The following is a 106,743-nucleotide window of genomic DNA, read 5'->3' on the forward strand; positions in this document are numbered from 1 at the left end:
GTTCTCGCAGCGCACCACCTTGTCGGGGGCCGCGGCGCGGATCTCGTTGATGTCCGTGATGGCCAGCTCCTGGCGGCAGCCCTGGCAGGTGCGCTGGTAGAGGCGGGCCGCGCCGATGCCGCCCTGCTGCTCGCGCAGCTTGTCGTAGAGCTTGAGCAGATCGGCCGGGACGGCGCCCGCGATGACCTCGCGCTCCTTGGTCACCGTGGCCACCTCGCCGTCGATCTCCTCGAAGGCGGCGTCCCGGCGCGCGGTCGCGTCGTCGATCTTCGACTGGACGGAGGACACCCGCTCGGTCAGCTCCTCGACCCGCTCCTGCGCGGACTCACGGCGCTCCATGACCTCCAGGACCACGTCCTCCAGGTCGCCCTGGCGCTTGGCGAGGGAGGCGATCTCGCGCTGGAGGTTCTCCAGGTCCTTCGGAGAGGAGACGGCGCCGGAGTCCAGCCGCTTCTGGTCGCGGGCGGCGCGCTGGCGCACCTGGTCGACGTCCTGCTCGGCCTTGGTCTGCTCGCGGGCGCAGTCGCTCTCCTCGGTCTGCGCGGCCACGAGCAGGTCGCGCAGCTGGGTGTGGTCCTTGGTCAGCGACTCGATCTCGGCGTGCTCGGGCAGGGACTTCCGCTTGTGCGCCAGCTGCTGGAGGCGGACGTCGAGGGCCTGGACGTCGAGGAGTCGGATCTGGTCGGCGGGCGCGGCGTTCAGTTGGGGGCTCCAGGTGAAAGGGAAGGGGAGTGGCTGGTCCAGGGGTCGGTGACCGTCTTGGAGACATGGACGCGGAGGTCCCAGCCATGGCGGTCGGAGATCTCGTCGAGCTGGGCGGCGCCCTGCTCGCACCAGGGCCATTCGGTGGCCCAGTGCGCCGCGTCGAGCAGCGCGCAGGAGCCACCCGCACGGGCCTCGGATACGGGGTGGTGGCGGAGGTCCGCCGTGAGGAAGGCGTCGACCCCGGCGGCGCGTACGGCGTCGAAGAGGCCGTCGCCGGAGCCGCCGCTCACGGCGACCGTGCGGACGAGCGCCTCGGCGTCGCCCGCGACGCGGATGCCCTGCGCGGTGGCGGGCAGCCGTGCGGCGGCGCGGGCGGCGAACTCGCGGACGGTCACCGGGTGGTCCAGCTCGCAGATCCGGCCGAGGCCGCGGCGGCCGTCGGGGTCGCCCGTGTCCGGCACCAGGGGGCGTACGACCCTCAGGTCCAGCGCTCCGGCCAGCGCGTCGCTGACCCCGGGGTCGGCGGTGTCGGCGTTGGTGTGGGCGACGTGCAGCGCGATGTCGTGCTTGATCAGGGTGTGCACGACCCGGCCCTTGAAGTGCGAGGCCGCCACGGTCGTCGTTCCGCGCAAATAGAGCGGGTGGTGGGTGACCAGCAGGTCGGCGTCCAGCTTCACCGCCTCGTCGACGATCTCCTGGACGGGGTCGACCGCGAACAGGACCCGGGTGACCTCCTGGTCGGGGTCGCCCACGACGGTGCCGACCGCGTCCCAGGACTCGGCCCGCTCGGCGGGCCACAGGTTCTCCAGCGCGGCGATGACTTCTGACAGACGGGGCACGGGGAAAGGCTACCTGCCCGTTCCCCGGGGCTGAACCGATGGCGGGAGGCGTACCGGCCGCCCGTCCCCGCCCAGCACATTCGCCTCTGTTTCCTCAGGTGAATCGTTCCGTGGCCACCCTTATGTGTGAAGCGCGTGCTTGCCGGTCCCCCGTCTGTGCGTACGAAAACTAGCTTCGTCGCCGGAGGTGACCGAACGATGACGGCCTGTGCGATCGAAGCCACCGAGGCGGGGGACGAGGACGCGTTCGTTCCGCGTGCCGGGTGTGTGCTCACCGTGGACGGCGCCTACGCCGCCCGCCTCGCCCGCCGCGGCGACGCCTGGTTCCCGGAGCGCTGGACCCTGGACGGGCCCGAGCCGTACGCCGTGCCGCTGCCCGGGAACCAGCCCGAGGAGCCCGGCAACGAGGTGCAGCCGATGGGTGACGGACGGGTGCTCATCCGGCGCTTCGCGGACGGGCGGAATCATTTCTCCTTGCTCTACCCGACCGGCCCCGGCACCGGTGAGCTGCCGCTCGGCGCCATCGAGTGCCCGGACCCCGGCTCCCGGCTGCGGCTGCTGCCCCCGGCGCCGGGCGGGGACAAGGCGTACGCCCTCGCGGTGGGCCCGCGCTCGAGCGCGGTGTGGCTGGTGGTGGGCGGCGCCTTCGGGCCCGAGCATCTCGCCGAGGTGCCGGGGCGGTGTTCGGGCGGGGTGTGGCTGGACCGTACGGGGCGGATGCTGGCCCTGGACCGGGAGGCGGACGGCCGGACCAAGACCGTCGTCGTCGACCTGGAGCGCGGGGGCGAGATGTCGCCGCTGCTCCAGATCGCCGACGACAGCGACGACCGGCTGCTGCTCGCGGACGCCGACAGCGGGCTGCTGGTCGTCCGTTCCGACGCTCCGTCCCCGGGGCACGCCCGGCTCGGCTGGGGGGTGCTGGGCTCCACGCTGCCGGTGCGGTTCCCGGAGTGCCTGCGGCTGCCGGACTGCGCGGTGACGCCGTTCGCGATCCAGCCGGGGCAGACGCTGACGCCGGAGAGCTGTGCGGTGGCGCTGCGGGTGGACGGTCCGGCGGGGAGCTGGGTGGTGGTGTGGCGGCCCGTCGCGCGGCGGGTCCGGCATGTGGCCGCGCCCGAGGGGTGGCTCGCGGGCGCCGGGCTGTGGACGGCGGACGGGGTACTGCGGCTGCCGTACGCCACGGACGCGGTGCCGTGCGGGGTGGCGGCGGTGTGCGAGCCCACCCGCACCCCGGGGTCCGGTGAGCCCGCAGCAGGCGGCCCACCGCCGGAACCGGACCCTCCGGAACCGCTCACCCCCCGCCCCGTCCCCCTCCAACAGGCGCCCCTCGCCCGTCTTGTAACGAAGTAGTGGCGGTTGGCGTGGCCGCCTGGATTCGCCCCGTGGTGGGCCGGTTAAACTCGCCCGGCTGTAGGAAAGATCATGTTGACGGGGTGAATTCTTCCGATGAGCGACGCAAGCACGTCCCAGCCGCTGCCCGACAGCCAGGAGCCCAACGGCCACGGCAAGCACCGGGGCCCGCTTTCGGCACACGACGCCGAGGCGGCTCCGCGCGGCCGACACCGCAAGCCGGTGCAGCAGCAGACCGAGTCGGCCGCCTGACGACCAGTCAGTCACGGCCGCCCGGAAGGGCGTTACGTTACGACGGCCCCGCTCGTCCCTCGTGGAGGAGCGGGGCCGTCTCGCTTGCTGCCGCGCCCCTCCTCCCCCCGCCTCAGCCCCAGCACCTCCACCGCCGCGAACGTCTCCCCCTCCGGCCGCCCTTCGAAGTGCGGGGTGAGCAGCGCGTCCAGTTCCTCATGGCTGAAGGTGTCCTGCTTGCTGTCGAACCGCGCCCGCACCCTGGGTCGTTCGACGACGGCCACCATGCCGCCGTGCACCACCAGCACCTGTCCGTTGACCCGCCCGGCGGCGGGCGAGGCGAGATAGCCGACCAGCGGGGCGACATGCTCGGGGGCGAGTGGATCGAGGCCCTCCCCCGGGTCCGCCGCCATGCCCCTGAAGACGTCCTCCGTCATCCGTGTCCGGGCGCGCGGGCAGATGGCGTTGGCGGTCACGCCGTACTTGGCGAGGGCGTGGGCCGTGGAGGTGGTCAGCCCGATGATCCCGCCCTTGGCGGCGGCGTAGTTGGGCTGCCCGGCCGAACCGGCGAGGAAGGCCTCCGAGGAGGTGTTCACGATCCGCCCGTACGTCGCTCCCCCGCCCGCCTTGGCGCGCTCCCGCCAGTGCGCCGCCGCGAAACGGGTGGTGTTGAAGTGTCCCTTGAGGTGGACCCGTATCACCGCGTCCCACTCGGCCTCGGTCATGGAGAAGACCATGCGGTCGCGCAGGATGCCCGCGTTGTTGACGAGGATGTCGAGCCTGCCGAACTCCCGCACCGCGAGGCCGACCAGTTCGGCGGCGTGCCGGAAGTCGGCGACGTCCCCGCTGTGGGCGAGTGCCGTGCCGCCCGTCGCGCGGATCTCGGCGGCGGTCTCCTCGGCGGGGCGGGCGGAGGCAGTACCGGAGCCGTCGCGGCCGGGCTGCCCGAGGTCGTTGACGACGACGGCGGCGCCGAGCCGGGCGAGTTCGAGCGCCTCGGCCCGGCCGAGCCCGCGCCCGGCGCCCGTGACGATCGCGGCGAGCCCCTGAAGCGGCAGCGTCGTGGTGCCCAGCGCCATGGTGACCCCGTCCCCCTCAGATCTCGATGGACGTACGCAGGGCGGTCCCCGTGCGCATCTGGTCGAGGGCCTCGTTGATGTCGGCGAGCGGCACCCGGTGGGTGATCAGCCCGGCGAGGTCGATCCGTCCGGCCCGCCACAGGGCGATGGTCCGCTCGTAGGAGCGCAGCACGTCACCGCCGCCGTACAGGGACGGCAGGATGCGCTTCTCGTCGAAGAACAGCTCGAACATGTTGAGTTGGAGGAAGTCGTCCATGGCGCCCGCGCCGACGACGACCAGGGTGCCGCCGCGCCGGGTGTTCTCGTAGGCGGTGCGGGCGGTGGCGGAGCGGCCGACGACCTCGAAGACGTAGTCGAAGCCCTCGCCCGCGGTGACGCGCTGCTTGGCGTCGGGCAGTTCGTCGGGGGAGACGGCCCGCGTCGCGCCGAACCGCAGGGCGGCCTCGCGGCGCGAGGCGACCGGGTCGACGGCGACGATCTCGGCGGCGCCCTTGAGCCGTGCGCCCTGGACGACGGAGATGCCGACGCCGCCGCAGCCGATCACCGCGACCGACGAACCCGCCGCCAGGTCGGCGGTGTTGAGGGCGGCGCCCAGGCCGGTGGTCACCCCGCAGCCGATCAGCGCGGCGATGTCGTAGGGCACGTCGTCGGGGACCGGCACCGCGCACCCGGCATCCACGACGACCTCCTCGGCGAAGGTGCCGGTCCCCGCGAAGCCGAAGACGTCGCCGGTGGGGCGGCGGAAGTTGGGCGTGCCCGCGTTCATGAAGCCGGTCAGGCACAGCTCGGTCTGTCCGCGCTTGCAGGACGGGCAGGCGCCGCAGGCGGGGAGCCAGCAGACGACGACCCGGTCACCGGGCTTCAGCGCGCTCACGCCCTCCCCCACCTCCACGATCTCCCCGGCGCCCTCGTGGCCGGGGACGAACGGGGCGGGCTGCGGCAGGACGCCGCTCATCGCGGACAGGTCGGAGTGGCACAGGCCGGTGGCGCGGACCCGCACGCGCACCTTGCCGGGGCCGAAGCCCGTCGTCTCGACGTCGTCGAGGACCTCCAGCTTCTCCTGGCCGGTCTCGTGCAGTACGGCTGCGCGCATGGTGCGGCTCCCCTCGAGGGTCAGGTGTGCTCTACGACGGTGTCGGCGAGGGCGGGCGCGTCGTCCCGTTCGACGGCGCTCACGGCGACCTGGACGGTGGTGCCGGACGTCCGCCACATCCGGACGCGCAGGGTCTCGCCCGGGTACACCACCCCGGCGAACCGCGTCCGGTACTCCCGCACCCGGGTCACATCACCGCCGAGCAGCGTGTCGACGACCGCCTTCAGGGTCATGCCGTAGGTGCACAGCCCGTGCAGGATGGGCCGCTCGAACCCGGCGACCTTGGCGAACTCGGGGTCGGCGTGCAGCGGGTTCCAGTCCCCGGAGAGGCGGTAGAGCAGGGCCTGGTCCTCGCGGACGGCGCGCTCCACGGTCCGGTCGGGCGGCCCGGTGGGGGCCTCGGTGCGGGCGGAGGGGCCGCGGTCGCCGCCGAAGCCGCCCTCCCCGCGCAGGAAGATCTGCGCGTCGTTGGTCCACAGCGGGCCGTCGGCGTCGGCGACCTCGGTGCGCAGCACCAGGATGGCGGCCTTGACCTTGTCGTACACGGCCGCGACGCGCGAGGTGGCCGTCGCGGTGCCCTCGGCCGGGAGGGGGCGGTGCAGGGTCAGGATCTGGCCGCCGTGCAGCACGCGGGCGAGGTCGACCTCGATGCCGGGCATGGCCAGCCCGCTGATCACGCCGGGGGCGCCGGAACCGGCGACGGTGGCGAAGCTCGGCAGGACGTGCAGCCGGGACTCCAGGGTGTAGCGCAACTCGTCGGGGTCGGTGGCGGGCAGGCCCGCGCCGATGCCGAGGTGGTAGAGCAGGACGTCCTTGGGGGTCCAGGAGATCTCGCCGGTCCGGGGTTCGGCGGCGAGGGCCTTGGCTGCGTCGATGGGCATGGGGCTCCTGACGTGACACGGTGGTGAGACCTCGGTGCGGCCGTCCGCACCGTCGGCCGCACCGAGGTCGTCTTCGGGGCCGCGGAACCCGTCCGTTCTAGAACGCGTTCCAGTCCAGCGACCCTCTGTATAGCCCAGCCAGCGGCACTTGTGAAGGCTGCTGACGGTGCGTCAGCTCGGCAGATGCCAGGACATCTGCCCCTCCCAGGGCTGGCGGAGCGGCTCGCGGCGACAGGCGGGCGGTTGACGGCGAGGGCGGGGCCGGGCGGGGGCTTCCTGGCCGGGGGCGGAACTGCCGGTGGACGGCGAAGCGGCGGAGGACGCCGCGTTCCCGGCGCGCCCGGAACGCCCGACCGCCTCCGACCGCCTCCGACCTGCCAACCCACCCCGACGGGCCTACGCTTGCCCCGTGAACGAGATGCCCCGGGACCACCGCCCGGCCAAGTGCCTCCGGGTGCTGCTCGCCGAGGACCGGCAGATGCCGCGCGGGGCGCTGGCGGTGCTGCTCGGGATGGAGCCGGACATCGAGGTGGTGGCGCAGGTGGCGGCCGGGGACACGATCGTGGACGCGGCGCTCGTGCACCGCCCGGACGTGGCCCTCCTCGACATCGAACTGCCGGGCGGCAGCGCCCTGGACGCCGCCGCCGAGCTGCGCGACCAGGTGCCGGACTGCCGGGTGCTGATCCTCACCACCTTCGGCCGCCCCGGCCAGCTGCGCCGGGCGATGGCGGCCGGAGCCGCGGGTTTCCTGGTCAAGGACGGTCCGGTGGAGGAGCTGGCGGCGGCGATCCGCAAGGTGCTGACCGGCGAGACGGTGGTCGACCCGGCCCTCGCCGCGGCGGCGTCCAGCGCCGGGCCCGGTCCGCTCACCGCGCGGGAGTGCGACGTGCTGAAGGCGTCCGCCGACGGCGCGACCGTCGCCGACATCGCCGCCCGGCTGCGTCTGCCGGAGCCGACGGTGCGCGACCACCTCTCCGCCGCGATCGGCAGGACGGGCACCCGCGACCGCGCGGAGGCAGTGCGCGAGGCGCGCCGCCAGGGCTGGCTGTGAGCAGAGGCGCGGCCGGGCGCGGGAGTTCGCCTTCGGGGGTGGGGCGGACCTCCCGGAGCTGGAGCTAGACCCCCACCGCCCCCGTCCGCCGCAGCACCCGCAGCGACCCCGTGGCCGAGACCTCCGTGAACGACCCGGAGTCCAGTGCCCGGAGGTAAACGCGGTAGGGCGCCTGGCCGGTGAACTCGTCGACGGGGTCCGGGAAGACGTCGTGGATGACGAGGAGGCCGCCCTCGGCGACGTGCGGGGCCCAGCCCTCGTAGTCGGCGGTGGCGTGTTCGTCGGTGTGGCCGCCGTCGATGAAGACCAGGCCCAGGGGGCTGCCCCAGACCTTCGCGACCTGCGGGGAGCGGCCGACGACGGCGATGACGTGGTCCTCCAGGCCCGCCCGGTGCAGGGTGCGGCGGAAGGTGGGCAGCGTGTCCATCAGGCCGATCTCGGGGTCCACGGTCGCCGGGTCGTGGTACTCCCAGCCGGGCTGCTGCTCCTCGCTGCCCCGGTGGTGGTCGACGGTGAGCGCGGTGACCCCGGCGGCGCGGGCCGCGTCCGCGAGCAGGATCGTCGAGCGACCGCAGTACGTGCCGACCTCCAGCAGCGGCAGCCCGAGCCGTGCCGCCTCCCCGGCCGCCGCGTACAGGGCGAGGCCCTCGTCCACGGGCATGAACCCCTTCGCCGCCTCGAACGCGGCCAGGATCTCGGGCTTGGGTGCCGCGGTCATGGGGTGTGCCTTTCGGTCGTACGGCGGGACGCTCACCGGCACGCTACCGTCAGCGCACCCGCGCCGTGGCCTCCGCGGCCTCCGTCGCCTCCGTCGCACGCGCCAGGTTGGCGTCCTCCTCGCTGCTCGCGCGGAGCTGGGGCCCCGCGGACGGGCGGGTGCGGGGCAGGAAGAAGGCCAGCAGCAGGCCGACGGCGACCGCGGCCGTGGCGATCGCGAAGGAGACGCGGAAGCCGTGCATGGTGGGGACGGCGACACCGCCGACGTCGTTCGCCGTGCTGGCCAGCACCATGCCGACGACGGCGCTGGACACCGACGTACCGATGGACCGCATGAGGGTGTTGAGGCCGTTCGCCGCCCCCGTCTCGGACGCCGGGACCGCGGAGACGATCAGGGCGGGCAGCGAGGAGTAGGCGAGGCCGATGCCCGCGCCGAGGACGACGGAGGTGACGACGGTCTGCCAGGCCGCGCTCATCAGGCCGAGGCCGCCGCCGTAGCCGATGGCGATGACCAGCAGGCCGGTGAGGAGGGTGGTGCGGGGGCCGTAGCGGGCCGAGAGGCGGGCGTAGAGCGGGGCGGTGAACATCATCGTCAGGCCCAGCGGGGCCACGCACAGGCCCGCGACGACCATCGACTGGCCGAGGCCGTAGCCGGTCGTGGCGGGGAGCTGGAGGAGCTGGGGCAGGACGAGGGAGACGACGTAGAAGGAGACCCCGACCATGATCGAGGCGAGGTTGGTGAGCAGCACCTCGCGGCGGGCGGTGGTGCGCAGGTCGACCAGGGGTGCCTTGCGGCGCAGCTCCATCAGGCCCCACAGGACGAGGACGACCACCGCCGCGACGAACATGCCGAGCGTCAGCGGGGAGGACCAGCCCCAGTCGCTGCCCTTGGTCACCGGGAGCAGGAGCAGCACCAGCCCCGCGGACAGGCCCAGCGCGCCGGGCAGGTCGAAGCCGCCCGAGGCGCGTACCGGGGACTCCGGTACGGCGAGGAGGGTGAGGGCGATGGAGAGGACGCCGAGGCCCGCGGCGCCGTAGAAGAGGACGTGCCAGTCGGTGTGCTGGGCGACGAGGGCGGCGCCGGGCAGGGCGAGTCCGCCGCCGACGCCGATGGAGGAACTCATCAGCGCCATCGCCGAGCCGAGGCGTTCGCGCGGGAGGGTGTCGCGCATCAGGCCGATGCCGAGCGGGATGGCGCCCATGGCGAAGCCCTGGAGCGTACGGCCCACGATCATCGTCAGCAGATCGCTGGTGACGGCGCTGACCAGCGCGCCGACGACCATCACCGCGAGGCTGGCGACCAGCATCCGCCGCTTGCCGTAGAGGTCGCCGAGGCGGCCCATGATCGGGGTGGCGACGGCGCCGGACAGGAGGGTCGAGGTCAGCACCCAGGTGGCGTTGCTGGGGGCGGTGTCGAGCAGTTGCGGCAGGTCCTTGATGACCGGCACGAGCAGGGTCTGCATCACCGCGACGGCGATGCCCGCGAAGGCGAGCACCGGGACGACGGCCGGGTTCGGGTTCGTCCTGGCGGTCGGCCGGTCGTCTGTCGTCGTACGGGGCATTGAGGGTGACCTTCCACGTCGGATACGTGGGAAGTGAACTCCGTCTACCCGGGCAACTATTCCAGGCTCTAACCACTCTCTTCGAATGTTTCGAGAAGCATCACGAATCTTCAGGGCGGAATCCGGCCGACCGACACGCTTCAGCCATCCATGATTCCAGGACGTCACGCCCGTTGACGGCCCCACAGCCCGCCCGTACCGTCTCCGCATCCATTCGGAAACAGGACCGAAACTTTCGGGAGGCAGTTCCGACATGCGTACCAGCCATACGAGCGTGACGTCCCGCGCCCGCCGCGCGGTGACCCTCGGTCTCGCGAGCCTGCTCGCCGCCGCCGGGGTCACCGCCCTGTCCGGTACGGCGGAGGCGGCGAGCACCCTGGGCGCGGCGGCCGCCGAGAAGGGCCGCTACTTCGGCACCGCGGTCGCGGGCAACCGCCTGAGCGAGGCGCAGTACGTCTCCACGCTCAACACCGAGTTCAACTCGGTCACGGCGGAGAACGAGATGAAGTGGGACGCCGTCGAGCCCAGCCGCGGCACCTTCACCTTCGGCGCGGGCGACCAGATCGTCAACCACGCCCAGAGCCGGGGCATGTCGGTCCGCGGCCACACCCTGGTCTGGCACTCCCAGCTGCCCAGCTGGGTCGGCAATCTCGCCGCCTCCGAGCTGAGGTCGGCCATGAACAACCACATCAACCAGGTCATGGGCCGCTACAAGGGCAAGATCCACTCCTGGGACGTGGTGAACGAGGCCTTCCAGGACGGCTCCAGCGGCGCCCGCCGCAACTCGCCCTTCCAGGACAAGCTCGGCAACGGCTTCATCGAGGAGGCCTTCCGCACCGCCCGCGCCGCCGACCCGGCCGCCAAGCTCTGTTACAACGACTACAACACCGACGGCGTCAACGCCAAGAGCAATGCCGTCTACAACATGGTCCGCGACTTCAAGTCCCGCGGCGTGCCGATCGACTGCGTCGGCTTCCAGTCCCACTTCAACAGCGCCTCCCCGGTCCCCTCCGACTACCAGGCCAACCTCCAGCGCTTCGCCGACCTCGGCGTCGACGTGCAGATCACCGAGCTGGACATCGAGGGCTCGGGCACCTCCCAGGCCAACAGCTACAGCAACGTCGTACGGGCCTGCCTGGCCATCTCGCGCTGCACCGGCATCACCGTCTGGGGCGTCACCGACAAGTACTCGTGGCGCAGCAGCGGCACCCCCCTGCTGTTCGACGGCAACTACAACAAGAAGCCCGCCTACACCGCCGTACTGAACGCCCTCGGTGGCACCAGCGGCGGCGACCCGGGCGGCCCGGGCAACCCGGGCGCGGGCTGCACCGCCACCTACAGCAAGGCCGAGGAGTGGAGCGACCGCTTCAACGGCCGGGTCACCATCACCGCGGGCAGCTCCGCGATCAGCAACTGGGCCGTGACCGTCACCGTCACCTCACCGCAGCGGATCGCCACCACCTGGAACGGCTCCCCCACCTGGGACTCCAGCGGCAACGTCATGACCATGCGCCCGAGCGGCAACGGCAGCCTGGCCGCCGGGGCGACGACCAGCTTCGGCTTCACCGTCATGAAGAACGGCAACAGCGCGCCCCCGGCCATCGGCGCCTGCACGGCGTCCTGAGCGGCTCCACCTCCCCGGCCTCGGCCGTGCGGCCCCTGGTGGTCGTACGGCCGAGGCGTCTTCCGGACGGCCGCCGCGGCACCCCTTAGGGTGTCAGGCGTGTCCTACACCGGCCCCGGCTTCGACCCGCCCCGCCCCCGCCGCTCCCGCCTCCGCAGCCCCCTGACCGTGGCGGTCGCGGCGCTGGTGCCGGGGGCGCTGCTCGGGTGGGTGGTGTACGAGGCGGTGGGTGGCTCCGGGGACGGCGGTGACGGCCGTACGACGGTGTCGTCCTCGGCGGCGGGGACGCCCACGGAGGCGACCTCCTCGGCCGCGCCCTCCCCTTCCGACGACCCGAAGCCGGGCCCCAGCCCCACCACCCCCACGCCGACCGAGCCCGCCTCCGGCCCCCTCAAGGGCAAGGTCGTCGTCATCGACCCCGGCCACAACCCCGGCAACTTCGAGCACACCGCGGAGATCAACCGCAAGGTGGACATCGGCACCGGCAGCAAGGAGTGCGACACCACCGGCACCGCGACCAACGACGGTTACCCGGAGGCCCGGTTCACGCTCGACGTCTCCCGGCGGCTGCGGGCGCTGCTCGAAGCGCGGGGCGCCACGGTGAAGTTGACGCAGGAGGACGACCGGCCGTACGGCCCGTGCATCGACGAGCGGGCGCGGATCGGGAACGAGGCGGACGCGGACGCGGTGGTCTCGGTGCACGCCGACGGGTCGGCGGCCGGGAACCGCGGCTTCCATGTGATCCTCCCGGCGGCCGTCGAGCAGGGCGCCGCCGACACCGGGCCCATCGTCGGCCCGTCCCGCGACCTCGGTGAGCGCATCGCGGGCAACTTCGTGCGGGTCACCGGCAGCGCGCCCTCGAACTACGTCGGCGACGGCACCGGACTGGTCACCCGTGACGATCTCGGCGGTCTCAATCTGTCAACGGTTCCCAAGGTGTTCATCGAGTGCGGCAACATGCGCGATACCAAGGACGCGGCACTGCTGACCAGCGGCGCCTGGCGGCAGAAGGCCGCGCAGGGGATCTCTGAGGGAATCGTGAGTTTCCTGCGCGGGTAGTGCTCAGCGCGCTGATCCCGGCGGACAGCCTTCGGGGGCGGACGATAGTGTCGGCCCTACGATGTGGGGCCACCCCCGCGCTTCACACCACGGCCGCACGGCGACATGGTGTCAGCGACGCCTCCACCGATGACGAGACGACTGACGAAGGACCTGAAGTGAATATCCGCTCCCTCACTAGAGGCGACGGCGTGGTGATCGGAGCAGCGGTATTGCTGTTCATCGCGTCGTTCCTCGATCTGTACTCGATCGACGGGGCCCCCGACAGCCTGGACGTTCCCAGCCTCTGGAGCAGCGGGCCGGTCCTGCTCGGGGTCGTGCTCGCGGGGATCATCGGCGCCGCGCTCATCGTCGTCGCCCGGGGTCTGCCGCAGGCACCGAAGGTCGCGGGCCTCGACATGGCCCAGTTCGGCATCGCGTTCACCGTGTTCGCCGCGTGGAGCGCCCTCGGCAACATCTTCGACCCGGCGGGCGGCGCCGACAACTTCGACGGCGCCTCGGACGGTCCCGACGCGGGCACCGGTCTGATCCTCGCCCTGATCGCCGCCCTGGTCATGGCCGCGGCGGCCGTCGCCACCCCGCTGGTCCCCGCCCTGAAGGCCGCCCTGCTCGGCGCCCCGCGCCCGGCCGCCCCGCAGCCCTACGGCGGTCAGCCCTCCGGTGGCTACGGCTACCCGGGCGCCCAGCAGCCGCAGCCGCCGTACGGCGGTCAGCCCGGTCCCGGACAGCCCGGTCCCGGACAGCCCGGCCCGGGTCAGCCCTTCGGCGGTCAGCCGCAGGCGCCGCAGCCCCAGGCCCCGCAGCCGCAGGCCGCCGCCGCGCAGCCGCCCGCGAGCGACTTCTCGCCGTTCTGGTTCGCCGTACCGGTGCCGCGTCCGCTGTTCGCGGAGGACGGCTCGCAGACGACCATCGCCGAACTCGCCCCGGGCACCTGGTACCTGGCCGTCGAGCAGCGCGGCCCGTCCCTGGTCGCGCAGACGCAGGACGGCCGCCGGGGTGTCCTCCAGGACACCAGCGGTATCCAGCGCGGCTGACCAACGGAGCACGCGCCAACGGCCCCTCGCCCTTCCGGGTGGGGGGCCGTTGCCGTACAGTCCCCCTCCCCGATGGCTGACCGGCAGTCAGGAGGCGGTGCGGATGCGGCTCGGGCTCGCCCTCGGATACTGGGGCCGCGGTCCCGATCCCGGTCATGTCGCGCTGGCGCGGGAGGCCGAGCGGCTCGGGTACCACTCCGTGTGGACGGCCGAGTCCTGGGGGTCCGACGCCTTCACCCCGCTCACCTGGATCGCGGCGCGGACCTCGACCATCAGGCTGGGGACGGCCGTCGCGCAGATGGCGGCGCGCTCGCCGGCCACCACCGCCATGCACGCCCTCACCCTCGACCACCTCTCCGGCGGACGGATGCTGCTCGGCCTCGGGCTGTCCGGGCCCCAGGTGGTGGAGGGGTGGTACGGGCGCCCGTTCCCCAAGTCGCCGCTGACCGCGACCCGCGAGTACGTCGACGTCGTACGGCGGGTGCTGCGGCGGGACGCGCCGGTCGCACTCGACGGGCAGTACCACTCCCTGCCCTACCGGGGCGCCGACGGGACCGGGCTCGGCAAGGCGCTGAAGTCCATCACACATCCCCGGCGCCCCGATCTGCCGGTGCTGCTCGGCGCCGAGGGGCCCAAGAACATCGCGCAGACCGCCCGGATCGCGGACGGCTGGCTGCCGCTGTACTGGTCCCCCAGGCGGGCGGGGATGTACCGGGAGCCGCTCTCCGACGCGCCCGAGGGGTTCCTGGTCGCGCCCATGGCCCGGGTCAAGGTGTGCGCCGATGTCGCCGAGGGGCTGCTGCCGGTGAAGGCGATGCTCGGCTTCTACATCGGCGGCATGGGGCACGCCAGGCGGAACTTCCACGCCGACCTGATGGCCAGGATGGGGTACGAGGAGGAGGCCCGGCGGGTGCGGGAGCTGTTCCTGGCCGGGCGGCGGGAGGAGGCGGTGGCCGCGGTGCCGGACGCGTTCGCGGACGAGATCTCCCTCGTCGGGCCGCGGGAACGCGTCGCCGAGCGGCTGGAGGCGTGGCGCGAGGGGCCGGTGACGGATCTGCTGGCGCTGTCGCCCGACCCGCACTCGCTGCGGGTACTGGCCGAGCTGAACACGTGAGCCCCGTTCAGCGGAAGATCGCCACCGGCTCCAGCGTCAGCTCGCCCCGCGTCCGGTCCCAGGTCCACACCTTGCCCAGGCACCGCGCCCGGAACTCGCCGCTGAAGTACTCCTCACCCCGGAACCCCTCGCGCAGCCCCTCGGCCTCGCAGTAGATCCGCACCTGCGCGGTCGAGCCGTCGCCGCCGTAGGGGGCGCGCAGTTCGATGGCGCCGTCCTCCCGGCGGCGGGCCGAGAACAGGCCGGTGACCGACACGAAGGACGACATGACGGCGGTCAGCGGGACCCGGCCGTCGCGGTCGCCGCCGAGGGCGTCCCTGAGGTCCCGGTTCGGCACCAGCACCCCGGTGGTCAGGTCGACGTCGACCACCACGTCCTCGTTGCGCATGGTGTCCATCAGCAGCCGTATCACCGTGATGGGCGTGCTCTGCTGGATGTAGGCGGTGACGCGCTCGCGGGTCACGTCCCGGGACGCCTTGCCGCCGCCGAGGCCGAACTTGCCGAGCACGTTGACACCGCTGGTGACATTGGTGCGGTCGGCGACCTCCTGCTCGAGCGCGGCGGAGAAGCCGCCGGTCTGGTAGAGGTCCATGACCCGGTTGTCGTGCAGGAACAGGCACATGCCGTAGCCGGTGCGCCCGGCGCGGCGCCGTCTGCGCACCAGCCCGAGCCGCAGCAGCGCGTACCGGACGAGCACGGCGACCGGGACCGCCGTCAGCGCCCAGACGACCAGCCACGGCCACCACAGGCTCCACCACTGACTGTCAGTGACACCCACGGATCTCCTTGAACGCGTCGGAGAGGGAGGAGAGGCCCGCGTCGACCATGCGGCCGCCGGTCGCCGCGGCGGCCCGCCGCAGCGCGGCGGCGTCGGCCTCTCCGAACTGGACGGGGAAGGTGGGCACTCGGTCGGCCTCGGCGCCGTATCCCCGGTGGCGGCGCAGGAACTCCTCGTAGCCGATGCCGGAGTTGTTCTCGCCGTCCGTCATCAGGACGATCGCGACGGGCCGTCCGGGCTCCTCACGGACGGCGGCGACGGCGGTGCGGTAGCCGTGGTCGAGCGCGGTCCACACGGCGGTGGCGTCGTCGTAGCCGCCCTCGGCGACGGTCTGCTGGAGCGCGCGCAGATCGGCGTCGCCGCGCACGGTGACGGTACGTTCCTCCAGGATCCGCCCGCCGAACCGTACGACGGTCAGGCGCTCCCCGCGGTAGAAGCGGGCGAACTTGCCGGTGGAGGTGCGGTCGGCGCCGCTGAGCCCGGCGAAGGCGGCGCGCAGGTCGGCCATCCGCTCGCCGCGCATGGAGGTGGAGAAGTCCAGCACGAACACCACCTGGTCGGCGGTCTGCCGGGTCGGGTCGCCGTAGTCCGCGACCAGGCGTTCGACGATGGTGAGGCGGTCGGGGAAGGAGAGCGCGTTGCCGATGTCGGTGCGCAGGTCGGCGGTGGGCTCGACGTCCTGGTTGACGGGACGGCGGTGGGTGCCGGACATCAGCTCGCGCTGCGCGTCCGCGCCGAGGAGCCAGTCGACGGCCTTGCGGTAGGCGTCACGCTTGCCGGGGTCCAGGAGCAGCAGCGGGAAGTCGGACAGCACCATGCCGTCGTCGGGGTGGACGATCTCCAGCGGGCGGTCGAGCTTGCCGGTGGCGTTGACGGAGAGCAGTTCCGACTCGTGGGCGATCAGGGCGTTGGCGTCGTCCTGGCGGTCCGGGTAGGTGGCGGTCAGCTCGCGGGAGGCGGGCGCGGTGAGGGTGTGGCCGGAGCGGAAGCCGCGCAGGCGGTCGCAGGTGACGTCCTGCTCGCGCAGGGCGGTGCCGGTGCCCGCGGCGGCGGTGGCGACGCCGACCAGCGCGGCGCGGCCGGTGTCGCTGACCCGGGGGTCGGCCATGCCGAACCGCACGGTGCCGTCGGCCGCGGCGTCCGCGACGTCGGCCCAGGAGATCCGGCCGCCGGGGGCGTCCGCGCGCAGCCTCGTCGCGGTGTCGGGGGTGAGGCCCACGACGACGGGTGAGCGCATGATCGGCGTCGACTCGGGGCGGGTACGGCCCTCGTCGCGCAGGCGCAGCAGATAGGAGCGGTCGGAGGCGAGCCAGGCCAGGTCGTAGCCGTCCTGGCCCTTTCCGGTGAGGTCGGCGGTGGCCTCGTAGGTCAGCTCCAGCTTGACGCCGGTGTCCTCTTCCAGGTCGTCCAACAGGGGTGCGACGTCGGCGAGTTCGGGGCTGGCGATGACGCGGAGGGTGGTGGTGTCGCCGCCGGTGCAGGAGGTGAGGGCGGTGGTGAGGAGGAGTACGGCCAGGACGAGACGCGGCAGGGCCCTCATGACGCGTCCCGCACAGGTGGGTCGCAGTCGCCGACGTAGTCGATGATCTCCTCCAGGACCTCCAGATCGGGCTCGTACACCTTCGTCCGGTCGGTGTTCTGGGCCGGGGCCTGGATGCCGTTGTCGCGGAGGTGGGCGTTGAGCTGTTCGCTGGTGCCGTCCTCGCCGGAGAAGCGGACGCGGAAGCCCAACTCCATGGCGCGGCGGCGCAGTTCCTTGTCCTGCTCGATCAGGCGGACCAGCCGGTCGCCCTCGTCGGTGAGGCCGATGAGCTGGGGCTCGGTGAGGGCGTAGGGCGTGGGGTAGAGCAGGACGCGGGTGTCGTCCTGGGTGCCGTGCTTGTCGTGGTGGGCGATCTGGTGGGCCAGGTACTGGTGTTCGTAGAGCACCGCGATGGGGGCGATGCTCTCGCCGATGTCGGAGAAGTAGCTGTCGGCCTGTTCGTCGGCCCACATGCCCTGGAGGCTGATGAAGGGTTTGATCTTCCGGCCGACGTCACGGACCTCGGCGGCGAGACGGGTCTCGTCGGTGTGTTCGGCGCCCGGTGTGCTGTTGCCGTTGGCGACGAACGCCAGGATGCTCAGGTACGTGCCCGCGGAGTTGGACTCGCAGACGTTGGAGGTGCGGACCAGGACGCGTCCGCTGTTGCTGCGGCCGGTGAGGGCGTCGTAGCCGATGCCGTTCCAGTGGTCGGCCTTCTCCTCCTCGCCGTCCCGGTGGTCCGGCGGGCCGTCCTTGCCGTCGAGGAGCCGGGTGAACTCCCGCATGTCGAGGTTGTAGTAGAGCGTCTTGGCGTCCCCCTCGGCGGGCTGCCGCTCGGCGACGCCCGCCTTGACCAGGGTCTCGGCGTAGTCGCGGAAGGTGGCCAGGACCAGCGGTGTGACGAAGGGCCGTACGGAGCGCACCGAGCGGGTCTGGCGGTCCAGGATGAGCTTGGCGGCGGGCTGGCCGGAGGGGAAGACGGCGTCCATGCCCTTGAGGGACTGGGTGGCGATGCCCCGGGAGCCGAGCCGGTGGACGTCCACGCGGATGCCGTGCTCGAGTAACAGGCGCTGCACCTCGGGGTCGCGGAAGTAGTCGCTCTTGGAGGCCATGCGGGCCTCGATGGTCGTGATCGTCTCGAAGGGCCGCAGGGTGTTCCCCGTGACCAGCAGGGAGATCAGACCGGCGAGGGCGAGGGGCAGCGCGACAACGACATGGCGGGGAACCTGACGGCCGGGTCGCCGATGGCGGGTGGCGAGCCGGGGTTCTTCTACGGTGGTGACTGGTCTGGGCTCGTCGGGCACCGGCGCTCCTGCCTCTCCAGGGGTCAGGATCATCAGCGACCACCCCGAACGTCAACTGTCGGAAGAACAAACTCCGTTCGAACCCCGAGCGAACGGCGAACGACGGCGCGCGCGGGTTTCAGTGTGCCCGCGGCGGCTACCCGCAGGGCATGTCCCCCGGATATCGCACCGGTTCCCAGGCAGGTCGGGTCATCGCCATCGTCGCCGATGTGATGGCGCTGATCCTCGGCCTGTGGATCCTGATGTACCTCCTGGACGCCAACCGCGCTAACGACTTCGTGCAGTTCGTCCACGACGTCGCCCGCTGGCTGGCGGGCTGGTCACACGACCTGTTCACCTTCGACGAGGAGTGGGCGAGGGTGGTGTGCGGGTACGGCCTGGCGGCGGTGGTCTACCTGGTGGTGGGCCACGCGGTCGCGGGACGGCTGTACCGCAGGCACTAGCGCCTGTCGCCGCTTCGTCAGCAGCAGTCCGTGTCCACGTCGTCCAGACCGCGCGGCAGCTGGTCGCCGCCGAAGACCGAGCAGGTGGCCTCGTCGCCGCCGAGCGCGGCCACGGCGAGGAGCAGCGAGCCCGCGGTCCAGGAGGTCAGTTCCTCCGGCCAGATCACCTTGTCCTCGAAGACCAGGCCCGTCCAGTACATGCCCGACTCGGTGTCGCGCAGTTGCTGGATGGACTGGAGGATCTCCAGCGCGCGGTCGGACTCGCCGACCGCCCAGAGCGTGAGGGCGAGTTCGGCGGACTCGCCGCCGGTCACCCACGGGTTGGGGACGACGCAGCGCACGCCGAAGCCGGGCACGACGAAGCGGTCCCAGCCCTCCTCGATCCGCTCCTTGGCCTCCGCGCCGGTCAGCGCGCCGCCGAGGACGGGGTAGTACCAGTCCATGGAGTAGCGGGCCTTGTCCAGGAACCGCTCGGGGTGCCGCCGGATCGCGTGCCGCAGGGTGCCCAGCGCCAACTCCCAGTCGGGCTGGGCCTCTTCGCGCTGCTCGGCGATGGCGAGGGCGCAGCGCAGGGCGTGGTGGACGGAGGAGCAGCCGGTGAGCAGGGCGTCGGAGGTGGCGGTGCCGTCGTCCTCGCGGCGCCAGCCGATACGGCCGTCCGGCTGCTGGAGTTCGAGCACGAACTCGACGGCGGCGTGGACGGTCGGCCACATGCGGTCGAGGAAGGCGTCGTCGCCGGTGGCGAGGTAGTGGTGCCAGACGCCCACGGCCACATAGGCGACGAAGTTGGTCTCGCGCCCCCGGTCGGTGACGGCGGTGGCGTCCCCGTCGGCGTAGGCGGCGTACCAGGAGCCGTCGGCGTTCTGGTGGCGGCGCAGCCACTCGTAGGCCCGCTCGGCGGCCTCGTGTTCACCGGCCGCGTCCAGGGCCATGGCGGCCTCGGTGTGGTCCCAGGGGTCGAGGTGGTGCCCCCGGAACCAGGGTATGGCTCCGTCCGCGCGCTGCACCGCGAGCAGGGCGCGTACGGTCTCGGCGGCCTCGTCGGCGGTGAGTACGCCGGGCAGGACGAGGTGGTCGGTGCGGGGGGTGGTCACTTGGCGTCCGCCTCGGGCACCCGCGGGAGGTGGGGCTTGGTGGCGTACGCCACGAAGCTCTTGCCGATCAGCGGGTTGAGCGCCTGCTCGGCGACCCGGGTGGCCAGGGGCTTCTTCATGATGTCCCAGACCAGCAGCTTGTGGTACGCCCGCACCGGCAGCACCTTGTCGTTGTCGACGCCGAACGCGCACTTCAGCCACCAGTACGGGGAGTGCAGGGCGTGGGCGTGGTGGGTGCCGTAGGGCCTGAGACCGGCCTCGCGCATCTTGGCCAGCAGTTCGTCGGCCCTGTAGATGCGGATGTGCCCGCCCTCGACCTCGTGGTAGGCGTCGGAGAGGGTCCAGCAGACCTTCTCGGGGCCGTAGCGCGGGACGGTGACGGCTATCCGGCCGCCCGGCTTGAGCACCCGGACCATCTCGGCGAGGACGCCCTTGTCGTCGGGGATGTGCTCCATCACCTCGGAGATGATCACCACGTCGAAGGACTCGTCGGGGAACGGCAGCGCGAGCGCGTCGCCCTCCATGGCGGTGGCGGTGGCCCCGGCGGGCGCCTCACCGGCCTCCCGCATCGCCGCGAACCACTTGGCGACCTCGCGGATCTCCTCGCCGTTCTGGTCCAGCGCCACGACGCGCGCGCCACGCCGGTAGCACTCGAACGCGTGCCGCCCCGCACCACAGCCGAGGTCCAGGACACGGTCCCCCGGGGCGAGCGGGAACCGGGAGAAGTCGACGGTCAGCACGTGGCCCTGCTTTCGGGGTAGACGCTGGTGACACGGGGCGAGGCGGTGGGGGCCTCGGTGGGCGCGGCGGACGCCGGGAGGTCGGACGCCGGGGCGGGAGCCGAGGCCGCGGTCGAGACGGAACCCCGGGTACGGGCGATGGCCTCGCGGTAGTGAGCCACCGTCCCCTGCGCCGCCCGGGCCCAGGTGAAGTGCCGCAGGACGCGCTCGCGGCCCGCCGCGCCCAGGCGTGCCCGCAGGTCGGGGTCGGCCAGCAGGCGGGTCAGACCGGCGGCCAGGGCGTCCGCGTCGCCGGGAGGCACCGCGAGGCAGGTCTCCCCGTCGCGTCCGGCGACCTCGGGGATCGCGCCGCCGGTGGTGGCGAGCAGCGGCGTTCCGGTGGCCATGGCCTCGGCGGCCGGGAGGGAGAAGCCCTCGTAGAGCGACGGCACGCACGCGACCTGCGCCGAGCGCACCAAGTCGACCAGTTCGGCGTCGGAGATGCCCTTGACGAAGTCGACGGCGCCCTGGAGGCCGTAGCGCTCGATCACCCGCGCCACCGGCCCCTCCTCGGGCCGCTTGCCCACGACGACGAGGTGGGCGGTGGGGTGCTCGGCGCGGACCTTGGCCAGGGCCTCGACGAGGAAGACCAGGCCCTTGAGCGGCACATCGGCGCTGGAGGTGGTGACGATCCGCCCCGGCACCCGCGGCACCGACGGATCGGGCGAGAAGAGGTCGGTGTCGGCGCCGATGTGCACGACGTGGACCCGGTCCTCGCGGACGCCGAGGTGTTCGACGATCTCGGCGCGGGAGGTGCCGGAGACGGTGAGCACGGAGGGCAGTCGGCGCGCGACGCGCTTCTGCATCCGGGCGAAGGCGTACCAGCGCCGCACGGACCACCGGCGGCCACGGGTCGGGGCGGCGTCCAGCTCCAGCCGCCGGTCCACGGTGATGGGGTGGTGGACGGTGGTGACCAGGGGGGCGCCGATGTCGCCCAACAGGCCGTAGCCCAGGGTCTGGTTGTCGTGCACGACGTCGAAGTCACCGCGCCGGGCGCGCAGATGGCGGCGGGCGCGCAGGGAGAACGTCAGGGGTTCGGGGAAGCCGCCGGTCCACATCGTGGCGACCTCGAGCGCGTCGATCCAGTCGCGGTACTCGTCGCGGCCCGGCGTGCGGAAGGGGTCGGGCTGGCGGTAGAGGTCGAGACTGGGCAGCTCGGTGAGGGTCGGGCCGCCCGGGGACTCGTCGAGGACGGGGTACGGCTGGGCGCCGATGACCTCGACCCGGTGTCCGAGGCGGGCCAGCTCGCGGGAGAGGTGCCGGACGTAGACGCCCTGGCCGCCGCAGAACGGGTTCCCTTTGTAGGTGAGGAGTGCGATGCGGAGCGGTCGCAAGCCGTCGGCGGCGAGGTGGTCCTGACGGGGACCCGCCTGACTGGCCTCAGCGGTCACTCTGGGCCCCCTTCTGCCTGCACTTCGCGAGACTACGCCGGGACGCTAATCTAGAACAAGTTTCAGACTTGATCGTCCGGAGGGTCCGAATCTACCGGCAGGTAGGTGGGCTGTGACCAGTGGATCAGGTGATTCGCGCCACGGCGCGAGCCCGTCCACACACGGCGGAGCGGACAGAGTGGGCAAGGTGGAGAAGGTGGCCAAGGCGGATGTCGGCAGCGCGCGCCCCGACGCGCCGCCGCTCACCGAGCGACAGGCGGCCCGGCGCCGCCGCATCCTGCACGCCTGCGCCCAGCTGGCCAGCCGGGGCGGGTTCGACGCGGTGCAGATGCGGGAGGTCGCGGAGTCCTCCCAGGTGGCCCTGGGCACGCTGTACCGCTACTTCCCCTCCAAGATCCACCTGCTGGTCGCGACCATGCAGGACCAGCTCGACCACATGCACGGCACCCTGCGCAAGAAGCCGCCCGCGGGCGAGCGGGCGTCGGAGCGGGTGGCGGTGACCCTGATGCGGGCCTTCCGCGCCCTGCAGCGCGAGCCGCACCTGGCCGACGCGATGGTCAGGGCGCTCACCTTCGCCGACCGCAGTGTGAGCCCGGAGGTGGACCAGGTCTCCCGGCAGACGACGGCGATCATCCTGGAGGCCATGGGCCTGACCACCCCGCCCACCCCCGACCAGCTCTCCGCCGTGCGCGTCATCGAGCACACCTGGCACTCGGCCCTCACCACCTGGCTCTCGGGCCGCGCCTCCATCGCCCAGGTGCGGATCGACATCGAGATGGTGTGCCGCCTGATCGACCTGACGGAACCGGTCATCGACGCGGAGCCCCAGCGGGCATAGGAAACGACCTACGAGGCGGGTTCCCTTCGCCGGTATTGTCCGGATCAGGTGGTGGGGGTCGCCTTCCAGGCGTACGCCTCGCGGTCGTACGTCCTTCCGGCCTCTCAGCCCGACCGTAGACGTCGGCACCAGCGGAAACCCGTACAACTCGGTCTCTCGCCAGAGTCGGCTACTCCGGTCGAACTCCCTCACTCGTCTCGTAGGCCTACAAACAGAGTAAATCGGTCACCTTCCCGTGCGCTAGTCCTCCGGCGGGAAAATCGGCTCCCCGCTGCCCAGCAGCTCGATCGAGATGGCCTCCACGGGGCAGTTCTCCGCCGCCGTCAGGATCTCCTCGGCCGCGTCCACCACCGCCTCGACGGGGTGGGACTGGCGGCCCGTGTCGAGGCGGAAGGCGGTCGGGGCGTGGTGGACGCACTGGGCGGAGCCGACGCACAGGGAGCGGTCGACCTCCACCCGCCAGCGGTCGCCCATCAGCGCACCGCCTCCTCGTACCCGGCCGGGAGGTGGATCATCTTGTGCTCGAGATAGGCGCCGTAGCCCTCGGGACCGAACTCCCGGCCCAGTCCGCTGTCCTTGTAGCCGCCGAACGGGCCGAGCATGTCCAGGCTGAAGGTGTTCACGGAGTAGGTGCCGGTGCGCACCTGCCGGGCGACGGCGACGCCCCGCTCGGTGTCCGCCGTCCACACACTGCCGCTCAGGCCGTACGAGGAGTCGTTGGCGATCTTCACGGCCTCCGCCTCGTCGCCGTACGGCAGCAGGCAGATCACCGGGCCGAAGATCTCCTCGCGGGCGATGCGCATGGAGTTGTCGACGTCGCCGAAGAGGGTCGGCTCGACGTACCAGCCGCGCTCCCGGCCCGGCGGGCGTCCGCCGCCCGTGAGGATCTTGGCGCCCTCCTCCTGGCCGATGCGGATGTAGTCCAGATTCCGCTGCTGCTGGCGCCGCGCCACCAGGGGGCCCACCTGCGTCGCCGGGTCCAGCGGGTCGCCCACCACCAGCGCGCCCGCCGCCGCGGTGAACGCCTCGGCGAACTCGTCGTAGCGCGAGCGCGGGAGCAGGATGCGGGTCTGGGCCACGCACGCCTGGCCGTTGTTCATCCAGGCCGCCGGGACCACCCCCGCCACCGTCGCCGCCACGTCCGCGTCCGGCAGGACCACGGCCGCCGACTTGCCGCCCAGCTCCAGCGTCACCCGGGTCAGGTTGCGCGCCGCCACCTCCATGACCCGCCTGCCCGCCGCCACCGAGCCGGTGAAGGCGACCTTGTCGACGCCGGGGTGCCCGACCAGGTACTCGCTGACCTCGCGGTCCGCCGGGAGGATCGACAGCACACCCTCCGGCAGCCCGGCCTCGCGCGCGATCTCACCGAGGACGTACGCGTCCAGCGGTGACTCCGGGGACGGTTTCAGTACGACTGTGCAGCCGGTCAGCAGCGCCGGTGCCAGCTTCGCCGCCGCCACGAACTGCGGGACGTTCCAGGGGACCACCGCCGCGACCACCCCGACCGGTTCGCGCCGGACGAGGATGCGGCCCAGGACGCCGTCGCGCCCCTCCTCGTACACGTAGTCCCGCGCGACCGTGATCGCCGCGTCCCACACCATCATCGCGCCCAGCGCCTGCGCGAGGACGCTCCAGGAGTACGGCGACCCGTTCTCGGACGAGATCACGCGGGCGATCTCCTCGTGCCGGGCCGCGATGCCGTCCTTGATCCGGCTGACGACCGCGATCCGCTCGTCCAGGGGCAGCCGCGGCCAGGGCCCCTCGTCGAACGCCCGGCGCGCCACCGCGACCGCCCGGTCCACGTCCGCGGGCGCGGCGTGCGGCACCCGGCCGATGACGTCCTCGGTGTGCGGGGAGACCACCTCGATGACGTCCCTGCCCAGGGGGTCGGTCAACTCCCCGCCGATGAAAAGCTGCCCGTGCTCCGTGACCTCGGTCATGGCCAGTCCACCCCTGACGATCCATCAGATTCTGTGGTCACTGGCACTGATAGCAGCTCCGGGGCCCGTCGTCCACGGCTCCCGCACCCCCAATGGAAACGTGTTCTAGTTATAGTGACCGGGCGGACAGGCCCGCGCGGCACGGCGATTGGGGAGCCCATGGCGCAGGTGCACGACCACGGCGGCGGCGTCACCTCCGTCCAGGTCCCCATCCCGGACAACCCCCTCGGCCACACCCTGGTGTACGTCGTGGACACCGACCGCGGCCCCGTCCTGATCGACACCGGCTGGGACGACCCGGCGTCCTGGGACACCCTCGCCGACGGCCTCGCGGCGTGCGGCACCGCACCGGCCGAGATCCACGGCGTGGTCATCACCCACCACCACCCCGACCACCACGGCCTGTCGGGCCGGGTACGGGAGGCGTCCGGGGCCTGGCTCGCGATGCACGCGGCGGACGCCGCCGTCGTACGCCGCACCCGCACCGCCCGCCCCGAGCGCTGGCTCTCCTACATGGCCGCGAAGCTCACCGCCGCGGGAGCCCCCGACGACCACACCGGGCCCCTGCGCACGGCGCGCACCAGCCGCCTCCCCGGCCTCTCCCCCGCGCTGCCCGACCGCGACATCACCCCCGGCGAACTCCTGCCCCTCCCCGGCCGCCGCCTGCGGGCCGTCTGGACGCCGGGACACACACCCGGCCATGTCTGCCTGCACCTGGAGGAGGAGCATCCGGCCCGGCTGCCCGGCCACGGCCGCCTCTTCTCCGGCGACCACCTGCTGCCCGGGATCACCCCGCACATCGGCCTGTACGAGGACCCGGACGACACGACGGTCACCGACCCGCTCGGCGACTACCTCGACTCCCTCGAACGCGTCGCCCGTCTCGCCCCCGCCGAGATCCTCCCGGCCCACCAGCACCCCTTCACCGGCGCCCCGGAACGGGTGGGCGGCCTCCTCGCCCACCACGAGCACCGCCTCACCGACCTGCTCGCCCTGCTCACCACCCCCCTCACCCCCTGGCAGCTCGCCACCCGCATGACCTGGAACCGCCCCTGGCCCCAACTCCCGCACGCCTCCCGCACGATCGCCGTCGCCGAGGCCGAGGCCCATCTGCGGCACCTGGTGAAGCGGGGCCGGGCGGAGGCGGTGGCGGGGAGCGAGCCGACCGCGTACCGGGCGCTGTAGGCGACCGGCAGGCGTCCCCTGAACTACGGACCGGTAGCATGGCCCGGTCGTCATCACATCCGTACGGGGGGAAGCCGGTGCAAATCCGGCGCTGACCCTTCCCCAAGTTCCTCGACTTCGCTCGGACAGGGGATGCCCCTATCCGTGAACCGCCGCAAGGCCGGTGAGCCGGAATGCCCCGGACGGCGAAAGTGACCGGCTCAAGCGCACCGGCGTCCGGCCGGTGTGCGGCACCGTCGAGGCATACGGAGCCGAGCCGCCGGGGGTGCCCCGTGCTGCCCGGCTGCCCGAGCAGCACAGAGAGGCACCCGCCGATCATGAACATCCGCCGCAGTGCGGCGGCCCTGGCCGCCGTCGCCGTGATCGGCGCCGCCGCGGCCCCGGTCGCCCACGCCGCCGACCCGTCGCCGTCCCCGTCGCTGCCGTCCGCCCTGTACGGCACCGCCGACCCCACCTACGACGGCGTCTGGCGGCAGTCGCTGGCGCTGCTCGCCCAGGACACCGCGGGGGTCACGCCCGCCGCCGAGGCCGTGGCGTGGCTGGCCGCGCAGCAGTGCGACAGCGGCGCGTTCGCGCCCTTCCGGGCCGACCCGGGCCAGCCCTGCGACGCCGGGACCGCCGTCGACACCAACCAGACCGCCGCCGCCGTCCAGGCCATGGCCGCCCTCGGTGGCCACCAGGCCGTGACCGGCAAGGCCGTCACCTGGCTGAGGTCCGCCCAGAACGAGGACGGCGGCTGGGGCTACACCCTGGGCAGCCCCAGCGACGCCAACTCCACCTCCGTCGTCATCGGCGCGCTCGCCGCCGTCGGCGAGAAGCCGGAGCAGGTCGAGAAGGGCGGCAAGTCCCCGTATGACGCGCTGCTGGCGCTCTCCATACCCTGCGGGGAGGACGGCGGCGGTGCCTTCGCCTACCAGCCCGACAAGAAGGGCAAGCTCGTCGCCAACGCCGACGCGACCGCCGCGGCCGTCGTGGGCGCCCTCGGCAAGGGCCTGACCGGCGCCGACCCGAAGCCGGGCGGCACCGAGCCCACCTGCGCGAAGGCCACCGGCGCCGGGCAGGCCGCGCGCAACGGCGCCGCCCACCTCGTCGACGCCCTCGGCGAGGACGGCCACCTGATGTCCGCCCTGCCCGGTGCCGAGGACCAGCCCGACTACGGCAACACCGCCGACGCCGCCCTCGCCCTCGCCACCGCCGGACACGCCGACCTGGCCGCCCCCGCGCTGCGCTGGCTCGGCGACCACTACCAGGGCTGGGCCAAGCAGTCCGGCCCGGCCGCGTACGCGCAGCTGATCCTCGCCGCCGACGCGGCCGGGTTCGACGTACGGGACTTCGACGGCAGCGGCGACGACCTGGTCAAGCGGCTGAACGCGACCGGTCCGGCGCCGGAGTCGGCGGAGTCGGGCGCCGAGAAGGCGGCTCAGGAGGAGGCGGAGAAGGACGACGACTCCGGCTTCGGCGTGCTGTGGACGGTCGGGGTGTTCCTCGTCGCCGGTATCGGCATCGGCTTCCTGATCAGCGGCCGCAAGAAGGGCCCGTCGCAGCCGTGAGGTCCCGCCGCCGTGCCGCCGCCCTGCCCGCGCTCCTGCTCGCCGCGCTGCTGGCCGCCCTCACGGGCGCGGCCCCGGCGCGGGCCGCGGGCTACCGCTACTGGTCGTACTGGGAGCGCGAGGGCGACCGCTGGACGTACGCCAGCCAGGGCCCGTCCCTGGTCCGCCCGTCCGACGGCGACGTCCAGGGCTTCCGCTTCTCGGTGAGCGAGAACTCCCAGGACGCCGCCCAGCCGCGCGGCACGGCGGACTTCACGGCCATCTGCGCGTCCACGCCCGCGCGGGACGGCCGCAAACGCGTCGCCCTCGTCCTCGACTTCGGCACCCGCGCGGACGCCCCGTCCGGCGAGACCCCGCCCGCCCGCCGCACGGCCTGCGCGAGCGTGTCCCCGGACGCCTCCGCCGCCGAGGCCCTGGCCGCGGTGGCGAAGCCCCTGCGCTACGACACCAACGCGCTGTTGTGCGCGATCGCGGGGTATCCGGAGCGGGGATGCGGGGAGCAGATAGCGACGGAGGACGGAGGCGCGGCGGAGCAGGACGGCGACGGGGGCCCGTCGCTGGGTCTCCTCACGGGCGCCGGTGTCGTCGCCGTGCTCGCCGCGGCAGCGGTGTGGCAGGCCCGCCGCCGTGGGTGAGCGTGCCGCCGTCCACCCCGGCGCCTGGTGGCTGTGGTCCCTCTGCCTCGGTACCGCCGCCACCCGCACCACCAACCCCCTCCTCCTCGGCCTGCTCATATCCGTCTCCGCGTACGTCGTCGCGGCCCGCCGCCCGGACACCCCCTGGGCCCGTTCCTACGGCGCCTTCGTCAAGCTGGCCGTCGCCGTGCTGCTGATCCGGCTGGTGTTCGCGGTGGCCCTGGGCTCCCCCATCCCCGGCACGCACATCCTGCTCACCCTGCCCGAAGTCCCGCTCCCCGACTGGGCGCGGGGCATCCGCCTGGGCGGCAAGGTGACCGCCGAGGGGCTGGTCTTCGCGCTGTACGACGGGCTGCGCCTGGCCACCCTGCTGATCTGCGTCGGCGCCGCGAACGCCCTGGCCAGTCCCACCCGGCTGCTGAAGTCACTGCCGGGCGCGCTGTACGAGATGGGGGTCGCGGTGGTCGTGGCGCTCACCTTCGCGCCGCACCTCATCGCGGACGTGCGGCGGCTGCGTGCCGCCCGGCGGCTGCGGGGCCGACAGGACAGGGGCATCCGGGGCCTGCTCCAGGTCGGGCTGCCGGTGCTGGAGGGCGCCCTGGAGCGCTCGGTCGCCCTCGCCGCCGCGATGGACGCGCGCGGATACGGCCGTACCGCCGCCGTCCCCGCCGCGGTCCGCCGTACGACGGCCGCGCTCACCCTCACCGGCCTGCTCGGTGTCTGCGCGGGCACGTACGGCGTGCTGACGGCGGCGGGCGGCACGTACGGGCTGCCGGTGCTGCTGGCCGGACTCGCCGCCGCGCTCGCCGGGCTGTGGCTGGGCGGCAGGCGCACCCCGCGCACCCGGTACCGCCCGGACCCCTGGGACCTGCGGGCCTGGCTGGTCGCCGGGTCCGGTGCCGGGGTCGCCGTGCTGCTGGTGCTGGCCGCGAGCCGGGACCCGGCGGCGCTGCGGCCCGGGGTGGTCCCGCTGGTCGCCCCCGAACTCCCGCTGTGGCCCGCCGCCGCCGTACTCCTCGGTCTCCTCCCGGCGTTCGTCACCACCCCCGCGAAGGAGCCCTCGTGATCCGCTTCGAGGACGTGACCGTCACCTATGACGGGGCCGTCGAACCCACCGTCCGTGACGTGGACTTCGAGGTCCCGGAGGGTGAACTCGTCCTGCTGGTCGGCCCGTCGGGCGTCGGCAAGTCCACCGTGCTCGGCGCGGTCAGCGGGCTCGTCCCGCACTTCACCGGCGGCACCCTGCGCGGCCGGGTCACGGTCGCGGGCCGCGACACCCGCACCCACAAGCCGCGCGAACTCGCCGACGTGGTCGGCACGGTGGGCCAGGACCCGCTGTCCCACTTCGTGACGGACACCGTCGAGGACGAACTCGCCTACGGCATGGAGTCGCTCGGCCTCGCCCCGGACGTGATGCGGCGCCGGGTGGAGGAGGCCCTCGACCTGCTGGGCCTCGCGGACCTGCGGGACCGCCCCATCGCCACCCTGTCCGGCGGCCAGCAGCAGCGGGTGGCGATCGGCTCGGTGCTCACCCCGCACCCCCGGGTGCTGGTCCTCGACGAGCCGACCTCGGCCCTGGACCCGGCCGCCGCCGAGGAGGTCCTCGCGGTCCTCCAGCGGCTCGTCCACGACCTCGGTACGACCGTCCTGATGGCCGAACACCGGCTGGAACGCGTCGTCCAGTACGCCGACCAGGTCGTCCTGCTGCCCGCGCCGGGCGCCCCGCCGGTCCTCGGCACCCCGGCCGACGTGATGGCCGTCTCGCCGGTCTTCCCGCCGGTGGTCGGCCTGGGCCGACTGGCGGGCTGGTCGCCCCTGCCGCTGACCATCCGCGACGCCCGTCGCCGGGCCGCGCCCCTGCGGGAGCGCCTGAGCGGGGCGGCACCGGCACCGGCACCACCGATGCCGCGCCGACCCGGTCCCGCGCCCTCCCCGCTCCGGGGCCTCCCGCGCAAGCGCACCCCGGCCCCCGCCCCCGCGGCCTCCGCCGCCGAGGCACGCTCCCTCGCCGTCCGCCGGGGCCGGGTCCCCGCCCTGCGCGGTGTCGACCTCACCGTCTCCCCCGGTGAGACCGTCGCCCTGATGGGCCGCAACGGCGCGGGCAAGTCCACCCTGCTGTCCGCGCTGGTGGGCCTGGTCGAGCCGACCTCCGGCACGGTCCGCGTCGGTGGCGCGGTCCCGCACCGGACGCCGCCGCGGGACCTCGTACGCCGTGTCGGTCTCGTACCGCAGGAGCCGCGGGACCTGCTGTACGCCGACACCGTGGCCGCCGAGTGCCGGGCCGCCGACGAGGACGCGGGGGCGGCGCCGGGTACCTGCCGGGCGCTGGTCAGCGGGCTGCTGCCCGGGGTGGGCGACGGCACCCACCCACGGGACCTGTCGGAGGGGCAGCGGCTCGCCCTGGCGCTGGCGGTCGTGCTGACCGCCCGGCCGCCGCTGCTGCTGCTCGACGAGCCGACCCGTGGCCTGGACTACGCGGCGAAGGCCCGGCTGGTCGAGGTGGTGCGGGACCTGGCGGCCGAGGGGCACGCCCTCGTGCTGGCCACGCACGACGTGGAGCTGGCGGCGGAGATCGCGCACCGGGTGGTGCTGCTCGCGGAGGGCGAGGTGATCGCGGACGGCCCGACGGCCGAGGTGGTCGTCTCCTCCCCGTCCTTCGCCCCGCAGGTCACCAAGATCCTCGCGCCGCAGCCCTGGCTCACGGTCACCCAGGTGCGGGGGGCGCTCGCATGACGCCGCCGCGGCGGGACCGGCAGGCCCGCGCCATCCGCCTCGGCCCCCGCTCTCTCGCCGCGCTCCTCCTGGTCAGCGCCGTGGGTGTGGCGGCGGTCGGGTGGCCCTTCCTGGTGCCGCCCGAGTCGCAGGTGGCCGCCCACGCCAAGGACGCGCCGTGGCTGTTCGCGGGGCTGCTCGTGCTGCTCGTGGCGGTGGTCGCGGCGACGATCGCCGAGTCCGGGCTGGGGCCCAAGGCGGTCGCCATGCTCGGGGTGCTGGCGGCGACCGGGGCCGCGCTGCGCCCGATCGGCGCGGGGACGGCGGGCATCGAGCCGATGTTCTTCCTGATGGTGCTCAGCGGCCGGGTGCTCGGGCCGGGCTTCGGCTTCGTCCTGGGCGCGGTGACGATGTTCGCGTCCGCGCTGCTCACCGGTGGGGTGGGGCCGTGGCTGCCGTTCCAGATGCTGTCGATGGGCTGGTTCACGATGGGCGCGGGGCTGCTGCCGGGCCCGGACCGGCTGCGCGGCCGGGGTGAGCTGCTGCTGCTCGCCGCCTACGGCTTCCTGGCCGCCTTCGCCTACGGCACCGTCATGAACCTCGCGGGCTGGACGTTCATGGACACCAACGCCTCGAACATCGCCTTCGACGCCGACGCGGACGTGGCCACCAACCTGGCGCGCTTCGTCGCGTACTGCCTGGCGACCTCGCTCGGCTGGGACCTGGGACGCGCCGTCGTCACCGTCGTACTGACGCTGGTGCTCGGTCCGGCGGTGCTCAGGGCGCTGCGCCGGGCGACGCGGCGGGCCGCTTTCGAGGCGCCGGTCACATTCGACCGATCCGCTGGGTAGGGAGTCGTGCGCGGGTGGTTACTCACGTGGTGAACCACCCCACATGACCCAGATCACCAACGAGGCCGCCTAGTAGCCGATCCGGCCTGGCATGCCCTCGACATTACCCGCGCTGACCTGGGGTTTGAGACCCAGGTCACAGGACGGATGATCCGCCCACATGCGACCACAACTAGTAAAAGGGGTCATTGCGGACCCCTTCCCGGCCTGCTTCTCTGGATGACGTCGCACGGCGCCGACGAGCCCCCAGGGCCGCGGCGCCAGCGCATGCCCCCGCCGCGCACCGCGTGGTCACGGCACGCCGCGACACCACCGTCCCCGAAGAAAAGGTTCACCGTGCCCGCCACCTTCATCCGTCGCATCGCCGCCCCCAAGAAGGCCCTCACCGGTCTCGCCGTCGCCGCCGCCACCGCCGGTATGGCGCTGAGCGCCGCTCCGGCCCACGCCGCGACGACCGCTTCGGCGTCGGACGCCAAGGCGATCGCGAAGCAGATGATCCCGGACACCACGCAGTACAACGCGTTCAGCAAGATCGTCCAGCACGAGAGCGGCTGGGACGTCGACGCCACCAACCCCAGCTCCGGCGCCTACGGCCTGGTCCAGGCCCTGCCGGGCTCCAAGATGGCCTCGGCCGGTTCCGACTGGAAGACCAACGCCAAGACCCAGATCGAGTGGGGTCTCGACTACATGAACGACCGCTACGGCAGCCCGGTCGGCGCCTGGAACTTCTGGCAGGCCAACGGCTGGTACTGACCGGCACCCGCGCACCGCGCGACCCCTTGGTACGAAGGCGGCGGCCCCCGATCCCCGGGCCGCCGCCTTCACCCTTTCCCTCGGGCGTCAGGCGCTGACCCGCAGCTCCTTCACCCCGTTGATCCAGGCCGAGCGCAGCCGCCGTGGCTCCCCGACGAGCGTCAGTCCCGGCATGGCGTCGGCGACGGCGTTGAAGATGAGGTCGATCTCCAGCACCGCCAGGGACTTGCCCAGGCAGTAGTGCGGTCCGCCGCCGCCGAAGCCGAGGTGGGGGTTGGGGTCCCGGGTGACGTCGAAGGCGCCGGGGTCGTCGAAGACCTCGGGGTCGTGGTTGGCGGAGGCGTAGAAGAGGCCGACCCGGTCGCCCTCGGCGATCCGCCTGCCGCCGAGTTCGGTGTCCTGGGTGGCGGTGCGCTGGAAGGAGACGACGGGGGTGGCCCACCGTACGATCTCCTCCGCCGCGGTCGCCGGGCGCCGCCTCGTGTAGAGGTCCCACTGCTCGGGGTGGGTGAGGAAGGCGTGCATGCCGTGGGTGATGGCGTTGCGGGTGGTCTCGTTGCCCGCGACGGCCAGCATCAGCACGAAGAACCCGAACTCGTCCGAGGCCAGGTTGCCCTCGTCCTCCGCCGCCACGAGCGTCGTCACGATGTCGCGGGCCGGGCGGCGTTTGCGGTCGGCGGCCATGTTCATGGCGTAGGCGATCAGCTCGGTGGCCGACTCCTGGCCGACCTCCTCGGTGATGGCGTACTCCGGATCGTCGTAGGCGATCATCCGGTTGGACCACTCGAAGATCTTGGCGCGGTCGTCCTGCGGTATCCCGATCAGCTCGGCGATGGCCTGGAGGGGCAGTTCGCAGGCGACCTCGGTGACGAAGTCGAACGGCCGGTCCTGGGCGCGGGCCCGCTCGACGATGGCGTGCGCCCGCGTCCGCAGCCGGTCCTCCAGCGCCCGGATGGCGCGCGGCGTGAAGACCCGCTGCACGATCTGCCGGACCCGGGTGTGCTCGGGCGGGTCCATGTTGAGCAGGATCAGCCGCTGGGCGTCGATGGCGTCGCGCTCGATGTGCTCGTTGAAGCGGATGATCGCGGTGTTCGCGGTGGACGAGAAGATCTCCGGGTGCGTGGAGACATAGCGGACGTCGGCGTGCCGGGTGACGGCCCAGTAGCCCTCGTCCTGGAATCCGGCCAGTCCCGCGCGCTGCGGGATCCAGCGGACCGGTTCCGCCCGGCGCAGCTCGGCGAACTCCGGCAGCGGCACACGGCGGTGGAGCACGTCGGGGTCGGTGAAGTCGAAGCCGTCGGGCAGCGCCGGGCAGGGCATGGGCAACTCACTCCAGCCATCTGACGGTCCATCAGAAGTTGCCGTGACGGTAGTGAGGGAGACCGAAGACCGCAAGACCCGTGCGGCGGCGGGCTGCAGACCCCTTGCGGTCATGGACGCCGCGTCAGCAGACTGCAGACAGAACTAGAACACGTACTAGTTACTGGTTCTGAGCCGCCTCCACGACGAGAGGACCGCCCCCATGGCCGCCGAACCCGTCATCGTCGAAGCCGTCCGCACCCCCATCGGCAAGCGCGGCGGCACACTCGCCCAGCTGCACCCCGCCTATCTGCTGGGCGAGACCTACCGCGAACTCCTCGGCCGCACCGGCATCCCCGCCGACTGCGTGGAACAGATCGTCGGCGGCACGGTCACCCACGCGGGCGAGCAGTCCATGAACCCGGCCCGCACCGCCTGGCTCACCATGGGCCTGCCCTACGAGACGGCCGCGACGACCGTCGACTGCCAGTGCGGCTCCTCGCAGCAGGCGAGCCACATGACGGCCAACATGATCGCGGCGGGCGTCATCGACGTCGGCATCTCCTGCGGCGTGGAGTCCATGTCGCGGGTGCCGCTGGGCTCCGGCTCCAAGCACGGTCCGGGCAAGCCCTTCCCCGACGAGTGGAACGTCGACCTCCCCAACCAGTTCCAGGCCGCCGAGCGCATCGCCCGCCACCGCGGCCTGACCCGGGAGAACGTGGACGCCCTCGGCCTGCTCTCCCAGCAGCGGGCCGCGCACGCCTGGTCCGAGGAGCGCTTCAAGCGGGAGACCTTCGCCGTGCAGGTCCCCACCACCGAGGAGGAGCAGTACGCCGGTCAGGGCATGTGGCGCCTGGTCGACCGCGACGAGGGACTGCGCGACACCTCCGCGGAGGCGCTGGCGGGCCTGAAGCCGATCATGCCGACGGCCGTCCACACCGCGGGCAACTCCTCCCAGATCTCCGACGGCGCCGCCGCGATCCTGTGGGCCTCCAAGCGCATGACCCGCGCCCTCAAACTCCGCCCCCGCGCCCGCGTCGTCGCCCAGGCCCTGGTCGGCTCCGACCCGCACTTCCACCTCGACGGCCCCATCGACGCCACCCGCGCCGTCCTCGGCAAGGCGGGCATGTCCCTGCGCGACATCGACCTCGTCGAGATCAACGAGGCCTTCGCGGCGGTCGTCCTGAGCTGGGCGCGCGTCTTCGACCAGGACCTGGAGAAGGTGAACGTCAACGGCGGCGCGATCGCCCTCGGCCACCCGGTCGGCGCGACCGGGGCCCGCCTGATCACCACCGCCCTGCACGAACTGGAGCGTACGGACAAGGAGTTCGCGCTGGTGACGATGTGCGCGGGGGGCGGGCTGGCGACGGGCACGATCATCCAGCGGCTCTGACCGCTCGGGCGGGCGTGCGCCGTCGCGGGCGCCGGTGAGCGTGGCGGGGTCCCACGGCGGCAGCCCCGGCATCGGCAGACGACAGACGGCAGACGGCAGTAGACAGATGGCAGACGGCAGTCGGCAGACGGCAGACGGCAGTAGACAGACGGCAGTCGACAGTCGGCAGTCGGCACCGAGCGTGCGAGCGTCAGGCGGCCCGTTCCCATTCCGGTGGGCGGTCCGCCGCGGCGCGTTTCTCGCGGGACCGCAGGACGGCCCAGGTGACGGCCGACGCGCAGGCGGCGTACCAGGGCAGTGGCCAGGCGGTGTGCCACCAGGCGGGTGAGGGCGCGAGGAGCAGGTCCGTCGCGGCGGTGAGCATGCCCGCCGCCAGGCTCCAGCACAGCAAGCGGCCCGCGTGACGGGCGGTGGACAGGGGTGACCTGCCGGGGTGGGGCATCGCGCGACGTCCTTCGGAGAGCCCTGGGAAGTACAGAGCAGGAGTACGGATCAGGAGCACGGAGGAGGACTCCGGGCCCCTGGACGTCGTAAGTGTGCAATGCACGAAAGGGCTTACTCCAGGTATGACCATGATCGGTCATCAGTCGGTCATATTTGCCCTTTCACTCGGCCGCCACATAACGGCCCTCCGCCGAGGAACTCGCCGACCCGCCCCCCTTCCCGTCCCCGTCCCGCGCCTGGGGGCGGGCCCGCGGCCCCTGGAAGACGAACGCCAGCCCGAAGCCCGCCGCGACCACCACCGCGCCGCCCACCGCGTCGAGGACCCAGTGGTTGCCGGTCGCGACGATGGCGGAGGCGGTGAACAGGGGATGGAGGAGGCCGAGGGCCTTCATCCACGCCTTCGGGGCGACGATCGCGATGATCACCCCGCACCACAGGGACCAGCCGAAGTGCAGCGAGGGCATCGCCGCGTACTGGTTGGTGAGCGCGGTCAGGGTGCCGTAGTCGGGCTTGGTGAAGTCCTGGACGCCGTGGACGGTGTCGATGATGCCGAGGTCCGGCATCAGGCGGGGCGGGGCGAGGGGGTAGAGCCAGAAGCCGACCAGGGCGAGCAGGGTGGTCAGGCCCAGGGTGGAGCGCGCCCAGCGGTAGTCGACGGGGCGCCGCCAGTACAGGATGCCGAGGACCGTCAGCGGGACCACGAAGTGGAAGGACGTGTAGTAGAAGTCGAAGAAGCCCCGCAGCCAGTCGATCTTCACCACGGCGTGGTTGACCGCGTGCTCGATGTCCAGGGCGAGCGCGCGTTCCATGTCCAGGATCTGCTGGCCGTGCGCCTCCGCCCGCTCCCGGCCCCCGGAGATCGTGCCGCCGGTCGCCGCCAGGCGGACCTGGGAGTAGGCGGCGTAGGTGACCCGTATCAACAGGGCCTCGAGGAGCAGGTTCGGGCGGACCAGGACGCGGCGCAGGAAGGGCAGCAGGGGGATGTGGCGCCAGCGGGTGGGGACCGGTGGGGCGTACTCCGTGGGGATGGGCTCGCGGAAGTACGGGGAGCCGCGCAGCAGGAAGGGTACGGCCGTGGCGGCGGCCAGCGCGGCGAGCAGGACGATGTTGTCGCGCAGGGGGTACAGCGCCGCCATGTTCGGCAGGATCCACTTCGCGGGCAGCGACATCACCAGGATGACCGCGACCGGCCAGACCAGCCGGTCGGAGGCGCGTTTGCCGACCCGCCCGACGACCGCGAGCAGCACCCACAGCAGCTGGTGCTGCCAGGCCGTGGGCGCGATCAGGATCGCGGCGCAGCCGGTGACGGCGACCGCGAGGAGGAGTTGGCCGTCGTGGGCGTAGCGGACGGCGCGGCGCAGGGCGAGCACCGCGACGGTCGCGCCGATGAGCAGGAAGAGGGCGATCTCCAGCGGCCCGGACAGGCCGAGCCGCAGCAGGGCGCCGTGCAGGGACTGGTTGGCGAGCGCGTCGGCGCGCCCGCCTAGACCGACGCCCGCCAGATGGTGGACCCAGTAGGTGTACGAGTCGTGCGGCAGCGCCGCCCAGGCCAGCGCCGTACACCCGGCGAACGCGGCCCCGAGGGACGCGGCGGCCCGGCGCCGCCCGGTGAACCACAGCAGCGCGGCGAACAGCAGCACGGTCGGCTGGAGCGCGGCGGCAACGCCGATCAGCGCGCCGCTGGCCCGCTCACCGCGCACGACGAAGCAGCCGAGGAGGACGAGCAGGACGGGGATGATGCTGGTCTGGCCGAGCCAGAAGGCGTTGCGCACGGGCAGCGACAGCATCAGCAGACAGATCGCCACGGGCGCCGCGAACAGCGACGTACGGCGGCTCACCGGCTGCGGCAGGGCGCGCGCGGCGACCAGCCCGAGGGCGGCCACCAGCAGCAGCGTGCCGAAGGTCCAGCCCCAGCCGAGGGCCTGTTCGGCCGAACGGGTGAGGGGCTTGAGGACGAGCCCCGCGAACGGGGTGCCGGTGAAGCGGGTGGAGTCGTAGAGCGAGCCGGTGACGTGCAGGACGCCGTGCGGGCCGACCCAGGTCTCCAGATCGGTCAGCCGTTCCCCGCGGGGGGTGCTCAGGACGACGGTGATCTGCCGTACGGCGAGGATGGCGGCGACCACCCACAGACCCGCGCGGGCCAGCCGCAGCCGAGCCCCGGCCGTGCCCACGGCCGTCGCTCCGAGCGGCTCCGGCGGTCTCCCGGTGCGTTCCACGTTCGCCACGCCTAGTCGGCCCTCCCACCCCGTCCGTCCCACGCGGCTGGCGCGCGGGATCGATCCCTTCGCGAACCCCCGAACTGTATGAGGCTCGCACCACCCCCGGAGGGAGACGCAGGCCATCCCCGCTTCACCTGACGTCCGACCTTCCTTTGTCCCGAAGACGATAGTGCGGCGGGGTTCGGGTTGCTTCCACTCGACGCGATATGGATCACATACGAAGGCCTACACGGGATTACCCTCTTTAGGGAAACTAGTTAGGGTTTCTAAACAGGCATACGAGAGGCAGAGCGTATGAGCGAGTCGAAGACCTGGGACGCCGTCGACGATTACTTCTCCGGCCACCTCGCCCCCGACGACGAGGTGCTCCGGGCGGCCCTGCGCGACAGCGAGGCCGCCGAACTGCCGCACGTCAACGTCAGCGCGCCCCAGGGCAAGCTCCTCCACCTGCTGGCCCAGCTCCAGGGCGCCCGGACCATCCTGGAGATCGGCACCCTCGGCGGCTACAGCACCATCTGGCTGGCCCGCGCCCTGCCCGCCGACGGCAGGCTGATCTCCCTGGAGTACGACCCCCGGCACGCCGAGGTGGCCAGCCGCAACATCGCCCGCGCGGGCCTGGAGAAGCTCGTGGAGGTGCGGACCGGCCCCGCCCTGGACGCCCTCCCCCAGCTCGCCGACGAGAACCCGCCCCCCTTCGACCTGGTCTTCATCGACGCCGACAAGGCCAACAACGCCAACTACGTCGAGTGGGCCCTGAAACTCACCCGCGCGGGCAGCCTGATCATCGTCGACAACGTCGTCCGTGGCGGCCACGTGGCCGACATCGGCAGCACGGACCCCGCCATCCGCGGCACCCGCGCCGCCATCGAACTCATCGGCGCGCATCCCCGGCTGGACGGTACGGCTGTCCAGACGGTGGGATCGAAGGGGTACGACGGCTTCGCGCTGGCCCGGGTGCTGGGCTGAGGCACCGGGGCGCGCCGCCCGGTGCCCCGCGTCAGACCTCGTGGTAGAAGCCGACGTTCACCGTCCGGGGCCCCGTGCGGTCCTGGATGACCAGCTCGCCGTTGCCGCCCCTGGGCAGGGGGACGGTCGTGCCGTAGACGAGGGGCTGGGCGTACTCGCCGACCGTCAGGCGGACCTCGGAGGACGGGTCGGGCTGGGAGCCGCGCAGCCAGCTCACCTGCCAGGTGCCGTCCGGGCCGCACACGAACTCGAGGTGGACGCGGGAGACGAACAGCCAGTCCTGCGGCGTCGCGAGGCGGCACACCGCGCGGTCCCTGCCCACCCGCAGCACGGCACCCGGGTCGCTGGGCGCGTCGGCCATGAGCATCCCGGCCGTGGCGCCCTCGTCCGCCCCCGAGACGGTGGCCATGGTGAGTTCGAGCACGTGCGCTCCCTGTGAGGTGTCCCCGCGCGGCGGCGTGAGGGTCCGTCGAACGTCCTTGGGCGGCGGCCGCCTTGGGCGCACCGCCGCCGAATGATAAAACGCCCGGCCCGGTCCCGTCCGGCACAATGGGTCCATGACCGAGCGAAAGCCACCGGGTGTGCCGTTCGAGTCGTGGGTGGACAAGCAGATCCAGGACGCCCAGGCCCGCGGCGACTTCGACCGGCTGCCCGGCGCGGGCAAGCCCCTCCCCGACCCCGCGGGGACGTCGTACGACGAGAACTGGTGGATCCGGCAGAAGCTCGCCCGCGAGGGCATCTCCGTGCTGCCGCCCGCCCTGGAGCTGCGCAAGGAGGCCGAGGAAGCCCTCGCGGCGGCCCTGCGGGCCCCTTCGGAGCGCCTCGTCCGGGAGATCATCGCGGACGTCAACGCCAGGATCCGCGACATGCTCCTCAAGCCACCGCCCGGCCCCCCGCTGGGCCGCAAGCCCTACGACGTCGAGGACGTGGTGCGACGGTGGCGGGAGGGCCGGGCGGAGTGACCTGGGGGTCCCTACTGGTGACTTGAGGTTTTCCGCTGGTGACCCGAGGTCCCGACTGGTGACCTGGGGTTCCCTGCTGGTGACCTGGGGTCCCTACGGGTGACCTGGGGCTCGCTACTGGTGCAGTAGCCGGTCCGCCAGTTCGCGGTAGTCCCGCAGGGCCAGCCGGAGTTGTTCCGTGTCGGCCGTCGTGGTGCGCTCCTCGTCCGTGTCCTGCCAGGACATGCGGAGGGTGCGGCGCCGCTGGGTCACGGCGTCCGTGAAGCGCGCGGCGATCTCCTCCAGTGCGTGGTCCGCCTCCTCCACGGCGGACCGGGGCCCGTCGATGAAGCCGGAGACGGCGTGCTCCATCCGCCGGGTGAGCTTGTCGCTCTCCTCGTGCGGGAGGAGGGGGGCGCGGTGGGAGCCCTCGGCGGTGGTGCCGTGGGCCGCGTGAGCCCCATGGGTCCCGTGACCCGCGGGCGCCGCGGCCTCGGCCACACGCGCCGCGTGAGTCCCCTGCGACCCAGGGGCCCCAGTCGCCCCAGGGCTTCCAGGAGTCCCAGGCACACCCTGCGCCCCCGGCGCACCGGACATCGTCCCGTGCCCCGTGATGTCCTCCCGGCGCTGCGCACCCCGGTCCGGGTTCTCGTCGAACGCGCCGGTCGGCCGTGTCGCGTCGGACATGTCCTCAACTCCCCTTCGGATGCCGCCTGCCGAAGGCCCACGGCAGATGGGCCCGGCCGCCCGCGTGGGCCGGGGCACGCCGCTCACCGGTGTCCCCCGCCGGGGTCCGGCCGGTGTCGGTGTCGTCCTGGCGGGACGGGGCCACCAGGTCCTCGAACAGGGCGCGGGCCTCGACCATGGCCTCGCGCATCTCCTCGGTGACGGCGCCCGCGTCCCGCCCCTCGGCGGGACGCCCGTCCGCCGTCCCGCCGACGGGCGCGTGGGCGACGCGGTGCACGTGCCGGTAGCCGTTCACATGGTCCGCGTGGTGCACGGACAGCGCGGCGAGCTGTTCCTCGTACTGCCCGCCGTCCGGGAAGCCGCGCGCCCCGGCGACCTCCGCGAGCAGCCGGTCCGCCTCGGACACCGCCTCCCGCGGCGAGTCGACGAAGCGCTCCTGCGCGGCCGTCCAGCGAGCCTCGAACTGCTGGCGCTGGGCGGGTGCCAACGGCCGTTCGCGCAGGTCACCATGGCGCTCCAGACGCCCGGCGAGTTCCCGCTCGGCCGCCTTGGCGTCGCCGTCGTGCCGCGCCACGACCCGGTCGTACTCGGGTCCGAAGCGCCGCTTCAGAGACGTACCGCCGACGCCGCCGCGGCGGGTGCGCAACCCCATCACGGCCGCCGCGACGATCACGACGGCCGCCACGATCACGATCAGAGCAATGATCCAACCAGTGGACATGAATGCCTTCCGGGTTCTCGACCCGACCGGCCGCACGGCCGGTCCGCCTGCCGGGTTGCCCCGGTGACGGCACTCAAACGGTTCGTGAAGGCCGCCGCGCCGACCCCACAATGACCGGCATGGACACGACCGAGGCCTGGACCGTCGCCCCCGAACCCGTGGGCTCCCCCGTCGCCGCGGCCCTGTGGCGGGCGTACTACACGGAGGTCAGCGACCGCTGGTACCTGCTGCACGAGGGCCACCGCACCGACCCCGCCGAACTGGAGCGGGAGATCGCCGCCGACCCCGGCGAGGGCCTCGCCCCGCCCGCCGGACGCCTGCTGGTGGCGCGGTACGGCGGGACACCGGCCGGAATGGCGGGCGTACGGCTGCTGGACGCGACGACGGCCGAGCTGAAGCGGGTGTTCGTGGCCGAGGGCATGCGCGGCCGGGGCGGCGCCCCGCTGCTGGTGACCGCGGCCGAGGACGCCGCCCGCGCGCTCGGCGCGACCCGGATCGTCCTCGACACCCGCAGGGACCTGGTGGAGGCACGGACCCTGTACGCCCGCCTCGGCTACCGCGAGACCCCGCCGCACAACGCCGAGCCGTACGCCGACCACTGGTTCGCCAAGGACCTGCTCAGCGCGAGCGGGCCAGGGGCCGCGGCCGGTCCTCGTGCGGCTGCTCCCGCGTCGAGCCGCACAGCTCGTCGTTCAGCTCCCTGACCAGCTGCACCAGATCGGTGGGCCGGTCCGGCCCCCACCAGTCGCCGAGCAGCTCGGACAGCGACTCCTCGCGGGCCCGCGCCAGCCGCTCGGCGACCGTCCGCCCCGCCTCGGTGTGCCGCAGGTCCAGGCCCTCCCGGACGGCGAGGCGGCGCTCCTCGAGCTGCCGGGCGGCCTCCAGGATGACCGGCAGCGGGACGGGGCTCTGGTCGGCCAGCACACCCGGTTCCACCGAGCCGTACTTCTTGATCCGCAGCAGCATCCAGCTCGCCGCGGGCAGCAGGTCGTAGCCCGCGCGTTCGGTGATCCGCCGGTAGATCTCGCGGCGGCCCTCCCGCGTGCCGAGCACCGACAGCGCGCGGCACACCTCGTCGTACGACGACCGCTCCACCGGATTGCTGGCCAGCGTCTCGCTGACGTCGGGCGCCGTGACCGAGCCGCGCAGCCGGTCCTCCCTCAGGAACCAGGCCAGCACGAAGCCGAGGAGGGCGACGGGGGCGGCGTACAGGAACACGTCCGTGATGGCGGTGGAGTACGCCTCCAGCGCGGGCGGGCGCAGTGGCGGCGGCAGGGCGGCGATGCCGCGCGGGTCGGACTCCAGACCCTCGACGGAGGCGCCGGGCGGAAGGGCCGTGCCCCGGAAGGCGTCGGTCAGCTCGTCGCCGAGGCGCCCCGCGAAGACGGTCCCGAAGACGGCGACACCGAACGACGCCCCGATGGACCGGAAGAAGGTCGCGCCGGAGGTGGCGACGCCGAGGTCCTCGTACGAGACGGCGTTCTGCACGATCAGCACCAGCACCTGCATGACCAGGCCCAGACCGAGTCCGAAGACGAAGAAGAAGGCGCTCATCTCGGCGGTGGAACTGTCGGCGTCCATCTCATGGAGCAGCAGCAGCCCGAGCGCGGTGATGCCCGTCCCGGCGATCGGGAACACCTTCCAGCGGCCGGTGCGGCTGACGACCTGCCCGGAGCCGGTCGAGGCGATCAGCAGCCCGAACACCATCGGCAGCATGTGGACGCCGGACATGGTCGGGCTCACGCCGTGCACGACCTGGAGGAACGTCGGCAGGTACGTCATCGCCCCGAACATGGCGAACCCGACGATCAGGCTGATGACGGCGGAGAGCGTGAAGGTGCGGATCCGGAACAGCTTCAGCGGCAGTACGGGCTCGGCGGCCCGGCGTTCGACGCGCACGAACGCCACGGTCAGCACGGCCGCCAGCACCACCAGCCCGATGATCTGCGGAGAGCCCCAGCTCCAGGTGGTGCCGCCGAGGGAAGCCGCGAGGACCAGGCAGGTGGCCACGGAGGCGATGAGGAAGGTGCCGAGGTAGTCGATGGTGTGCCGGGTCCGCTTGGGCGGCAGGTGCAGCACGGTCGCGATGACGGCGAGCGCGACGACGCCCAGCGGCAGGTTGATGTAGAACACCCAGCGCCAGCTGAGGTGTTCGGTGAACAGCCCGCCGAGCAGCGGCCCGAGCACACTGGTCGCCCCGAACACGGCCCCGAACAGCCCCTGGTAGCGGCCACGGTCGCGCGGCGAGACCAGATCCCCCACGATCGCCATCGACAGCACGATCAGCCCGCCACCGCCCAGCCCCTGCACCGCCCGGAAGGCGATGAGCTGCGGCATGTCCTGCGCCACGCCGCAGAGCGCGCTGCCGACGAGGAAGATCACGATCGCGGTCTGGAACAGCCGCTTGCGCCCGTACTGGTCGCCGAGCTTCCCCCACAGCGGGGTCGCGGCGGTCGACGCCAGCAGATACGCCGTCACCACCCAGGAGAGATGGTCCAGGCCGCCCAGTTCACTAACGATCGTCGGCAGCGCGGTGGCCACGATGGTCTGGTCGAGGGCGGCGAGCAGCATGCCGAGCAGCAGCGCGCCGATCGAGACGAGCACATTGCCGGGAACGTGCTCCTCACCCCCCGCACCGGGTGGCCGGTTGTCACGCACGTTTCTCGCCATACCGTGCGTCATATCGCGCGGCTCCCCCGCCATGAAGACCTCCCGGGGCTCTTGTGACACCTTCCATCGTGGCCGCTGTGTCCGGTTATGGCCTGTCGAGTCCGATGGGAAGAGGTCCTTCCGCAGGTCGACGCGCTGATGAGGGGGGATCGCGCGAAGGCGGTGTGCTCGCGGTCTGCATAATCTGTGGAGTTCGCAAGGGGAGGAACGAACGCATGGCCGAGCCGAAGGGGCATCCGTGCCCGCAGTGCGGGGCACACCGGGGGACGGACAACACCCCGTCCTGCGCATGCGGCCGACAGGCGTCGGACGCACTGCGCCATGCCCGTACGGCGGAACAGGCGGCGGCGGAGGACTTCGACCCGCTGCGGATCCGGCCGTACGTGGACCTGGAGGGCGACGGGGCGGACGCGGGGACGCCGGAGGCTCAGCCGTCGCCCGCCGCCCCGGACGCCGAGGACACCGCCGCCGAGACGACCGTGGCCCCACACGCCGTGCACCCCGCCGCGCCTCCCACGGCCGAAACGACCGTGGCCCCACACGCCGTGCACCCCGCCGCGCCTCCCACGGCCGAGACGACCATGGCCCCACACGCCGTGCACCCCGCCGCGCCTCCCACGGCCGAGACGACCATGGCCCCACACGCCGTGCACCCCGCCGCGCCTCCCACGGCCGGGACGGCCCCGCTGCCGACGCCCCTCGCCCCCTCGGGGACCGAGCCGAGCGCCACGGACCTACGGCTGTTCGAGGCCGGTGAGGGACCGCCGCCGAGCGCGCCGGACGCGCCCGTCACCAGTGGGCGCGGGCCCCGTCGGCGCCGTACCGTGCTGCTCGGTGCGACCGCCGCGGTCGTCGCGGTGGTGGCGGCTGCCGGGCTGGCGAACGGGGTGTTCTCCTACGACGCCCCGACCAGGGACGACGCGATGCCGCAGGACGTGCGGGAGGCGGTTCCGGACACCCAGTCCACCGAGTCGTCCTCGGCCCGCCCCTCCCCCAGCGGCACCTCATCGGCCACCGCCTCGGCCTCCGCGTCCCCGAGCCCGTCGACCAGCGAGAGCGCCTCGCCCTCGGCATCCGCGTCGAGCGCCGAACCGTCCACGTCCACCTCACCGAGCCCGTCGTCCACGCCGACCAGCCCCCCGCCGACAGCCGCCGCCACCGGCACCCTGAGCCCCACCGAGGAGGACGACCAGCCTTCCCCGGGCCCCGTACTCCGCCGCGGCGACCGAGGCCCCGAGGTCACCGAACTCCAGCAGCGCCTCCGGCAGTTGTGGCTTTTCAACGGTGATGCCAACGGCTACTACAGCCGCCACCTCGAGGATGCCGTCCGCACTTACCAGTGGTCCCGCGGCGTCCAGCCCGACGAACTCGGCGTGTACGACGTGAAGACCAGGGCCAGGCTGGAAGCGGAGACGTCGGAGCCGTAGGGCGCGTCAGGCGGCGCCACGGCGTGGGCGGGTCCAGCCGGGCCGAACCCGGGGCCTGCGAGCCGACGGAAGACGAGCAACGCCCCGACCGGAGCCACGGAGCTGTCCCGACGTACAGCCCCACCACGTGGACGCGACCCACTCCGGACCGGGGCCGCGGATCAACGAAGAGGCCAGAGCCACACCGGAACCGGAGACACGGCAGCCCCGGCCGGGGACGCGGGCCTCACCGGCATACGGCATCGCCACACGGACGCGTTGGCCCACCACCCCGGATCCGGTGTGGCCCGTAGCGGAGCCGAACTCGCCGACCGGGCACGGAACCGCCCCGCCCCTCACCCCAGCCGCGCCGACGCGACGCGACCCCCGGCCCGCGACTCAGCCCACACCCTCCACGTGCAGCCGTATGACCCCGTCGACCGCGTCCACCCGCACCTGCGTCAGATCCCGGACCACCACATCGGGCCGATGGATCCCGGCCCGCGGCCCGACCCCCACGACCCGCATGCCCGCCGCGCGCCCCGCGGAGATCCCCGCGCCCGAGTCCTCGAAGACGACGCAGTCCGCGGGCGCGACGCCCAGCTCCGCCGCCCCCTTCAGGAAGCCCTCGGGGTCGGGCTTGCTCGCCCCGACGGACTCCGCGGTGACACGCGTCTCGGGCATCGGCAGCCCGGCGGCGGCCATGCGCGCGGTGGACAGCGCGACGTCGGCGGAGGTGACCAGGGCGTGCGGCAGACCACGCAGGGCGCCGAGGAACTCCCCGGCGCCGGGCACGGCGACCACGCCCTCCACGTCGGCGGTCTCCTCCGCGAGCATCCGCGCGTTGTCGGCGTGGTTCTGCTCCATGGGCCGACTGGGCAGCAGCAGCGCCATGGAGGCGTACCCCTGCCGCCCGTGCACGACCTTCATCACCTCGTCGCCGTCCAGCCCGTGCCGCTCGGCCCAGCGCCGCCAGACGCGCTCCACGACGGCGTCCGAGTTGACGAGGGTGCCGTCCATGTCGAGCAGGAGGGCGCGGGCGGTGAGCACGGTCGTGGCCGTCATCGGCAACTCCAAAGCGCGGGGAAGGGGCCCAGGGGCGGCCCCCGGGGGAACAAGGCGGCCCCGCCCGCCGGTCAGGGAAAACGGGCGGGAGCCACTTTGTTTCTCTACGGTACAAAACAATTCCGGCATCCCGCCACCACCGTCACCGATCCTTGACCTGATGTTCAGCTGGGCAGCCCCCACGCGGGGGCTCGCGCAGGCCGTCACCCGGCCACGGCCTCCCACAGGCTCCACAGCCCCAGCGCCAGCATCAACAGCGCCGCGATCTTGGTGATCAACCCCAGCGGCACCCGCTTCATCAGCGCCTTTCCACCGACGATGCCGAGCCCGGCCACCGCCCACAGCGCGAGCACCGCGCCCAGCCCCACGGAGAGCGGGCTGTCGTAACGGGCGGCGAGGTTGGCCGTCATGATCTGCGTGAGGTCACCGAACTCCGCGACCAGGATGAGCATGAATCCGGCCCCGGAGACCTTCCAGAAGGACTGGTCCTGGGGCCTGCGGATCTCCTCGTCACCGTCGTCGTGCTTCATCAGCAGCATCGCGGCGCCCCCCAGGAACAGCACCCCGGTGAGCGCGTGCACGAGCTGCTGCGGCAGCAGCGTCAGCACGCTGCCCGCCGCCACGGCGAGCGTGACATGCAGGGCGAAGGCGGCGGCGACGCCCACGAAGACGTACGAGGCGCGGTACCGGGTGCCGAGCACGAGCCCGGCGAGCGCGGTCTTGTCCGGCAGTTCGGCGAGGAAGACGACGCCGAAGGTGAGCGCCATCACGGTCAGGCTGATCAAGGGTTCCTCAATCGGTCGGGGCCGCCCCCGGCGAGAGTGCTGAGCCCTTCGGACGCGACACCTCGGCAGGGACAGCACACTCGGCACCCGCGCCACGAGGGCACGGGCGTGCACTGTCTGCCGAAGGTCTCGCTGGCCGGTCCCACGATCGGGACCCGCCTCCGGGCGCCGGCCCAGCTGAGCTGAGCAGTATGTCGACGGTCCGGCGAAGAGCTACTCCCCTTCTGCGCGCTCCATGGTACGCGACGCCCGCGCCCCACCCGCGATCAGAAGTTCGAACCCGACCTTCACCCCAAACGTGTCCCGATCCCCGTCCGGAACCTTGTCGTGTCATGCACACGTCATTAGCTTCTTACCGCACGCACACCTGTACGCAACGCCCCACCGCGAGCATTCCCACGCTCGCCGCCAACACCCCATCCCCCAAGGGAGTTCGCATGTCCAAGTTCTACGCGCGTCGACGGCTCAGCATACTCGCCGCCCTCACCGGCTTCGCGGCCTTCGTCGGAATCTTCACCGGCCCGACCGCCTCCGCCGCGCTCCCCACCCCGGTGAGCGGCGCCACCGCCCGCTCCTACCTCGCCACCCTCCCCGTCCGCGCCGAGGACCGCACCGGCTACAACCGCGACCTCTTCCCGCACTGGATCACCATCAGCGGCACCTGCAACACCCGCGAGACGGTCCTCAAGCGGGACGGCTCCGGCGTCGTCACCGACTCCTCCTGCGCCGCCACCAGCGGCAGCTGGTACTCCCCCTACGACGGCGCCACCTGGACCGCGGCCTCCGACGTCGACATCGACCACCTCGTCCCGCTCGCCGAGGCCTGGGACTCCGGCGCCGGTTCCTGGACCACGTCCCGCCGCCAGGCCTTCGCCAACGACCTGACCCGCCCGCAGCTCATCGCCGTCACGGACAACGTCAACCAGGCCAAGGGCGACCAGGACCCGGCCACCTGGATGCCGTCCCGCACCGCCTACCGCTGCACCTACGTCCGCGCCTGGGTGCAGGTGAAGTACTACTACGGCCTCTCCGTCGACTCGGCCGAGAAGAGCGCGCTGACGAACTACCTCGCCAGCTGCTGATCCACGCCCCCTCCGGGTCGATTCCCGGAACCGCCCCGCCCGCTTCCGTCGTTCCGTACCGTACGGGGCGACGACGGAGGGTGAGCCGAAGGGGCGTGCCGGAGGCGAGGCGACGAACGCGCGGAGGCCCGAAGGGCTGAGCACGTTCCTCGCCTCGCCTCCGGCTGAAGCGCCCCGGAGGCGAACCCGACCAAGAGAAACGCGGGTGATCAACCATGGCGGAACTACGCCTCGGGCCACTGCTGAGATACGCCGACGACTCGTCCGCGACCATCTGGGTCGAGGCGAGCCGCCCGTGCGCCGCCGAGGTGCGCTGCCCGGACGGCACCGGGGGCAAGGCCCCCACCTTTCAGATCGCGGGCCACCACTACGCCCTGGTCCAGGTGACCGGCCTCACCCCGGGCACCTCGACGCCGTACGAGGTGTTCCTGGACGGCGAGCGCGTGTGGCCGCTGCCCGACTCGCCCTTCCCGGCCTCGGTCATCCGCACCCCGGCCGCCGACGCCTCCGGCACCGTACGGGTCGCCTTCGGCTCCTGCCGCTGGGCCGCCCCGCCCGCCGACGAGCAGGACACCGTCGGCCCCGACGCCCTGGACACCCTGGCCTCGCGCATCGCCGCCGACCCGGACGGCGAGCGCCCCGACGTCCTGCTCCTCCTCGGCGACCAGGTGTACGCCGACGAGGTCTCCGCCCCGACCAGACGCTGGCTGGCCGCCCGCCGCGACCTGGACGAACCCCCGGGTGCCCAGGTCGCGGACTACGAGGAGTACACCCACCTCTACTACGAGTCCTGGCTCGACCCGGAGATCCGCTGGCTGCTGTCCACCGTGCCCAGTTGCATGATCTTCGACGACCACGACGTCATCGACGACTGGAACACCTCCGCCGCCTGGCTCGCCGACATGCGGGCCACGCCCTGGTGGCGGGAGCGCGTGCTGAGCGGCCTGATGTCGTACTGGGTCCACCAGCACCTGGGCAACCTCACCCCCGCCGAACTCGCCACCGACCCGGTCTACGACGCCGTACGCGCCGCCCCCGACGGCACCGACGTCCTGCGCGCCTTCGCCGACCGCGCGGACGCCGACCCCGCCACGGTCCGCTGGAGCTACCGGCGCGACTTCGGCCGCGTACGCCTGCTGATGGCGGACACCCGCGGGGCCCGGGTGCTCGACGAGGACGCGCGCTCGATGCTCGACGCGGGCGAGGCGAAGTGGCTGCGGGAGCAGGCGCTGGACGCCCCGGGCTCGTACGACCACCTCCTGATCGGCTCCTCGCTGCCCTGGCTGCTGCCGCATCTCGTGCATGACGTGGAGGGGTGGGACGCGGCGCTGTGCCGGGGCGCGAAGGGGGCGCGCTGGGCGCGGTTCGGGGAGCGGCTGAGGCGGGCGGCGGACCTGGAGCACTGGGCGGCGTTCCCGGAGTCGTTCGACGCGCTGGCGGCGCTGGTCGCGGAGGTGGGGAGCGGTGCGGGGGCGCCCGCGACGGTGTGCGTGCTGTCGGGTGACGTGCACCACGCCTACGTCGCCGAGCCGACCTGGCCGTCCGACGCACCGGCCGTGCCCGACGCCCGGGTGGTCCAGCTCACGTGCTCCCCCGTGCACAACTCCGTACCCCTCTCGATCCGCCTCGGCTTCCGCTTCGGCTGGAGCGCGGTGGCCCGGGGGCTGGGGCGGATGATCGCCGGGCACGGGCGCATTCCGCAGCCGTCGATCGACTGGCGTCGCACGGGCGGCCCCTGGTTCGGCAACCAGCTCATGACGCTGACGCTGCGCGGCCGTTCGGCGCGGCTGCGGCTGGAGCGGGCGGCGCGGGCGGGCCGGGGCGCGCGGCCCGGCCTGCGCACGGTGACGGAGACCGAGCTGGCCCCTTGACCCCGCCCGCGCCTGTGGTCACCGCCCCGCCGTGACCCATCCGAACGGCACGGTGAAGCAGCCGATCCGGTCTCCCGCGCCGCCCTGTTCGTCGTGGATGACGACCGAGGACGCCTCCCCGCGCCGGAAGCCCCAGTCGTGATGGGCCTCGGCGTGCCCGGCGCCCTGGTGGTCGGCCCGGAAGTCCAGCCAGACCTCGTTGCGGGGGTTGACGGCGGCCGGGTCCGTGGAGGGGCGGTGCTGGTAGTGGCCGCCCGCGGCGGCCGGGTCGTCGGCGCAGGGCTTCTGGTGGACGTGGACGCCGTACCGGAAGTTCGGCCGCATCCCCGTGACCCGCAGCCGGACCGAGGTGGCCCCGCCGGGGTCGGTCCGCTGGCCCACCTCGATCCGGGCGCCGTGCGGGACCAGCATCTGGTCGTAAGTGACCGCCGCGGAGGCGGTGTGGGAGATGGACGGCTCGAACCTCGCGTCCGTCCGCAACGAGTAACCCTCGACCCCACCGCCGGTTCCGGCCGCGAGCACGGCCGCGACGACGGCACCTGCGCTTGTCCCTGCCACCATGATCTGTACGTTCCTCACCTGGACGACGGAGAGCGGGTCTGCTGAGCACCGCTCCCCTCCGTTGGTACGGGAGTGACGGGCACACCGCCCCTCGCGACGGGCAGCCGGGTGAAGGCACGGGCCGCGGGGGCGGGGCGTTTGCCGCCGGACCTGTGAACGGGGCGTTGTCCACCGGACCTGTGAACGGGGCGTTGTCCACCGGACCTGTGAACGGGGGTCGTGAACCGGACATGCGTGAACAAGCCACATCGAACACACAAGCCCCCTGTGCACCCACTGTCACACCCCGGGCGTACGCTGTATGGCTGTCATAGGCCCGTCCTCCGCACTCCGTACGACACGACCGCGGCAAGGCCAGGCCCACGGGGGAGTAACGGGGAGTCGCGGTGTTGGAGAGTATGGGGTCACTGACCGGGAGCCCCTGGATCTACGCCGTGGTGGGCGCGTCGGTCCTCCTCGACGTGTTCGTGCCGGTGCTGCCGAGCGGGGTGCTGGTCATCATGGCCGCGACGGCGGCTGCCGCCCAGACCGCCGCGCACTACGTCCCCGACATCCTCGTGCTGACCCTGTGCGCCACCACCGCCTCGGTGCTGGGCGACCTGGTCGCCTACCGGCTGGCCTGGCGCGGTGGCCCGCGCCTCGACCGGGCGCTGTCCCGCTCCCGTCGGCTGAGCAGCGCGCAGGAACGTCTCGGCGCGGCCCTGGCCAAGGGCGGCGGCCTCCTGGTCGTCCTGGCCCGTTTCGCGCCCGCGGGCCGCTCGGTCGTCTCCCTCGGCGCCGGTGCGGCCCACCGCCGCGTCCGTGACTTCCTCCCCTGGTCCGCGCTGGCGGGCCTCTCCTGGGCCACCTACAGCGTCGCCCTCGGCTACCTCGGCACCCACTGGCTGGGCACCCCGTGGCTGGCCACGGCGGTCTCGCTGGTGGCGCTGCTGGGCGCGGGGGCGGTCGCGACGTACGTGGTGCGGCGCCGCCCGGCGTGAGGGTGGGCCGCCCGGCACGGGGGCTACGCCCGAGCGGCGGCGCCCCGTATCTCCAGCCCGGAGAGCAGGTCGGCGGTGGCCTCGGCAATGACGTCCACGGCCCGGTCGAACACCTCCTGGTTGTGCGCGGCGGGCGCCCGGAACCCGGAGACCTTGCGCACGTACTGAAGGGCGGCGGCGCGGATCTCCTCCTCCGTCGCCTCCTCGGGCAGCGCGGGCGGACGTAGCGTCTTGATGCTGCGGCACATGGTTCCAGTGTCACCTTCCTGAACGTTTCCGGCACAGGCCTCCCGGCGATCCGGTCCACCTGCCATGATCACTTCTGGCGGCCACCGTTCCCGGGGCCGACCGACGAGAGGAGCCACTCAACATGGCACAGGACACACAGGCCGCGCACGACAAGCCAACCGTCGCGATCCTCGGCCCCGGCGGCGTGGGCGGCCTCCTCGCCGCCCTGCTGGCCCGCTCCGGCCACCGGGTGATCTGCCTGGCCTCGGAGACCACGGCCGACACCCTCCGCACCCGCGGACTACGCGTGCGCAGCGGCCAGTTCGGCGACTTCACGGCGACGGTGGAGGCGGACACGGAACTGCGCGAGCCGGTGGCGGCCTGCCTGATCACCGTAAAGGCGACCAGCCTGGACGCGGCCCTGACCCGCATTCCCGCGCACACCATCGGCGACACCCTCCTGGTCCCCTTCCTGAACGGCGTGGAACACCCCGCCCTGCTCCGCGGCCACTACCACCCCAGCCAGGTGGCCCCGTCCACCATCCGCGTGGAGTCCACCCGCGTCACCCCGGGCGAAATCGAACACGGCAGTCCTTTCGCCCAGATCGACCTGGCGGGCGACGCGGTCCCCCGAGCCCGCCTCGACTCCCTGGCAACGGCCCTCACGAACGCGGGTGTCACCACCCAGACCGTGGACGACGAGAACGCGGCCCTCTGGACGAAGATGACGTTCCTCGCCCCGATCGCCCTGCTCACCACCCGCTACGGCCTCCCGCTGGGCGAGGTCCGCAGCCGGTACCGCGAGGAGCTGACCGCACTGGTCACGGAGACCGCCGCGGTGAGCGAGGCCTGCGGCGGCCCCTCCGACCCCGAGGGCGCCCTGGCGCGCTACGACACCTTCCCGCCCGGCAACAAGACCTCCATGCAGCGGGACGCGGAGGCGGGCCGTCCCCTCGAACTGGACGCCATCGGCGGCGCGTTGCTCCGCGCGGCGGCCCGGCACGGCATCGAGGTCCCGACGGTGACCCGCCTGGTGGCCGACCTGACCCCCGCTACCGCCTAAGCGGCGCTCTCCCCCACCTCGACCCGCCAGTCGTTGCATCTGATCGGATTCCCCTTCGGATACTCGAAGTCGACCTCACCGAGCAGGCTGAACCCGGCCCGACGGCACACGGAGTTCGACGCGGCGTGCGTCACCTTGGGATAGGCGTGCAGATACCGATGCCCACCGGCCGCCCGGGCCGCCTCGACAACGGCCCGGGCGGCGGCGACGGCCAGCCCCCGCCCCTGGAACTCGGGCAGCACCCCCCACCCGGCCTCCCACACGGCCCCACCACGCCAGTCCCGCTCCCAGAACCCCACGGACCCCACGGTCAGCGCCTCACCTCCCACGACCACCCGATACATCCGCCCGCCACCCCCCGCAGCGAGATACCGCCGATGCCGCCCGAGCACCCGCTCCTCACTCTCGGGCCCGCCCAAGTGCTCGGTCATCTCCGCGCTGTTGAGCCTGCGCAGCAACCACAGATCCCCGTCCCCCCACTCCACGAGCCGCACGGCCCCACCGACTCCACAGCCCCCACCGCCCACGTCACCCATGGCGACCACACTAGAACGAGGCTCTGACACTCCCCCTAAAACTCGCACCCCTAAATCGAACAGGCGTAGCATTGGCCCGTGGCTACGACCTATGACTTCCCCAGCGATCTCCTCGCCGGTCAGGAGGAGCTGCATCAGGTCCGGGCCGAGCTGTCGGCCCTGCTGAAGCGGCTGCCCTGGTCGGTCGAGCCCCTGGACGGCTTCAGCGACGACAACGGCTGGCGCAAGGTCGAGCGCCCCGCCTCCCCCGGCTGGACAGCCGACGAACAGGCAGAGGTCGAGAAGCTCCGCCGCCGCGAGCACGAACTGGCCGTCTTCGTCAGCACCCACCGCTACTGGTCCCAACTGACCGGCCCGGACCGCATAGCGGCCCGCTCCCACCTCAAACACGCCCACGAGCCACCGCCCGCGGAGCCGGAGTGAACCCGAGACCCCGACCGGAACACCGGTCGGGGTCTTCGTTGTGGCGGACGAGGACGGTTCAACGTCAGAAGACAACCGAACCCCCCTTACCAAACAGCCGAACCCCCCTTACCCGCCCTTCACAGCCGATACGTTCCCCGTCCACGCGAAGCACCGCCAAGGGGGGCGACATGAGCCAGCAGCACCCACCACAGCCCGGATGGGGCCCACCGCAGCGACACGGTGGACCTGGCACCGGGCGAGAACATCTCCGGCACCGTCACCGGCAAGGGAACCTTCAAGCCGCGGTACGTCACCTACCCGGACGGCCTGCTCGGCGACCCCGTACGCACGGACGTGTCCTGACCCGCGCGGGACCGCTGAGCGACAGGAAGGGCTCGGACATGCGAGAGGCCCCGGGGACACCCCGGGGCCTCTGTTCACTTCCCGTGGGCGCGGACGGTTTCGAACCGCCGACATCCTGCTTGTAAGAGCGGCTATCGCCACCTCAGCAAGTGGTGGACTGCCAGGACTTGACGGTTGGACGCCCAGGTCAGGCGCCGTTTCGGCCGGTCCGTCGGGCACTCTCGCTACCCCTGCGCACAGTCTCGCTACACCCTGCCTACTCGACCCCATCTCCTAAAAATCCCCTAAACGATCAAGGCGTTCGCCCAGCTCAGGGGCCGGGAGCGAGAGGTGGGCGACTCCCGCGCCGGAAGCCCGACCAGGGCGCGGGAGTCGCCCCAAGTGCCGGACCGCCGAGGGGGGCACCTCTACGGACGGCCCGACACGCCTAGGTGGGATGGGCACTTATATGTCTAACAGTGACCAGCGATCGCTGTCAGTCACCCATCCGTGTGAACATGCGTTCGATTCTCAGACCGTACCTGTAGCCCTGCGGCATATGCCAGAGAGGACCGCAGGGCCAGAGAGACAAAGATCGCCAACGATCAAGAGCGACAGTTTAGGTACTGACACATGATCGGCACCCGGATTCGGTTTGTCGAGTGCCCGCCCGCCGAACACCCCGCCCCGCCTGGGTCCACCAGGAACAGCTCGCCCTCGGCCAACGCATCGCCGCTCACCGACGCGCAGCCCACCTCTCGCAAGAGCAACTGGCCGAACGCGTCGGCGTCGAACGGCGAACTATCCAGCGCTACGAGGCCGCGGTCAGCGACCCGAGGTACGCCGACCTCCTGCTCCTGGCGCGCGCCCTCAACATCCCGCTCGCCGAACTGGTGCAGTGAACGGCCCCGGCCGGTTACGGGGGCATCCCGGCCGGGGCCTGCCTGAGGGGTGGTCAGCCGTTCTTCCCGCCGAACCTCCTGCGGTTCTTCCGGCTCTTCGCCCGGCCACCCCTATTGAGCGTGGCGCGCTCCGGGGGCTTGGTCGCTACGTGAGCGTGAGGGCAGTGACGGCAGTCATACGCGTACCGAGGGGACGACTCGTGCGCCGGTCGCGCCTCAAACTCCTCGGCCTTGCTGGCGAGCCACTGCGACGCGGCTTCCACCGACTCGAACGACGACTTCCGGCTGACGGGGCAGCGGGGTAAGGGCATCCTGCGCTGTTCCTTCGGTGAGGGGTGCGGTTGGCGTGGCCCGCTCCCGGCGTCCCTATCGCCGTCCGCCGAGAGCGGGGGTCTCAGTCGAACTCGCGGCGTGTGTAGAAGTTGAAGTGATTGCCCCGGTGCCGAGGTCTGAGCGTGCAGTGCGAGCCGCCGCCCGGGTGCTCCACCCAGCAGTAGCCTCCAGCCCGTCCAGCCGACCGCGCCGCCGCGGCGATCCGGTCGCCGGTCGGGCGCTGCCTAGTGATCGGCATGACGGCGCCCCTCTCTGAGTAGCCCGCGCAGCGCCGCCCGCGCCTCACATGGCCGCCCCGGAGAACACCTCGTGCACGTCTTGTCGTGCAGCCCTATGACCCGGCGGGCCGTTGCCTGGACGCAGCGCGTGCAGCCTCGCGGGAACCACTGCCCGCCGCCAGGGCGCGGGCGCGGACCCAGATCGTGCACGTCCCCCGCCATGACGGCGACGCCGCACCACACACAGGTCACACCGCGCAGCTGGAGGTCGGCGAGCAGCTGCACCCGAGGTAAGGAGAGCAGGAGCAGCGGGCTGTCCGCGGCGGGTTCGGTCGTCATGCTGCGGGGGCCTTCCGCTGAAGGACCAGCGCGAGCCGCATCGCCACGTCCGCGCGGACCCTCCCGAGATCCACCAGCGCGAGGCTGGGCGATCCGACGTCAACTGCGAGGGACGGCAGGACGATTCCGGCGCCGTCGAGAGCTGCGCGCAGGGATTCGACGGCCGCGAAGGGGTCGACGTTGGTCGACTGGGTGGTGGCCATGCCGGGACCGTACGAGGGGTGTGCGGCGCCCTGCCATGCAGTGTTCTCGTATGTTCTCGTCAACTGGCCAGATGTTCTCTAGTGTTCTCACGAAGGGGGCGGCACGCTGTAGTACCGGGTGCCTGACGTGGCGATGCTGAGGGCGAGACGGACCAGCGGCGAAGGAGACCCCAATGGCGCGACGACTGCGGTTCAACGGCACCGACAGCAAGAACGGCGGATGCCCGGCCGTGCACGAAGACCTCGACAGCGGTGAGATCATCGTCCAAGGGCGGCCGGTCACCGACCCCGAAGACGTGGCCCAGCTCCAGCACTTCGGCCCCGGTGACGCTGCCGTCGCCGTCCCGCGCCAGCTGCTCGTCCACCACGGCCCGAAGGAGATCGACCACGTGCCCGAACTGATCAGCCTGGAGGAGTTCGGCCAGCTGTTCCACCACTTCGAGCACTCGGCATGGCACCTGGAGACCCGCCGCGGCTACGCCTCCGACCGCGAAGACGATGGCTACGCCACCTTCCTGGAGACCGGCGAGGCGCCGATGGACCTGGACAGCGACTGGTGCCAGAACATCGCGCGGCAGACCGCGGCCGGGAAGTACGTCGGCCGCGTGCGCATCGTCGATCAGCCGCCCACCCCCGGGCAGCGGTTCCTCCTGTCGTACGCCCGCTGCAACGCGGCCACCGGCGAGGACGCACGGAACGTCTGGCGCCAGGACGCCGAACGCGCCCACCTGCCAGCAGAGGACTTCTGGCTGTTCGACAGCCGCCTGGTGGCCATCCTCCGCTTCGACGACGCGGACGTTCTCCACGACATCGAGGTCATCACCGAACCCGCTGAGGTCCTGCGGTACTGCCAGGTCCGCGACGCGGCCGTGCACGCATCCGTCCCGTACGACCAGTTCGCGGCCCAGCTCGAGGCGAAGGGCTGACCAGGCGCCGGTGAGCACGGACTACCAGCAGGCCCGGGAGGCGCTCGGCACGCGCTTGCGCGAGCTGCGCCTCTCGGCTGCTGACGGCCGCCTCACCGGCCCACAGCTCGCCCGGCGCCTCGGCTGGCCGCACTCGAAGGTGTACAAGCTGGAAGGCGGCCGACAGACCGCGACCGGCGATGACCTCCGGGCATGGGCCGAGGCAGTCGGCGAACCCGAGGTGACCGAGGAACTCCTCGCGCGGCTCCGCGGATTTGAGTCCCACATCCGGTCCTGGCGGCGCCAGCTCGCCTCTGGCCACGCGCCCGTGCAGGACGTGTGGAACGTCGCCGTCGACCAGGCCCGCGTCATCCACGCGTGGGAGGAGGCCGTGATCCCCGGCATGCTCCAGACCGCGGACTACGCGCGGCACATCTTCCTGCGGTACGCCGACCTCCAGGGCACCAAGCGGGACACCGACGCGGCGGTGCGGGCACGCGTCCAGCGGCAGGAGTGGCTCTACCGGGGCGGCCGCATGTTCCATGCCCTGGTCTGGGAGCCCGCCTTGCACGCGCTCATCTGCCCGCCGTCGGTGCTGGTCGGCCAGCTCGACCGCCTCGCGGGAGTGATCGGCATGGACACCGTGGAGCTGGGCGTGATCCCGCTCGGCGCGTCGCTCCGGGTCCCGCCGGCGAACGGGTTCTGGGTCCTCGACCAGCAGCTGGTCATCGCGGAGGACTGGCACGCCGAGCTGTGGCTCGACGACGCCGACACCGTGGCGTCGTACGTACGAGTGTGGGAGACGCTCCGGCAGTCGGCGGTGTACGGCGCGGACGCCCAGAACGTCATCGCCCGGGCCCGGCGGTCGGTGAGCCCGCGGGCATGACGAAAGGGCCCCCACCGCCCGAAGGCGAGTGGGGGCACATGCTTCACGGGTACTGGCGGCGCTGGGGGTCCAACGCCACCGTCAGCGGGGCACCGCCATTGCCAGGCGGCTCGGGCTGCGGTGCACCATCACGACGGCAGATCAGGGCATCAGGATCCCAACTCGGCGCCTGGAGGCCGTACCCGGCGGGGCAGTCCGGGCCGGGCGGCCCCTGCTCCCCGCGGGGCCCCTGCTCGCCACGCGGACCCTGCTCCCCCTGCGGACCTGGCGGGCCCGCCGGTCCGGCAGGCCCCTGCGCGCCGTCCGCTCCGGGCGCCCCGTCCGCTCCGGGCTCGCCGTCCACGCCGTCGGCACCCGGCGGCCCCTCGGCGCCCGGCTCTCCGTCCCGGCCCGGACGTCCGGGCGCACCCGGGTCACCCTTCGGGCCCGGGATCGGCACCGGCACCTCAGCCCGCGCGGGCAGATCGTCGACCGCCTCGGACGGGTCCGGGGCGACGGGGGTCTGTCCCTCACTGGCGACCTGCGTGCGCAGGCTCCGCACGTCCGTCGCCAACGTCGACACGGCCTCGCCTCGCCGGTCAGCCTCCGCCGCCAGCTGGTCCGCGCGGGTCGTCTCGGCGTCGATGCGGCCCCAGATGATGACGACCGCGCCGGACAGGGCGACCAGCCAGCAAAGCATCGCCAGCGGACGCCAGCGGCGGGCCAGCACACGCTCTGTCCGGGTCACGGGCTTCCTCCGAGGTGGATGATCTGTGCGCGGAGTCGGGCGATCTCCGCCTGGTCGGCTGCCCGAAGGGCGGACTGCTCGGCAAGCTCGGCCAGCAGCTCAGCCACCTTGCGGTCCAACCGGTCGCGTTCCTCTTGCAGGTCGTTGGTGAGGGACGAGTAGCCGGTGAGGGCGTTCTCTCCGCGCTTCCCGAGGTACGCCACCACGCCTCCGACGACGGCGCCGACGCCCACGAGGAGGCTGCCGAGGGTGGTGACGTCCAACAGGAGACCTCCTACAGGTCGCGGGGCCGACGGTTCGCGCTCGGAGCGCGGTTGGGCACCGCCCAGGTGAAGCCGAGCGCGGCGAGGACGGCCAGGCCCGCGGCCCAGCCCTCCGCCGCGGTGATGGTGTCGTCGGTGAGCGCGGTGGACAGGGCGCCGGAGCCTGTGGCCACGGCGGCGACGACCGCCTTCCAGTAGCGGGAGATCTTCATGAGCGGGTCCTTCCGAGGGGTCAGGCGACGACGTCGAAGCCGCGCTTGCGGCCGAGCGTGGTCAGGGAGGTCTTGCCGGGGATGCCGTCGGCGTCGGCGCCGGAGTAGCCGAGCCGCCGCTGCCACGCGGCGTAAGCGGTCTTGGTGGCGGTGCCGTAATGGCCGTCCGCCAGGCGCCGCTCCAGCAGGCCCTCGCCGACGAGCCCCATCTCCACCAGCTGCGCCTCCGGGTACGACACCGGCGTCCCCGGCCGCGGCGGGTCAGTGCGGGCGGCCTGCACCAGCCGGGACAGGTCCACCACCGGCCGCGCGGGCGGCCGCGTCGGCGCCGTCACCGCGCCGGGGATGGTGAGCTTCTGCCCGACCGTGATCGTGTACGGGGAGGTGACCTTGTTCGCGGCGGCGAGCTGCTGCCACGTGACGTCCTTGTACTGCGCGGCGATCGAGTACAGCGTCTCGCCCTTGGCCACGGTGTGGGTGCCGCCCGCGGGCATGGTCCCGGCCGCCGCCGCGGCGATGCCAGGCAGGACGACGTCGCGGAACTGGGTGATGCGTGCGCTGCCGGGGCATGCGGTGCCGGACGTCGACCATGCCCGGTGCAGGCTGTGGTACCCGAAGCCCGGGTCGGCGGCGGTGCGGCACAGGCGGATGGGGATGCCGTGGGTGCGGTGGGCCCACAGGCCGAGGGCGATCAGCTCGGCGAGCTGCTCGTCCGTCCACGGGTCCGAGGCCTTCGTGTTGGAGGCGGTCTCGATGCTGATGGCGCCGGTGCCGTCCGGGCGCCGGTTGGCGCTCGCGTTGGCGTCGGCGCGGGTGGTGGTGGAGAGGTACTGGGCGAGGTCGCCGCCGTAGCCGAGACCGAAGTGCGACTCCAGGTTGGTGGAGTCGCGCCAGTACTCGTAGGTACGCCGCGGCGACCAGGGGGCGACGATGCTGTGGGCGATGAACTGTGTGGGCCGGATGGCGGGTTGCTGGCGGGCTTCCGGCAGCAGCTCCATCCGCGTGGCGCCCTTGTACCAGGCCATCACGCACGCTCCCAGTCGTCGGCCAGCGCATCCGTCTGGCTGATCACCCAGGGCACGAACGAGCCGTCGGCCGTGCGCATCATCAGATACGGACGGAAGACGCACACCGTGCCCTCAGGGATACCGGTCGCCTGCGCCGTGTTGGCGTTGATCGGGATGCCGTCGGGGTAGCCCTTCTGGTGCACCACGTACATGCCCTTGCCGTTCCAGCCGGGGCGCGTGACGCGGGCGCCCTCCTTGAGGGCCTTGAGTGCTTCACCGAAATCCATGGGTGTCTCCTGGGCATGACGAAGCCCCGGGCCGGACGGCACGGGGCGGCGGGCGGGGGCGGGTCAGGCGTGGCGGGCGAAAGTGATCTCCAAACACGGCCTGACCCCGCCCGTCGCCGTGTTCAGGGCAGCCGGGAGACCGCCAGAGGTCGTGTCCTGACCCGCGGCGATCTGGACGTAGTCGCCGACATTCAGGAGCAGCTCCAGGTCCCCGTCCACAGTGATCGCGCCGGAGCCGAAGCTGGCCGAGATCCGGAAGTGCCCGGCAGGCATCAGCGTTCCGTTGACGTAGATGCCGATCGACCGTGCGCTGCCGGTCGAGTTACCGTTGAACCCGACCTTCGGGTTGATCTTGTACCAGGCCTGAAGCTGGCAGGTGTAGCGGGTCGGGCTGCTGGCGGACCATCCGCCGAGGTCGTCGAGGCTAACCGTCTCCCAACCGAGCGCGTTGGACGCGACGTCGGGGTTTCCGGAGCCTGTAGCGGCCAAGCTCTGGTTGCTGTCCCTCGTGACTTTGAAGATGGTGCGACCCACCAGAGCGGCCGAGTTGGCGCGCTCTTCATTCACGATCATGCCTGGCTGCCAGGCGGGGAACGGACCGAACGCCACGCTGGTGCCTCCTTCCTACACCTACAGGGCGACAACCGCGGGCTGCGCCAGCCGCAGCTCGGCGCCTGCCTGGTGGGCCTTGACGATGCCGTTGACGGACCGCTGCACGGTCATCAGCTGCGGGGTGACGATCCGGAAGTCGTCGTAGCTGAACGCCGGACTGACGTTGGTGTTGGTGTCGAACGCGGACCCGGTCACGCCGACCTGGCCTGAGGCGATGGGGTCGGTGACGACGGTCTCGTCCTTGTGCCAGGTGGGCGGCTCCGGCTGGCCGTCCGGCCACACCCGCAGTTGCACGCGCTGCCCGGTGATCCTCGCCCTCAGCCAGAACCAGGCCCCGGGGGTGTAGGTGTACGGCAGCAGGGGCGCGCTCCCGACCGCGGTGACCCCTCGGGTGACCGACGCGAAAAGATCCCCACTCGTCCCGAAGTGGACTCGGGCGCGGTAGTAGTTGCTGCCGTCGACGTAGCGCAGCAGGACGCCGGGGAGCATGCTGCCGCCGGTGGCGATCTGCGAGGAACTGATCCGCACCAGCACCTCGCAGTCGGCCACGTTCGCGACCAGCCGCTGGAAGCGCACCGTCGCCGGGGCCGATGCCAGGGTGATGACCCCGGCGCTGCCGGTGACGGACCGGTCGGAGGCGGCGCCGCCGTTCTCGCCCCACGCCAGGCCGCTGCTGGACGTCCCCCAGGTGTTGGCCAATGTCCGGGTGTAGTCGTCCCAGCCGACGGGCTGGCACGCGGTGACCCGGGCCACCTCCCCGCCGAGCCGGATGTCGAAGGGGAAGTCGCTCGCGTAGGCACCCGGGCGCCTGTCGCTGATGTAGGCGACGTCGACCAGCAGCTGGTGCGTGCTGGGCGGGGTGCCGGTCATCGTCGGCAGCAGGGTCGCCCGCCCGGCGGTGGCCGGTGCGGTCAGCGTGCCGGTCATCCGCGTCCACGTGTTGGCCTGGACGGCGGTGCTGATGCCCGTGGTCGACACGTAAGCGCCCCCGGCCGTGAACCAGTTGACGTTCAGGTTGACCGTCCTGCTCGCCGCGCACCGCACCCAGGCGTGCACGGTGTAGGCCGCACCGGGGACGATGCCCATCACCTGGTTGGACTCGACATACGCGCTGGCAGCGGCGCCGGTGGGTGTGAGCTGGAGGCTCCAGTCCCCGCCGCACGGCGCCGGGCCGGGCGTGGGCACGCGGGCAATCGTGCCCCCGGACGGCGCCCACCCCGTCAAGTCCACCTCGAAGTCGGGATTGGACGTGAGCCGGTCGATGGACGTGATCCAGGGCAGTGCGCCGAGCGGGCCGGGCCCGGCCGCCGGAGTGTGCACGACCAGCTGCGTGGCGGTGGCCGTCGCCGCCAGCGCGAGGGTGCTTCCGCCGGGATTGGCGTCGACTCGTCCCGCCGTGGAGCTGTCCACCACACCGACCTGGTAGGGGCCAGCGGGGGCGCAGACCAACGTGATCTCCCACGTGCGCACCCCAATGCGCTCCCGGTACCCCTGCACTAGCAGATCGACCGGTCCGGGCGGCAGCCCCTCGGGCAGGTCGGTGATGCGAATGACGTCACCCTCGGTGATGCCGAGCACCGCAGGGATCAGCCCCGGAGCCCGGTGCAAGCGGATCGTCACCTCGGGGTACCGGGCCTCATCCCACGTACCGAGATGGGCGAGCCAGGCCGCCATCGGCTCCGTCTGGCCGTCGCTGTACACGTTGAGGGTGACGGCGTCGTCGTAGCGGCCGACCACGTCAACGGACAGCGGCCCCTCCGTCACCTCGACCCGGCCGGACGAACCGCCGATGCGCTCCACGGTGACGTCGTTGCGCACCGCCTGGTCGTCCTCCACCGGGTCGACACCCGACAGCCCGCGAGACTCAAACGGCAGCGTCAACACTGGCGTCTGGTTGTAGAACGAAGTCCGGCCCCGGTAGCGCAGACCGAGCCGATCCCGGTCCTCGACGAGGATCCCGCCATCGGCCCCCGTGCACTGGTCGAGCTGCTCCAGCAACGTGGCGGGGCGCTGCGGGCCCATCCGCGCAGTCTCGCTCTGGACGCCGGTCACGAGGATCGGCAAGCCCTCCTCAACGGAGAGGCGCCGCAGACGGGCCGCCGCTGTCTCTCCCTGGTAGCCGTCGTCCGCACCATCCATGATCTTGGTGTCGGTGGCCTGGAAGACAGCGAGGTGCCCGATCGTGGTGCCGTCCATCCCTGCGCCGAATGAACTGCTGACCCGCCGGACCGTGCCGACCTGTCCGGCGAACGAGGTGGTCTGGAAGACGCCGCTGGCGGAGACGCTGAGCCAGGCAATGTCGACGTTGACATTTGCCCCGTTCTGCCGGGCGAAGAGCCGGACCCGGTTCTCGCTGCCGAAGAAGCTGGGCGTGCTACCCGCCGTCGAGTTGATGAAGAAGAGCTGCGTTCCCTCGCTATCAAAGGCCTTGACCTGCACGTTGTTCGTCTGCACCTGGACGGTGTAGCGGACCGCAGTGCCCGTGGTGTGCACCTCGAAGAAGGTCGCCAGCGCGCCCGGCGCGGTGGGGATGCGGTAGACCATCTCGACCTGCCACGGACCCGTGCCCACAGCAGGCGCGGGGACCTCCGCGGACATACTCGCGCCGACCTGCACTACAGGCAGCGGCGCCGATCCGGCGAAGCTGTCGTCGCTGGCCATCTCGAAGTTGGCCAGCTTCATGGGCTTCACACCAGCGATAGGGCTGTACGCCTGGGTCGCCTCGGCGTCGTCCTCCATCGGCCAGTACGCCAGCAGACTCGAGTCGGAAGGGATACGCCGCCGCAAGGTCGACTGGAGCGGCTTCGTGCCCTGGTTCAGTCTGCGGAGAATGCCAGCGCCCTCGCCTTCAACGAGGATGAGGTGGCCAGCATTCCCCCAGCGCGCTGGCCAGTCGCTGTACTCGCCGGAGAAGCGGATCTGCCGGTTGGTGATCGACGCCGAGCCGCCGAGCGTCCATGTCTTGCCGGTCGCGTCCGTGAAGGAGGTGGCGCCGATGGTCTGCGTGGTGAAGTCGACCGACGCGACCAGCGTGCCGTTGATGCCGTCTCGGAGCTGGAAGGCGTAGATCGAGCCCTCGGGGGCGACACCGCCGGAGACGACGACATCCCCGACCCGCAGCGGCGCGTTCGAGTTGAACATGCTGGCGGCGGGAGTGCCGAAGCCAGTTGGACCGAACTGGGTCCACGCACCGCCGATGCTGGGCGCGGTGTAGAAGCGGTACTGCCCCAGCGTGTTGTCCCAGGTGGCTCGGAGGGCGACCCGTCCGGATGGGGGGATGGGGATCGGGGCTGTCGATCCGATGGTGACGACCGTGGTGCCGTCCAGGCTGCGCCGGAGCAGAAGCTCTCCCGCGCTGTTGACCATCATCAGCCAGGACCGCTGGCCGTTGGTGGCGTCGTACTTCCCGGCGAGGAGTACGTTGCCAGCGCCCTGGAGGTTGGCCACCTCCAGCTCGACGCGGACGTCGATCGACCCGGTGATGTCGAGTGCGGCAACGTCGGGCGTCTGCGCGTAGGCGGAGAGCCCATCTGGGAGCAGCAGGCGCGGGGGGCCCGCGTGTACGGACACCCGCATGGGCGTGTTGCGGGGCAGCCTCCCGTAGTAGGGCGACCTGGGGTTCCGGTTGGAGAACAGGCCGTTCGGCGAGCGGAGGGTGAGGGAGCAGGAGGCCGGGTCGACCGCCTGCCCCTCACCCGTGCGCCCGCGCTGGTGGGTGATGGGGTCCCGCAGCTGCGCGTACGGCGTGACATCCGTCCACACTCCGTCGATCTGGAATGCCACCTCGGCGCCCAGCGGGTCCTCGGGAAATGCCATCGTCAGCCCTTCCTACGGCCCGCGAGCACCAGGTCGACGTCACCGCCGCCCTTTCTCCGGATGCCTCGCCTCGCGCTCTCAGTGATGAAGTCGTCAACGCCTCGGCCCGAAGACCGGAATTCGATGACCGTGCGATTGACCGCGTCACGGCGGGCGCGCCTGCTGGCCATGTCCCACGAGCCGGGCGCGGGCGTGTCGACGAGGGACGCCATGGTCCGGTTGACCGCGGCGCGCTGGCCGTCCATCCCGCGGATCAAGCCCTGCGCCGTGTACCGGCCCACCAGCGCCATCACCCGCGACGGGCTCTTGATTCCGAGCGCCTTGCGGATGCTCTTGGACATGCCCTTCGCGATCCGCAGCATCGTCGACTCGATGTACTTCTGGTGGCTGACCAGGCCCTTCACCAGGCCCTGTGCGGCCTGGATCCCGGCTCCGTACATCGCGTCACCGGCCGTGGCCCCGGCCTGTCCAGCGGCCTTGACGAGCGCCGACTGCTGCGAGTTGATGGCCTTCACCTGGGAACCGCTCGCGTTGGCGAGGGCGGCCGCCGACGCGGCCCCGCCGGTGACACCGGCCTGCGCGATCTGTGCGATCAGGTCGGAACGGACGCCTTTCTTCCTGAGGGTCGCGAGGTTCTTCGCGAACTGGATGGCCGCGGCGGTGTCTTGCTTCAGACCGGCGAGGATCGTCTCCGCCGTCTGCGGCCATCCGCCCGTGTCCTGTTTCGTGATGTCGGCGTCATCGAGGACGCCCTTCTTCACGTCGTCGACCAGCTTCTGGCGGGTCTTCCGCAGGTCCTCGAGCTTCTTCTTCGCGTCCTTGAGCTGGGACGCCACCTTGGCATCCCAACCTGCGAGGAAGACCAGGCTGTTGGCGTCCTTGTTGATCCGCTTGAGGGCAGCGCGCTCCCGCTTCCCCGCCAGGGCGTCCTTGACGATGTCGGTCAGCTTGTAGGCCGCCGACTTGACCTGCTTCGTGCTGCCGGTGAGACCGTCGACCAGGCCGCGGGCGATCCACCGGCCCTGCGCTGCGGTGACCTTCGACGGGCTGGAGATCCCGAGGGCCTTCGCGATCGGGCCGGGCACCATGTCCTTGGCCCAGCCGATCAGGGTCGAGCGCAGCCAGCCGCCCATGGAGCGGATGCCGTTCCACAGGCCGCGCACCACGTCCTGCCCCTTGCCGTACAGCAGCGACGTCAGGGAGCCGATGCCGCGGGCGATCCGGCCCGGCAGTCCGCGCACCCAGTTGACCAGCGCGAGCGCCTTCTGAACGGCCGCGTCGCGGAAGGCCTGGAAGCTGGAGGTGGCGCGCTGGTGCAGGACGCCGAGCAGCCCGGACAGGGCGGAACGGATGCGCTCCGGGAACCCGATCACCCAGGCGAGCAGGGCGGCCAGCCGGGCGATCGCCCACGTCTTGGCCTGCTCGAACCAGCCCGCGACCCTGCCGGGGATGGTGCCGAGCCAGTCGATCGCGGCGAGGATCCCATCTTTCGCCCACACCAGCTTGGCGACCACCCAGTCCCACGCGGCGAGGGTGGCGCCCTTGATCTCGTCCCAGTAGGTGACGATGAGGATCACGAGACCGGCGACCGCGACAGCGATTCCGGCGATGATCCAGAACATGGGGTTCGCCAGCATCGCCGAGTTCATCGCCCAGACGCCGATCGCCGCGATGGCGAACGCCGTACCCAGCGCCGTTACCCCGGCCGCCGCCGCCAGGAACACCCCCGAGTGCTCCTGGACGAAGCCGAACACGCCCTCCAGCCGCGGGATAACCTCCGTGCCCAGGAACTCCACCAGGTTCTGCTGCATGGTGTTCTTGAACTGCGTGACCCTGGCGCCCGCGTTGTCTCGCAGCCCGTCGCCGAGTTCCTCGGCCGCCCCCGCCGTGTTCCCCATTTCCTTCGCGGCGGTGTGCAGGTTCAGCTTGAAGAAGGCGGCTCCCAAGTCCTCGCCTGGTCCGCCGAAAAGCTCCTGAATGGCGACCTTGGCGACATCGGATTCCGGTCCGAGTTCCACGATCGAGTCGTGGATCTTCGCCATGGCCTTTTCGCCGCGCTTACCGCCCGCCGACACTTCTTTGATCATCTCGTCGGCGTTCAGACCCACCGACTTCAGAGCATCGACCTGGGCCTTCCCGCCGGACGTCACCCGGAGCTCCAGCTCCTTAAAGGCGTCCGCGATCTTGTCGGTGTCCTTCCAGCCAGCCTGAATGGCCTGCCGCATCAGGCCGAACGCAGTACGACCCGAAAGGCCGCTCTTCGCGAATTGGACGCCGTACTCGTTGACCGTCTCGATCAAGTCCTCACCGGCCGGACCAAGCCCCCGCATCCCAGCCGCAATAAGGTCGAAAGCCTCCTGGGAATTCTTCGCGAGTCCGGTCTTGACCGCGATACCGGCAGCCTGCGCAGCCATCGGCATATCAATCTCGAAGGCACTCGCCAGGTCGGCCGCCTTCGTAGCAATCGCCGCGATCTGAGCAGTGGTCGCATCAGGCGGGAGAAGCCCCTCCGCCGCGACCGCCCGAATCGTGTCCGCACCCTCCTGGAAATCCGCGACGACCGCGTCCTTGAACAGCTGCCCGGCCGCCTTGCCGTACTGCTGCGCTACGGCCGGGGTCTTCCCCAGCTGGGCACCCAGTCGCGCCGTGATCTGCGACTGGTTCAGCGCCTCCTGGAAGGACGACATGAGGACCGCGCCCGCCGCGACGCCGACCCCCGCAGCCGCCAACTTCAGCCGGTCCATGCGCGACGACGCCTGATCGACAGCGGCATCGGCTCCTTCGGCCACACCGTCGGCGAGTGCGTCCCCGGCCTGGTCGCCTGCGTCTCCGGCCGCCGCCGCAATCCGCTGCCCGCCGCGACGCATGACAGCTTCGGCCTCGGCTACGGCTGCGGTGGCCGCGTCGACCAGCTCGCCGCGCATGGTCCGCCACTGGCCGTCAGCGCCACGGACCAGGCCCTGCCCGAGCAGTTGGCCGATCCGCTCGCCTTCGGCGTCCGCGTCGTCGCCCATGCGCTGCCCGGACTGGCGCAGCGCCTGCTCAGCCCGGCGCAGGGCGGGGTTCACTGCCCTGTCGTCGATGGAGAGGATCGCGTTGAGCTCGCCAACGGTCAGCGCCACGGCTACCTCCTGCGGGTGCGTTGGTGCTTGGGGTCCTCAGGAGGTGGCGCGAAGTGCCGCCGCAGGCGGGTCTCCGCGCAGAGCAGTCCGCCGATGCGGATCTGGAGCCAGCGCCATGAGCGCTGCTGGAGGATGCCGGACTCCACGTCGATGCCGTACGTGTCGTGGAGGTCGGCCTCAATGAGGTGCCACTGGGCGAGGAGCTTTTCCCAGGTCAGGTTCTTGAGCGACCCCGACCGCGCCCGCCGCGGCGTCGGGAGCCCGCCTTCGTACCACTCGTAGAGGCCGGTGACCGGGTCGTACTCGCCTCGCCCGACGCCGAGGTAGCGCGCTTCGCCTGCGCTCTCCGGGCTTCCCGATTCTGCGCTTTTCCCGGCTGCTGGCCCGTCCGCCAGAACTCGGCGGCCGTCTCGCGGTCGCTCACCACCCAGAACATGACGGTCATGGCAGTGTGCTTGAAGGGAGCCCACTTCACGCCGTCGGCCAGGAGCTGGTCGTACGTGTCCCCGAGGCACATCCGGAACAGGTCCTTCTCTTCCTCGTCGTCGAGGACCCGAGTGTCCGGGCGCTTGCCGCCCGCGGCGAGGCGAGCCGCCATGGTGGTGATGCGCTCGATCTTGATGCCGTCCTCCGCGGACGGGTCCTCGATCCGGTACAGGCGGGTCTGGCCATCGCCTCCCTTGACGGGGAGTTCCAGGTAGTCGTCGAGGAAGGCATCGAGCGCCTCGAACGGAGTGCTGTTCTCTGCCATCAGGGCGCCAGCGGGTTCGTGATTGGCGTGAGCGGGCCGTCGCCGGTGAAGGTGATCTCGACCTCGCCGAGGGCGGTGTACTCGCCGCCCGCGGGCTGCCAGTTCGGGATCGCCTTGCCCTGGTAGGCCTCGGGGAGCCCGTCGCGGTTCATGTACCGCAGACGGATCTTGTTGGCGTCGCCATACGCGAAGTGCGCAAGCCTGATCGCCTCGTGCACCGGGTGGTAGACCTTCACGCTCTTGTTGGCCTTACGGCGGATCGTGCAGGAGATCTCCCAGGACTGGGCGGTCTTCTCGTTGCCCGCCCAGCCCTCGCCGTCGTAGTCGCTGGAGTCCTCGATGTTCGGCTCCGACGCGGGCTGGAACTCCCTCACCCCGGGGCACAGCTGCCAGTCCGGGGTCTCGTCGGTGCCCATGTTGATCTCAAGCCGCCACTCGCGGGCGAGCTCGTTCTCCTCTACGGGAGTGGACATCAGGTCCTCCTCAGTCGATCAGATGGGGGGCTCCGGCCCGCAAGGTCCGGAAGTAGTAGTTGCTGGTCAGCTCCTCGCGACCGCGGGAGTCCTGACCGATCCACGCCTGGCTGTTGCGCCAGGAGATCTCCACCCGCACACCGCGGGCGTCCCAGCTCCGGCGGTTATGCAGGACGGTGAACACGTCGTTCGCCAGCTGCACGACGTCCAGCGGGTTCGTGCCCGCGCGCATGCGCACCTGGATGCCGGTCACCGAGTCCGTGGAGTCGTCGTCGGCGACCGGATAGGGGGTCAGACCGAGCACGCGGTCCGGGCCGTCCGGCACACGGCCGAGGACGATCCCGGTGGCGCCAGCGGGCAGCGCGGCGGACGGGGAGTAGGTGCCGACGTCCTCGGCCGCCAGGAGCTCGGCCACGCCCTGGAGGAGGTTGGCGTCGTGCGCCTCGCCGCTCACCGGAGTGCCCGCCGCATCTCGGCAGCGACGAGCGCCAGGACGACGGCGCGTTCGGCATTGAGGGCGTTCTCCAAGAACTTGGCCTCGCGCCCGGGCGCGTGCTCGAAGTCCATCTCCTCGTGCTGCCGCACGGCGTACGGAGTGTCGTAGCTGACCATCCCGGTGAGGCTCGCCTCGTCGACGCTGGCCGTCCCGGAGTGCTGAAGCGTGCCCTCGTCGAGCGGCACCCGGTCGTTGCTGACGCCCAGGACGTGCTCGGCACCGAGGTACACGCCTCGTGCGGCCGCAGATCGCAACTCCCGCTGGACATTGCTGGCGTCGAAGTCGAGCCGGAAAGACTGCGCCACGGCGGCCCCCTCTATTCGAGCTGGATTTCCAGGTGGTTGGGGGTGCCAAGACGGCCGCCGTCGCGACGCTTCGCCTGGATGACCGTGGTGGTCCGGCCGCCCGGGAGCGTCACGCGGGACAAGGCTGGCGCCTCGGTGGCGAGGTCGGCGTACGCGGTCGACGTGGAGGTGACCTGCTCGCCGCCCGGGGAGCGGACCGCGCGGGTCTGCTCGTCGAGGAAGCACCGCACCGCGACCGGCGGCCCATACAGCGGGCCCGTGCTGGACTCGCCGATGTACGCCTCCACCTTGACCTCGTGGATCAGGTAGCGGCGGGGGATGCGCCTCACCATCCGAAGCCATCCGCGAAGGCGACCCAGCGGAGCTTGTCGGCCGGGACGCTGGAGAGCGCACGCGAGATGCCGGGCGCGTAGTAGTCCGGGCTGGAGCGGGTGTCACCAGCACCGAACTGGAGGTTCACCGATCCGATCGCCACGCCCTGGAGCGGGCCGGACACGTCGGTCTCGACGCCGACCTCGCCCCAGAACTCGACCTGACTGCACACGGCCTCGGCGAAAGCAGCGGCCACGACCGGGTCGGTCGGCATGCCTTCGTCGTCCTCGTCGTACACCGCGGCCTTGAGGAAGTCGCTGTCGAGGAGTCGCGTCGCGCGCTCCAGCAACTGCACGGCGTCGAGCGGCGGCGCCGCCCGCAGGAAGTTCGCGAGCTGCGTGGTCGTCGCGTACGAGCGGACATCCGCCATCGTCGCGGGCGCCGGGGCCACGCCCACCGTCTCGGTCTCCACCGACGCACCGGTGCCCGTGACGGTCCACCGCAGCAGCCAGATACCGGCCGCCGTGTAGGTAAGCGGCGCCGTCCACGTCTGCCCGCCATCCGTCGACGTCGCCACTGGAGTGGATACGGTCCCGTCCGGCGCCGTCACCGACAGCGCCGCCGAGGTCGTCTCGTCGTACGGGGCGACCACCAGCTGCGCGGTGACCAGGTCTCCCACCTCGGGCATTAGCCACCTCCACTGCTGGACGCCGTCAGGGACGGCCCGGATACGGATGTGGTCAGCGACGGCCCCGCGGTCGACGCCGCGAGCACCCAGCCAGACGTCGACGGCGTGCATGGCAGGTCATCACGAAGAGGGAGCCCCGGCCTGAGGCTCCCCCTTCGGCGAGCTGATCGGCTACGCGGACGCGCCGATGATGTGGACGCTGTAGGTCACGGGCGTGCCGCCAGCCGAGTTGGCAACCTTCAGCAGATCGCCCGTGCCAGCGGTGACGGCGTAGCCCGTCGCATCCGCCTTGCCGGTACCGAGTGCCACGAAGGCCCCCGGCCTCAGCGTGAGCGTGTGCGTCGCGCCGAGCAGCGTCGCCCAGGGGTTGGACGCCGCCGCCCCGACGATCACGTTGTTCGTGTTCGCGTCGGCCGCCGCAATCACCAGGCCCTTGATCCGGGCAAAGGTGACCGTGCTGCCGTAAGCGTCGAGAAGCACGCCCGCGAGGTCCAGGTCCTCGGTTGCGCTGGCCGCCAGGGTCCTGGTGTCGGACCAGATCCGGTCCGCCTTGCCTGCGCCCGTGCCGCTGCCCAGCACCATTTTCCGAGCGAGGATCTGCGATGCCCGGCCGGTGCCGAGGTCCAGCGCGGAGGTCAGCTCGCCGCTCGCCGACACGGCGACGGTTGCTCCTGAGGAGAGCGGAGACATCAGCTGTCACCTCCGTACTGCTCGATGAGCTGCTCCTTGGTGAGGCCGTCGATCGTGGCCTCCTCGTCGGAGTCCTGCGCACGGGCGCGGGCGTAGTCCACCCAGTCGGCCTTCGGCGCGGAGCGGGCCGGACGCTCAGGTGCTGCGTCCGCCCCGCTGCCGTCCCCTCCTGCGCCAGTTCCCTCGGGTCCCTGAGGTCCCTTGAGGCCGACGGGCTCGACGACCACCGGGGGCTCCGGCTCCACCGGTTCCGCGACCGGCGGGGTGACGGGCTGCTCCTGGGACGTCTCCGAGGCGGGAGACGCGTGTGGCGGCTCCGGCTCTGCCTCTGCCTCCGGGTCCTGGAGCGTCACCCAGTTCGGGAGCATCTCCAGGCGCGGCGACCGGTAGTCGTACTCGACGACGTCGCCGGTGTTCTCGTTGCGGTAGACGAACTTACTCATGGTGGAGGCCTCCGTCACGGCAGGTCGTTGACGTCGGCGTCGATGGCGATGTCCGCCTGGATGACGACCAGGGTGGCGTCGCCCGAGGCGACCTCCAGGGACAGCACCTCGCCCGCGGCCATGTCGCCAGCGGTGCCGGTCGGGGTGCCGGAGGTGAAGGTGCCGTTCCCGGCGGTGAGGTCGGCGGCGAGGACGTCGTCCGACCCGATCTTGGCGTTGACGGCGGCCGCGGCCCCGCCGGTGCGGTAGCCGTGGACCTTGGTGACGGTGCAGGCCACGGGGGCGCGCCAGACGACGTGGGTGGCGGAGGCGACCGGGGAGCCGGTCAGCCGGATGGATTGGGTGACGATGCGGCGCAGGTACGCCATGGGTTCGCTCCTCGATGGCGAGGGGTCGGTAAGGGGTCCGGCCGCCGCGGTTCGCGCGGCGGCCGTGCAGGGATCAGGCGTCGGCGCCCTTGATCAGGACCGCGCGGTTGGCGTCCAGCGTCTTCGTGCCGTAGAGGCAGTCGATGCTGATGACCATCTGCTTGAGGTTCACGTCGTAGTCGCGGACCACGCGCAGCGCGAAGCCCTTGTACGGGACCATCGCCGCGTCGATCGCACCCTGCGGCAGCTCCAGCGGCCGGAACGCCAGCGCGAACGCCGTCTTGTGGAACGCCACGTTGACCTCGGTCGTCGGCTCGCCCGAGCCCGGGGACTGGGCGGGCTGCCCGATGTTCTGCGTCCAGTACGGGTCGAAGCCGGAGACCCGGCCGCCCATGGACGCCTCCAGCAGGCCCTCGGTGGAGCCGCGCCGGTCCGCGGACCGCCACACCTTCTCGGCCACCCACCGGGACTTCGTGGTCGGGCCCGTGACGACCGACCGCTGCATGCCCGGCACCTTCTTGGTGTCGAGGACGGCGCCCGCCTGGATCAGGACACGGGAGTCCGACCAGGGGTAGTCGCCGTTGTAGCCGGTGTAGTCCTCACCCGCGGCGTTCGGGGTGGCGTCGCCGACCTCCTCGGTGATGTCGTCGCGGAGCGCGAGGACGTCCCGATCGATCTTCTGGGCGATGGCCTCCAGGGCGGGGGTGAGCAGCTGCTCGTCGAAGTCCTGGACGCGCAGGGTCATGTCCTCCGACGTGACCGCGAAGCTCACGTCCGCGAAGTGGTTGAGCTCCATGTTGATGGAGCCCTCCTGCGCGGCCTGGATGGTGATGCCCTGCGAGCGGTCGTACTCGTGGGCCGTGAAGACCGCGGGCTTGCGGATGGTGATCGCGTCGCCCTGCTTGCGGTTGAACTCCGGCTCGTAGTCGCGGTGCACGAGCGACGCCATGATGGTGGTCTCGTACAGGTTGGCGAGGGCCTGGCGCGCGATCTGCTGCGCGGTCAGGAACTGGTTGGCCATGGGGTCTTACCTCCTACCCTGCTCGGCGCTTGCGGCGCTCCGAGCGGATGGTGTCGATGTCGTCGGGATCGGAGGAGCTCCCGGCCCCACCGTTGAAATCACTGCTCGTACGGTCCGGCGCTGCGGGCGCGGCCTTGAGCTTCGGGTTGTCCTCGCCCGCCTTCTTCATGGCGGCCTGAACAGCCTTCGCGAACCCCTCGTCGGACGGGTCGAGATCCTTGATCGACGCCATGAAGGCGCGCGAGTCGGTGATCGCGTCCGGGTCGACACCCGCCTTGGCCGCCCCGCGGTACACCGCCAGTTCGAGGGCGGTCGACCGATGGGCGGCCGTCGCGGACTCGATCTGCGCCTTGAGCGCGGCCGGGTCCGGTGGGGTGTCCTTGTCGTCCTTGATCAGGCCGAGCGCCTTGCCCAGCTCCTGGACGAGCTCGTTTCGGGCCTCGTCGGCGGCAGCCCGCTTCGCGGTCGTCCGCGCCTTGGCCGCATCGCCGTTCGCCTGCTTCAGCTCCTTCTGGAGCCGTGCGATCGTCGCGGCCGGGTCTTCGTCGGCTGGCTTCTTCGCCGGGGGCTTCGGCTTGGGCTTCTGCCCCCCGCCCTTGCTCGCGTCGTCGTCCTGGTCGTCATTGCCGGTCCCGCCGGCGTCGTCGTCCTGGTCGTCGTCGCCTGCCCCGTCATCGTTCCCGCCGTCCCCGCCGTCGGATCCGGAGTCGTCTCCGTCCCCGCCGTCGGCGTACAGGTACGGGTCGAAAGGGCCGGTGGCGTAGGGGTGAGCCCAACCGGCACGGAGGCCGTGGCGGGCGAGGGTTCGCTTTTGCATGTCGTGCACTCCCGGTGCGCGTAGAGGCGCCCCGCTCCCGGCGGGGCTGTACTGCCGCCGGACGCACCTGGCGCCCGGACGTCGAGGAGCCCGAGCCCGGGCATGAAAAAGGCCCGCACAAGGCGGGCCTGGAGGGGTGCGGCTGGGATCAGCCGATGTCGGGGAGCGGGCGCCCCTTGGCGTAGCCGCGTACCCATGCGGACCGGCGGAGGTCGCCAGGGGGGTACGGGCAGGAGGTCACGGAGGCGCCGTCACGGCCTGCTTGAGCGCCCTCGTCCAGGGCCCTCACCAGTGCTTCGCGGTCGCCCACAGCTGCCCCCGAGTCAAAGTCGGTTCCTGCTGGTCGCTGGCTGCCTTGCGGGCCGTCTGTGCGGCGCCGCTGGCCTCGCCGGTGACCATCTCCGTGTACTCCGCCAGCGTAGTGCGCGGATGATCCGCCCACCACCGTTTCAGCTCTTCCGACGCGCGGGCGTAGGCCACATGTGACGGACCCGTGAACAACGACGCTGGATCGACGCCCTCAGCCTCCGCCTTCCGGCTCAACAGGCGTCCGTTCGTGGCCTCGTCGGCTGCCAGGAGCTGGGAGTAGATGTGCTCTCGGTACATCTCCCGCACCTGCTCGCGCGTGTACGCCCCGCGTGCTGCCTGCTGCTCTGCCTCCCGCTCGGCGATCCAGCGTTCCGTCGCCGTCATCCCGGCGTACGGGTCGGGCAACTCGTCGGCCAGGCGCGCCCACTCGTCGACCGTGCTCAGCGGCCCGAGGACCTCGTCCAGTGCGGCCCGGTCCGCGAGCTGGCCCGTGACCGTGTGCCCGCCAGCCGCAGCTGGCAGTGGGTCCGGCGGATATCGGCGGTCGAGTTCAGCCGCGATCCGCGCGGCCTGGTCGGCGTCCGCGTACCGCATCGCCCAGCCGAGGACCTCGTCCCCGATCGTCGACAGGTCCGCGGCCACCTGCCCGCCAGGGAAGACCGTGGCGAGCAGGTGGCGCCGGTCGGCCTCGGCCGCGATTCGTGCCAGGTCGTCGCCGGTGGCCTGAGCGGCCCGCATACCGAGTTGCTCGTCGGACATGCCCACGAGCGTCCGGTCGATGCCGGGAAGGTCGGCGTCGAGGTCCCGGCGATCCATCTCCGCGGCGATCCGCAGCGCGTCGGCTGGCGGTACGTCGCGCAGCGCGCGCCCCAGCTCATGGTCGGAGAAGCCGGTCAGGTCCTCAGTGAGTTGTCCGCCCGGGCGGACACGGTCCATGAGCGCCGCCTGGTCCCGACGGTCGGCTTCCGCTTCGACCCGGGCGAAGTCCCGGGAGTCGAGCGCCCCAGAGCGCATCGCGGCGCCTAGCTGCTCGTCGGTCATCTCCGCCGGGGTACGCGCATCGCCCGCGCGGATGCGGGCGGCCTCGACAGCGTCCTGCGGAGGCCGCGGCACGGTGGGCAGGTTGCTCGCTCCGGGCTGCTCCCGGTACCGCTTCCGCGTGAGCTCCGGGTGCTCGTCCAGGTGCTCGCGCATCCTGCCCTGCCACGCGCGCACGCGCGCCTCCGCGGCTCGCTTCTTGGCCGGGTCGACCGCGCTCGCCGCGTTCAGCTTGTACTTGCGGATGTTCCGCTCGATCGCTCGCTGCCGCTGCGTGGCCTCGTACCCGTCCGGATCCTTGGCGGCCTTGGTCGGCGGCCGTGTGATGCCCGGCAGGTAGGCGGAGGTCGTGTGCCGACAGTTCGGGTGCTGAAGGCCTTTGCGCCGCGCCTCGTCGAGGGTGCCAGCCACCTCCACGGTGACCATGTGGCCGTCCTCGGTGGCGTGCTCCACCTCCACCGTGCGGCGGCCGTCCGGCCCGTCCAGCGCCAGTACCTTGCCCTCCCACGGGCGGCACTTCGGGCACTCGTGCGGGGACTGCGACACCATGACCAGCTCGACACCAGCGGCAGACAGCTGGTCGTGGTGGGCTTCCACGGCGGCTCGGCCGACGGCGGTTCGCGTGGCCATCTCCGCGTAGGTGGTCATCGACCAGTTACGCCCGGAGCGGTCGACGAAGGAGGTGATACCGCGCTGCGTGAACCGCTGGACGGCGGTCTGGGTGGCCTGCCTGCGCGTCTCCACGCCCAGGAGCGGGGTGGCTGCGGTCTGGGCTAGGACGTTGCGGTACACGTCCTCCACGCCCCGCAGGATGCCCCGGTGGGACTCGGTGACGACCGCGATCGTCTCCATGGCCAGACGGTCGGCCCGGCGCGTGCCTGGGGTCTGCTCGGCGAGCCGTACGGCGGTGCCGTCGTCGAGGGCGCCGAGCTCGATGAGACCGGCCCGGGCGCCCACGTTGTACGCCTCGGCCACGGCGTCGTGCACTTCGAGTGATGTCGCCTTGCCGAGTTCGTCGACCACGGCTTGGGCGCCGCGGCGCACGGCCTGGATGTCGGCGAGTTTGGCCTCCATCCAGTGGGGCGCGTCGATGCCGTCGGCCAGGCGCCGGGCGATCATCGTGAGGAGCCGCTCCTCGGCGTCGGCGTACAGGTCCCGGACTCCCGTGGACAGGTCCTCAGCCATCCACGGGGAGACCGGCATAGCGCACCCCCTACGGCAGGTCGCCCAGTTGCATCGGGTCGGGCACGGTCATGCCCATCTCGCGCTGGATCCGATCGACCTCGGCCTGGACCTGGGTGTCGTTCCACTCCGGATGCGCCATACGGACCAGCGTGTCCGTGGACGCTGCCTGTGCGCGCCGCAAGACGTCCGCCGTGTTAGCCAGGGACAGCGGGTCCTCCTGCACGGAGTCCTCGAACTCGATCGTCGGAGCTTGTGGGGTGATCCTGCCGCCGAAGACGGTCTGGTCGACAGCGAGGAGTGCGTGGACCGCGTGCGCCAGGCCGGAACGCCAGCGGAGGATCTTCCGGCCGCGGGTCGTCATCGACCGGCGCTCTCGGGACTTGACCTCCGTGGCGGTCACCGCGGCGTCCCCCCCGAGCCCGAAGGTCTGCCCGCTGTAACCCGCCGAGCGGAGGATCTGGTTGACCAGGTCCTCCGCGGTATCGCGGTGCTCCTGCACGCGGATCTTGAACTGGGCGATCGTGAGCTGGACGCCCTGGTCGGCGCGCGCGAGAGCGCTGATGCCCGCGAAAGCCTCCTGATCGGGGTTCCAGCTCGCGCCGCGGCCGGGTCCGTTGGACTGAAGGTAGGCGTCCGGGACGACGATGCGGCCCTTGCCGAGGCGGATGTCCCGCATCCACGAGGCGTAGGTCTCGTCGAGGCTGTCCATCAGCGGCTCGACGCCGTCAAGGTCGGACCGACCGAGGTCTGCGAGGGCCGCGTTGCAGCGCCAGCGGCGGCTGTTCTGGTTCGGGATGAACGAGACGTCGAGGCCCTTGTAGCCGGTGGCGAGCGCCCCCTCAGCGTCGACCGAGGCCGCGTACCCAGCGGTTGCCGGGTCGTCCTCCAGCGGCACCGCGCGGCCTAGCTTCCCCTTCGTGCCCTGGTAGAGGCCGTGCAAGATGCGCTCAGGCTCGTGGCGTTCCAGATGACGCCAGACCTGCCCGTCCTCCTCGCGCACAACGCGCCAGAAGGTGACGGCGCTCAGCCGCCCCCAGGTGAACTCGGGCACGGCGCGGTCGGCATGGGTGGCGTGCAGCCATGGCCGGTCCGCCACCTTCTTGTCGTACACCGGCCGCAGGTAGATCCCGCCCAGGGCGGCGCCGACCTCGGCGGCGGTCTGGAGGGTGGCCAGCATGCCGTCGTCGGTGAGCGCGTCGAGGCGCGTCTGGGTGGCGTTGTCGTCGACGGTGAGCTTCGGCGGTTCGGAGAAAAGGAGGTCGGCGCTCCCACCGCAGATGTCCCCGGCGATCGGCACGTGCAGCTTGGTGCGACGCTCGCCGGGCGCAGGGGGGGTGCCCCACCACCAGCGGGCGATCTTCCCCTTGATGCCGTTCGAGTACTGGATCGGCTTGGGGTCGGGGCCGAAGCCGCCGCTTCCTCCGCCGTAGAGGTCTTCGAGGCGGTCCGGGTCGCCGCTCCACCAGGTGTCCCAGACATGCATCGCGTCAAGGGCGGGCTTCAGTTGGGGTGGGGGCCAAGGGACGTTACCCGTGGGCAGCGGCATCGGTCAGCCCCCTTCCGTGAGCATTCGCCAGAGCGCCCACATCCGGGCGCGGGAGGTGATCCGGACGGTGACGGTGACCGTCAGCACCCCGTCATGGATGCGGGATGGGCCCGTCATGACGGTCTTGACGCCGGTCCAGCGGGGGATGCCCGGCAGCGGGCCGAGTGTCGTCACGCGGCGGCCTCCAGTCGGGTTGGCAGGTAGGGCCGCCACAGGGACTCTGTGGTGCGGATGCCGTACCGGAGCGCGTCACAGCTGTGGTCGTTCTCCTTGATCGGCTTGTCCTCACCGCGCTCTGCTGCCTCGTCATCCCAGCTGTAGCCGGGCATTTCGTCGATCAGGCCCTCGGCGGACTCGTGGATGTACAGGTCCTCCGTGGACAGGAGGCTGCTCACCGTGCGGATGCCGTCGAGGACGCTGTTGTCGGCCTGGGTGACGCCGGGGACGTCGTCGCGGTGCAGCTGCTCGATGTACGACGCCGCAGATGGGTCGACAACCGTCCATTCCGGCTGGACGCCGACCACGCTGGTGCCGGGCCGCTTGATCTTGGCGAGCCACTGTCGGCGGGCGCGCGAGTACTCGGCGTCCGTCATCTGGCGCCGCTCGCGACGGGAGTCGTACCGGTACTCGGAAACGACGTACAGCTTCCGGTCCGCGCCGAGGCCGATCAGCAGGTCGGCGTACGGGTTGACGGTGCCGTAGTCGATCGCGTCGCACAGCCACCGGTCGATCCGCGGCAGCGCGCTGACGACGTGCTTCTTGACGTCGAACTGCTCGTAGATCGCGCCCTCGGACTGCACCCAGTGCCCGAGGATGTACCGCCGGTACCAGAGGCCGGTGAAGTTCCGGCGCATCCGGGCCTTGTAGTCCTCGGACAGGCCCGGGTTGTCGTCCATGACGAAGTGCCAGGTGCGGATGCCCAGCTCATCGGCCCTGTTCAGCCACTCCTTGCGGGCCCAATGCCCTGGATTGTCAGGGTTCGTCGTCGCGAAGATCAGCGCGCCGGGCACGGACATGCGGTCGACGAGGCGCTTGAAGAACTCCTTCGGGAGCAGCGTCAGCTCATCCACGTAGGCGCCCGCGCCCGTGAGGCCGCGGAGCCTGGCTTCGGCCTTGGCGTCGTTGGCGGTGACGACCTCGATCTTCTTGCCGAGGATCCACGCCACGCTGGAGCCACGGGTGTACGAGACGAGCTTCGCGGTGTCGACGCCGACGATGTTCGGGTCCTGGAGCGGGCCGAAAACATTCCTCGCGACGGTGTCGTAGGTCTTGCCGACGACGACTAGGTCTCCGCCGGTGGGTGCTGTCCAGACGTACATCAGCCAGCGCAGCAGGGACGCGATGGTCTTCCCGCTGCGGACTGAGCCCTCCCACACGTTCAGCCACGCGGTGCTGTGCGCGATCGAGCGTTCCTGCTTGTCGGACAGCCCCAGCTCAGTGGTCGCCATGCTTGGCGCGGAGCTTGTCGAAGAGTCCCACCAGGAGCGAGCCGACCTCGTCCGCGCCGCCCTCCTCCTTCGGCGGGGCCAGCTTCAGCGACTGGGTGGACGCCGTGGCGGCGAGCGCCACGTAGGCGCGCTTGTCGCCGGGGGTCGGCTCGTCCTGCCAGCGTTCGTCGTAGTCGTGCTCCTTGCCACCCCAGTCGAAGTACTTGTGCGGCTTGTTGACCTTGTCGAGTTCTCGCTCGGCGACGTCGTGGAACTTGATGGCAAGTTCGGCCCGACGGGCGGCGAGGTCGGCTCGGCGGATCTCGGTGGCCTGCCGGACCTCGGCGGCCCGGGAAAAGGAGAGGCCGAGATCCTTCGCGATGGTGCTGATGGTGCGTCCGCCGCGGCCGAGGATCTCGGCGATCTCGTTGCGGCCCTTGCCCTCGGCGTGCAGCTCGCGTACGCGCTCGCGCTCGGCGTCGGTGACCGGCTTGGCTGCGCCCACGGGATCACCCCCTGGACCATGCGGAATGCAACACTGGCCCCATGAATACGAGTTACAGGGGCCCAGCAGTGGTGGTTGCGGGCGACGAAGAGTTCCCGGTAGACGCCGACCTGCGCATCCACCAGGAGGGAGGCGGCCTCAAGTCCTGGGACGGCAGTCTCCGCAGTGACCCGCCAGTAGACCTGTGGGACGTCGAAGATGCGGTGCTGCGTATGCCGGACGGCCGAGAGGGCAAGATCGTCATGACCAGCGGGATTGTGAGGTCGGGAGAGCAGGACATCCAGGGCAGCGGGCCCGCGCCGTTCTGATCGGATGACCTCATGACGGAGGCCCGCGCGGTGACGGGCCTCCTGTGGTGCGCTCGGGGCGCGATCTCTGAGTTTGTGGTGTCCGGGCACGCCGGACTTGGCCCCAGGATGGATCATGCCGTCCCGGGATGCAACTACGTCACGGGCCTACGCCTTCCATCCGGCGTCGAGGCATGCCTGGGCGAAGCTGTCGGCGCCGATCTGCCAGGCGCCCGCGGATCCCTCGGAGCCGCGGGCGAGGACGGTGGCGTTGTCGGCGATGCCGTTCGTCCCGGACTGCTGCGCCCACTTGTTGACCTTGTTCGCGAGGTCGATGCGGGCCGACTGTGTCTGGGCGGCCTTGTAGCCGCGGGCGAAGTCATCGCAGGCAAGCGATGCGGCGTCGTCCAGCTTGGTCGGGTCGGCGGGTTCGTCGCTGGCGCTGGCCGAGCAGGCGGTGAGCGTGCACGCGAGTGCGGCGATGGCGGCGGCGGTGTGACGGATGCGCATGGGTCCCCCTTGGGCGCGTGGTTGCTGAGGGGCATGGTCGCGGCCGGGCGGGGGCGGGCGGGGCGGAGTGACGGTCCTGTGACGGTGCGTTCGAAGGTGACTCCCGTCATGACGGGCTACGGGAGCCACTCCTCTTCCCTGATCCAGCCCGGGCCTGATCGGCGGACGGTGATCGGCGTCTCGGTCGTGAACCAGTGGCCGCACGGATTGATGATCGTCCACATTTCGTGCTCGAAGACGTGCCACTCCGTCCGCTCCGCGTCGCGCCAGCAGTGCGGGCAGCCGGGGTAGGGCACGGTGTCCTCGAAGCCGACTGCCATCCTGATCTGCCAGGGCTGGTCTGCGATGTAGGTCTCGCGGTCGTCGAAGGCCTGGCGGAACGCCACGGCTTGGGCGGCGCTGAGCCGGAGGGGCTGGGCACTCATGACGGTCCAACGAGCGGGCCCGCCGCATGATGCTCGCGGCGGGCCCGGGGCGCTTGGCGTGAAGCGCTGATGCGTTGGTAGCGCATGGTCAGTGTGGCAGGCGGCTGTCTACGCGGTCTCCTTCGCGCCCCATGCCTCACACGCGGCGTCGAGTTCGTCGGCGCGGTCCCACGAGTTGCCGATGATCCCGCCGTCCCAGTCGGACATCCCGCCGGGGCGGGCCTTGATTCGGTGGTCGATGACGGCCCGTGCGGCTTCCACGATGGCGGCCGGGCTGGCGTAGCCGTGCACGGGGAGCGTCACGGGCGGGTACTGGCAGGAGCCGTCGCTCTTCAGGGCGGCGAACTCCCAGAGCGGGCCCTTGTCGGGCCAGCCGTCCTCGGCTCCGGTGTGCCACTCCCAGCTGAGGATCAGGCCGTGGCGCCACGGTGTTCCGCTGGGCACGTCCTCGTCGTCGAGGTCGTACGTCTTGGACGGGTCGAGGCTGATGACGGCGTTGAGGTGGCGGTACACCCCCTTGGTCTCGCCGTCGTCCATCCAGTGTTCGGTGGGTGCCAGTTCAGCTTCGGTGAGCGCGGCGATGACGGCCTCGATGTACGCGGCGTGCGGCAGGGTTCGCATGAGTTCAGAGTCCTCTCTGGGTCTGACAGTCGGGGCCTTATGGGTGGTCCACCGTGTGGTGCCGGTGATTGTCGGCGAGGTCGTAGATGATCAGCCCGCCCTCGGTGCGCTCGATCCGCACTCCGGCTTGTTGGTTGGTTGGTTGTCCCTGGTCAACACCCTCAACAGGGGTCCCCGAGAGGGGTTGGGGGAGGGGCGGGATGTCGTCCTTGTGGACGCCCACCCCCGTCGTATCCCCAACGCGGACGGCCCGCCGGACCCGGATGTCGAGCGCCTCCAGCACCGCCCTGGTGGCCTCCATCGACAGGTCCAGCTCGGCCGCAAGCGCGGACAGGAACACGTGCGGTGCGGCAAAGCGGTGGAGCGCCTGGACGACGTCGGCTTCCGCGAGGGGCAGCCGATCCGGCTCGCTCTCCCCCGCCTCGGCGCCGCTACGGCGTCCGGCCAGCCACCGGCGTGCTCGCTGCCAGGCGAGGCAGGCGAGGACGCCGACGACGACGTACGCGGTCTCGGGGAGGACGGCGACGATGCCCCACATGGCCAGCAGCAGCACCGCGGCGAGGATGAGTCGGGCGGTGCGCTCGCTGACGCCTGGCTCCCCCGCGTCCTCCGGGTCGGTGGCTTGCTCGCCGGGCTCGGCCTCGGTGGCGCTCATCCGAACACCCCCTCGAAGCCGACACCGGCGAGGTTGGCGCCGGAGCCGAGGGGGATCGCGGCGACTCCGGCGACGTTGCCGGACAGGGCGATCAGGACTCCGGCGAGGCAGCCCGCGAGGATCTTCCCCTTGGACTGCTTGGGCCCCCACTTGAGCAGGCCGATCATGACGAGGGTGAGCAGGAAGACGATGACGTAGCCGCCGTCGGTGAGGACGATCTGTTGTGCGCGGGTGACGTCTGGGGCGTTGCCGCCGACTCCCCAGACGAGTCCGGCGTATCCGGCGACGTTGCCTGCCCACAGGGCGATCCAGGCGGCGCCTCCGAGGGCGGAGACGGAGCCGAGGGCGGCGAGGGCGGCGAGCATGCCGTACAGCACGGAGAGGACGAAGGGGATCAGGGCTCCGAGGCGCTTCTTCTCGCGCATGACCCAGCGCATGATCGCGAGGAGGATGATGCCGACCCCGAGGGCGACGCCGCCAAGGTTGATGGCCATGTAGGGCATGAGGGGGTCCTTCAGCGGAGGACGGCGACGCCGAGCGCCGCGAGGGTGAGGATGAGGGCGCCGGTGCCCGTGACCGGGGCGACGGCGTGGGGGGCGGCGTGGGCCAGGGCGAGGAGGGCCCCGCAGGCACTCGCTGCGCAGAAGACGCCGAACAGCACGGTCACGGTCACCAGCTCCTAGGCGCCCATGGCGAACGGGGCGGCGGGCAGGTGCTCCAGGTGCGGCTCGTGCTGCTCGACCTCGGCGCGGAGGGTGCCGCGGATGTAGCCGTCCGAGGCGTCCGTGAGGCCAGCGGCGATGATCGCGGTCCGCATGGCCTTCGTGCCAGGCCTGGTCGGCGGGACGGTGTCGTAGAGGGCGCGGATCACGGCGCAGCGGGGGTCGCTGTACTGGATCGGCGCCGGGGCCTGCGCGGGCGGCTGTGTGGCCGTCGGGCGAGCGACGATCGGCAGCATCCGCGCGCCGGTCGGGACGACGGGCGGGCGCGGGGCGGGTCTACGCGCGGGCGGGGGCGTCGGCGGGACCGGCGCGGTCGGCAGGGCGGGCGGCGCTGGGTGGGCCGTCACCGGGGGCGTCACGGGCGTCACGACGGGGGCCGACACCGGGCCGTCATCGACACGGTCGACGCTGGTCACGGCCGTCACGGGCGCGCTGACGGCGTCGAGGTTGTCGAGCCGGTGACGGACGGCCGACCGGAGCGTCGTCCAGGCGTCGCGGGGGAACATCACCCAGGCCAGGACGGGGATGTGCGGCATGCGCTCGGCGATCAGGCCGCGGGCGGCGCGCTGCTCGTCTCGGACGTCACGGCGGTGCAGCTCGAAGAGCAGCTCCACGGCGAGGCTGATGGAGGCGAGGCCGATGCCGCCGACCATGCCGCCGACCTCCAGGCCGTGGGACCAGTTGAGGACGCCGGACACGGTGACGAAGGCGAGGACGGCGAGGCGCGGGAGGCCTGCCGGGGTGCCTCGCTCGATGGCGCGCTTCGCGTACTGGGCGCAGAGCAGGCCAGCGAGGTCGAACATCAGGGACAGGGCGTAGGCGGGTTCCTTGTCCATGCCCCAGCCCATGAGCTTGGAGCTGATGGACCAGGCGGCGGCCGCGAGCATCATCGCGAGGACGATGAACCAGGCCACGCCAACGCTGCTGCCGAGGCGGCGGCCGGTGGCGGGTGGGGTCTTCAAGGGGTGCTCCCTGGGGCGGCGGGTGGCCGCCCCCGCCGGGGGGATTTGCGGGGGCGGCCGGTCAGATGGGTTAGGCGCCGCGGTAGATCGCGAAGGCGAGTGCGGCTACGGACGCGAAGATGCCGAGGGCGTACAGGAGGCGCCCCATCAGCTCGTCCAGTCGGTGTGCCGGTCGCCGCGGCGGTCGCGGTCGCGGTCCTTGCGCTCCCACTTCGCGCCCTCGCGGTCCGCCTTGGTCGCGGCGCGGGAGCGCTGGATGCGGCGCTGGGCGGCGAGGTCGTCGGCCAGCTGGCGGTCGTTGCCCGGCTTGAGGCTGCGGGCGAAGTCGCGGAGTCTCATCGGCGGCCGCCGAGCACCAGGGCGAGGCTGGCGATGGTGAGGGCCAGGCCGAGGAGGCTGAGGATGCGGACGGTGTGGTGGCCGGGCGGTCGGCGGCGGCTCACGCGGTCACCTGGCGCGGGAAGGGGTGCGCGGCGAGGTGGCGGGTGAGGGCGCGGCCGGTCTGCGCCTGCGCGGGGTGCCGGAGGACGGCGCAGAGGTGGCAGGTGCGGGGGTTGTGCTGGGGGTTGGGCGGGTCGGTACGCTCCATGGCGGACCTGCTCCTTCGTCACGGTTGTGGGTGGGTCCGCCCCCGGCCCGGGATCGCCAAATCAGCGGGCCGGGGGCTTTGTTGATCTACGGAAGGGCAGTTGCACCCCGTCCGTTGTATGGGGACCGTACAGCCCTGTATGGTCCCCATGCAAGAGAGCCGGTGCGTGCCGCTTCCCGCAGACGAGAGGAGCGGGCGTGGGCGACGAGATCGAGGAGGTACAGCGGGTGGCAGAAGCCCTCGAAGACGTCGACCGCATCCCCGATGTGGAGGAGCGGGTGCGGGCCCGGAACCGCGTGCTGGCGCTTCAGGCGCAGCGGGTGAAGGACTGGCACGCCGAGCGTCGTGATCTCGTCCTGGCTCTGCGCGCAGAGGATCCGCCGGTGTCGATCCGGGCGATCGCGGCGCGGCTGGAGATGTCGGCTGGCGTGGTGCAGGACATCATCCGGGGGCACACCGGGTCGTGGAAGAACCGGGCGAAGGCGGAGGAGTAGCGGTGGATGAGCTGGTGGAGTGGCTCGACGACCAGGTGCACGTGGACCTACAGGCGGCGGACGCTGCCAAGCACAAGTTCGACGGCGGCGAGGCCCGCGGCGAATGGCGTGAGGATCCCGAGCATCCGGGCCGGATCGTGGACGGGTTCGGCACGACGATCGTGGCCGAGGGGGTAGCGTCCAAGGAGCAGACGGCGCACATTGAGGCGTGGGACCCGGAGCGGGCGCGGGGGGAGAGCGCCGTCAAGGCCCAGCTCGTGAAGGCTGCCCATCTGGCGTGGTTGGAGTGGCAGGATGCGCGCCGGACAAAGCCGATGGAGGAGTGGGCGGTCGTGGAGGCGCGCTGGTCGGCCTGGTGGAGTGCGCTGCGGCGCATGGCCCTGATGTACGCGGACCGGCCTGGCTACCGCGAGGAGTGGCGGCCGTAGGTCGCACGGGCTGAGGCCCCCGACCTCACCGAGGCGGGGGCATCGTCGTGCCCGGAGTAGTCCAGCGTGCGCCCCTTCCGTGGCCGGGCGACGCTGGAGCGTATGGCCAGTGATCGCCCTGTCGTCGTGTACCCGCCAGACGAGGACGGGGGCCGCCGTGTCCGGGTGGAGGAAAAAATCCTCGGCCTCGCGTACAGCATCCGGGACGTCGCGGCGTTCCTTCAGGAGGCCGGGCTCCAGGACTGGGATGAGATGGACGTGGTCCGGTCCGCGCTGATCGAGTGGCGGGGCGGCGGTCCGGAGGTCTGGACGCACTGAGGGCGGTCCGCGCGGGCTCCCGTATCCCACCGGCGCCGGTCGTCACCCGGCTTTCCGGACCGCCCCGCTCAGCGTGCCACGGTCAGACCGAGCGCCGGGCTCTCTCCTGGGCAATCTCCGACCGGAGGCGGGCGGCCGTGATGTCGCGGATGCCGAGCATCTGCCGGAAGAGCAGCCGAGCGCGCAGGACGAGGAGCATCATGCCGCCACCTCGCCGGTCCACGTGCGTCCGCAGCCGCGGCACTTCACGGTCGGCAGCTGGCCGTCACCGCCCTCGATGCGCAATACGCCCCGGCAGTGCGGGCACGGGCGCTCCAGGACCTGCGCGCGGCGGGTCAGTTCCAGGGCCTGCTCGATCTGCCCGGCGGCCCACCGGGCGAGTGTGGCGAGGGCGTCCTCGGCGCGCGGGGTGAGCTTGGCGAAGGGGCCGGGCGCCCCGTCATGACGGGCCAGGAGCCAGGCCGCGGCGAACGGGGCTGTGCGTCGGCGCGGGTCGGTGAAGGACCAGCGGCGGGCGTCCGCCTCGTCCTTGAGGATCAGCGTTCGCAGGGCCAGGGCGACGTCGTCTCCGGGGCCTGCCACGCGCACCATGCCGGAGGCGGCCGGTCGTTGGACGTGGCTGGCGATGATGTCGGCGCCGTCGACCAGGCGCCGGTCCAGCTCGGTCATGGTGTCGAGGATGGCGATGCGGATGGGTGCGGCGGTGGCGCCGATCTGGTCCGGGCTGCGCTCGAGGGCGCGCTGTTGGACGGCATCCTCGGTGGCTTTGAGGTGGTCGTGGAGTCGGGCGATGCCCATGACGGGGGGCCAGGTGTCGGCCTGGTTGGTGGCGAGGGCCTGTTGGAGGTCGGCCCAGTGGTTGATGACGGTCTTGAGGTGGTCGGCGGTGGTCATCGTGACTCCAGGTGTTCGCGGGTACGGTGATCACTGCCGGGGGCGCGCTGGTCTGGCGAGACATTGAGCGCGCCCCCTCGTCATGCGGTGGTCAGGCTCCGCGGCCGAGCCGTCCGGTGTACGGGCGCGGCTGCGGCTCGTGCGGGGCCTCGGCCGGGTTGAGGCGGGTACGGATCCACTCGGCGTCCGACTCGGCGACGTGCGCCCCGGCCGAGCGGGCGACGTGGATGGTCGTCGGCTGGCCGTCGCCGTCGCGTTCCGGACCCACCGAGGCGTTCCAGGGTTGTGAGCCGCCGTCGGGCGGGGTGTGGCCATCGGGGCAGTGCGCGCAGTCACTGTCCGAGACGGGCTCGGCCACCGGCTCGTAGGTGGCGCCGAAGACGTCCGGCTTGCACGGGTACAGCTCGCCCTTCACTCCGCGGATCAGGTAGTCGCCGGGCGAGGCGCACATCTCGCCTTCCAGCGTGGGGATGACCAGCGCACGGCCGATGTCAGGGCGGTCCTCGAAGCGGACTTCGTGGTTCTCGGGGAACGGGACGATGAAGAGGGCGATGGCCCCGGCGTTGACGCCGGTCCATTGGATGGCGTCGATCGTGACGGGCTTCTTGCGGAACTTGGCCATGGTCAGTGTCTCCTCTGCTGGGGTCCGTAGGGGGATTGCCAGGCGGGCCGGTCCCGCCGGGGGACGGGTCGGCCGTCCTGGTCGATGAGTCCGGCCTGGCGCAGTGCGCGGCCGGACGTCTCGATGCCGCGCGCCAAGGACTCGACCACGGGCCGGGCTGCCTCGGTGTACGCGTGCACGAGTCGGACGTAGGCGTCGCGCACTGGCCGGTACTCCTCGACGAACAGCTGGAGTGGCGTGCGCTCGGGGTCGGGGTCGGGCTGCTCCTGGTGCAGTTCGACGGAGGCGATGCCGGGGACTTCGTGCCACTCGCCGTCCTCGCCGAGGACTTCCAGGCGGGCCGTCATGACGGGCCCTCGGCCGACTCGACGGGGAGGATGTGGTCGCCCTCAACGCAGTGCGCGGAGATGCAGCGGCCCACGGGGGTCGCATTGAGCGCGGCGTGGACTGCGTGCCAGATGGTTGCGTTGCGGTTCACGAGGTCGGGCGGCAGGTACTCGCCGAGGCCACGGATGTACGCGTACACGGCGTCGTAGGCGGGTTGGCGCGAGTTCGGGCGGTCGGGGGTTGGCTCGTCCTCCAGCGAGCCGTCCTCCTCGTCGGTGGGCGGCTCGGCTTGCTCCTGGTCCTCGTCGTCCTGCTCGGGCGGGAGGATGGCGTTGCGCAGCTCGAGGAGGCGGGCGTCCCACCAGCGGGACATGGACGCGCCGAGCGGCGGCGGCCCGGCCTTCACCCACCGCTCGTACAGGTCGATGACGCGCTTCACTTCCGCGTCGGCGCTGCGAGCGATCTCGCCCAGGAGCTTGGTGGTCGGCAGGATCACGGGCAGGACCGCGTCTGCCATGGCGACGAACACCTCGCGGTCTGCGGCGTGGGCCTCGGCCCAGGCGGGGTCGCGGGGCGGCCGCTCCCGCTCGTACAGGGCTGCGGCGATCTGCTCACGCAGTGCGGACGTGGGCGAGCCGATCGGGCATTCGGGGTGCGGGTGGACTTCCTCGCCGTGCTCCTCGTAGCAGAGGCCGCAGGAGAGGAGGCGGGGCGTCTGGGCCGTCGTGACGGGGGTCGTCAGGGCGTCAGCGAGCCGTCGGACCTGCACTGTCAACGCCTCGGCGGCGCGCACGATCGCCTTCGTGTCCGGGCTCAGGAGCGGGCTCACTGGTCACCTCGCGGGGCTCGTACGGCGTCGGCGACGGCGAGGAGAGCGGACGCGATCGCCAGGTTCGAGCGGACGGTGAGGACGCCGACCGCGAGCGGGCCGGGCAGGTCGCGGGTGCGGCCGTCGGGCAGGACGCACATGCCGTTGATGCCGTCGTCGGTGGTGTTGATGAGGTGGAGGGCGTGGCCGTACGGGGTGCGGGCAGGGGGCTGGCTCATCGGTCGGCTCCTCGGCTGTCGAGGTCGGCGATCCATGCGGCACACACGGCGGCGACCTGGACCAGCTCGGCGCGCAGCGTGGCCGGGTCGGCCTCGGCGAGGGCCTCGTGGACCTCCTCCAGCAACACGTCCCGCCAGGCGAGGACACCCGAGGCGGCGGCCCGGTCCGCGTGGTCGCGGTACCGGTTCGCGCTGTGCTGGTAGACGGGGAGGCCAGTGCCGTCGGGGTGGTGCTGGTCGCCGAACTTCTCGAGCTGGCGTTGCCGTTCGGCGTCTACGGCCTCGGCGAAGTCGCGCATGCCGGGGGTGGTGAAGAGGGCGGGGTAGCTCACAGGCTGCTCCTGGTCGGGTGGTGGGCGGCGAGGTCGGCGGTGATGCGGTGGAACAAGTCGGTGCAGCGGCGCCGGTCGTGCGCTGCGCCCCCGCTGTGGCGGGCGAGGTGACAGCACGGATCCAACGGGGCAGGCCGCTCACCGAGTACGTGGCGGCGTTCCCAGGCCTGCTCGGCGAGCCAGCGCCGGTGCGCAGCGGCGTAGCGGGCTGAGCACCAGGCCGCGACCGCCGCGGCGTAGAAGCCGAAGACGCACAGCCAGGGCGTGTGCGTGGTGGCGTACAGGCCGGAGGCGATGAGGAGGACCGTGGCGGCGGCGAGGGCGCGGGCGGTGCGGCGGTGTCTCATCTCGGCTCCTGGCGGGTGCGGCGGACGATGCGGCGGGTGGCGAGGGGGCCGCGCGCCCAGGCGGGGCGTGGCCGGCGGAGGGTGCGGGCGAGGCGGCGGGCGCCCGGGGGCGGGCCCGCGCCCTGGTGTGCGCAGAGGAGTCCGGTGCAGCTGATGACCATGGCGACGAACGCGATGACGGCCGTCATGACGGGCTGTCCGGGTCGTGGAGTCGGGCCTCGGCCGCGAGCCAGGCGGGCCAGTGCGTGGGGTCGCCGGTGAAGTACCGTCCGACGGCTTCGGCGTGGACGCGGGCGCCGTCCTGCATCCACCAGCCCTTGACGTAGGCGTGGACGCGGCCGAGGTGGCTGTCCGGGGTCGCGCGGTAGGTGAGCGTGAGCTCGGTGGGGGCGATGGTGCGGGTCTCGTTGTACTCGTCCGGGACTTCGGGGGCGCCGCGGACGATGTAGCGGACGGAGCGGGCGACGGGGATGCGGGTGAGGTCCGCGAGGCTGCTGTCCGGCTCGGGTGGCGTGATGCCGACCATGCCGAGGAGGGCGTCGGCCGCGCGCTGCACGCCTTCGGCGGCCTTCTGGCCCGTGTCTTCGTAGACGGTGCGGAAGATGGTGGTGCGCAGGTGGTGGGCGGCGATGCGGAGGGTGGCTTCGCGGTAGTCGGCGCGCTCCTGGGCCTTCGCGGCGCGGACCTTCGCCTCGATTGGTGCGATGAGGTCGGCGGCCCGGTCGGTGGAGGCCTGCTCCAGGGCGGCGATCTTCTCGCTCGGTGTGGTGATGCCGTCTTGGTCGTCGGGCAGGTTGTCGGCGATGTGGCCGAGGAGGCGGTCGAGGGCTGCGGGACGTTCGGACATCGGGTGCTCCAGGTTCGGATGGGATGGTTGGGTGTCCGGCCGCCCGCGGCTCCTGCGGGCGGCCGGACGAGGTCAGACGTGGCGGAAGGTGATGTCGGCGAGCTCGGCGCGGGCCTCGGCGATGGTCTTGCGCCCGTTGGCGAGGTCGCTGATGAGGCCGACGGCCTGGTACTCGCCTTCGTCGGTGGCGTCGCTGAGGCGTCCGGCGATCTCGGAGATCAGCTGGAGGACGTCGCCGTCGGCGTCGCCGGTCTCCTCGGGCTCGTCGTCCTGGTCGTCGTCGGAGCACTGGTCGCAGGCCTCGGCGACGGTGCAGGTGCACGGGGTGTCGTCGCCTTCGTTCTCGTATCCGGCGACCGTCCAGCGCTCGGCGCTCGGGTCCCAGATGACTGACCAGGCGCTGTGGTCGGTGAGGGTGCCGTCGAGGTCGACGCCGACGGGCAGTCCGGCGGCGACGGCGGCGTTGAGGGCGGCCGCGATGTCCACCCAGTACGACCGCTCGGTACGCGGCACGGCGACGGTCTGGTCAGGGCCGGGGCAGGAGGCCGCCGGGTGCGACTGCCGCGTGCTCTTGTCCGCGCGGTGTTGCGTGCACTCGGGGACGGACTGGGCAACGAGGCCGCAGGGTGCCTTGATGCAGGGGCAGGCGTCTTCGATCTCGTGGCCGACCCAGGCACGACCGTAGTGGTGATGGCCCGTCATGACGGGCTGTGACGGGGCGTCGGCGGGCGTCGGGACTTCGTGGTTGCCGTCGGGCCAGGTAGGCGAGAGGAGGCCGAGGATCTGGCTGGCGTTGATCATGCCGCCGGGCCCTACGCGGTCGCGGACAGCCTGGCACCGCTCTCGGGCCCGCTCGACAGCAGCCCGTACGTCCTCCACGTCCTCGACCACGCCTCGGGTCGGTCCACGGACTTCGCCGACGGCCGCCTTGTGCATGGCCGCGATGGTCGCGCAGGCGTTGAGGTAGTCCCGTTTGTGCTCGTCCCGCTCGCGCTCGGTGTCCTCCAACTCGATGGCGACGCGGGTGTACTCGCCGACGGCGTGCGCCACGCGCGCGGTCCCGACGCGGATCACGTCCTCGGCAAGCATCACCTCGGCGCGGTGGTACCCGGCGAGCAGCTGCTCGAGCGTGGCGGCGCCGCTGGAGAGTCCGGCCTCGGGGTCGTCGATGACGACGGCCTGGCCGTTGGGGAAGACTGCGCCGTCGAGGACCTGCTTGCCGCGGAGGATGAGGCGGAAGGGGCGGGCCCAGGTGTCGGAGGCCTGCCACCAGTCCGCGTGCTGCTCCTGTCGGCACTGCGCGCACAGCCCGTTGTGGCTGGTGATCACCTCACATCGGCGGCATGGGCCGGATGGGTAGCGGGGCGCGGGCTGCTCGCCGCTCATCACGGCCAGGCACAACGGGCAGAGCCCGGTGGGCAGCTCCTGGTCGGGCTCGTCGGCGACGGTCAGGGGCTCGGCGGGGACTACGGCGAGGCGCTCGCAACTGGTGACGGTCAGGGTGCCGGGCTTGGGCTCGCCGAAGAGGGACGGCAGGAACACCGTGATGAGGTGCCGGTACAGCGGGTCTGCATCCGCGTACGGCGAGAAGGTGTTCGGGAGGACGAGAGAGGGGTCAGGCACTGCGCACCTCCGGCGTGACGCCCGTCGACGCCCCGTCATCGCCCAGCCCATCGAGCGCCAGGAGCCGGACGTGCTGCCGCATCCGCTGGTACTTCTGCTCCGACCCGTGCCCGTCCCACTGCGCCCGCGGATCGGTCACGTCCACCACGGTCACGTGCCGGAACAGGGCGGCGTCGCGCGGGTGGATGTGCCAGGACATCTGCCAGCCACCGGCCACCAGGTAGAGCAGCTGCCAGCCGTCCTCGTCGACGTCGGGCGAGGCGGTGATGACGGCCGTCGACGGATGCAGCGCGGCCAGCCAGGCGAGCAGCTGCGCACGCTCCCGGTAGGCGTGGTCCCGCTCGGTCTCGCGGGCCTCGGCTTCGCGGGCGAAGGCGTCGGCGTGCTCCCGCCACCGGGCGGCTTCCTCACGAGCGAGGCGGAGCGCTTCGGCCTGCCGGAGGATGGCGGCGAGGGCGTCACCGTTGCGGAGCGGCTCGGCCTGGCGCATCCCTGAGACGAAGGCGCCGGCGGGGTCCGCGGCGACGAGCGCGGCACGGGAGCGCTCGGCGATCGTCGGGCGGCGGCGGAACAGGCGCGCGAACCGGCTCCGAACCGGTTCCGGTTCCTGGTTCCTGTGGTTCTTGGTCATGGACATCTCCGGTGTGTTGGCCGGAGGTGGGTCCCTGCGTGGGGTCCCTGTCCTCTGCGGGGTTACTGCTTGGGCTTGGGGAGGGCGTCGAGGGCGTCGCCGATGGCTTCGGCGAGTGCTCGCCAGCGGACGGCCTGGATGGGGGCGTGTGCGTCTCGGGTGTCTGCGGCCGTGAGGAGGGCTTCGACGATTTCGGCGGCGTCTTCGGTGCCTCCGGGGAGGCTGAGGAGGGCTGCCATCAGTGATCCGGTGCGATGGGGGCGGGTGCTGGTGTGGGTGTGGGTGTGGGTACCGCGGTGCTGGTGTGGTGGCAGGCGGTGAGGAGTACGGCGGCGGCGATGGCTGCGAGGGTTCTGGCCATCAGAACGGCGGTTCGTTGGAGTAGCCGTTGGCCTGGTCGACGGCCCAGGGGTCGTCGTCGGCGGGCGGCGGCCCTTGGCGGCGCTGGGTCTGGCCCTGGGGGCGCTGTTGGGTGTTCCCGCGCTGTCCGCCTTGGCCGTTCTGCTGGCCCTGGGCGTCCTTGGAGACCTTCGCGATGGCGTACGCGAGGTTGGGCGCGATCGAGCGGATGAGGAGGGCCGGTCGTTCGTGCTTCTGGCCGTCCTTCTCCCAGCGCTCGGTGCGGAGGTCGCCGGTGACGAGGACCTCCATGCCCTTGGCGAGAGTCTCGGTGGCGTTCTCGGCGAGGCGCTCCCAGACGGTGCCGCGGATGAAGAAGGTGTCGCCGTCCTCCCATTGCTGGGTCTGCTGGTTGAGGCGGCGGGAGTTGAAGGCGAGGGCGATGGAGGCGACGGCCTTTCCGGCCTGGGTGAAGCGGAGTTCGGGGTCGGCGGTGAGTCGGCCGACGCCGGTCAGGGTGGGCAGCAAGGTCAGATCTCCTTCGGGGTGCAGTGGCCACTGAGGCAGCGGTTCTCGTTGCTGGCGACGTAGTGGACGTGGTGGCCGAGCGCGACCAGGCGCTGGGCGGCTTCGAGTGCGGCGCTCCGCTTGCCGGAGTTCTTGGGGGCGGTGTGGTGGCCGTCGTAGTGCATCGGCGCGGTCACTCCTCCGGGAGGGGCGGCTGGATGGGGATGGCGGTCTGTCCGGGGTGGACGTCGGGCGTCGTGACGGGCTTGACGGGTGTCGTCGTGCCGCGCTGACGGGGCGTCGCGGGCGGGATGAGACCGTGCTTGCGGCCGCAGATGAGGCCGTAGCCGCGGGCCCTGGACTCCGGTGTGAGCAGGAGCTGGGGGCAGTAGCGGCAGCGGACGACTTTCATCGGCGCTTCCTTCGGCGGTGCTCGGCGAGGCTGACGACTCCGACGGGGAGGGTCAGCTGCTGGCGGCGGTCGGGGCAGGTGGCGACGTGGGGCATGTGGAGTCGCTCCCAGCCGGTGAGGGGGAGCTCGGCCGTGGGGCGGCGGGAGCGTACGGCGCCGGTGCCGTCGCGCCAGACGGCGGTGTTCCCGCTGGGGTCGGGGTCGGGGTCGACGGCGAGTTTCTTCCCGGCCTCGGTGGTGGTCCAGAGGACGGGGCGGCGGCAGTCTCTGCACGGGATGAGTCGTCTCATGGCGTGGTGGTGGTCGGGGTGTTGGCCGCGAGGGTGCGGGCCTGGTGGACGTTGGGGGCGAGGGTGCAGGGCTGGCCGGGGGCGGCCTGGCAGATGCGCTCGGGACACCGGGTTGACATGACCCTGTCCCAGTCGGTTTGGCGGGCGGAGTGCACGTCACGGCGGCGGTCCTGCGTGCCGCGCTGGTTCGTGCACAGCTGGCCCGGGCGCGCGCGGCACCAGGTGCAGACGATCGCCATCGCGGCGAACCGGTACGGGATCGGCTGCGTCATGACGCCTCGGCCTCCTGCTCCTGGTCCTCGCGGAGGCGGGCTGCGGACGCGGCCTTGATGCGGGCCTCCTCAGCGTCCAGGTCGGCGAGCGGGAGTCCGGCGGCGGCACGGCGGGTGTCGTCGAGGCGGATGGGGTGGACGTCGCGGCGTCGGCGGCCACCGGTGGTGCAACTGCTGCCGGGGGCGGCGCCGCAGCGGCGGCAGGCACGTCCGCGGGGGTCCACGGTGGTGTCGCGGTCGGCGGGCATCTTGCCGATGGCGGCGCGGGCGGCGGCTGCACGGCCCTCGTACGGGCCGTGATCGGCGCCTGGGGGCAGCGCAAGGTGATCTCCGGCGCCGAGGGACGCGCGGATGCTGCTGGGGCCCGTGAGGCCGTCTCCAGCGGCTCGGATGATCTCGCGGTACGCGGCGGCGGACTCGGCACCGGTGTGGGTCGGGTCGCCGTTGACGACGATGTTCGCCAGCTCGATGCGCTCGGCACGACGGGCCTTGACCTCGGTGACGATGTCGGACGGGGCGATGAAGGCCTGACGGGCGGCGATGACCATGACGGCGGCGCGGGCCTCGTCGAGGTGGTAGGGGGCGAGGATCTCACCCCAGACGTCTGGGGTGAACTCGCCGATGCGCTGTGCCGGGCAGGCCGCAGCGACGTACTCGAGCAGCAGGACTGCTTCGTCCTGGGTCACTGGCCTTGTCCTTCCTGGGCGGCGGTGCGGGCGGCGATGCGGGCACGGGCGCGGTCGAAGACGGTCGTGCCGGTCGCCTGGTCGTAGAGGGAGTTGGCGGGCTGCGGACCGGGCGTACGGGCTCCGGCGGGAGCGGCCAGGGCGTTCATGACCTCGTTCACGACGCTGGGGAGCGTCGAGGGGTGGAGGCCTCGCTTCATCCAGTGCGCGATGCCGCGCCGGATGTGGTCGGGGTGGATGTGATCCTCGTCGAGGAGGATCCGGATCTCCTTGGAGAGCTGGCCGATGACACGGGAGGGCGGGCGCTCGGTGCAACGCTCGAGCCACTCGCCGACGATCGTCTGCGCGGTGACAGGGGCGTCGGAGTCGACGGCCTCGGCGTCGTCGACGGGCTCGCCCTCGAGGACCTCGTCTTGCGCGTCGTCGTGACCTCCGGTCGACGACGGCGGCTCGCCAGAGGAGAGAGGTCTTGTAGAGAGAGGAGAGTGAGTAGGTGTCCGGGATTCCCGGACACTGACGTCCGGGATTTCCGGACACTGAGACTCGTCAGTGTCCGGGTTTTCCGGACACTGGACTTCAGCGTCAGTGTCCGGAGTTTCCGGATGCTGAGCCGGGTCAGTGTCCGGGATTTCCGGACCCTCAAGCTCGGGTCCAGGGTCCGGAGTTCCCGGACGCTGAGGCTCGTCAGTGTCCGCAGAATCCGGACCCTGGGCATCGGGGTCAGTGTCCGGAAGTTCCGGACACTGAAGCGGGAGGATCCGGTACTTCGCCGTCCCGTTCTTCTGACCGGCGGTGACCTTCTCCAGGACGCCCTTCTTCACGAGCGCCTTGATCACTTCGTAGATCTGAGGGCGCGACACCTGCGCGCGGCGGAGGATCTTCTCGGACTCCACGGAGGACCACGTGATCCGCGTCGAGTCCCGGGCGTCATCCGCCAGCACCGAGAGCGCGAGCTTCTCGCGGTGCGTCAGCGTCGTCGGTGCGTAGTCGAGCACCTCGACGTACAGGCGGCTGCCCACGTGCTGTCTCCTAGGGGTGGTGGTGGCCGGTGGCCCGGCGGCCGGTCGCATCCGCCGGGCCACCGGTGCTCAGGCGGACGCCCGGACCTGGGTGGTGCCGGTGGCGCGGTACTTCGTGGCGCTCGCAGCGTTGGCGGCCTTGCACCGGGCGTCGACCGGCTCGCCGGACCGGAGGTGTCGCTGGTAGGCGGCGCGCGTCCCGCACGGCGCGAGGCCCACCCCCTTGGGCCGCCCCGCGGGCTTCTTCTTCGAGGGCTCCGTGATGCCGTCGCCGGTCGCGGCGGCCTTCCGCTGCTGCTCGATGCCCCAACGCTGGGCGCCGGTGATACCGGCGACAATGCCGGTGCGGAACGCCTTCGCCACACCGGCCTCACGGACGAGCGCGGACTCCAGGCACTCCTCCTGGACCGGGCACCCCTGGCAGGTCTGACGGGCCAGGCCGAGCGTCTTCGAGGAGAAGAAGACGTCCGGGTCCAAGGTCCGGCAGGCGGCTTGCAGCTCCCACTCTCGATCCATGACGGGTCCTCCGTACGGTCGGTCTTGATCAAACGAAATGCCGCTGGTGGCGGGTACGTGACGGGGCGTCGCGACGGCCGTCACAGGGGCACTGCCTCGGGCAGTGGGGCGCCTACGTAGGTGCCGTGCTCGCGGTAGAAGCGGTCGGCCAGCTGCTTGGCGTCGCGGCACGGCTGGCACGCGTGCTCGCGGCGCCGGATGTGTCGCCGGTGGCCGCTCCTCGTCCCGCACAGAGGGCTGGGAGTGGGCTTCCGGCGGCGCTTCTTCCCGCGGTCGGGCCGGATGACGGTGGGCTCGATTCCCCCGGGGAACCAGTCACCGAGCGTCGCCGAGCTGGCACCTACGCGCGTCGAAATGATCGAGTAGGGAATCTTCCGGTCGAGCATGAGCCGGGCCGCGAACCACTTCTCGTCCCGCGTGAGCGTCCAGCCCTTGCGGAGCCCGTTGACGGCCAGCTCGACGGCGATCATGTCGAGCAGCACCAGGCCATCGGGAGTGGCGAGCCAGACGGTCGGCACAGGGAAGCTGCTGACGGGGATCCAGTCGCGCTGACGGCCGACCGGTACGCCGTGCTCGATGGCCCTGGGCTGGAGCCTCATTCACTCACCGCCGTCACGGTGGACACCCACGCCAGCGCCTGGTCGTCGAGCTTTTCCCGCGCCCGGGTCACCGCCACGTAGGCGAGACGGGCCTCCTCACGCGGCAGCACCACCAAGCCGGTCTGCTTGTCCGGCTTCGGCGCCCGGAAGTCGCCGTGGATGCGGACGGTCGGCCACTCACGGCCCTTGCTGCGGTGAGCGGTCGACACCACCAGCTCGGCCTGGTCCTCGGATACCAGGCCGTCGGCCGCCGAGACGATCCGCTGCGAGCCGTGCTCATCGATGAGCTTCACCAGGACCTTGAGGGAGCCGTCCTCCTCCTCCGCGTACTGGCGGACGTCGTCCCAGGAGACGAAGGCCATCAGCTCGGGGTGGTCGGTCGGGCGCCCACCCTGGAGGGCCTCGGCCGCCCAGGCGAGCTGCTTGATGGCGGAGCCGCCTCCGACCAGGGCGACCTTCCGGCCCTCAGCGAGGGCCTCCAGCACGATGCCCATGGCGCCGGCGTTGGTGCGGCACAGGATCGCGTCCGGTGCTCCCAGTTCGCCGACGGTGGACTCTGCGGCCTCCCAGCCGGTGAGCCGCAGTGGGCCGCCGACCAGGCGGAGCCACTCGTTCGCCCGGTCTGCGATGGCCTGGCCGAACCGGAACGACTGCGACAGCGTGAGCTCGGGGCAGTCGAGTTCGCGGACGAAGCCCGCCAGGGCGTCGTTGGCGCCGCGCCAGCTGTAGATCTGCTGGGCGGAGTCGCCGACGGCGATGCGCTGCGCGTGCTCCTGGGCGAGGAGTACGGCGGCCAGGACGTCGTTGGTGTCCTGGCCCTCGTCGAGGAGTACCACGTCCGTCGGGATACGGGGCTGCGACAGTGCCCACATCTTCAGGTAGTGGTCATGGGTGAGGCGCAGCACGGAGTCGTCGCTCTGGAGGTCTGCCCAGGCGGCCCGGGCAACGGGGAGGACGAGCTTGACGACCTCGCCGCGGGCCTTCTTCAGCCCGTCGAAGTGCGGCACATGCTGCTGGGTCAGCTCTGGGTCTGCGCTGTGGCAGAAGCGCTCGACGGTGTCGAGGGCGGCCCGCATGATGATCTTTGAGGTGAGCGGCTTCAGGCCCTGGCGGTCGGTCACGACCGATGGGGTCGCGCCGATGATGCCGAGGATGGAGCGGACGTCGAGGGCTTGCGCGGCTTGGTGTGCGGTCTGGCGGGGCCGCTGGAGGCGGGCGCCGTACCGCGGGTCGAAGGCGAGGCCGTGGCCGGTCTTCGCCGCGACGTTGGAAGGGAAGCTGCGGCGGGCGTCGGCGGCGATGGCGGAGTTGTAGGCGACGTACGTCATCCGGCGGCGCCGGTCGGAGCGGGCGATCATCTTGAGCGTGCTGGACTTGCCGCAGCCTGCGCCCGCCTGGAGGACCAGGTCCAGCCCGTCGCCGTACGCGGCGACCGCTTCGGCCTGCTCGTGGGTGGGGTTCACCACTGTGGTGCACCTCCTTTCAGGGGGGTGCGGGCCCGCCCCGGTGAGGGGTGGGGGCGGGCCCGCGGTCAGTGGTGAATCAGGCGGGCTGGTGGGCGTCCTGCTCGGCGAGTTCGCGGGCGGCGCTCTCCAGGCCGGTGAGCATGTCCGCGAAGTCGGCGGGTCCGGTCTGCCGGTCGCCGTAGTTGGTGAGCGTGTCGAGCAGGGTCTGTGCCTCGTCCTTGGTCAGGTCGTTCGCCGAGCCGATCTGGCGGCCGATGATCAGCGACGTCGCGTAGAGCCGGGCGGCCCGCGAGTCCTTGTCACCGAGGCCGACCTTGGCGAAGCAGGCGTGCATCATCCGCATCTGCGGGGCCGTGACGGGCGTCAGCCCCTGCTCCTCCGGCGGCGCCTGGCGTACGGCCGGGGCGGACCCCTCAGCGTCGGCCAGCGAGTGAGCCGACGGCCCGGTGTACTCCGGCGCGCTCGACTCCTCGGCGGGCCGCGCCGACGGGGTGCTCGTGACGTCCGTCGTGACGCCCGTCGTGACGGGCGGCTTGACGGCCTGCCCGTACTCCTTGATGACGGCCCCGAGCGTCGCGGGCTCGCCGGTCTTCGGGTGCAGCAGGTCGGCACCGAGGAGGTTGCGGGCCTTTGCCTGGCCGTGCAGCTCCAGCGCCCGGTCATACGTCAGGCCGTCGCGGACCAGTTCGTCCACGATGACCTGGACGGGGTCGACGCCCTGGCCGAGCTGCTCCAGGATCGCCTCGGCGAAGTCGGGGCCGGGGTGGTGGACCGACGCGCCGTCCAACGCGGAGTACCTGGTCTTGGTGACGGTGCCGGTGCCCGCGATCATGTCGATCACGACATCGACCTCGTACTCGGCTCCCTCGCGCTGGACGGTCTTGACGCCGACCTTCGTGACGTTCTTCCCCTCCATGGCGTAGTCGTTCTTCGTCCGCATGGTGACGATGACGTGGCCGGGAAAGTTCAGGAGGGCGTCGAGCATCTCCTGCTCCAGCTCGTTCACAGGCCCCCAGGCGGTGAACTTCCCGCCGTAGTTGCCAGCCTTCCTCGACTCCTCGTCGACTCGGGCGAGGAGACCGCCCTTGCCCGCCCAGAAGGCCGACCAGCTGTCGATGATGAGCACGGCAACACGCGCCTCGATGGCGGCCTTCACTGCACCGATGAGGTTCTCCGGGGAGCAGAACGCCATCGGCAGGTGCGCGAACTCGTGCGCCTCGATGTCCGGGCGGCCCGGGACCGGGGCGTACTTGAGGGCGGAGCCGCGCTCGGTGTCGACGACGCCGATCACGCCGCCCTGCGCCAGGGCCTTCGCCATGCGGAGGGCGGTCTTGGTCTTGCCGGAGCCGCCGGGGCCCTGGAGGGCGATCCGGGCCCGTGCGGTCTCGCGGGTCGCCGGGGCGAAGGTGAAGGTGGTCATGACGTGCTCCGGTCGTTGCGCTGGTTCGGGATGTTGGGGTGGGAGGGAGCGGCGGCGAGGTGCCGGAAGGCGTTGACGATCCGCATCGCGGCGCCGTACGTCTGCCGCTTCCTCCGGAAGGCCGTGTCGCTGTCGCCGTCGGCCCGGCGGTACTTGCCGTCGAGCTGCTTCTCGACGGCGTCCGCCAGCTCGGTGCCGGACTCCTTGCGGAGGTCGGCGAGCAGCTGCGCGGCCTCGCCGGGGCGGAGGGCCCGACCGGTGGTCAGCGCCTGGTAGGCGCGGCTGTACGCGCTCACTGGCCCTCACCCGGCCCGGTGACGTCGGTCCAGTCGCTGCCCCACTCGGCCTCGCTGTACCCGTAGGTGGTCCACCCGCTGCCGTCGACCTGGAGCCAACCGAGCGCTGTCCGCTCGCCGGTGGCGGGGTGGGTGGTGACGGTGCCGCAGTGGAAGCGCCAGGGCCCGTTCGCGTAGAGGTGACCGCTCACGAAGAAGGGAGTGGCGTCGGCCTCGCGGCTGCACTTCTCCTCTTGCTCGGCGGCCCGGGACCGCTCCGTCTGCGGAGCGAGCGGCTCCTCCTCGCGGAGCGCCTGCGTGGGGGCGAAGGTGTGCGTCAACCGGTCCGGGCGGGCCGGGCCCAAGTCGACCCAGCCGTCCGTCCATTCCTCCATGCGCTGCGCGGCGGACGCCCACGGCTGGCCGTCCCCGGGCTGCTCGAACCCGAACGCCCGCAACGAGTCCTTCGTGGGGTGCCGACCGATGCCCACGCACTCGAAGTTCGGCCGGTCCTCCGACGCTCGGAACGGCAGGTCTCGGGTGTATAGACGGCCCGGGCGGAAGAAGGTGAGGGTGGGCTTGTTCCCGGCCGGGACCGGCAAGGCTCCGTACTCGCGGACGGCGGTTGCCACGTCCCGGATCGCCTCGCCCACGTAGCGGGCCTCCACCCGGGCCCCGTACTCCGTCAGTTCCCGACGCGCCTCGAAGGCTCCCGGCGGGGCATAGGCGGAGCGGCCCGACTTCGCGAAGGCGTTGCGGATCGCGTGGACCACGGCGTCCGCGGACTGACCGGACCCGTACTCCCCGACGTCCTGCCACTGGCGCGGGTTGGCGCGGCAGAGCGCGGCGACGGCGACGTGGTCGACCATCTTGCGCTTCATGCGGTCTCACCACCCTCGGCGCCCGCCGCCGTCTCGCTCGGCTGGATACCGCGCTCGTAGCTGTGGAACTCGACCCGCACGCCGTTGGGCTGGCCCTCAACCTGATGGGCGCGGGTGATGGTGCCGCCGTCCTCGGGCATCTCGTACGTGTTCGTCTTGGCCCCGCGCATGGCGCGAGCCAGCTCGGCGGCGATCTGCTTGGCCCCGCGCATGGCGCGAGCCAGCTCGGCGGCGATCTGCGGAACGACCGCGGGGTCGGCGCCGTACTGCTCGTCGACGTAGATCCGTCCGTCGGGACGCAGCTCCCAGCGGATCGGCAACTTGTCGAGCGCGGGCCGCTTGGCGACCAGCATCGTCACGACAGCCGCCTGCATCGCGGCGGTGACCTTCCTCATGCCGGACCACCACCCTGACCGTTCGTCGCGACGGGCGCGCCCTGCGGTGACGGGGTGCCCGTGACGGCCGTCAGCGGGCCCCCCTGACGGGCGATGTTCGCCAGCGTGCACCGCTCCGGGCGGCCGTCCACCGACAGCAGCGGCATACCGTCCGCCGTCCGCATGCCCTGGTAGAACCAGACCTCACCGGACGCGTCCTGCTGCGGCAGCGCCAGGTCGTACACGATGCCCTCGACCTCGTAGGGCGCCTTCGCGACCTCCAGCGCGAGCTTCCGGGCCTCCGGCAGGTCGTACGCCAGGACCGAGACGCGGACCCCGTCACGGTGGCCCTCACCGGCGACCACGTACGGCAGCGGCGTCTCCCTGTCGTGCGCAATCCCGAAGTACCGCCGCCACTGCGCCCACTGGGACTGCTGGACAATGTGCAGCGAGACCAGGATCCGGTCGCCGTCCAGCTGGAGGTTCTGGAAGGCGGGGTGCTCGCCGACGTGGCGCTGGATGACGGCGGCGACGCGGCGGGCCCGCTCGCACGCCTGGTCCCAGGCGAGGGCCTGCGCCTCCAGCTCGGTGCGCTGCGGCAGCTCCTGGTGCGCCTGGTGCTCGCGCGGGGTGTCGTCGATCGGCGTGCGCGGCGGCACCATGCCGTACGACTTCTCCGGGTCGACCAGGAGGCCGACGACGTCCAGGGCGCGGACGATGGCGGCCGCGGGGTCACTCGCCGTGTCGCCGAGGGTCTCGCGGACGACGCGGACCGCGTGGGGGAAGTTCCGGTTCATGCCGCGGCTCCCTGCTGCTCGGCGAGCGCCCGACGCATGGTGTGCATCGCGCGGAAAGCGAGGGTCTTCACCGCGCCCTCGGCCTTGCCCAGGCGGGCCGCGACCTCGGGGACCGACAGACCGTCGATGTACCGCAGCCCGATGCACTCCCGCTGATACGGGTTGAGGCTGCGCATCGCGGCCATCACCGTCTCGGCGGCCTCCGCGATGTCCAGCTCCCGCATGGCGGACGCCTCCGCGGAGCGGTCGCGGGAGTCCCCGTCGAACATCTCGGCGACCGGCACCTCCAGGCGGGCCCTGGACGACTTCACGTAGTCGAGGTAGATGTTCCGGGCGATCACCGCGAGCCAGCCCGCGAAGCCAGCGCCGCGGGGGCCGGTGAACGTGTTCAGCTTCCGCAGGGCGCGGACGAACACGTCCTGGGTCAGGTCCTCGGCCAGCGCGCGGTCGCGAGTGCGGGTGTAGAGGTAGGCGAACACCTCGTGCCTGTGCTCGTTGTAGAGGGTGGCGAAGGCGTCGCGGTCACCCGCTGCGGCCTGGGCCACGAGGGCGGCCGTCGCGTGGCCTCCCGTGGGGTTGATCTTGGCGTTAGCCTTGGTAGACACAGCCAGATCCCTTCTCTCAGGTGGGTTTTGTGTTGTGGAGGGCCGTCCCGGGTCGCGTCCGGGGCGGCCCTCGTGGTGTCAGGCGGGCTTGGCGAACGGCTCGACGGCCGTGCGCTCGGCCTCGCGGCGGAGGTCCTCGGCGGTGAAGGTGATCCGGCCGCCGTCGAGGTGGTGGTGGATCTCGCGCCGGTAGCAGCGCTGCTTGAGCACGCGCACGCTGCGGTACGGCAGCAGCTGCTTCTCGACGACCTCCTCCGGCGTCCACCGGCGGAACTCGGTGCTCTCGTCGGCGGCCTGGCGCTGTGCGGCGCTGGCGGCCAGGAGGCGCTTCAGCTTGGAGTGGTGCCTGCGCGTGGCCTTCCTTCCGGTCACGGCTTCGTCTCCTTGAGTTCGAGCAGGTCAGGGGTGATGTCGAGCACGGTGGCGACCCGCTGGATGCGTTCGTCTGCCGTGGTTCGGATCTGGCCACGCTCCAGGCGGGACAGCCAGCCGCGATTGAGGCCGGTCTGCTGCTCCACCTGGCGAATGCTCAGATTCCGAGCAAGACGCCAAGCCCGAACTGCTTGTCCATGGGGTCTCACGCTTACGATCTAAGCGCACTCTGCCTACCGATGCAAGCACTCTGACTCACTAGATGCTTGCAATCCGAGCATCTAGCTGAGGTCAAGGCGTACAGACGGGGCACTTGATGCAACCGCACGCAGACAATGCACCCAATACACGCAGGTCAATAAGCCGAATCCGCCCTGCCCGCATGCAACCCAGTGGTGCATCATGGAGGCCATGGACCAGGACTTCGCACGCCTCGGTGAGCAGCTGAAGGCCGCCCGCCTGGCGAGACGACCGCGCGTCTCACAGACGGACGTGGCCGCAGCACTCGAAGTGGGCCGCAGCACCATCCAGAAGATGGAGAGCGCTGCGGTGGCCCAAGTCACCCGCTCCACCGTCCACGCCTACGCCCGGTGGCTCGGCTGGACAGACGACTCCGTAGACCGCGTCCTCGCCGGTGGCGAACCAGCCATGGCAGATGGCGGAAAACAGGCCCTGCGCCCCGTTCCAGCCCTCGGCCTCACACCCGATGTCGAGTACGAACTCCGCTCCGGAAGGGTCCTCGGAAGCCAGGTCTTCAACTTGGGCCCCGACGAGGAGGACGGGCAGATCATCGTGGTCCTACAAGGGAAAAAGGACGCTACGCCCGAGGAAGTGGAACGCATCGCCGCGCGCTACCGGCGCGCCCGTCGCCACCTCCAGGGCATCGCTGCCGAGACGGACGAGGTTGCAGAGTCCTAGGCGACTTTCCGCAGATCCATGGCGCAAAAGCGGGGTGTGTGGTTGCATTCACGGACCGTTACCGAGAGGGGGGCACCGCTCGGCGGATCGGGGATGCAGCATGGACCTGACTATCAAAGTGGAGCGTGTACGCGGCGCCTGGTTCGCACCGCACATGACCGACCACATCGACGAGGAAGTGGACCGGGCGACCGTCTTCTTCTTCTTTCACTGGGACGACATCACACCTGAAGGCGTCGTCGCGTTCGAGGACGTCTTCACACAGCAGGCCCTGCGGTGGAAGCCGCGGACACCAGAGGCACCGAGAGGGCAGAAGATCCCCATCTGGATGGAGCTTCGCTCGGACATGGAGCCCGGGTGCGCCATCGTCGTCGACGACCGGCCGGAGTACATCCGGTACGTCGTGCGCACCGGCCTCATCACAGAGCGGGCCGCTGACGCGATCACCCGCTCACAGTCCGAACGATCTCCGGACTGGGTGCGCATGCCCGCGCGCTACATGACACAGCTGCGGGCCGTCTGACCCGGCCGGAACTCCAGGCAGGGGACGAGACATTGGCGTACGCGGAGAAGGTCTACAAAGTCCGCAACGGGAAGAAGACCACCCAGTTCACCTGGCGTTGCAAGTACAAGGCGCCCCCCGGGCACAAGCCAGCGTGGCTGACGGAACCAGGCTTCCCAACGAAGAAGACGGCGGAGGAGTGGGGGGCCGAGCAGGAGGCGGCGATCCGGGCCGGCACCTGGATCGACCCGCAGAAGCTGAACACGCCCTTCGGCAAGTGGGTGGAGATCTGGAAGACGGCGAACCGACGGCGGCCTCGGACCCAGTCGAGCCGGGCGTACCTGTTGGACAAGCTGCTGCTGCCCAAGTGGGAGTACACCGCGCTGAAGGACGTGAACAACGTCTTCGCGGTCCAGGCCTGGGCAACCGAGGTATCGAAGCCGCACGGCCCGCACGACCCGGACACGGTGGCCCAGGCGCGGAGTCTGCTCTCGAGCATCCTCTCGGGGGCGGAGGACGCCGGGTACATCCACACCAACAAGCTCTTCGGTCGGCGCATCCTCGCGGGTGTGGACCACGTAGACGAGGGCGAGGAGGAGGTGTGGGCGCAGCCTGAGGACGCCCAGCGCCTGCATCAGCGCTTCGGTGGTGTCCAGGGGCTGATGGTGCTCACCGACTGCTACCTCGGCTTCCGGTGGGGCGAGCTGGTCGGCCTCCACAAGGACAACTGCTTGCTGAAACGAATCGACAAGATCGACGGTCGGCCTGTCGTCCGGCACGTGATCCGGGTCGACCCCAAGGTGGGGGCGCTGCATGAGGATCCGATCGAGCTGGACGAGGCCGGTCTCGCGGCGTGGCACCAGGCGGAGGACGCCCGGCTGGAGAAGTGCCGGGCGAAGGGGTGGAAGGCGAACCGGCGGAAGCCGCCGAAGTCGCGGCTGGAGGTCTACCTGGGGCCGCCGAAGAACAAGTACAGCGCCAGGGAGGTCGATGTGCCCGAGTTCCTGGTCCGGTTGCTCGACACGCACATCGAGGCGTGGCCGTACGACCATCCCTTCACCACGCCCTCCGGGTCGTTCTGGCTGCGGGGGAACTTCAGCCGGGAGCTGCGGCCGGTGGCGGACGGGCGGGATGCGATCCCCCGGAAGCGCGGGTATGCGGGCCGGGAGGGGTGGGAGCCGATCCTGACGGGGTTCACGATGCGCGGGGCGCGGCACACCGCGGACACGTGGATGAAGGAGGACCGGGTCGACCGCGCGCTGCGGTTCGCGACGATGGGGTGGGTGCCGAAGGACATCGAGGGGACCTACGAGCACATCACCCCGGAGATGCGTCGGCATCGGCTGGACGCGTTGACCGCGCGCTGGCGGCGGGGACGGCGAGTGACGCTCCGGAGCGTGGCGTGAGGGCGCTCGGAAGCTGATCTCCCAAATATCGCCTAAATGATCTACAGAGGCCCCCCGCGGATCACGCGGAGGGCCTCTGACCTGTGTGGGCGCGGACGGTTTCGAACCGCCGACATCCTGCTTGTAAGGCAGGCGCTCTACCCCTGAGCTACGCACCCGAGAACGAGTCGACAGCCTACCTTGCCCGGGGCACTGTCCCGCAAACCCGTAGGCGGACCTGGGGATAACCCCACCCCGGATCCGGGAGCGGCCCGGATGCCTCCGGGGGCGTCGGGTCCATACGGTCGGAGTACTGCGTCGGGGGTACCGCGCAGGTCGTCCAGGTGATCAGGGGGAAGTCCTCATGTCCAGCTCTCGCCCGCCCCGTACCGCCGTCCCCGTACGCGCGGCCGCCGTCGCGGGGGCCGTAGCGGTCCTGCTGG

The 106,743-nt window shown here is 71.8% G+C and carries 132 protein-coding genes and 1 tRNA gene (2 of these 133 only partly in view); 38 read left to right on the plus strand and 95 right to left on the minus strand.

Annotated features, from left to right (window positions below; translation table 11 throughout):
- Window positions 1-702, minus strand: partial view of a zinc ribbon domain-containing protein gene (locus ACFVQG_RS17795; protein ID WP_383383849.1) — the 5' portion only. Its footprint begins 42 nt before the window's first position; only the first 702 of its 744 coding nucleotides appear in the window; its start codon is at window positions 700-702; its stop codon lies off the left edge, out of view.
- Window positions 699-1,544: a Nif3-like dinuclear metal center hexameric protein gene (locus ACFVQG_RS17800; RefSeq protein WP_383383323.1), complete on the minus strand. Its 846-nt coding sequence runs from the start codon at window positions 1,542-1,544 to the stop codon at window positions 699-701. Before ACFVQG_RS17800 ends, ACFVQG_RS17795 begins: the two co-directional genes overlap by 4 nt.
- Window positions 1,545-1,742: 198 nt before the next feature.
- Between ACFVQG_RS17800 and ACFVQG_RS17805 the strand changes: the two genes are divergently transcribed.
- Entirely contained in the window at window positions 1,743-2,894 is a 1,152-nt protein-coding gene (locus tag ACFVQG_RS17805) for a hypothetical protein (protein ID WP_383383326.1), read from the plus strand.
- 96 nt (window positions 2,895-2,990) lie between these two features.
- Entirely contained in the window at window positions 2,991-3,146 is a 156-nt protein-coding gene (locus ACFVQG_RS17810; RefSeq protein ID WP_383383329.1) for a hypothetical protein, read from the plus strand.
- 32 nt (window positions 3,147-3,178) lie between these two features.
- Here the strand turns inward: ACFVQG_RS17810 and ACFVQG_RS17815 are convergent, their stop codons facing one another.
- The 3 genes from ACFVQG_RS17815 to ACFVQG_RS17825 are packed head-to-tail and all read right to left on the minus strand — an operon-like array spanning window position 3,179 to window position 6,178.
- Window positions 3,179-4,204 (minus strand): 3-oxoacyl-ACP reductase, encoded by a 1,026-nt coding sequence (locus ACFVQG_RS17815; protein ID WP_383383332.1) that lies wholly within the window; start codon window positions 4,202-4,204, stop codon window positions 3,179-3,181.
- 16 nt (window positions 4,205-4,220) lie between these two features.
- Entirely contained in the window at window positions 4,221-5,297 is a 1,077-nt protein-coding gene (locus tag ACFVQG_RS17820; RefSeq protein ID WP_383383335.1) for a Zn-dependent alcohol dehydrogenase, read from the minus strand.
- Between the two features lie 20 nt (window positions 5,298-5,317).
- Window positions 5,318-6,178, minus strand: a complete 861-nt coding sequence (locus ACFVQG_RS17825; RefSeq protein ID WP_383383338.1) for a MaoC/PaaZ C-terminal domain-containing protein — start codon at window positions 6,176-6,178, stop codon at window positions 5,318-5,320.
- Between the two features lie 418 nt (window positions 6,179-6,596).
- On the opposite strand from ACFVQG_RS17825, the gene ACFVQG_RS17830 reads away from it, so the two are divergent.
- Window positions 6,597-7,229 carry a response regulator gene (locus tag ACFVQG_RS17830; RefSeq protein WP_383383852.1) on the plus strand — a complete coding sequence of 211 codons (633 nt, stop codon included), beginning with the start codon at window positions 6,597-6,599 and terminating at the stop codon, window positions 7,227-7,229.
- Between the two features lie 64 nt (window positions 7,230-7,293).
- Here ACFVQG_RS17830 and ACFVQG_RS17835 read toward each other — a convergent pair whose 3' ends face one another.
- Window positions 7,294-7,947, minus strand: coding sequence for a class I SAM-dependent methyltransferase (locus ACFVQG_RS17835; RefSeq protein WP_383383343.1), 654 nt, complete (start codon window positions 7,945-7,947; stop codon window positions 7,294-7,296).
- A gap of 49 nt (window positions 7,948-7,996) precedes the next feature.
- On the minus strand, window positions 7,997-9,508 hold the full coding sequence (locus tag ACFVQG_RS17840; RefSeq protein ID WP_383383346.1) for an MFS transporter: 1,512 nt from the start codon (window positions 9,506-9,508) through the stop codon (window positions 7,997-7,999).
- Window positions 9,509-9,761: 253 nt separating this feature from the next.
- Here ACFVQG_RS17840 and ACFVQG_RS17845 point away from each other — a divergent pair, with 253 nt between their 5' ends.
- The 4 genes from ACFVQG_RS17845 to ACFVQG_RS17860 all read left to right on the plus strand — a co-directional run bounded on the left by ACFVQG_RS17845 (window position 9,762) and on the right by ACFVQG_RS17860 (window position 14,339).
- On the plus strand, window positions 9,762-11,132 hold the full coding sequence (locus tag ACFVQG_RS17845) for an endo-1,4-beta-xylanase (protein ID WP_383383349.1): 1,371 nt from the start codon (window positions 9,762-9,764) through the stop codon (window positions 11,130-11,132).
- A 99-nt stretch (window positions 11,133-11,231) separates the two neighbouring features.
- On the plus strand, window positions 11,232-12,191 hold the full coding sequence (locus ACFVQG_RS17850; protein WP_383383353.1) for an N-acetylmuramoyl-L-alanine amidase: 960 nt from the start codon (window positions 11,232-11,234) through the stop codon (window positions 12,189-12,191).
- A gap of 158 nt (window positions 12,192-12,349) precedes the next feature.
- On the plus strand, window positions 12,350-13,225 hold the full coding sequence (locus tag ACFVQG_RS17855; protein ID WP_383383357.1) for a hypothetical protein: 876 nt from the start codon (window positions 12,350-12,352) through the stop codon (window positions 13,223-13,225).
- Window positions 13,226-13,328: 103 nt separating this feature from the next.
- Entirely contained in the window at window positions 13,329-14,339 is a 1,011-nt protein-coding gene (locus ACFVQG_RS17860; RefSeq protein WP_383383360.1) for an LLM class F420-dependent oxidoreductase, read from the plus strand.
- Between the two features lie 7 nt (window positions 14,340-14,346).
- Here the strand turns inward: ACFVQG_RS17860 and ACFVQG_RS17865 are convergent, their stop codons facing one another.
- Genes ACFVQG_RS17865 through ACFVQG_RS17875 form a run of 3 tightly spaced genes read right to left on the minus strand, consistent with a single transcriptional unit; the run spans window position 14,347 to window position 17,943 of the window.
- Window positions 14,347-15,117 (minus strand): hypothetical protein, encoded by a 771-nt coding sequence (locus tag ACFVQG_RS17865; RefSeq protein WP_383383363.1) that lies wholly within the window; start codon window positions 15,115-15,117, stop codon window positions 14,347-14,349.
- Entirely contained in the window at window positions 15,104-16,657 is a 1,554-nt protein-coding gene (locus tag ACFVQG_RS17870; RefSeq protein ID WP_383383366.1) for a substrate-binding domain-containing protein, read from the minus strand. Before ACFVQG_RS17870 ends, ACFVQG_RS17865 begins: the two co-directional genes overlap by 14 nt.
- A complete protein-coding gene (locus ACFVQG_RS17875) occupies window positions 16,654-17,943 on the minus strand; it encodes a hypothetical protein (protein WP_383383369.1) in 1,290 nt (429 codons plus the stop codon). The genes ACFVQG_RS17870 and ACFVQG_RS17875 overlap by 4 nt, the downstream gene beginning before the upstream one ends.
- Before the next feature lie 149 nt (window positions 17,944-18,092).
- Here ACFVQG_RS17875 and ACFVQG_RS17880 point away from each other — a divergent pair, with 149 nt between their 5' ends.
- The gene (locus ACFVQG_RS17880) at window positions 18,093-18,386 is read left to right on the plus strand and encodes a hypothetical protein (protein WP_383383372.1); all 294 of its coding nucleotides are present in this window, start codon (window positions 18,093-18,095) and stop codon (window positions 18,384-18,386) included.
- Between the two features lie 17 nt (window positions 18,387-18,403).
- Here ACFVQG_RS17880 and ACFVQG_RS17885 read toward each other — a convergent pair whose 3' ends face one another.
- The 3 genes from ACFVQG_RS17885 to ACFVQG_RS17895 are packed head-to-tail and all read right to left on the minus strand — an operon-like array spanning window position 18,404 to window position 21,650.
- Window positions 18,404-19,480, minus strand: coding sequence for a prenyltransferase/squalene oxidase repeat-containing protein (locus ACFVQG_RS17885; RefSeq protein WP_383383375.1), 1,077 nt, complete (start codon window positions 19,478-19,480; stop codon window positions 18,404-18,406).
- Window positions 19,477-20,220 carry a methyltransferase domain-containing protein gene (locus tag ACFVQG_RS17890; protein ID WP_383383377.1) on the minus strand — a complete coding sequence of 248 codons (744 nt, stop codon included), beginning with the start codon at window positions 20,218-20,220 and terminating at the stop codon, window positions 19,477-19,479. Before ACFVQG_RS17890 ends, ACFVQG_RS17885 begins: the two co-directional genes overlap by 4 nt.
- Window positions 20,214-21,650 carry a glycosyltransferase family 4 protein gene (locus tag ACFVQG_RS17895; protein ID WP_383383380.1) on the minus strand — a complete coding sequence of 479 codons (1,437 nt, stop codon included), beginning with the start codon at window positions 21,648-21,650 and terminating at the stop codon, window positions 20,214-20,216. Before ACFVQG_RS17895 ends, ACFVQG_RS17890 begins: the two co-directional genes overlap by 7 nt.
- Before the next feature lie 178 nt (window positions 21,651-21,828).
- Here ACFVQG_RS17895 and ACFVQG_RS17900 point away from each other — a divergent pair, with 178 nt between their 5' ends.
- Window positions 21,829-22,488, plus strand: a complete 660-nt coding sequence (locus ACFVQG_RS17900) for a TetR family transcriptional regulator (protein WP_383383383.1) — start codon at window positions 21,829-21,831, stop codon at window positions 22,486-22,488.
- A 240-nt stretch (window positions 22,489-22,728) separates the two neighbouring features.
- On the opposite strand, the gene ACFVQG_RS17905 is transcribed toward ACFVQG_RS17900, so the two are convergent.
- Together ACFVQG_RS17905 and ACFVQG_RS17910 are read right to left on the minus strand one after the other, a co-directional pair.
- Window positions 22,729-22,962: a ferredoxin gene (locus ACFVQG_RS17905; RefSeq protein ID WP_383383386.1), complete on the minus strand. Its 234-nt coding sequence runs from the start codon at window positions 22,960-22,962 to the stop codon at window positions 22,729-22,731.
- A complete protein-coding gene (locus ACFVQG_RS17910; protein WP_383383389.1) occupies window positions 22,962-24,428 on the minus strand; it encodes an aldehyde dehydrogenase in 1,467 nt (488 codons plus the stop codon). The genes ACFVQG_RS17905 and ACFVQG_RS17910 overlap by 1 nt, the downstream gene beginning before the upstream one ends.
- 159 nt (window positions 24,429-24,587) lie before the next feature.
- Here ACFVQG_RS17910 and ACFVQG_RS17915 point away from each other — a divergent pair, with 159 nt between their 5' ends.
- The 7 genes from ACFVQG_RS17915 to ACFVQG_RS17945 all read left to right on the plus strand — a co-directional run bounded on the left by ACFVQG_RS17915 (window position 24,588) and on the right by ACFVQG_RS17945 (window position 32,114).
- Window positions 24,588-25,613 (plus strand): MBL fold metallo-hydrolase, encoded by a 1,026-nt coding sequence (locus ACFVQG_RS17915; RefSeq protein WP_383383392.1) that lies wholly within the window; start codon window positions 24,588-24,590, stop codon window positions 25,611-25,613.
- 317 nt (window positions 25,614-25,930) lie between these two features.
- Window positions 25,931-27,163 carry a prenyltransferase/squalene oxidase repeat-containing protein gene (locus ACFVQG_RS17920; protein ID WP_383383395.1) on the plus strand — a complete coding sequence of 411 codons (1,233 nt, stop codon included), beginning with the start codon at window positions 25,931-25,933 and terminating at the stop codon, window positions 27,161-27,163.
- The gene (locus ACFVQG_RS17925) at window positions 27,160-27,798 is read left to right on the plus strand and encodes an SCO2322 family protein (protein WP_383383398.1); all 639 of its coding nucleotides are present in this window, start codon (window positions 27,160-27,162) and stop codon (window positions 27,796-27,798) included. The genes ACFVQG_RS17920 and ACFVQG_RS17925 overlap by 4 nt, the downstream gene beginning before the upstream one ends.
- Window positions 27,743-28,864: an energy-coupling factor transporter transmembrane component T gene (locus ACFVQG_RS17930; protein WP_383383401.1), complete on the plus strand. Its 1,122-nt coding sequence runs from the start codon at window positions 27,743-27,745 to the stop codon at window positions 28,862-28,864. The genes ACFVQG_RS17925 and ACFVQG_RS17930 overlap by 56 nt, the downstream gene beginning before the upstream one ends.
- The gene (locus tag ACFVQG_RS17935; protein WP_383383405.1) at window positions 28,861-30,531 is read left to right on the plus strand and encodes an ABC transporter ATP-binding protein; all 1,671 of its coding nucleotides are present in this window, start codon (window positions 28,861-28,863) and stop codon (window positions 30,529-30,531) included. The genes ACFVQG_RS17930 and ACFVQG_RS17935 overlap by 4 nt, the downstream gene beginning before the upstream one ends.
- Window positions 30,528-31,361, plus strand: a complete 834-nt coding sequence (locus ACFVQG_RS17940) for an ECF transporter S component (protein WP_383383408.1) — start codon at window positions 30,528-30,530, stop codon at window positions 31,359-31,361. Before ACFVQG_RS17935 ends, ACFVQG_RS17940 begins: the two co-directional genes overlap by 4 nt.
- Before the next feature lie 336 nt (window positions 31,362-31,697).
- On the plus strand, window positions 31,698-32,114 hold the full coding sequence (locus tag ACFVQG_RS17945) for a transglycosylase SLT domain-containing protein (RefSeq protein ID WP_383383412.1): 417 nt from the start codon (window positions 31,698-31,700) through the stop codon (window positions 32,112-32,114).
- A gap of 87 nt (window positions 32,115-32,201) precedes the next feature.
- On the opposite strand, the gene ACFVQG_RS17950 is transcribed toward ACFVQG_RS17945, so the two are convergent.
- Window positions 32,202-33,434 (minus strand): cytochrome P450, encoded by a 1,233-nt coding sequence (locus ACFVQG_RS17950; RefSeq protein WP_383383415.1) that lies wholly within the window; start codon window positions 33,432-33,434, stop codon window positions 32,202-32,204.
- Between the two features lie 202 nt (window positions 33,435-33,636).
- Here ACFVQG_RS17950 and ACFVQG_RS17955 point away from each other — a divergent pair, with 202 nt between their 5' ends.
- Complete coding sequence (locus ACFVQG_RS17955) at window positions 33,637-34,806, plus strand: steroid 3-ketoacyl-CoA thiolase (RefSeq protein ID WP_383383418.1); 1,170 nt, start codon at window positions 33,637-33,639, stop codon at window positions 34,804-34,806.
- Window positions 34,807-34,996: 190 nt separating this feature from the next.
- On the opposite strand, the gene ACFVQG_RS17960 is transcribed toward ACFVQG_RS17955, so the two are convergent.
- Together ACFVQG_RS17960 and ACFVQG_RS17965 are read right to left on the minus strand one after the other, a co-directional pair.
- Window positions 34,997-35,248, minus strand: coding sequence for a hypothetical protein (locus ACFVQG_RS17960; RefSeq protein WP_383383423.1), 252 nt, complete (start codon window positions 35,246-35,248; stop codon window positions 34,997-34,999).
- 163 nt (window positions 35,249-35,411) lie between these two features.
- Window positions 35,412-37,475, minus strand: coding sequence for a bifunctional glycosyltransferase 87/phosphatase PAP2 family protein (locus ACFVQG_RS17965; protein WP_383383426.1), 2,064 nt, complete (start codon window positions 37,473-37,475; stop codon window positions 35,412-35,414).
- Window positions 37,476-37,763: 288 nt separating this feature from the next.
- Between ACFVQG_RS17965 and ACFVQG_RS17970 the strand changes: the two genes are divergently transcribed.
- A complete protein-coding gene (locus ACFVQG_RS17970; RefSeq protein WP_383383429.1) occupies window positions 37,764-38,435 on the plus strand; it encodes an O-methyltransferase in 672 nt (223 codons plus the stop codon).
- Between the two features lie 31 nt (window positions 38,436-38,466).
- Here ACFVQG_RS17970 and ACFVQG_RS17975 read toward each other — a convergent pair whose 3' ends face one another.
- Window positions 38,467-38,859 carry a hypothetical protein gene (locus ACFVQG_RS17975; protein WP_383383432.1) on the minus strand — a complete coding sequence of 131 codons (393 nt, stop codon included), beginning with the start codon at window positions 38,857-38,859 and terminating at the stop codon, window positions 38,467-38,469.
- A 133-nt stretch (window positions 38,860-38,992) separates the two neighbouring features.
- On the opposite strand from ACFVQG_RS17975, the gene ACFVQG_RS17980 reads away from it, so the two are divergent.
- A complete protein-coding gene (locus ACFVQG_RS17980) occupies window positions 38,993-39,397 on the plus strand; it encodes a DUF1992 domain-containing protein (protein WP_383383435.1) in 405 nt (134 codons plus the stop codon).
- Window positions 39,398-39,511: 114 nt separating this feature from the next.
- Here ACFVQG_RS17980 and ACFVQG_RS17985 read toward each other — a convergent pair whose 3' ends face one another.
- Complete coding sequence (locus ACFVQG_RS17985; RefSeq protein ID WP_383383437.1) at window positions 39,512-39,877, minus strand: hypothetical protein; 366 nt, start codon at window positions 39,875-39,877, stop codon at window positions 39,512-39,514.
- A gap of 190 nt (window positions 39,878-40,067) precedes the next feature.
- Window positions 40,068-40,784, minus strand: coding sequence for a hypothetical protein (locus ACFVQG_RS17990; RefSeq protein WP_383383440.1), 717 nt, complete (start codon window positions 40,782-40,784; stop codon window positions 40,068-40,070).
- A 119-nt stretch (window positions 40,785-40,903) separates the two neighbouring features.
- On the opposite strand from ACFVQG_RS17990, the gene ACFVQG_RS17995 reads away from it, so the two are divergent.
- The gene (locus ACFVQG_RS17995; RefSeq protein ID WP_383383443.1) at window positions 40,904-41,488 is read left to right on the plus strand and encodes a GNAT family N-acetyltransferase; all 585 of its coding nucleotides are present in this window, start codon (window positions 40,904-40,906) and stop codon (window positions 41,486-41,488) included.
- Here ACFVQG_RS17995 and ACFVQG_RS18000 read toward each other — a convergent pair.
- Window positions 41,403-43,454, minus strand: a complete 2,052-nt coding sequence (locus ACFVQG_RS18000) for a DHA2 family efflux MFS transporter permease subunit (RefSeq protein ID WP_383383446.1) — start codon at window positions 43,452-43,454, stop codon at window positions 41,403-41,405. The two genes, ACFVQG_RS17995 and ACFVQG_RS18000, sit on opposite strands and share 86 nt — an antisense overlap.
- A gap of 215 nt (window positions 43,455-43,669) precedes the next feature.
- On the opposite strand from ACFVQG_RS18000, the gene ACFVQG_RS18005 reads away from it, so the two are divergent.
- Window positions 43,670-44,881: a peptidoglycan-binding protein gene (locus ACFVQG_RS18005; protein WP_383383450.1), complete on the plus strand. Its 1,212-nt coding sequence runs from the start codon at window positions 43,670-43,672 to the stop codon at window positions 44,879-44,881.
- A gap of 378 nt (window positions 44,882-45,259) precedes the next feature.
- Here ACFVQG_RS18005 and ACFVQG_RS18010 read toward each other — a convergent pair whose 3' ends face one another.
- Both ACFVQG_RS18010 and ACFVQG_RS18015 read right to left on the minus strand, forming a co-directional pair.
- Window positions 45,260-45,925: an HAD family hydrolase gene (locus ACFVQG_RS18010; RefSeq protein WP_383383453.1), complete on the minus strand. Its 666-nt coding sequence runs from the start codon at window positions 45,923-45,925 to the stop codon at window positions 45,260-45,262.
- 203 nt (window positions 45,926-46,128) lie between these two features.
- The gene (locus ACFVQG_RS18015) at window positions 46,129-46,710 is read right to left on the minus strand and encodes a TMEM165/GDT1 family protein (RefSeq protein WP_383383456.1); all 582 of its coding nucleotides are present in this window, start codon (window positions 46,708-46,710) and stop codon (window positions 46,129-46,131) included.
- A 437-nt stretch (window positions 46,711-47,147) separates the two neighbouring features.
- On the opposite strand from ACFVQG_RS18015, the gene ACFVQG_RS18020 reads away from it, so the two are divergent.
- Both ACFVQG_RS18020 and ACFVQG_RS18025 read left to right on the plus strand, forming a co-directional pair.
- Window positions 47,148-47,792: an HNH endonuclease family protein gene (locus tag ACFVQG_RS18020; RefSeq protein WP_383383459.1), complete on the plus strand. Its 645-nt coding sequence runs from the start codon at window positions 47,148-47,150 to the stop codon at window positions 47,790-47,792.
- 215 nt (window positions 47,793-48,007) lie between these two features.
- Window positions 48,008-49,663 (plus strand): alkaline phosphatase D family protein, encoded by a 1,656-nt coding sequence (locus ACFVQG_RS18025; protein ID WP_383383462.1) that lies wholly within the window; start codon window positions 48,008-48,010, stop codon window positions 49,661-49,663.
- Between the two features lie 18 nt (window positions 49,664-49,681).
- On the opposite strand, the gene ACFVQG_RS18030 is transcribed toward ACFVQG_RS18025, so the two are convergent.
- The gene (locus tag ACFVQG_RS18030) at window positions 49,682-50,224 is read right to left on the minus strand and encodes a superoxide dismutase family protein (protein ID WP_383383465.1); all 543 of its coding nucleotides are present in this window, start codon (window positions 50,222-50,224) and stop codon (window positions 49,682-49,684) included.
- Between the two features lie 398 nt (window positions 50,225-50,622).
- Here ACFVQG_RS18030 and ACFVQG_RS18035 point away from each other — a divergent pair, with 398 nt between their 5' ends.
- Complete coding sequence (locus ACFVQG_RS18035) at window positions 50,623-51,204, plus strand: DedA family protein (protein WP_383383468.1); 582 nt, start codon at window positions 50,623-50,625, stop codon at window positions 51,202-51,204.
- Between the two features lie 23 nt (window positions 51,205-51,227).
- Here the strand turns inward: ACFVQG_RS18035 and ACFVQG_RS18040 are convergent, their stop codons facing one another.
- Window positions 51,228-51,452 (minus strand): DUF2277 domain-containing protein, encoded by a 225-nt coding sequence (locus ACFVQG_RS18040; RefSeq protein WP_383383471.1) that lies wholly within the window; start codon window positions 51,450-51,452, stop codon window positions 51,228-51,230.
- Between the two features lie 122 nt (window positions 51,453-51,574).
- Between ACFVQG_RS18040 and ACFVQG_RS18045 the strand changes: the two genes are divergently transcribed.
- Complete coding sequence (locus ACFVQG_RS18045; protein ID WP_383383474.1) at window positions 51,575-52,495, plus strand: ketopantoate reductase family protein; 921 nt, start codon at window positions 51,575-51,577, stop codon at window positions 52,493-52,495.
- Here the strand turns inward: ACFVQG_RS18045 and ACFVQG_RS18050 are convergent.
- On the minus strand, window positions 52,492-53,031 hold the full coding sequence (locus tag ACFVQG_RS18050) for a GNAT family N-acetyltransferase (RefSeq protein ID WP_383383476.1): 540 nt from the start codon (window positions 53,029-53,031) through the stop codon (window positions 52,492-52,494). The genes ACFVQG_RS18045 and ACFVQG_RS18050 overlap by 4 nt on opposite strands.
- Window positions 53,032-53,109: 78 nt before the next feature.
- Between ACFVQG_RS18050 and ACFVQG_RS18055 the strand changes: the two genes are divergently transcribed.
- The 3 genes from ACFVQG_RS18055 (at window position 53,110) to ACFVQG_RS18065 (ending at window position 54,680) form a co-directional block, all read left to right on the plus strand.
- On the plus strand, window positions 53,110-53,454 hold the full coding sequence (locus tag ACFVQG_RS18055) for a hypothetical protein (RefSeq protein ID WP_383383479.1): 345 nt from the start codon (window positions 53,110-53,112) through the stop codon (window positions 53,452-53,454).
- Between the two features lie 222 nt (window positions 53,455-53,676).
- Complete coding sequence (locus ACFVQG_RS18060) at window positions 53,677-53,799, plus strand: hypothetical protein (protein WP_383383482.1); 123 nt, start codon at window positions 53,677-53,679, stop codon at window positions 53,797-53,799.
- 641 nt (window positions 53,800-54,440) lie between these two features.
- On the plus strand, window positions 54,441-54,680 hold the full coding sequence (locus tag ACFVQG_RS18065) for a helix-turn-helix transcriptional regulator (protein ID WP_383383485.1): 240 nt from the start codon (window positions 54,441-54,443) through the stop codon (window positions 54,678-54,680).
- A 557-nt stretch (window positions 54,681-55,237) separates the two neighbouring features.
- Here ACFVQG_RS18065 and ACFVQG_RS18070 read toward each other — a convergent pair.
- Window positions 55,238-55,570, minus strand: coding sequence for a hypothetical protein (locus ACFVQG_RS18070; RefSeq protein ID WP_383383488.1), 333 nt, complete (start codon window positions 55,568-55,570; stop codon window positions 55,238-55,240).
- Window positions 55,567-55,773, minus strand: a complete 207-nt coding sequence (locus ACFVQG_RS18075; protein ID WP_383383491.1) for a hypothetical protein — start codon at window positions 55,771-55,773, stop codon at window positions 55,567-55,569. Before ACFVQG_RS18075 ends, ACFVQG_RS18070 begins: the two co-directional genes overlap by 4 nt.
- Before the next feature lie 173 nt (window positions 55,774-55,946).
- Between ACFVQG_RS18075 and ACFVQG_RS18080 the strand changes: the two genes are divergently transcribed.
- Together ACFVQG_RS18080 and ACFVQG_RS18085 are read left to right on the plus strand one after the other, a co-directional pair.
- Entirely contained in the window at window positions 55,947-56,699 is a 753-nt protein-coding gene (locus tag ACFVQG_RS18080; RefSeq protein ID WP_383383493.1) for a DUF6879 family protein, read from the plus strand.
- A 10-nt stretch (window positions 56,700-56,709) separates the two neighbouring features.
- The gene (locus ACFVQG_RS18085; protein ID WP_383383495.1) at window positions 56,710-57,564 is read left to right on the plus strand and encodes a helix-turn-helix domain-containing protein; all 855 of its coding nucleotides are present in this window, start codon (window positions 56,710-56,712) and stop codon (window positions 57,562-57,564) included.
- Between the two features lie 43 nt (window positions 57,565-57,607).
- Here the strand turns inward: ACFVQG_RS18085 and ACFVQG_RS18090 are convergent, their stop codons facing one another.
- From ACFVQG_RS18090 to ACFVQG_RS18215, 26 genes are all read right to left on the minus strand, one after another.
- Window positions 57,608-58,243: a collagen-like protein gene (locus tag ACFVQG_RS18090; protein ID WP_383383498.1), complete on the minus strand. Its 636-nt coding sequence runs from the start codon at window positions 58,241-58,243 to the stop codon at window positions 57,608-57,610.
- A gap of 44 nt (window positions 58,244-58,287) precedes the next feature.
- Window positions 58,288-58,554: a hypothetical protein gene (locus ACFVQG_RS18095; RefSeq protein WP_383383500.1), complete on the minus strand. Its 267-nt coding sequence runs from the start codon at window positions 58,552-58,554 to the stop codon at window positions 58,288-58,290.
- Window positions 58,555-58,565: 11 nt separating this feature from the next.
- Window positions 58,566-58,766, minus strand: coding sequence for a hypothetical protein (locus tag ACFVQG_RS18100; protein ID WP_383383503.1), 201 nt, complete (start codon window positions 58,764-58,766; stop codon window positions 58,566-58,568).
- A gap of 20 nt (window positions 58,767-58,786) precedes the next feature.
- The gene (locus tag ACFVQG_RS18105; protein ID WP_383383507.1) at window positions 58,787-59,791 is read right to left on the minus strand and encodes a LysM peptidoglycan-binding domain-containing protein; all 1,005 of its coding nucleotides are present in this window, start codon (window positions 59,789-59,791) and stop codon (window positions 58,787-58,789) included.
- Window positions 59,791-60,060: a DUF2829 domain-containing protein gene (locus ACFVQG_RS18110; protein ID WP_383383510.1), complete on the minus strand. Its 270-nt coding sequence runs from the start codon at window positions 60,058-60,060 to the stop codon at window positions 59,791-59,793. Before ACFVQG_RS18110 ends, ACFVQG_RS18105 begins: the two co-directional genes overlap by 1 nt.
- A gap of 63 nt (window positions 60,061-60,123) precedes the next feature.
- Window positions 60,124-60,669: a hypothetical protein gene (locus tag ACFVQG_RS18115; RefSeq protein WP_383383517.1), complete on the minus strand. Its 546-nt coding sequence runs from the start codon at window positions 60,667-60,669 to the stop codon at window positions 60,124-60,126.
- 21 nt (window positions 60,670-60,690) lie between these two features.
- Window positions 60,691-64,488 (minus strand): carbohydrate binding domain-containing protein, encoded by a 3,798-nt coding sequence (locus tag ACFVQG_RS18120; RefSeq protein WP_383383520.1) that lies wholly within the window; start codon window positions 64,486-64,488, stop codon window positions 60,691-60,693.
- Window positions 64,489-64,490: 2 nt separating this feature from the next.
- Window positions 64,491-67,610 carry a phage tail tape measure protein gene (locus ACFVQG_RS18125; RefSeq protein WP_383383523.1) on the minus strand — a complete coding sequence of 1,040 codons (3,120 nt, stop codon included), beginning with the start codon at window positions 67,608-67,610 and terminating at the stop codon, window positions 64,491-64,493.
- 2 nt (window positions 67,611-67,612) lie between these two features.
- Entirely contained in the window at window positions 67,613-67,756 is a 144-nt protein-coding gene (locus ACFVQG_RS18130; protein WP_383383526.1) for a hypothetical protein, read from the minus strand.
- A gap of 68 nt (window positions 67,757-67,824) precedes the next feature.
- Window positions 67,825-68,361, minus strand: a complete 537-nt coding sequence (locus ACFVQG_RS18135) for a hypothetical protein (protein ID WP_383383529.1) — start codon at window positions 68,359-68,361, stop codon at window positions 67,825-67,827.
- Window positions 68,361-68,834 carry a phage tail tube protein gene (locus ACFVQG_RS18140; RefSeq protein WP_383383532.1) on the minus strand — a complete coding sequence of 158 codons (474 nt, stop codon included), beginning with the start codon at window positions 68,832-68,834 and terminating at the stop codon, window positions 68,361-68,363. The genes ACFVQG_RS18135 and ACFVQG_RS18140 overlap by 1 nt, the downstream gene beginning before the upstream one ends.
- 10 nt (window positions 68,835-68,844) lie before the next feature.
- Window positions 68,845-69,288, minus strand: coding sequence for a minor capsid protein (locus ACFVQG_RS18145; RefSeq protein ID WP_383383534.1), 444 nt, complete (start codon window positions 69,286-69,288; stop codon window positions 68,845-68,847).
- Window positions 69,285-69,635, minus strand: a complete 351-nt coding sequence (locus ACFVQG_RS18150) for a hypothetical protein (protein WP_383383537.1) — start codon at window positions 69,633-69,635, stop codon at window positions 69,285-69,287. Before ACFVQG_RS18150 ends, ACFVQG_RS18145 begins: the two co-directional genes overlap by 4 nt.
- Before the next feature lie 11 nt (window positions 69,636-69,646).
- A complete protein-coding gene (locus tag ACFVQG_RS18155; protein ID WP_383383540.1) occupies window positions 69,647-69,967 on the minus strand; it encodes a hypothetical protein in 321 nt (106 codons plus the stop codon).
- Window positions 69,961-70,635: a hypothetical protein gene (locus ACFVQG_RS18160; RefSeq protein WP_383383543.1), complete on the minus strand. Its 675-nt coding sequence runs from the start codon at window positions 70,633-70,635 to the stop codon at window positions 69,961-69,963. The genes ACFVQG_RS18155 and ACFVQG_RS18160 overlap by 7 nt, the downstream gene beginning before the upstream one ends.
- 171 nt (window positions 70,636-70,806) lie before the next feature.
- Window positions 70,807-71,325 carry a hypothetical protein gene (locus ACFVQG_RS18165; RefSeq protein WP_383383545.1) on the minus strand — a complete coding sequence of 173 codons (519 nt, stop codon included), beginning with the start codon at window positions 71,323-71,325 and terminating at the stop codon, window positions 70,807-70,809.
- Window positions 71,325-71,768 carry a hypothetical protein gene (locus ACFVQG_RS18170; protein ID WP_383383548.1) on the minus strand — a complete coding sequence of 148 codons (444 nt, stop codon included), beginning with the start codon at window positions 71,766-71,768 and terminating at the stop codon, window positions 71,325-71,327. Before ACFVQG_RS18170 ends, ACFVQG_RS18165 begins: the two co-directional genes overlap by 1 nt.
- Before the next feature lie 14 nt (window positions 71,769-71,782).
- A complete protein-coding gene (locus ACFVQG_RS18175; RefSeq protein WP_383383551.1) occupies window positions 71,783-72,136 on the minus strand; it encodes a hypothetical protein in 354 nt (117 codons plus the stop codon).
- Between the two features lie 73 nt (window positions 72,137-72,209).
- Complete coding sequence (locus tag ACFVQG_RS18180) at window positions 72,210-73,157, minus strand: P22 phage major capsid protein family protein (RefSeq protein ID WP_383383553.1); 948 nt, start codon at window positions 73,155-73,157, stop codon at window positions 72,210-72,212.
- A 13-nt stretch (window positions 73,158-73,170) separates the two neighbouring features.
- Window positions 73,171-73,974: a hypothetical protein gene (locus ACFVQG_RS18185; RefSeq protein ID WP_383383556.1), complete on the minus strand. Its 804-nt coding sequence runs from the start codon at window positions 73,972-73,974 to the stop codon at window positions 73,171-73,173.
- Window positions 73,975-74,122: 148 nt separating this feature from the next.
- Window positions 74,123-74,284: an Rmf/CrpP fold protein gene (locus ACFVQG_RS18190; RefSeq protein ID WP_383383559.1), complete on the minus strand. Its 162-nt coding sequence runs from the start codon at window positions 74,282-74,284 to the stop codon at window positions 74,123-74,125.
- Window positions 74,260-76,524: a phage minor capsid protein gene (locus ACFVQG_RS18195; protein WP_383383562.1), complete on the minus strand. Its 2,265-nt coding sequence runs from the start codon at window positions 76,522-76,524 to the stop codon at window positions 74,260-74,262. Before ACFVQG_RS18195 ends, ACFVQG_RS18190 begins: the two co-directional genes overlap by 25 nt.
- 10 nt (window positions 76,525-76,534) lie before the next feature.
- Window positions 76,535-77,989 carry a phage portal protein gene (locus ACFVQG_RS18200; RefSeq protein WP_383383565.1) on the minus strand — a complete coding sequence of 485 codons (1,455 nt, stop codon included), beginning with the start codon at window positions 77,987-77,989 and terminating at the stop codon, window positions 76,535-76,537.
- A 66-nt stretch (window positions 77,990-78,055) separates the two neighbouring features.
- On the minus strand, window positions 78,056-78,226 hold the full coding sequence (locus ACFVQG_RS18205) for a hypothetical protein (protein ID WP_383383568.1): 171 nt from the start codon (window positions 78,224-78,226) through the stop codon (window positions 78,056-78,058).
- Window positions 78,223-79,500, minus strand: a complete 1,278-nt coding sequence (locus ACFVQG_RS18210; protein WP_383383571.1) for a PBSX family phage terminase large subunit — start codon at window positions 79,498-79,500, stop codon at window positions 78,223-78,225. The genes ACFVQG_RS18205 and ACFVQG_RS18210 overlap by 4 nt, the downstream gene beginning before the upstream one ends.
- Complete coding sequence (locus tag ACFVQG_RS18215; protein WP_383383573.1) at window positions 79,487-79,984, minus strand: helix-turn-helix domain-containing protein; 498 nt, start codon at window positions 79,982-79,984, stop codon at window positions 79,487-79,489. The genes ACFVQG_RS18210 and ACFVQG_RS18215 overlap by 14 nt, the downstream gene beginning before the upstream one ends.
- Before the next feature lie 41 nt (window positions 79,985-80,025).
- Between ACFVQG_RS18215 and ACFVQG_RS18220 the strand changes: the two genes are divergently transcribed.
- Entirely contained in the window at window positions 80,026-80,292 is a 267-nt protein-coding gene (locus tag ACFVQG_RS18220; protein ID WP_383383575.1) for a hypothetical protein, read from the plus strand.
- Between the two features lie 147 nt (window positions 80,293-80,439).
- Here the strand turns inward: ACFVQG_RS18220 and ACFVQG_RS18225 are convergent, their stop codons facing one another.
- From ACFVQG_RS18225 to ACFVQG_RS18265, 9 genes are all read right to left on the minus strand, one after another.
- On the minus strand, window positions 80,440-80,781 hold the full coding sequence (locus tag ACFVQG_RS18225) for a hypothetical protein (protein WP_383383578.1): 342 nt from the start codon (window positions 80,779-80,781) through the stop codon (window positions 80,440-80,442).
- A 116-nt stretch (window positions 80,782-80,897) separates the two neighbouring features.
- Window positions 80,898-81,206, minus strand: coding sequence for a hypothetical protein (locus ACFVQG_RS18230; RefSeq protein ID WP_383383580.1), 309 nt, complete (start codon window positions 81,204-81,206; stop codon window positions 80,898-80,900).
- Between the two features lie 108 nt (window positions 81,207-81,314).
- Window positions 81,315-81,827: a hypothetical protein gene (locus ACFVQG_RS18235; RefSeq protein ID WP_383383583.1), complete on the minus strand. Its 513-nt coding sequence runs from the start codon at window positions 81,825-81,827 to the stop codon at window positions 81,315-81,317.
- Window positions 81,828-81,864: 37 nt separating this feature from the next.
- Entirely contained in the window at window positions 81,865-82,482 is a 618-nt protein-coding gene (locus ACFVQG_RS18240) for a hypothetical protein (RefSeq protein WP_383383586.1), read from the minus strand.
- Window positions 82,479-82,985 carry a hypothetical protein gene (locus ACFVQG_RS18245; RefSeq protein ID WP_383383588.1) on the minus strand — a complete coding sequence of 169 codons (507 nt, stop codon included), beginning with the start codon at window positions 82,983-82,985 and terminating at the stop codon, window positions 82,479-82,481. The genes ACFVQG_RS18240 and ACFVQG_RS18245 overlap by 4 nt, the downstream gene beginning before the upstream one ends.
- 11 nt (window positions 82,986-82,996) lie before the next feature.
- Entirely contained in the window at window positions 82,997-83,155 is a 159-nt protein-coding gene (locus ACFVQG_RS18250; protein ID WP_383383591.1) for a hypothetical protein, read from the minus strand.
- A gap of 6 nt (window positions 83,156-83,161) precedes the next feature.
- Window positions 83,162-84,166, minus strand: coding sequence for a DUF2637 domain-containing protein (locus tag ACFVQG_RS18255; RefSeq protein WP_383383594.1), 1,005 nt, complete (start codon window positions 84,164-84,166; stop codon window positions 83,162-83,164).
- Window positions 84,167-84,313: 147 nt separating this feature from the next.
- A complete protein-coding gene (locus tag ACFVQG_RS18260) occupies window positions 84,314-84,505 on the minus strand; it encodes a hypothetical protein (RefSeq protein WP_383383598.1) in 192 nt (63 codons plus the stop codon).
- A 100-nt stretch (window positions 84,506-84,605) separates the two neighbouring features.
- Entirely contained in the window at window positions 84,606-84,755 is a 150-nt protein-coding gene (locus ACFVQG_RS18265; RefSeq protein WP_383383601.1) for a hypothetical protein, read from the minus strand.
- A gap of 197 nt (window positions 84,756-84,952) precedes the next feature.
- On the opposite strand from ACFVQG_RS18265, the gene ACFVQG_RS18270 reads away from it, so the two are divergent.
- The 3 genes from ACFVQG_RS18270 to ACFVQG_RS18280 all read left to right on the plus strand — a co-directional run bounded on the left by ACFVQG_RS18270 (window position 84,953) and on the right by ACFVQG_RS18280 (window position 85,995).
- A complete protein-coding gene (locus tag ACFVQG_RS18270; protein ID WP_383383604.1) occupies window positions 84,953-85,249 on the plus strand; it encodes a hypothetical protein in 297 nt (98 codons plus the stop codon).
- A gap of 2 nt (window positions 85,250-85,251) precedes the next feature.
- Window positions 85,252-85,677 (plus strand): DUF6221 family protein, encoded by a 426-nt coding sequence (locus tag ACFVQG_RS18275; RefSeq protein ID WP_383383607.1) that lies wholly within the window; start codon window positions 85,252-85,254, stop codon window positions 85,675-85,677.
- Between the two features lie 102 nt (window positions 85,678-85,779).
- On the plus strand, window positions 85,780-85,995 hold the full coding sequence (locus ACFVQG_RS18280) for a hypothetical protein (RefSeq protein WP_383383610.1): 216 nt from the start codon (window positions 85,780-85,782) through the stop codon (window positions 85,993-85,995).
- Window positions 85,996-86,193: 198 nt separating this feature from the next.
- Here the strand turns inward: ACFVQG_RS18280 and ACFVQG_RS18285 are convergent, their stop codons facing one another.
- The 30 genes from ACFVQG_RS18285 to ACFVQG_RS18430 all read right to left on the minus strand — a co-directional run bounded on the left by ACFVQG_RS18285 (window position 86,194) and on the right by ACFVQG_RS18430 (window position 103,704).
- Complete coding sequence (locus ACFVQG_RS18285) at window positions 86,194-86,889, minus strand: hypothetical protein (protein WP_383383612.1); 696 nt, start codon at window positions 86,887-86,889, stop codon at window positions 86,194-86,196.
- Between the two features lie 91 nt (window positions 86,890-86,980).
- The gene (locus ACFVQG_RS18290) at window positions 86,981-87,511 is read right to left on the minus strand and encodes a hypothetical protein (RefSeq protein WP_383383615.1); all 531 of its coding nucleotides are present in this window, start codon (window positions 87,509-87,511) and stop codon (window positions 86,981-86,983) included.
- 2 nt (window positions 87,512-87,513) lie between these two features.
- Complete coding sequence (locus tag ACFVQG_RS18295) at window positions 87,514-87,858, minus strand: hypothetical protein (protein ID WP_383383618.1); 345 nt, start codon at window positions 87,856-87,858, stop codon at window positions 87,514-87,516.
- Window positions 87,855-88,667 carry a hypothetical protein gene (locus ACFVQG_RS18300; RefSeq protein WP_383383621.1) on the minus strand — a complete coding sequence of 271 codons (813 nt, stop codon included), beginning with the start codon at window positions 88,665-88,667 and terminating at the stop codon, window positions 87,855-87,857. The genes ACFVQG_RS18295 and ACFVQG_RS18300 overlap by 4 nt, the downstream gene beginning before the upstream one ends.
- Window positions 88,664-88,885, minus strand: coding sequence for a hypothetical protein (locus ACFVQG_RS18305; RefSeq protein ID WP_383383626.1), 222 nt, complete (start codon window positions 88,883-88,885; stop codon window positions 88,664-88,666). Before ACFVQG_RS18305 ends, ACFVQG_RS18300 begins: the two co-directional genes overlap by 4 nt.
- Entirely contained in the window at window positions 88,882-89,217 is a 336-nt protein-coding gene (locus tag ACFVQG_RS18310) for a hypothetical protein (RefSeq protein ID WP_383383629.1), read from the minus strand. The genes ACFVQG_RS18305 and ACFVQG_RS18310 overlap by 4 nt, the downstream gene beginning before the upstream one ends.
- A complete protein-coding gene (locus ACFVQG_RS18315; RefSeq protein WP_383383631.1) occupies window positions 89,214-89,564 on the minus strand; it encodes a hypothetical protein in 351 nt (116 codons plus the stop codon). Before ACFVQG_RS18315 ends, ACFVQG_RS18310 begins: the two co-directional genes overlap by 4 nt.
- Window positions 89,561-89,752, minus strand: a complete 192-nt coding sequence (locus tag ACFVQG_RS18320; protein WP_383383634.1) for a hypothetical protein — start codon at window positions 89,750-89,752, stop codon at window positions 89,561-89,563. The genes ACFVQG_RS18315 and ACFVQG_RS18320 overlap by 4 nt, the downstream gene beginning before the upstream one ends.
- Entirely contained in the window at window positions 89,749-90,411 is a 663-nt protein-coding gene (locus ACFVQG_RS18325) for a hypothetical protein (protein ID WP_383383637.1), read from the minus strand. The genes ACFVQG_RS18320 and ACFVQG_RS18325 overlap by 4 nt, the downstream gene beginning before the upstream one ends.
- A gap of 72 nt (window positions 90,412-90,483) precedes the next feature.
- Window positions 90,484-92,034 carry a hypothetical protein gene (locus ACFVQG_RS18330; protein ID WP_383383640.1) on the minus strand — a complete coding sequence of 517 codons (1,551 nt, stop codon included), beginning with the start codon at window positions 92,032-92,034 and terminating at the stop codon, window positions 90,484-90,486.
- Window positions 92,027-92,665 carry a hypothetical protein gene (locus ACFVQG_RS18335; RefSeq protein ID WP_383383642.1) on the minus strand — a complete coding sequence of 213 codons (639 nt, stop codon included), beginning with the start codon at window positions 92,663-92,665 and terminating at the stop codon, window positions 92,027-92,029. The genes ACFVQG_RS18330 and ACFVQG_RS18335 overlap by 8 nt, the downstream gene beginning before the upstream one ends.
- Before the next feature lie 62 nt (window positions 92,666-92,727).
- Window positions 92,728-92,904 carry a hypothetical protein gene (locus tag ACFVQG_RS18340; protein WP_383383645.1) on the minus strand — a complete coding sequence of 59 codons (177 nt, stop codon included), beginning with the start codon at window positions 92,902-92,904 and terminating at the stop codon, window positions 92,728-92,730.
- 121 nt (window positions 92,905-93,025) lie between these two features.
- Entirely contained in the window at window positions 93,026-93,532 is a 507-nt protein-coding gene (ssb, locus tag ACFVQG_RS18345) for a single-stranded DNA-binding protein (protein ID WP_383383648.1), read from the minus strand.
- A gap of 2 nt (window positions 93,533-93,534) precedes the next feature.
- A complete protein-coding gene (locus ACFVQG_RS18350) occupies window positions 93,535-93,696 on the minus strand; it encodes a hypothetical protein (RefSeq protein WP_383383650.1) in 162 nt (53 codons plus the stop codon).
- 8 nt (window positions 93,697-93,704) lie between these two features.
- Entirely contained in the window at window positions 93,705-93,923 is a 219-nt protein-coding gene (locus tag ACFVQG_RS18355) for a DUF6011 domain-containing protein (RefSeq protein WP_383383653.1), read from the minus strand.
- Window positions 93,920-94,213: a hypothetical protein gene (locus tag ACFVQG_RS18360; protein WP_383383656.1), complete on the minus strand. Its 294-nt coding sequence runs from the start codon at window positions 94,211-94,213 to the stop codon at window positions 93,920-93,922. The genes ACFVQG_RS18355 and ACFVQG_RS18360 overlap by 4 nt, the downstream gene beginning before the upstream one ends.
- On the minus strand, window positions 94,210-94,485 hold the full coding sequence (locus ACFVQG_RS18365) for a hypothetical protein (RefSeq protein ID WP_383383659.1): 276 nt from the start codon (window positions 94,483-94,485) through the stop codon (window positions 94,210-94,212). Before ACFVQG_RS18365 ends, ACFVQG_RS18360 begins: the two co-directional genes overlap by 4 nt.
- Window positions 94,482-95,171: a hypothetical protein gene (locus tag ACFVQG_RS18370; protein ID WP_383383662.1), complete on the minus strand. Its 690-nt coding sequence runs from the start codon at window positions 95,169-95,171 to the stop codon at window positions 94,482-94,484. The genes ACFVQG_RS18365 and ACFVQG_RS18370 overlap by 4 nt, the downstream gene beginning before the upstream one ends.
- Window positions 95,168-96,190: a hypothetical protein gene (locus ACFVQG_RS18375; protein ID WP_383383665.1), complete on the minus strand. Its 1,023-nt coding sequence runs from the start codon at window positions 96,188-96,190 to the stop codon at window positions 95,168-95,170. Before ACFVQG_RS18375 ends, ACFVQG_RS18370 begins: the two co-directional genes overlap by 4 nt.
- 69 nt (window positions 96,191-96,259) lie before the next feature.
- Window positions 96,260-96,706 (minus strand): WhiB family transcriptional regulator, encoded by a 447-nt coding sequence (locus tag ACFVQG_RS18380; RefSeq protein ID WP_383383668.1) that lies wholly within the window; start codon window positions 96,704-96,706, stop codon window positions 96,260-96,262.
- A gap of 80 nt (window positions 96,707-96,786) precedes the next feature.
- Entirely contained in the window at window positions 96,787-97,305 is a 519-nt protein-coding gene (locus ACFVQG_RS18385) for a hypothetical protein (RefSeq protein ID WP_383383671.1), read from the minus strand.
- Window positions 97,302-98,771 (minus strand): UvrD-helicase domain-containing protein, encoded by a 1,470-nt coding sequence (locus tag ACFVQG_RS18390; RefSeq protein WP_383383674.1) that lies wholly within the window; start codon window positions 98,769-98,771, stop codon window positions 97,302-97,304. Before ACFVQG_RS18390 ends, ACFVQG_RS18385 begins: the two co-directional genes overlap by 4 nt.
- A 76-nt stretch (window positions 98,772-98,847) precedes the next feature.
- A complete protein-coding gene (locus ACFVQG_RS18395) occupies window positions 98,848-100,191 on the minus strand; it encodes an AAA family ATPase (RefSeq protein ID WP_383383677.1) in 1,344 nt (447 codons plus the stop codon).
- Window positions 100,188-100,487 carry a hypothetical protein gene (locus ACFVQG_RS18400; protein ID WP_383383680.1) on the minus strand — a complete coding sequence of 100 codons (300 nt, stop codon included), beginning with the start codon at window positions 100,485-100,487 and terminating at the stop codon, window positions 100,188-100,190. Before ACFVQG_RS18400 ends, ACFVQG_RS18395 begins: the two co-directional genes overlap by 4 nt.
- Window positions 100,484-101,347, minus strand: a complete 864-nt coding sequence (locus ACFVQG_RS18405; RefSeq protein ID WP_383383683.1) for a hypothetical protein — start codon at window positions 101,345-101,347, stop codon at window positions 100,484-100,486. Before ACFVQG_RS18405 ends, ACFVQG_RS18400 begins: the two co-directional genes overlap by 4 nt.
- Entirely contained in the window at window positions 101,344-101,742 is a 399-nt protein-coding gene (locus tag ACFVQG_RS18410; protein WP_383383685.1) for a hypothetical protein, read from the minus strand. The genes ACFVQG_RS18405 and ACFVQG_RS18410 overlap by 4 nt, the downstream gene beginning before the upstream one ends.
- Entirely contained in the window at window positions 101,739-102,518 is a 780-nt protein-coding gene (locus ACFVQG_RS18415) for a BN159_2729 family protein (protein ID WP_383383688.1), read from the minus strand. Before ACFVQG_RS18415 ends, ACFVQG_RS18410 begins: the two co-directional genes overlap by 4 nt.
- Window positions 102,515-103,123 (minus strand): RNA polymerase sigma factor, encoded by a 609-nt coding sequence (locus tag ACFVQG_RS18420; protein ID WP_383383690.1) that lies wholly within the window; start codon window positions 103,121-103,123, stop codon window positions 102,515-102,517. Before ACFVQG_RS18420 ends, ACFVQG_RS18415 begins: the two co-directional genes overlap by 4 nt.
- 78 nt (window positions 103,124-103,201) lie before the next feature.
- The gene (locus tag ACFVQG_RS18425; RefSeq protein WP_383383693.1) at window positions 103,202-103,495 is read right to left on the minus strand and encodes a hypothetical protein; all 294 of its coding nucleotides are present in this window, start codon (window positions 103,493-103,495) and stop codon (window positions 103,202-103,204) included.
- Window positions 103,492-103,704: a helix-turn-helix domain-containing protein gene (locus ACFVQG_RS18430; RefSeq protein ID WP_383383696.1), complete on the minus strand. Its 213-nt coding sequence runs from the start codon at window positions 103,702-103,704 to the stop codon at window positions 103,492-103,494. The genes ACFVQG_RS18425 and ACFVQG_RS18430 overlap by 4 nt, the downstream gene beginning before the upstream one ends.
- 202 nt (window positions 103,705-103,906) lie before the next feature.
- On the opposite strand from ACFVQG_RS18430, the gene ACFVQG_RS18435 reads away from it, so the two are divergent.
- The 3 genes from ACFVQG_RS18435 to ACFVQG_RS18445 all read left to right on the plus strand — a co-directional run bounded on the left by ACFVQG_RS18435 (window position 103,907) and on the right by ACFVQG_RS18445 (window position 106,321).
- Window positions 103,907-104,413: a helix-turn-helix domain-containing protein gene (locus ACFVQG_RS18435; protein WP_383383698.1), complete on the plus strand. Its 507-nt coding sequence runs from the start codon at window positions 103,907-103,909 to the stop codon at window positions 104,411-104,413.
- 100 nt (window positions 104,414-104,513) lie between these two features.
- Window positions 104,514-104,936: a hypothetical protein gene (locus ACFVQG_RS18440; protein ID WP_383383701.1), complete on the plus strand. Its 423-nt coding sequence runs from the start codon at window positions 104,514-104,516 to the stop codon at window positions 104,934-104,936.
- Between the two features lie 32 nt (window positions 104,937-104,968).
- Complete coding sequence (locus ACFVQG_RS18445) at window positions 104,969-106,321, plus strand: hypothetical protein (protein WP_383383704.1); 1,353 nt, start codon at window positions 104,969-104,971, stop codon at window positions 106,319-106,321.
- An 86-nt stretch (window positions 106,322-106,407) separates the two neighbouring features.
- On the opposite strand, the gene ACFVQG_RS18450 is transcribed toward ACFVQG_RS18445, so the two are convergent.
- Window positions 106,408-106,479: transfer RNA gene (locus tag ACFVQG_RS18450), tRNA-Val, on the minus strand.
- 185 nt (window positions 106,480-106,664) lie between these two features.
- On the opposite strand from ACFVQG_RS18450, the gene ACFVQG_RS18455 reads away from it, so the two are divergent.
- Window positions 106,665-106,743 carry the beginning of a DUF4097 family beta strand repeat-containing protein gene (locus tag ACFVQG_RS18455; RefSeq protein WP_383383707.1) on the plus strand. 710 nt of this gene lie beyond the right edge of the window, so 79 of the gene's 789 nt are visible here — the first part of the coding sequence; its start codon is at window positions 106,665-106,667; its stop codon lies off the right edge, out of view.

The organism is Streptomyces sp. NPDC057877 (assembly GCF_042796855.1).
Classification (GTDB): Bacteria; Actinomycetota; Actinomycetes; order Streptomycetales; family Streptomycetaceae; genus Streptomyces.

Coding starts and splice junctions, on each gene's coding strand:
- ACFVQG_RS17870 (WP_383383366.1), bottom strand. CDS start 16,657: ATGAGGGCCCTGCCGCGTCTCGTCCTGGCCGTACTCCTCCTCACCACC.
- ACFVQG_RS18185 (WP_383383556.1), bottom strand. CDS start 73,974: ATGCAAAAGCGAACCCTCGCCCGCCACGGCCTCCGTGCCGGTTGGGCT.
- ACFVQG_RS17970 (WP_383383429.1), top strand. CDS start 37,764: ATGAGCGAGTCGAAGACCTGGGACGCCGTCGACGATTACTTCTCCGGC.
- ACFVQG_RS18435 (WP_383383698.1), top strand. CDS start 103,907: ATGGACCAGGACTTCGCACGCCTCGGTGAGCAGCTGAAGGCCGCCCGC.
- ACFVQG_RS18285 (WP_383383612.1), bottom strand. CDS start 86,889: ATGACCACCGCCGACCACCTCAAGACCGTCATCAACCACTGGGCCGAC.
- ACFVQG_RS17835 (WP_383383343.1), bottom strand. CDS start 7,947: ATGACCGCGGCACCCAAGCCCGAGATCCTGGCCGCGTTCGAGGCGGCG.
- ACFVQG_RS18045 (WP_383383474.1), top strand. CDS start 51,575: ATGGCACAGGACACACAGGCCGCGCACGACAAGCCAACCGTCGCGATC.
- ACFVQG_RS17915 (WP_383383392.1), top strand. CDS start 24,588: ATGGCGCAGGTGCACGACCACGGCGGCGGCGTCACCTCCGTCCAGGTC.
- ACFVQG_RS17805 (WP_383383326.1), top strand. CDS start 1,743: ATGACGGCCTGTGCGATCGAAGCCACCGAGGCGGGGGACGAGGACGCG.
- ACFVQG_RS18165 (WP_383383545.1), bottom strand. CDS start 71,325: ATGTCTCCGCTCTCCTCAGGAGCAACCGTCGCCGTGTCGGCGAGCGGC.
- ACFVQG_RS18320 (WP_383383634.1), bottom strand. CDS start 89,752: ATGACGGCCGTCATCGCGTTCGTCGCCATGGTCATCAGCTGCACCGGA.
- ACFVQG_RS18235 (WP_383383583.1), bottom strand. CDS start 81,827: ATGCGAACCCTGCCGCACGCCGCGTACATCGAGGCCGTCATCGCCGCG.
- ACFVQG_RS17995 (WP_383383443.1), top strand. CDS start 40,904: ATGGACACGACCGAGGCCTGGACCGTCGCCCCCGAACCCGTGGGCTCC.
- ACFVQG_RS18090 (WP_383383498.1), bottom strand. CDS start 58,243: ATGCTTTGCTGGCTGGTCGCCCTGTCCGGCGCGGTCGTCATCATCTGG.
- ACFVQG_RS18340 (WP_383383645.1), bottom strand. CDS start 92,904: ATGGCAGCCCTCCTCAGCCTCCCCGGAGGCACCGAAGACGCCGCCGAA.
- ACFVQG_RS17840 (WP_383383346.1), bottom strand. CDS start 9,508: ATGCCCCGTACGACGACAGACGACCGGCCGACCGCCAGGACGAACCCG.
- ACFVQG_RS18385 (WP_383383671.1), bottom strand. CDS start 97,305: ATGAGGCTCCAGCCCAGGGCCATCGAGCACGGCGTACCGGTCGGCCGT.
- ACFVQG_RS18305 (WP_383383626.1), bottom strand. CDS start 88,885: ATGAGCCAGCCCCCTGCCCGCACCCCGTACGGCCACGCCCTCCACCTC.
- ACFVQG_RS17950 (WP_383383415.1), bottom strand. CDS start 33,434: ATGCCCTGCCCGGCGCTGCCCGACGGCTTCGACTTCACCGACCCCGAC.
- ACFVQG_RS17860 (WP_383383360.1), top strand. CDS start 13,329: ATGCGGCTCGGGCTCGCCCTCGGATACTGGGGCCGCGGTCCCGATCCC.
- ACFVQG_RS18140 (WP_383383532.1), bottom strand. CDS start 68,834: ATGTCCACTCCCGTAGAGGAGAACGAGCTCGCCCGCGAGTGGCGGCTT.
- ACFVQG_RS17960 (WP_383383423.1), bottom strand. CDS start 35,248: ATGCCCCACCCCGGCAGGTCACCCCTGTCCACCGCCCGTCACGCGGGC.
- ACFVQG_RS18350 (WP_383383650.1), bottom strand. CDS start 93,696: ATGCACTACGACGGCCACCACACCGCCCCCAAGAACTCCGGCAAGCGG.
- ACFVQG_RS18020 (WP_383383459.1), top strand. CDS start 47,148: ATGTCCAAGTTCTACGCGCGTCGACGGCTCAGCATACTCGCCGCCCTC.
- ACFVQG_RS18405 (WP_383383683.1), bottom strand. CDS start 101,347: ATGAAGCGCAAGATGGTCGACCACGTCGCCGTCGCCGCGCTCTGCCGC.
- ACFVQG_RS18225 (WP_383383578.1), bottom strand. CDS start 80,781: ATGCGCATCCGTCACACCGCCGCCGCCATCGCCGCACTCGCGTGCACG.
- ACFVQG_RS18240 (WP_383383586.1), bottom strand. CDS start 82,482: ATGAGCGCCACCGAGGCCGAGCCCGGCGAGCAAGCCACCGACCCGGAG.
- ACFVQG_RS18265 (WP_383383601.1), bottom strand. CDS start 84,755: ATGGAGCGTACCGACCCGCCCAACCCCCAGCACAACCCCCGCACCTGC.
- ACFVQG_RS17905 (WP_383383386.1), bottom strand. CDS start 22,962: ATGGGCGACCGCTGGCGGGTGGAGGTCGACCGCTCCCTGTGCGTCGGC.
- ACFVQG_RS17820 (WP_383383335.1), bottom strand. CDS start 5,297: ATGCGCGCAGCCGTACTGCACGAGACCGGCCAGGAGAAGCTGGAGGTC.
- ACFVQG_RS17810 (WP_383383329.1), top strand. CDS start 2,991: ATGAGCGACGCAAGCACGTCCCAGCCGCTGCCCGACAGCCAGGAGCCC.
- ACFVQG_RS18280 (WP_383383610.1), top strand. CDS start 85,780: ATGGCCAGTGATCGCCCTGTCGTCGTGTACCCGCCAGACGAGGACGGG.
- ACFVQG_RS18100 (WP_383383503.1), bottom strand. CDS start 58,766: ATGAAGATCTCCCGCTACTGGAAGGCGGTCGTCGCCGCCGTGGCCACA.
- ACFVQG_RS18000 (WP_383383446.1), bottom strand. CDS start 43,454: ATGGCGAGAAACGTGCGTGACAACCGGCCACCCGGTGCGGGGGGTGAG.
- ACFVQG_RS18220 (WP_383383575.1), top strand. CDS start 80,026: ATGAATACGAGTTACAGGGGCCCAGCAGTGGTGGTTGCGGGCGACGAA.
- ACFVQG_RS17980 (WP_383383435.1), top strand. CDS start 38,993: ATGACCGAGCGAAAGCCACCGGGTGTGCCGTTCGAGTCGTGGGTGGAC.
- ACFVQG_RS17830 (WP_383383852.1), top strand. CDS start 6,597: ATGCCCCGGGACCACCGCCCGGCCAAGTGCCTCCGGGTGCTGCTCGCC.
- ACFVQG_RS18050 (WP_383383476.1), bottom strand. CDS start 53,031: ATGGGTGACGTGGGCGGTGGGGGCTGTGGAGTCGGTGGGGCCGTGCGG.
- ACFVQG_RS18035 (WP_383383468.1), top strand. CDS start 50,623: ATGGGGTCACTGACCGGGAGCCCCTGGATCTACGCCGTGGTGGGCGCG.
- ACFVQG_RS18195 (WP_383383562.1), bottom strand. CDS start 76,524: ATGCCGGTCTCCCCGTGGATGGCTGAGGACCTGTCCACGGGAGTCCGG.
- ACFVQG_RS18365 (WP_383383659.1), bottom strand. CDS start 94,485: ATGACGCAGCCGATCCCGTACCGGTTCGCCGCGATGGCGATCGTCTGC.
- ACFVQG_RS17940 (WP_383383408.1), top strand. CDS start 30,528: ATGACGCCGCCGCGGCGGGACCGGCAGGCCCGCGCCATCCGCCTCGGC.
- ACFVQG_RS17955 (WP_383383418.1), top strand. CDS start 33,637: ATGGCCGCCGAACCCGTCATCGTCGAAGCCGTCCGCACCCCCATCGGC.
- ACFVQG_RS18415 (WP_383383688.1), bottom strand. CDS start 102,518: ATGAACCGGAACTTCCCCCACGCGGTCCGCGTCGTCCGCGAGACCCTC.
- ACFVQG_RS18175 (WP_383383551.1), bottom strand. CDS start 72,136: ATGGCGTACCTGCGCCGCATCGTCACCCAATCCATCCGGCTGACCGGC.
- ACFVQG_RS18080 (WP_383383493.1), top strand. CDS start 55,947: ATGGCGCGACGACTGCGGTTCAACGGCACCGACAGCAAGAACGGCGGA.
- ACFVQG_RS18325 (WP_383383637.1), bottom strand. CDS start 90,411: ATGTCCGAACGTCCCGCAGCCCTCGACCGCCTCCTCGGCCACATCGCC.
- ACFVQG_RS18395 (WP_383383677.1), bottom strand. CDS start 100,191: ATGACCACCTTCACCTTCGCCCCGGCGACCCGCGAGACCGCACGGGCC.
- ACFVQG_RS18360 (WP_383383656.1), bottom strand. CDS start 94,213: ATGAGACGACTCATCCCGTGCAGAGACTGCCGCCGCCCCGTCCTCTGG.
- ACFVQG_RS18030 (WP_383383465.1), bottom strand. CDS start 50,224: ATGGTGGCAGGGACAAGCGCAGGTGCCGTCGTCGCGGCCGTGCTCGCG.
- ACFVQG_RS18155 (WP_383383540.1), bottom strand. CDS start 69,967: ATGGTGAGGCGCATCCCCCGCCGCTACCTGATCCACGAGGTCAAGGTG.
- ACFVQG_RS18160 (WP_383383543.1), bottom strand. CDS start 70,635: ATGCCCGAGGTGGGAGACCTGGTCACCGCGCAGCTGGTGGTCGCCCCG.
- ACFVQG_RS18315 (WP_383383631.1), bottom strand. CDS start 89,564: ATGAGACACCGCCGCACCGCCCGCGCCCTCGCCGCCGCCACGGTCCTC.
- ACFVQG_RS18210 (WP_383383571.1), bottom strand. CDS start 79,500: ATGGCGACCACTGAGCTGGGGCTGTCCGACAAGCAGGAACGCTCGATC.
- ACFVQG_RS18295 (WP_383383618.1), bottom strand. CDS start 87,858: ATGACGGCCCGCCTGGAAGTCCTCGGCGAGGACGGCGAGTGGCACGAA.
- ACFVQG_RS18105 (WP_383383507.1), bottom strand. CDS start 59,791: ATGGCCTGGTACAAGGGCGCCACGCGGATGGAGCTGCTGCCGGAAGCC.
- ACFVQG_RS18135 (WP_383383529.1), bottom strand. CDS start 68,361: ATGGCAGAGAACAGCACTCCGTTCGAGGCGCTCGATGCCTTCCTCGAC.
- ACFVQG_RS18010 (WP_383383453.1), bottom strand. CDS start 45,925: ATGACGGCCACGACCGTGCTCACCGCCCGCGCCCTCCTGCTCGACATG.
- ACFVQG_RS18380 (WP_383383668.1), bottom strand. CDS start 96,706: ATGGATCGAGAGTGGGAGCTGCAAGCCGCCTGCCGGACCTTGGACCCG.
- ACFVQG_RS17880 (WP_383383372.1), top strand. CDS start 18,093: ATGTCCCCCGGATATCGCACCGGTTCCCAGGCAGGTCGGGTCATCGCC.
- ACFVQG_RS18260 (WP_383383598.1), bottom strand. CDS start 84,505: ATGAGACTCCGCGACTTCGCCCGCAGCCTCAAGCCGGGCAACGACCGC.
- ACFVQG_RS18025 (WP_383383462.1), top strand. CDS start 48,008: ATGGCGGAACTACGCCTCGGGCCACTGCTGAGATACGCCGACGACTCG.
- ACFVQG_RS17990 (WP_383383440.1), bottom strand. CDS start 40,784: ATGTCCACTGGTTGGATCATTGCTCTGATCGTGATCGTGGCGGCCGTC.
- ACFVQG_RS18120 (WP_383383520.1), bottom strand. CDS start 64,488: ATGGCATTTCCCGAGGACCCGCTGGGCGCCGAGGTGGCATTCCAGATC.
- ACFVQG_RS17845 (WP_383383349.1), top strand. CDS start 9,762: ATGCGTACCAGCCATACGAGCGTGACGTCCCGCGCCCGCCGCGCGGTG.
- ACFVQG_RS18110 (WP_383383510.1), bottom strand. CDS start 60,060: ATGGATTTCGGTGAAGCACTCAAGGCCCTCAAGGAGGGCGCCCGCGTC.
- ACFVQG_RS18200 (WP_383383565.1), bottom strand. CDS start 77,989: ATGCATGTCTGGGACACCTGGTGGAGCGGCGACCCGGACCGCCTCGAA.
- ACFVQG_RS18355 (WP_383383653.1), bottom strand. CDS start 93,923: ATGAAAGTCGTCCGCTGCCGCTACTGCCCCCAGCTCCTGCTCACACCG.
- ACFVQG_RS18070 (WP_383383488.1), bottom strand. CDS start 55,570: ATGACGACCGAACCCGCCGCGGACAGCCCGCTGCTCCTGCTCTCCTTA.
- ACFVQG_RS18245 (WP_383383588.1), bottom strand. CDS start 82,985: ATGCCCTACATGGCCATCAACCTTGGCGGCGTCGCCCTCGGGGTCGGC.
- ACFVQG_RS18170 (WP_383383548.1), bottom strand. CDS start 71,768: ATGAGTAAGTTCGTCTACCGCAACGAGAACACCGGCGACGTCGTCGAG.
- ACFVQG_RS17825 (WP_383383338.1), bottom strand. CDS start 6,178: ATGCCCATCGACGCAGCCAAGGCCCTCGCCGCCGAACCCCGGACCGGC.
- ACFVQG_RS18410 (WP_383383685.1), bottom strand. CDS start 101,742: ATGAGGAAGGTCACCGCCGCGATGCAGGCGGCTGTCGTGACGATGCTG.
- ACFVQG_RS18290 (WP_383383615.1), bottom strand. CDS start 87,511: ATGGCCAAGTTCCGCAAGAAGCCCGTCACGATCGACGCCATCCAATGG.
- ACFVQG_RS18180 (WP_383383553.1), bottom strand. CDS start 73,157: ATGGCCAACCAGTTCCTGACCGCGCAGCAGATCGCGCGCCAGGCCCTC.
- ACFVQG_RS17920 (WP_383383395.1), top strand. CDS start 25,931: ATGAACATCCGCCGCAGTGCGGCGGCCCTGGCCGCCGTCGCCGTGATC.
- ACFVQG_RS17815 (WP_383383332.1), bottom strand. CDS start 4,204: ATGGCGCTGGGCACCACGACGCTGCCGCTTCAGGGGCTCGCCGCGATC.
- ACFVQG_RS18335 (WP_383383642.1), bottom strand. CDS start 92,665: ATGACCAAGAACCACAGGAACCAGGAACCGGAACCGGTTCGGAGCCGG.
- ACFVQG_RS18075 (WP_383383491.1), bottom strand. CDS start 55,773: ATGGCCACCACCCAGTCGACCAACGTCGACCCCTTCGCGGCCGTCGAA.
- ACFVQG_RS18005 (WP_383383450.1), top strand. CDS start 43,670: ATGGCCGAGCCGAAGGGGCATCCGTGCCCGCAGTGCGGGGCACACCGG.
- ACFVQG_RS18440 (WP_383383701.1), top strand. CDS start 104,514: ATGGACCTGACTATCAAAGTGGAGCGTGTACGCGGCGCCTGGTTCGCA.
- ACFVQG_RS17910 (WP_383383389.1), bottom strand. CDS start 24,428: ATGACCGAGGTCACGGAGCACGGGCAGCTTTTCATCGGCGGGGAGTTG.
- ACFVQG_RS18230 (WP_383383580.1), bottom strand. CDS start 81,206: ATGAGTGCCCAGCCCCTCCGGCTCAGCGCCGCCCAAGCCGTGGCGTTC.
- ACFVQG_RS18040 (WP_383383471.1), bottom strand. CDS start 51,452: ATGTGCCGCAGCATCAAGACGCTACGTCCGCCCGCGCTGCCCGAGGAG.